Origin of the sequence: Streptomyces cadmiisoli (assembly GCF_003261055.1) — a bacterium.
Taxonomy (GTDB): domain Bacteria; phylum Actinomycetota; class Actinomycetes; order Streptomycetales; family Streptomycetaceae; genus Streptomyces; species Streptomyces cadmiisoli.
On record NZ_CP030073.1, the window covers coordinates 8,884,580 to 8,999,637 of the forward strand.

The 115,058-nt window shown below is 67.2% G+C and carries 112 protein-coding genes and 5 pseudogenes; 53 read left to right on the plus strand and 64 right to left on the minus strand.

What is annotated here, in order from left to right; all coding sequences use genetic code 11:
- Positions 1-204 precede the first annotated feature (204 nt).
- Positions 205-404: pseudogene (locus tag DN051_RS47940) on the minus strand (IS5/IS1182 family transposase); the annotation flags it as partial.
- A gap of 96 nt (positions 405-500) precedes the next feature.
- Positions 501-1,280, minus strand: coding sequence for a dioxygenase family protein (locus DN051_RS38955; protein ID WP_112441628.1), 780 nt, complete (start codon positions 1,278-1,280; stop codon positions 501-503).
- An 854-nt stretch (positions 1,281-2,134) separates the two neighbouring features.
- Between DN051_RS38955 and DN051_RS38960 the strand changes: the two genes are divergently transcribed.
- Positions 2,135-2,740, plus strand: a complete 606-nt coding sequence (locus DN051_RS38960) for a cadmium resistance transporter (RefSeq protein ID WP_112441630.1) — start codon at positions 2,135-2,137, stop codon at positions 2,738-2,740.
- Between the two features lie 50 nt (positions 2,741-2,790).
- Here the strand turns inward: DN051_RS38960 and DN051_RS38965 are convergent, their stop codons facing one another.
- Positions 2,791-3,366, minus strand: coding sequence for a TetR/AcrR family transcriptional regulator (locus DN051_RS38965; protein WP_112441632.1), 576 nt, complete (start codon positions 3,364-3,366; stop codon positions 2,791-2,793).
- A gap of 141 nt (positions 3,367-3,507) precedes the next feature.
- Here DN051_RS38965 and DN051_RS38970 point away from each other — a divergent pair, with 141 nt between their 5' ends.
- The 3 genes from DN051_RS38970 to DN051_RS38980 all read left to right on the plus strand — a co-directional run bounded on the left by DN051_RS38970 (position 3,508) and on the right by DN051_RS38980 (position 6,281).
- A complete protein-coding gene (locus tag DN051_RS38970; protein WP_112441634.1) occupies positions 3,508-4,362 on the plus strand; it encodes an SDR family NAD(P)-dependent oxidoreductase in 855 nt (284 codons plus the stop codon).
- 579 nt (positions 4,363-4,941) lie between these two features.
- Positions 4,942-5,838, plus strand: a complete 897-nt coding sequence (locus DN051_RS38975) for an aminoglycoside phosphotransferase family protein (protein WP_112441636.1) — start codon at positions 4,942-4,944, stop codon at positions 5,836-5,838.
- Between the two features lie 11 nt (positions 5,839-5,849).
- Positions 5,850-6,281: a hypothetical protein gene (locus DN051_RS38980; protein WP_162624713.1), complete on the plus strand. Its 432-nt coding sequence runs from the start codon at positions 5,850-5,852 to the stop codon at positions 6,279-6,281.
- A 113-nt stretch (positions 6,282-6,394) separates the two neighbouring features.
- On the opposite strand, the gene DN051_RS38985 is transcribed toward DN051_RS38980, so the two are convergent.
- The 7 genes from DN051_RS38985 to DN051_RS39010 form a co-directional block, all read right to left on the minus strand.
- Positions 6,395-7,639, minus strand: coding sequence for a COG1361 family protein (locus DN051_RS38985; RefSeq protein WP_112441640.1), 1,245 nt, complete (start codon positions 7,637-7,639; stop codon positions 6,395-6,397).
- 492 nt (positions 7,640-8,131) lie between these two features.
- Positions 8,132-8,617: a hypothetical protein gene (locus tag DN051_RS38990; RefSeq protein WP_079001562.1), complete on the minus strand. Its 486-nt coding sequence runs from the start codon at positions 8,615-8,617 to the stop codon at positions 8,132-8,134.
- A gap of 115 nt (positions 8,618-8,732) precedes the next feature.
- Complete coding sequence (locus DN051_RS38995; protein ID WP_246040770.1) at positions 8,733-11,183, minus strand: SpoIIE family protein phosphatase; 2,451 nt, start codon at positions 11,181-11,183, stop codon at positions 8,733-8,735.
- 238 nt (positions 11,184-11,421) lie between these two features.
- Positions 11,422-12,264, minus strand: a complete 843-nt coding sequence (gene istB, locus DN051_RS39000) for an IS21-like element helper ATPase IstB (protein WP_112441642.1) — start codon at positions 12,262-12,264, stop codon at positions 11,422-11,424.
- Positions 12,264-13,520 carry an IS21 family transposase gene (gene istA, locus DN051_RS39005; protein ID WP_112441644.1) on the minus strand — a complete coding sequence of 419 codons (1,257 nt, stop codon included), beginning with the start codon at positions 13,518-13,520 and terminating at the stop codon, positions 12,264-12,266. The genes istB and istA overlap by 1 nt, the downstream gene beginning before the upstream one ends.
- 81 nt (positions 13,521-13,601) lie before the next feature.
- On the minus strand, positions 13,602-14,507 hold the full coding sequence (locus DN051_RS47945; protein WP_425471705.1) for a DUF308 domain-containing protein: 906 nt from the start codon (positions 14,505-14,507) through the stop codon (positions 13,602-13,604).
- A 561-nt stretch (positions 14,508-15,068) separates the two neighbouring features.
- Complete coding sequence (locus DN051_RS39010) at positions 15,069-15,500, minus strand: MarR family winged helix-turn-helix transcriptional regulator (protein ID WP_053762096.1); 432 nt, start codon at positions 15,498-15,500, stop codon at positions 15,069-15,071.
- 118 nt (positions 15,501-15,618) lie between these two features.
- Between DN051_RS39010 and DN051_RS39015 the strand changes: the two genes are divergently transcribed.
- Positions 15,619-16,512, plus strand: coding sequence for a sigma-70 family RNA polymerase sigma factor family protein (locus tag DN051_RS39015; RefSeq protein ID WP_112441646.1), 894 nt, complete (start codon positions 15,619-15,621; stop codon positions 16,510-16,512).
- 279 nt (positions 16,513-16,791) lie between these two features.
- On the opposite strand, the gene DN051_RS39020 is transcribed toward DN051_RS39015, so the two are convergent.
- The gene (locus DN051_RS39020; RefSeq protein ID WP_079001565.1) at positions 16,792-17,634 is read right to left on the minus strand and encodes an alpha/beta fold hydrolase; all 843 of its coding nucleotides are present in this window, start codon (positions 17,632-17,634) and stop codon (positions 16,792-16,794) included.
- 384 nt (positions 17,635-18,018) lie between these two features.
- Positions 18,019-18,969 carry an alpha/beta hydrolase gene (locus DN051_RS39025; protein ID WP_112441648.1) on the minus strand — a complete coding sequence of 317 codons (951 nt, stop codon included), beginning with the start codon at positions 18,967-18,969 and terminating at the stop codon, positions 18,019-18,021.
- Positions 18,970-19,482: 513 nt separating this feature from the next.
- Between DN051_RS39025 and DN051_RS39030 the strand changes: the two genes are divergently transcribed.
- Positions 19,483-19,869: a DUF6193 family natural product biosynthesis protein gene (locus tag DN051_RS39030; RefSeq protein ID WP_246040771.1), complete on the plus strand. Its 387-nt coding sequence runs from the start codon at positions 19,483-19,485 to the stop codon at positions 19,867-19,869.
- A 41-nt stretch (positions 19,870-19,910) separates the two neighbouring features.
- Here the strand turns inward: DN051_RS39030 and DN051_RS47950 are convergent.
- The 6 genes and pseudogenes from DN051_RS47950 to DN051_RS39050 all read right to left on the minus strand — a co-directional run.
- Positions 19,911-20,000: pseudogene (locus DN051_RS47950) on the minus strand (IS5 family transposase); the annotation flags it as partial.
- Between the two features lie 106 nt (positions 20,001-20,106).
- Positions 20,107-21,858 carry a group II intron reverse transcriptase/maturase gene (gene ltrA / locus DN051_RS39035; protein WP_199314792.1) on the minus strand — a complete coding sequence of 584 codons (1,752 nt, stop codon included), beginning with the start codon at positions 21,856-21,858 and terminating at the stop codon, positions 20,107-20,109.
- Positions 21,859-22,453: 595 nt separating this feature from the next.
- Positions 22,454-23,218, minus strand: coding sequence for an IS5 family transposase (locus DN051_RS39040; RefSeq protein ID WP_425471799.1), 765 nt, complete (start codon positions 23,216-23,218; stop codon positions 22,454-22,456).
- A gap of 101 nt (positions 23,219-23,319) precedes the next feature.
- Complete coding sequence (locus DN051_RS39045; protein WP_112442819.1) at positions 23,320-25,806, minus strand: SpoIIE family protein phosphatase; 2,487 nt, start codon at positions 25,804-25,806, stop codon at positions 23,320-23,322.
- A 248-nt stretch (positions 25,807-26,054) separates the two neighbouring features.
- Complete coding sequence (locus DN051_RS45370) at positions 26,055-26,216, minus strand: hypothetical protein (RefSeq protein ID WP_159054205.1); 162 nt, start codon at positions 26,214-26,216, stop codon at positions 26,055-26,057.
- Positions 26,217-26,236: 20 nt separating this feature from the next.
- Positions 26,237-26,944 (minus strand): DJ-1/PfpI family protein, encoded by a 708-nt coding sequence (locus DN051_RS39050; RefSeq protein WP_112441650.1) that lies wholly within the window; start codon positions 26,942-26,944, stop codon positions 26,237-26,239.
- 86 nt (positions 26,945-27,030) lie between these two features.
- Between DN051_RS39050 and DN051_RS39055 the strand changes: the two genes are divergently transcribed.
- From DN051_RS39055 to DN051_RS39070, 4 genes are all read left to right on the plus strand, one after another.
- Positions 27,031-28,368 (plus strand): aminotransferase-like domain-containing protein, encoded by a 1,338-nt coding sequence (locus DN051_RS39055; protein WP_112441652.1) that lies wholly within the window; start codon positions 27,031-27,033, stop codon positions 28,366-28,368.
- A 1,009-nt stretch (positions 28,369-29,377) separates the two neighbouring features.
- Entirely contained in the window at positions 29,378-29,962 is a 585-nt protein-coding gene (locus DN051_RS39060) for a sigma-70 family RNA polymerase sigma factor (RefSeq protein ID WP_053762139.1), read from the plus strand.
- The gene (locus tag DN051_RS39065) at positions 29,959-30,717 is read left to right on the plus strand and encodes an anti-sigma factor (protein ID WP_381279959.1); all 759 of its coding nucleotides are present in this window, start codon (positions 29,959-29,961) and stop codon (positions 30,715-30,717) included. The genes DN051_RS39060 and DN051_RS39065 overlap by 4 nt, the downstream gene beginning before the upstream one ends.
- A gap of 332 nt (positions 30,718-31,049) precedes the next feature.
- A complete protein-coding gene (locus tag DN051_RS39070; protein WP_112442823.1) occupies positions 31,050-31,367 on the plus strand; it encodes an Imm51 family immunity protein in 318 nt (105 codons plus the stop codon).
- Between the two features lie 30 nt (positions 31,368-31,397).
- Here the strand turns inward: DN051_RS39070 and DN051_RS39075 are convergent, their stop codons facing one another.
- Together DN051_RS39075 and DN051_RS39080 are read right to left on the minus strand one after the other, a co-directional pair.
- Positions 31,398-32,519 (minus strand): IS630 family transposase, encoded by a 1,122-nt coding sequence (locus DN051_RS39075; protein ID WP_342781510.1) that lies wholly within the window; start codon positions 32,517-32,519, stop codon positions 31,398-31,400.
- A gap of 78 nt (positions 32,520-32,597) precedes the next feature.
- Positions 32,598-33,161, minus strand: a complete 564-nt coding sequence (locus DN051_RS39080; RefSeq protein ID WP_246040773.1) for a DUF1295 domain-containing protein — start codon at positions 33,159-33,161, stop codon at positions 32,598-32,600.
- Positions 33,162-33,524: 363 nt separating this feature from the next.
- Here DN051_RS39080 and DN051_RS39085 point away from each other — a divergent pair, with 363 nt between their 5' ends.
- Entirely contained in the window at positions 33,525-33,704 is a 180-nt protein-coding gene (locus DN051_RS39085) for a hypothetical protein (RefSeq protein ID WP_112441656.1), read from the plus strand.
- 115 nt (positions 33,705-33,819) lie between these two features.
- On the opposite strand, the gene DN051_RS39090 is transcribed toward DN051_RS39085, so the two are convergent.
- Together DN051_RS39090 and DN051_RS39095 are read right to left on the minus strand one after the other, a co-directional pair.
- Positions 33,820-34,479, minus strand: coding sequence for a fasciclin domain-containing protein (locus DN051_RS39090; protein ID WP_053762103.1), 660 nt, complete (start codon positions 34,477-34,479; stop codon positions 33,820-33,822).
- Positions 34,480-34,585: 106 nt separating this feature from the next.
- Complete coding sequence (locus tag DN051_RS39095; protein WP_199314814.1) at positions 34,586-36,214, minus strand: sulfite oxidase; 1,629 nt, start codon at positions 36,212-36,214, stop codon at positions 34,586-34,588.
- Between the two features lie 815 nt (positions 36,215-37,029).
- Here DN051_RS39095 and DN051_RS39105 point away from each other — a divergent pair.
- Both DN051_RS39105 and DN051_RS39110 read left to right on the plus strand, forming a co-directional pair.
- Positions 37,030-38,934: a hypothetical protein gene (locus DN051_RS39105; protein ID WP_112442827.1), complete on the plus strand. Its 1,905-nt coding sequence runs from the start codon at positions 37,030-37,032 to the stop codon at positions 38,932-38,934.
- A 351-nt stretch (positions 38,935-39,285) separates the two neighbouring features.
- Positions 39,286-39,915, plus strand: coding sequence for an SMI1/KNR4 family protein (locus DN051_RS39110; protein ID WP_112441661.1), 630 nt, complete (start codon positions 39,286-39,288; stop codon positions 39,913-39,915).
- Positions 39,916-40,215: 300 nt separating this feature from the next.
- On the opposite strand, the gene DN051_RS39115 is transcribed toward DN051_RS39110, so the two are convergent.
- From DN051_RS39115 to DN051_RS39135, 6 genes are all read right to left on the minus strand, one after another.
- Entirely contained in the window at positions 40,216-42,771 is a 2,556-nt protein-coding gene (locus DN051_RS39115) for an ABC transporter permease (RefSeq protein WP_112441663.1), read from the minus strand.
- Between the two features lie 93 nt (positions 42,772-42,864).
- Positions 42,865-43,674, minus strand: a complete 810-nt coding sequence (locus DN051_RS39120) for an ABC transporter ATP-binding protein (protein ID WP_053762108.1) — start codon at positions 43,672-43,674, stop codon at positions 42,865-42,867.
- A 489-nt stretch (positions 43,675-44,163) separates the two neighbouring features.
- Positions 44,164-46,476 carry a protein translocase subunit SecD gene (gene secD, locus DN051_RS39125; protein ID WP_112441665.1) on the minus strand — a complete coding sequence of 771 codons (2,313 nt, stop codon included), beginning with the start codon at positions 46,474-46,476 and terminating at the stop codon, positions 44,164-44,166.
- Positions 46,477-46,545: 69 nt separating this feature from the next.
- Positions 46,546-46,956 (minus strand): hypothetical protein, encoded by a 411-nt coding sequence (locus DN051_RS45375; RefSeq protein ID WP_162625097.1) that lies wholly within the window; start codon positions 46,954-46,956, stop codon positions 46,546-46,548.
- A gap of 128 nt (positions 46,957-47,084) precedes the next feature.
- Positions 47,085-47,744, minus strand: coding sequence for a response regulator (locus DN051_RS39130; RefSeq protein ID WP_053762110.1), 660 nt, complete (start codon positions 47,742-47,744; stop codon positions 47,085-47,087).
- Positions 47,741-48,697 carry a HAMP domain-containing sensor histidine kinase gene (locus DN051_RS39135; RefSeq protein ID WP_053762141.1) on the minus strand — a complete coding sequence of 319 codons (957 nt, stop codon included), beginning with the start codon at positions 48,695-48,697 and terminating at the stop codon, positions 47,741-47,743. The genes DN051_RS39130 and DN051_RS39135 overlap by 4 nt, the downstream gene beginning before the upstream one ends.
- Positions 48,698-49,076: 379 nt before the next feature.
- Between DN051_RS39135 and DN051_RS39140 the strand changes: the two genes are divergently transcribed.
- The 4 genes from DN051_RS39140 (at position 49,077) to DN051_RS39155 (ending at position 51,335) form a co-directional block, all read left to right on the plus strand.
- Positions 49,077-49,403, plus strand: a complete 327-nt coding sequence (locus DN051_RS39140) for a TraR/DksA family transcriptional regulator (protein ID WP_112441667.1) — start codon at positions 49,077-49,079, stop codon at positions 49,401-49,403.
- A gap of 49 nt (positions 49,404-49,452) precedes the next feature.
- Positions 49,453-49,824, plus strand: a complete 372-nt coding sequence (locus DN051_RS39145; protein WP_053762112.1) for a TraR/DksA family transcriptional regulator — start codon at positions 49,453-49,455, stop codon at positions 49,822-49,824.
- Positions 49,821-50,645, plus strand: coding sequence for an acetate and sugar kinases/Hsc70/actin family protein (locus DN051_RS39150; RefSeq protein WP_112441669.1), 825 nt, complete (start codon positions 49,821-49,823; stop codon positions 50,643-50,645). Before DN051_RS39145 ends, DN051_RS39150 begins: the two co-directional genes overlap by 4 nt.
- Before the next feature lie 66 nt (positions 50,646-50,711).
- Positions 50,712-51,335, plus strand: a complete 624-nt coding sequence (locus tag DN051_RS39155; RefSeq protein ID WP_112441671.1) for an Rv1733c family protein — start codon at positions 50,712-50,714, stop codon at positions 51,333-51,335.
- Positions 51,336-51,749: 414 nt separating this feature from the next.
- Here the strand turns inward: DN051_RS39155 and DN051_RS46840 are convergent, their stop codons facing one another.
- From DN051_RS46840 to DN051_RS39175, 4 genes are all read right to left on the minus strand, one after another.
- A complete protein-coding gene (locus tag DN051_RS46840) occupies positions 51,750-52,451 on the minus strand; it encodes a hypothetical protein (protein WP_246040774.1) in 702 nt (233 codons plus the stop codon).
- A gap of 36 nt (positions 52,452-52,487) precedes the next feature.
- A complete protein-coding gene (locus tag DN051_RS39165) occupies positions 52,488-53,495 on the minus strand; it encodes a hypothetical protein (RefSeq protein WP_112441673.1) in 1,008 nt (335 codons plus the stop codon).
- 125 nt (positions 53,496-53,620) lie between these two features.
- The gene (locus tag DN051_RS39170; RefSeq protein ID WP_053762116.1) at positions 53,621-54,163 is read right to left on the minus strand and encodes a hypothetical protein; all 543 of its coding nucleotides are present in this window, start codon (positions 54,161-54,163) and stop codon (positions 53,621-53,623) included.
- A gap of 177 nt (positions 54,164-54,340) precedes the next feature.
- The gene (locus DN051_RS39175) at positions 54,341-54,796 is read right to left on the minus strand and encodes a peptidoglycan-binding domain-containing protein (protein WP_112441675.1); all 456 of its coding nucleotides are present in this window, start codon (positions 54,794-54,796) and stop codon (positions 54,341-54,343) included.
- 312 nt (positions 54,797-55,108) lie between these two features.
- On the opposite strand from DN051_RS39175, the gene DN051_RS39180 reads away from it, so the two are divergent.
- Both DN051_RS39180 and DN051_RS39185 read left to right on the plus strand, forming a co-directional pair.
- Positions 55,109-55,906 carry a peptidoglycan-binding protein gene (locus tag DN051_RS39180; RefSeq protein WP_112441677.1) on the plus strand — a complete coding sequence of 266 codons (798 nt, stop codon included), beginning with the start codon at positions 55,109-55,111 and terminating at the stop codon, positions 55,904-55,906.
- Positions 55,903-56,748, plus strand: a complete 846-nt coding sequence (locus DN051_RS39185) for a helix-turn-helix domain-containing protein (RefSeq protein ID WP_112441679.1) — start codon at positions 55,903-55,905, stop codon at positions 56,746-56,748. The genes DN051_RS39180 and DN051_RS39185 overlap by 4 nt, the downstream gene beginning before the upstream one ends.
- A gap of 208 nt (positions 56,749-56,956) precedes the next feature.
- Here DN051_RS39185 and DN051_RS39190 read toward each other — a convergent pair whose 3' ends face one another.
- The 4 genes from DN051_RS39190 to DN051_RS39205 all read right to left on the minus strand — a co-directional run bounded on the left by DN051_RS39190 (position 56,957) and on the right by DN051_RS39205 (position 61,287).
- On the minus strand, positions 56,957-57,844 hold the full coding sequence (locus DN051_RS39190) for a bile acid:sodium symporter family protein (RefSeq protein WP_053762119.1): 888 nt from the start codon (positions 57,842-57,844) through the stop codon (positions 56,957-56,959).
- Positions 57,845-58,838: 994 nt separating this feature from the next.
- Positions 58,839-58,961, minus strand: coding sequence for a hypothetical protein (locus DN051_RS47370; RefSeq protein WP_281289047.1), 123 nt, complete (start codon positions 58,959-58,961; stop codon positions 58,839-58,841).
- Complete coding sequence (locus tag DN051_RS39200) at positions 58,958-59,326, minus strand: ATP-binding protein (RefSeq protein ID WP_342781512.1); 369 nt, start codon at positions 59,324-59,326, stop codon at positions 58,958-58,960. Before DN051_RS39200 ends, DN051_RS47370 begins: the two co-directional genes overlap by 4 nt.
- Before the next feature lie 554 nt (positions 59,327-59,880).
- Positions 59,881-61,287: an IS1380 family transposase gene (locus tag DN051_RS39205; RefSeq protein WP_112441685.1), complete on the minus strand. Its 1,407-nt coding sequence runs from the start codon at positions 61,285-61,287 to the stop codon at positions 59,881-59,883.
- A 7-nt stretch (positions 61,288-61,294) separates the two neighbouring features.
- On the opposite strand from DN051_RS39205, the gene DN051_RS39210 reads away from it, so the two are divergent.
- Together DN051_RS39210 and DN051_RS39215 are read left to right on the plus strand one after the other, a co-directional pair.
- Positions 61,295-62,482, plus strand: coding sequence for an NsdA family TPR-like regulatory protein (locus DN051_RS39210; RefSeq protein WP_484419805.1), 1,188 nt, complete (start codon positions 61,295-61,297; stop codon positions 62,480-62,482).
- Positions 62,479-63,006 carry an N-acetyltransferase gene (locus tag DN051_RS39215; protein ID WP_425471706.1) on the plus strand — a complete coding sequence of 176 codons (528 nt, stop codon included), beginning with the start codon at positions 62,479-62,481 and terminating at the stop codon, positions 63,004-63,006. The genes DN051_RS39210 and DN051_RS39215 overlap by 4 nt, the downstream gene beginning before the upstream one ends.
- Positions 63,007-63,449: 443 nt before the next feature.
- Here DN051_RS39215 and DN051_RS39220 read toward each other — a convergent pair whose 3' ends face one another.
- The 4 genes from DN051_RS39220 to DN051_RS39235 form a co-directional block, all read right to left on the minus strand.
- Entirely contained in the window at positions 63,450-63,833 is a 384-nt protein-coding gene (locus DN051_RS39220; RefSeq protein ID WP_053762123.1) for a GntR family transcriptional regulator, read from the minus strand.
- Positions 63,830-64,585 carry a hypothetical protein gene (locus DN051_RS39225; RefSeq protein WP_112441689.1) on the minus strand — a complete coding sequence of 252 codons (756 nt, stop codon included), beginning with the start codon at positions 64,583-64,585 and terminating at the stop codon, positions 63,830-63,832. The genes DN051_RS39220 and DN051_RS39225 overlap by 4 nt, the downstream gene beginning before the upstream one ends.
- A 401-nt stretch (positions 64,586-64,986) precedes the next feature.
- The gene (locus DN051_RS39230; protein WP_112441691.1) at positions 64,987-65,166 is read right to left on the minus strand and encodes a hypothetical protein; all 180 of its coding nucleotides are present in this window, start codon (positions 65,164-65,166) and stop codon (positions 64,987-64,989) included.
- Positions 65,167-65,251: 85 nt separating this feature from the next.
- The gene (locus tag DN051_RS39235; RefSeq protein ID WP_112441693.1) at positions 65,252-65,749 is read right to left on the minus strand and encodes a lamin tail domain-containing protein; all 498 of its coding nucleotides are present in this window, start codon (positions 65,747-65,749) and stop codon (positions 65,252-65,254) included.
- Positions 65,750-66,456: 707 nt separating this feature from the next.
- Here DN051_RS39235 and DN051_RS39240 point away from each other — a divergent pair.
- From DN051_RS39240 to DN051_RS45380, 6 genes are all read left to right on the plus strand, one after another.
- Positions 66,457-66,900, plus strand: a complete 444-nt coding sequence (locus DN051_RS39240; protein WP_162625098.1) for a hypothetical protein — start codon at positions 66,457-66,459, stop codon at positions 66,898-66,900.
- Between the two features lie 699 nt (positions 66,901-67,599).
- Positions 67,600-68,259, plus strand: a complete 660-nt coding sequence (locus DN051_RS39245; RefSeq protein ID WP_162625099.1) for an SMI1/KNR4 family protein — start codon at positions 67,600-67,602, stop codon at positions 68,257-68,259.
- A 472-nt stretch (positions 68,260-68,731) separates the two neighbouring features.
- Positions 68,732-69,601 carry an IS5 family transposase gene (locus DN051_RS39250; protein WP_112442834.1) on the plus strand — a complete coding sequence of 290 codons (870 nt, stop codon included), beginning with the start codon at positions 68,732-68,734 and terminating at the stop codon, positions 69,599-69,601.
- A gap of 229 nt (positions 69,602-69,830) precedes the next feature.
- Positions 69,831-70,340, plus strand: coding sequence for a hypothetical protein (locus DN051_RS39255; protein WP_112441700.1), 510 nt, complete (start codon positions 69,831-69,833; stop codon positions 70,338-70,340).
- 362 nt (positions 70,341-70,702) lie between these two features.
- A complete protein-coding gene (locus tag DN051_RS39260; RefSeq protein ID WP_112441703.1) occupies positions 70,703-71,179 on the plus strand; it encodes a nuclear transport factor 2 family protein in 477 nt (158 codons plus the stop codon).
- 459 nt (positions 71,180-71,638) lie between these two features.
- Positions 71,639-71,860: a hypothetical protein gene (locus DN051_RS45380; protein WP_162625100.1), complete on the plus strand. Its 222-nt coding sequence runs from the start codon at positions 71,639-71,641 to the stop codon at positions 71,858-71,860.
- Positions 71,861-72,538: 678 nt separating this feature from the next.
- Here the strand turns inward: DN051_RS45380 and DN051_RS39270 are convergent.
- Both DN051_RS39270 and DN051_RS39275 read right to left on the minus strand, forming a co-directional pair.
- Positions 72,539-73,075 carry a hypothetical protein gene (locus DN051_RS39270; RefSeq protein WP_162625101.1) on the minus strand — a complete coding sequence of 179 codons (537 nt, stop codon included), beginning with the start codon at positions 73,073-73,075 and terminating at the stop codon, positions 72,539-72,541.
- Positions 73,076-73,339: 264 nt separating this feature from the next.
- Positions 73,340-74,029, minus strand: coding sequence for a DsbA family protein (locus tag DN051_RS39275; protein WP_112442836.1), 690 nt, complete (start codon positions 74,027-74,029; stop codon positions 73,340-73,342).
- Positions 74,030-74,446: 417 nt separating this feature from the next.
- Here DN051_RS39275 and DN051_RS47955 point away from each other — a divergent pair, with 417 nt between their 5' ends.
- Entirely contained in the window at positions 74,447-74,725 is a 279-nt protein-coding gene (locus tag DN051_RS47955) for a transposase family protein (RefSeq protein WP_381281856.1), read from the plus strand.
- Positions 74,673-74,975, plus strand: a complete 303-nt coding sequence (locus DN051_RS45385) for a transposase (RefSeq protein ID WP_162625102.1) — start codon at positions 74,673-74,675, stop codon at positions 74,973-74,975. The genes DN051_RS47955 and DN051_RS45385 overlap by 53 nt, the downstream gene beginning before the upstream one ends.
- A gap of 154 nt (positions 74,976-75,129) precedes the next feature.
- Here DN051_RS45385 and DN051_RS45390 read toward each other — a convergent pair whose 3' ends face one another.
- Together DN051_RS45390 and DN051_RS39280 are read right to left on the minus strand one after the other, a co-directional pair.
- Positions 75,130-75,528 carry a DUF7919 family protein gene (locus tag DN051_RS45390; protein ID WP_162625103.1) on the minus strand — a complete coding sequence of 133 codons (399 nt, stop codon included), beginning with the start codon at positions 75,526-75,528 and terminating at the stop codon, positions 75,130-75,132.
- Positions 75,529-75,674: 146 nt separating this feature from the next.
- Positions 75,675-76,346 (minus strand): hypothetical protein, encoded by a 672-nt coding sequence (locus DN051_RS39280; protein ID WP_112441712.1) that lies wholly within the window; start codon positions 76,344-76,346, stop codon positions 75,675-75,677.
- Positions 76,347-76,784: 438 nt separating this feature from the next.
- Here DN051_RS39280 and DN051_RS39285 point away from each other — a divergent pair, with 438 nt between their 5' ends.
- A complete protein-coding gene (locus DN051_RS39285) occupies positions 76,785-77,576 on the plus strand; it encodes a class I SAM-dependent methyltransferase (RefSeq protein ID WP_112441713.1) in 792 nt (263 codons plus the stop codon).
- 590 nt (positions 77,577-78,166) lie between these two features.
- A complete protein-coding gene (locus DN051_RS39300) occupies positions 78,167-78,874 on the plus strand; it encodes an N-acyl homoserine lactonase family protein (RefSeq protein WP_112441715.1) in 708 nt (235 codons plus the stop codon).
- A gap of 796 nt (positions 78,875-79,670) precedes the next feature.
- On the opposite strand, the gene DN051_RS47375 is transcribed toward DN051_RS39300, so the two are convergent.
- Positions 79,671-79,805 (minus strand): hypothetical protein, encoded by a 135-nt coding sequence (locus tag DN051_RS47375; protein ID WP_267890867.1) that lies wholly within the window; start codon positions 79,803-79,805, stop codon positions 79,671-79,673.
- Positions 79,806-80,142: 337 nt separating this feature from the next.
- Between DN051_RS47375 and DN051_RS39305 the strand changes: the two genes are divergently transcribed.
- A complete protein-coding gene (locus DN051_RS39305; RefSeq protein WP_112441717.1) occupies positions 80,143-80,484 on the plus strand; it encodes a hypothetical protein in 342 nt (113 codons plus the stop codon).
- 717 nt (positions 80,485-81,201) lie between these two features.
- Positions 81,202-81,584, plus strand: a pseudogene (locus DN051_RS46845) (hypothetical protein); the annotation flags it as partial.
- Here DN051_RS46845 and DN051_RS39315 read toward each other — a convergent pair.
- The 7 genes from DN051_RS39315 to DN051_RS45405 form a co-directional block, all read right to left on the minus strand.
- Positions 81,568-82,047 carry a GNAT family N-acetyltransferase gene (locus tag DN051_RS39315; RefSeq protein ID WP_053762728.1) on the minus strand — a complete coding sequence of 160 codons (480 nt, stop codon included), beginning with the start codon at positions 82,045-82,047 and terminating at the stop codon, positions 81,568-81,570. The pseudogene DN051_RS46845 and the gene DN051_RS39315 sit on opposite strands and share 17 nt — an antisense overlap.
- 371 nt (positions 82,048-82,418) lie before the next feature.
- The gene (locus tag DN051_RS39320) at positions 82,419-82,730 is read right to left on the minus strand and encodes a hypothetical protein (RefSeq protein WP_107094106.1); all 312 of its coding nucleotides are present in this window, start codon (positions 82,728-82,730) and stop codon (positions 82,419-82,421) included.
- Positions 82,727-82,912: a hypothetical protein gene (locus DN051_RS39325; RefSeq protein ID WP_053762705.1), complete on the minus strand. Its 186-nt coding sequence runs from the start codon at positions 82,910-82,912 to the stop codon at positions 82,727-82,729. Before DN051_RS39325 ends, DN051_RS39320 begins: the two co-directional genes overlap by 4 nt.
- A 922-nt stretch (positions 82,913-83,834) precedes the next feature.
- Positions 83,835-84,089 carry a hypothetical protein gene (locus DN051_RS45395; RefSeq protein WP_162625104.1) on the minus strand — a complete coding sequence of 85 codons (255 nt, stop codon included), beginning with the start codon at positions 84,087-84,089 and terminating at the stop codon, positions 83,835-83,837.
- Between the two features lie 16 nt (positions 84,090-84,105).
- Positions 84,106-84,636 carry a hypothetical protein gene (locus tag DN051_RS39330; RefSeq protein ID WP_246040775.1) on the minus strand — a complete coding sequence of 177 codons (531 nt, stop codon included), beginning with the start codon at positions 84,634-84,636 and terminating at the stop codon, positions 84,106-84,108.
- 433 nt (positions 84,637-85,069) lie between these two features.
- Entirely contained in the window at positions 85,070-85,210 is a 141-nt protein-coding gene (locus DN051_RS45400) for a hypothetical protein (RefSeq protein WP_159054245.1), read from the minus strand.
- Positions 85,211-85,358: 148 nt separating this feature from the next.
- A complete protein-coding gene (locus tag DN051_RS45405) occupies positions 85,359-85,511 on the minus strand; it encodes a hypothetical protein (RefSeq protein ID WP_159054246.1) in 153 nt (50 codons plus the stop codon).
- 10 nt (positions 85,512-85,521) lie between these two features.
- Between DN051_RS45405 and DN051_RS39340 the strand changes: the two genes are divergently transcribed.
- Entirely contained in the window at positions 85,522-86,262 is a 741-nt protein-coding gene (locus DN051_RS39340; RefSeq protein WP_053762707.1) for a class I SAM-dependent methyltransferase, read from the plus strand.
- A gap of 79 nt (positions 86,263-86,341) precedes the next feature.
- Here the strand turns inward: DN051_RS39340 and DN051_RS39345 are convergent.
- Positions 86,342-87,097, minus strand: a pseudogene (locus DN051_RS39345) (ATP-binding protein); the annotation flags it as partial.
- On the opposite strand from DN051_RS39345, the gene DN051_RS45410 reads away from it, so the two are divergent.
- The gene (locus DN051_RS45410; protein WP_162624714.1) at positions 87,066-87,209 is read left to right on the plus strand and encodes a hypothetical protein; all 144 of its coding nucleotides are present in this window, start codon (positions 87,066-87,068) and stop codon (positions 87,207-87,209) included. The pseudogene DN051_RS39345 and the gene DN051_RS45410 overlap by 32 nt on opposite strands.
- Before the next feature lie 276 nt (positions 87,210-87,485).
- On the opposite strand, the gene DN051_RS39350 is transcribed toward DN051_RS45410, so the two are convergent.
- On the minus strand, positions 87,486-88,079 hold the full coding sequence (locus DN051_RS39350; protein WP_112442838.1) for a hypothetical protein: 594 nt from the start codon (positions 88,077-88,079) through the stop codon (positions 87,486-87,488).
- A gap of 438 nt (positions 88,080-88,517) precedes the next feature.
- On the opposite strand from DN051_RS39350, the gene DN051_RS39355 reads away from it, so the two are divergent.
- The 5 genes from DN051_RS39355 to DN051_RS39385 all read left to right on the plus strand — a co-directional run bounded on the left by DN051_RS39355 (position 88,518) and on the right by DN051_RS39385 (position 94,364).
- Positions 88,518-88,880, plus strand: coding sequence for a hypothetical protein (locus DN051_RS39355; RefSeq protein WP_112442840.1), 363 nt, complete (start codon positions 88,518-88,520; stop codon positions 88,878-88,880).
- Between the two features lie 311 nt (positions 88,881-89,191).
- Complete coding sequence (locus DN051_RS39360; protein ID WP_112441723.1) at positions 89,192-89,728, plus strand: 2'-5' RNA ligase family protein; 537 nt, start codon at positions 89,192-89,194, stop codon at positions 89,726-89,728.
- A gap of 727 nt (positions 89,729-90,455) precedes the next feature.
- Entirely contained in the window at positions 90,456-91,214 is a 759-nt protein-coding gene (locus DN051_RS39370) for a hypothetical protein (RefSeq protein ID WP_112441725.1), read from the plus strand.
- Positions 91,215-92,124: 910 nt separating this feature from the next.
- Complete coding sequence (locus DN051_RS39375; RefSeq protein ID WP_159054247.1) at positions 92,125-92,556, plus strand: hypothetical protein; 432 nt, start codon at positions 92,125-92,127, stop codon at positions 92,554-92,556.
- Between the two features lie 1,394 nt (positions 92,557-93,950).
- The gene (locus DN051_RS39385) at positions 93,951-94,364 is read left to right on the plus strand and encodes a DUF6086 family protein (RefSeq protein WP_112441727.1); all 414 of its coding nucleotides are present in this window, start codon (positions 93,951-93,953) and stop codon (positions 94,362-94,364) included.
- A 465-nt stretch (positions 94,365-94,829) separates the two neighbouring features.
- Here the strand turns inward: DN051_RS39385 and DN051_RS39395 are convergent, their stop codons facing one another.
- Positions 94,830-95,321: a YfbM family protein gene (locus DN051_RS39395; protein WP_112441729.1), complete on the minus strand. Its 492-nt coding sequence runs from the start codon at positions 95,319-95,321 to the stop codon at positions 94,830-94,832.
- Between the two features lie 206 nt (positions 95,322-95,527).
- Positions 95,528-96,355, minus strand: a complete 828-nt coding sequence (locus DN051_RS39400) for an NUDIX domain-containing protein (RefSeq protein WP_112441731.1) — start codon at positions 96,353-96,355, stop codon at positions 95,528-95,530.
- 450 nt (positions 96,356-96,805) lie between these two features.
- Here DN051_RS39400 and DN051_RS39405 point away from each other — a divergent pair, with 450 nt between their 5' ends.
- The 3 genes from DN051_RS39405 (at position 96,806) to DN051_RS39415 (ending at position 101,161) form a co-directional block, all read left to right on the plus strand.
- The gene (locus DN051_RS39405; protein WP_246040776.1) at positions 96,806-97,054 is read left to right on the plus strand and encodes an SDR family oxidoreductase; all 249 of its coding nucleotides are present in this window, start codon (positions 96,806-96,808) and stop codon (positions 97,052-97,054) included.
- Positions 97,055-97,247: 193 nt separating this feature from the next.
- A complete protein-coding gene (locus DN051_RS39410) occupies positions 97,248-97,781 on the plus strand; it encodes a hypothetical protein (protein WP_112441736.1) in 534 nt (177 codons plus the stop codon).
- Between the two features lie 62 nt (positions 97,782-97,843).
- Positions 97,844-101,161 (plus strand): CHAT domain-containing protein, encoded by a 3,318-nt coding sequence (locus DN051_RS39415; RefSeq protein WP_162625105.1) that lies wholly within the window; start codon positions 97,844-97,846, stop codon positions 101,159-101,161.
- An 8-nt stretch (positions 101,162-101,169) separates the two neighbouring features.
- On the opposite strand, the gene DN051_RS39420 is transcribed toward DN051_RS39415, so the two are convergent.
- The 5 genes from DN051_RS39420 to DN051_RS39445 form a co-directional block, all read right to left on the minus strand.
- The gene (locus DN051_RS39420; RefSeq protein ID WP_112441741.1) at positions 101,170-102,114 is read right to left on the minus strand and encodes a hypothetical protein; all 945 of its coding nucleotides are present in this window, start codon (positions 102,112-102,114) and stop codon (positions 101,170-101,172) included.
- A 10-nt stretch (positions 102,115-102,124) separates the two neighbouring features.
- A complete protein-coding gene (locus tag DN051_RS39425; protein WP_112441743.1) occupies positions 102,125-102,529 on the minus strand; it encodes a hypothetical protein in 405 nt (134 codons plus the stop codon).
- 671 nt (positions 102,530-103,200) lie between these two features.
- Complete coding sequence (locus tag DN051_RS39430) at positions 103,201-103,917, minus strand: VOC family protein (protein ID WP_112441746.1); 717 nt, start codon at positions 103,915-103,917, stop codon at positions 103,201-103,203.
- Positions 103,918-104,749: 832 nt separating this feature from the next.
- Positions 104,750-105,928 carry a hypothetical protein gene (locus tag DN051_RS39440; RefSeq protein ID WP_162625106.1) on the minus strand — a complete coding sequence of 393 codons (1,179 nt, stop codon included), beginning with the start codon at positions 105,926-105,928 and terminating at the stop codon, positions 104,750-104,752.
- Positions 105,925-106,218, minus strand: coding sequence for a hypothetical protein (locus DN051_RS39445; protein WP_112441753.1), 294 nt, complete (start codon positions 106,216-106,218; stop codon positions 105,925-105,927). The genes DN051_RS39440 and DN051_RS39445 overlap by 4 nt, the downstream gene beginning before the upstream one ends.
- Before the next feature lie 49 nt (positions 106,219-106,267).
- Between DN051_RS39445 and DN051_RS39450 the strand changes: the two genes are divergently transcribed.
- The 4 genes and pseudogenes from DN051_RS39450 (at position 106,268) to DN051_RS39460 (ending at position 108,751) form a co-directional block, all read left to right on the plus strand.
- Positions 106,268-106,519 (plus strand): hypothetical protein, encoded by a 252-nt coding sequence (locus tag DN051_RS39450; RefSeq protein ID WP_112441755.1) that lies wholly within the window; start codon positions 106,268-106,270, stop codon positions 106,517-106,519.
- Positions 106,520-106,795: 276 nt separating this feature from the next.
- Positions 106,796-108,043, plus strand: a complete 1,248-nt coding sequence (locus tag DN051_RS39455; protein ID WP_053758776.1) for an IS110 family RNA-guided transposase — start codon at positions 106,796-106,798, stop codon at positions 108,041-108,043.
- 42 nt (positions 108,044-108,085) lie between these two features.
- Positions 108,086-108,266: pseudogene (locus DN051_RS47960) on the plus strand (ISL3 family transposase); the annotation flags it as partial.
- 5 nt (positions 108,267-108,271) lie between these two features.
- Positions 108,272-108,751, plus strand: a complete 480-nt coding sequence (locus DN051_RS39460; RefSeq protein ID WP_425471709.1) for a DUF4259 domain-containing protein — start codon at positions 108,272-108,274, stop codon at positions 108,749-108,751.
- Between the two features lie 365 nt (positions 108,752-109,116).
- Here DN051_RS39460 and DN051_RS39465 read toward each other — a convergent pair whose 3' ends face one another.
- Positions 109,117-109,617, minus strand: coding sequence for a hypothetical protein (locus DN051_RS39465; protein ID WP_112441757.1), 501 nt, complete (start codon positions 109,615-109,617; stop codon positions 109,117-109,119).
- Between the two features lie 862 nt (positions 109,618-110,479).
- On the opposite strand from DN051_RS39465, the gene DN051_RS45420 reads away from it, so the two are divergent.
- A complete protein-coding gene (locus DN051_RS45420) occupies positions 110,480-110,641 on the plus strand; it encodes a hypothetical protein (protein WP_162624715.1) in 162 nt (53 codons plus the stop codon).
- 95 nt (positions 110,642-110,736) lie between these two features.
- Here the strand turns inward: DN051_RS45420 and DN051_RS39470 are convergent, their stop codons facing one another.
- A complete protein-coding gene (locus tag DN051_RS39470) occupies positions 110,737-110,925 on the minus strand; it encodes a hypothetical protein (RefSeq protein ID WP_112441759.1) in 189 nt (62 codons plus the stop codon).
- A gap of 396 nt (positions 110,926-111,321) precedes the next feature.
- Here DN051_RS39470 and DN051_RS39480 point away from each other — a divergent pair, with 396 nt between their 5' ends.
- From DN051_RS39480 to DN051_RS39490, 3 genes are all read left to right on the plus strand, one after another.
- The gene (locus DN051_RS39480; RefSeq protein ID WP_112441763.1) at positions 111,322-111,717 is read left to right on the plus strand and encodes a hypothetical protein; all 396 of its coding nucleotides are present in this window, start codon (positions 111,322-111,324) and stop codon (positions 111,715-111,717) included.
- Positions 111,714-111,908: a helix-turn-helix transcriptional regulator gene (locus DN051_RS39485; protein WP_112441765.1), complete on the plus strand. Its 195-nt coding sequence runs from the start codon at positions 111,714-111,716 to the stop codon at positions 111,906-111,908. The genes DN051_RS39480 and DN051_RS39485 overlap by 4 nt, the downstream gene beginning before the upstream one ends.
- A gap of 114 nt (positions 111,909-112,022) precedes the next feature.
- On the plus strand, positions 112,023-112,316 hold the full coding sequence (locus DN051_RS39490; RefSeq protein ID WP_112441767.1) for a hypothetical protein: 294 nt from the start codon (positions 112,023-112,025) through the stop codon (positions 112,314-112,316).
- A 499-nt stretch (positions 112,317-112,815) separates the two neighbouring features.
- On the opposite strand, the gene DN051_RS39500 is transcribed toward DN051_RS39490, so the two are convergent.
- Entirely contained in the window at positions 112,816-113,250 is a 435-nt protein-coding gene (locus DN051_RS39500) for a cupin domain-containing protein (RefSeq protein WP_112442844.1), read from the minus strand.
- A gap of 599 nt (positions 113,251-113,849) precedes the next feature.
- On the opposite strand from DN051_RS39500, the gene DN051_RS39505 reads away from it, so the two are divergent.
- Positions 113,850-114,245 carry a DUF6153 family protein gene (locus DN051_RS39505; RefSeq protein WP_112442846.1) on the plus strand — a complete coding sequence of 132 codons (396 nt, stop codon included), beginning with the start codon at positions 113,850-113,852 and terminating at the stop codon, positions 114,243-114,245.
- 126 nt (positions 114,246-114,371) lie between these two features.
- Entirely contained in the window at positions 114,372-115,007 is a 636-nt protein-coding gene (locus DN051_RS39510) for a DUF305 domain-containing protein (protein WP_112441771.1), read from the plus strand.
- Positions 115,008-115,058: the final 51 nt, after the last annotated feature.

The following is a 115,058-nucleotide window of genomic DNA, read 5'->3' on the forward strand; positions in this document are numbered from 1 at the left end:
AAGCGTCTTGCCGTGTCGATGAACGTAGCGTCGGTGAAGTCGACTGTGCTGCCGCCGTTGTGCGTTGCGCCGCCAGAATCGATTCCCCCGGCGAAGCTGGCGTTGGTGTAGTCGATCGATCCGCCCTTGAACGTGGCTTCGCCGAACGAGGCGGCTGTTGCCGCGCTCCTTGGCGGCGATGTAGTGCTTGCCCACGTCCTGCCAGCGGGCTGGCGAGATGGCGGGCAGCGGAGAGAGATGATCCAGGATGCGATCGGCGACAGACTTCGAGGCCCCTAACAGCGATGCCGCCCGCCGCAACGTGAGATTCGTGGGCCAGAACGTCGCCACCAGTGGCCGGTTCGCCAGCGGAAACCGTCAGGTCGCCCGTGCTGAACGTCGCCAACACAACATCGGACCAAAGCCGGGTCGGCGGATAGCCGGCACTTGCTCGGCCCACTTCAAGGGACCACGGCACAGAAGATGACGAAGGCGCCGCGGCCGTGCTCACCTGCGGCGACTCAGCCGAACTGAACGGAACGCTTTGCCAGGCCCCAGCAGAAGCCGTCGATGACGCTGCGCTGAGTGCCGAGGTCCTCCTCAGCAGCGCCAAGGGTGATGAACAAAGGGGCGAAGTGATCGGTGCGGGGGTGGGCGAGCCGCCCGGCGGGCGCCTTGACTTCGAAATCGAACAGCGCGTCTATGTCCTGGGCTTCCAGGGCGCAGCGGCCCCAGTCGTCGAACTCGGCCGTCGCTGCGTGGACTTCGTGCTGCAAGCTGAACATCTGCAGGTTGTGAGTGAAGAAGCCGCTGCCGATGATGAGCACGCCTTCGTCACGCAATGGGGCCAGCCGACGGCCTAGCTCGAAGAGTCGCAGCGGTTCGAGGGTGGGCAGCGAAATCTGCAGCACAGGTATGTCTGCGTCCGGGTACATCTCGGCCAGCGGGACGTACGCGCCATGGTCGAGGCCCCGGTCGGGGACGTCATGCACCAGATTCCCGGGGGCGTGGAGCAGCTTCCTGACGGTCTTGGCCAGCTCAGGGGCTCCGGGCGCGGGATAGGTCACCTGGTAATAGTGCTCAGGGAATCCCGAAAAGTCGTAGACCAGGGGTACCGTGGCGGTGGCTCCCAGGGCCAGTGGGGCTTCCTCCCAATGTGCCGAGACCATCAGGATCGCCCGCGGCCTTGGCAGCCCGGCCGACCAGGCAGCTAGCTGACCGGGCCAGACAGGGTCGTCAGCGAGTGGCGGCCCTCCGTGTGACAGATAAAGGGCGGGTATCCGCTCGGTGGCGGGGGCCATCGAGTGCTCCTCTGAATTCGTTCGATAGTTGAATGAACAACTGTCTTTGGTCTGACGGTACACCAGCATGCGGACTGCAAGAGCGGCGGCTCTATCCCGCAATCAGTGGTTGGGGCCGTGGTCAGTGCAGGAGGCCGGTGGAGGAAATCGGCTCGGCCGTGCCTCTGCCTCATGATTCCGCGGGTGCGGGTGCGGGTGCGGGTGCGGGTGCCATTCCGTGCAACATCTCTTGCGTCATCTGTTGCACCCGCAGGTCGGCACCTCGTACTGCGGTCTATCAATCCGCCTGAGCAGTTGGAAGGGATGCGCGCTGCCGAGTGATCTCTTCGGGCTGTCTTCCCACTGGACCTCATCGCCTCCCTCCCCCGGCAGGGCGGTGCCAGGGCAGGGGACAAGGGGGAATTCGCGGCCGGGGAGTGGTGGCAGCCCTCGTACTTGCTGGTGAAGTTGTACGACGCCACGACGGATGGCGCGATGCCCGACAGCGACAGCGGCGGGATCGGTCTCTTCTCCCGCATGATTGGCTGGAGCTTCAGCGGCCCGGCATTCCTCGACGGGCTCCTTGCCGGGGCGTGTCGACGGCCTGGAGCAGGGCCGCGCGGTTTTTGTCGGTATGGACGAGAGGTGGGTCCATGTGTCGAGGTCCTGGATGCCGCGCCCCGGGACGAACGGCCCGTTGTCCGGCCGTAGCCGACTGTCTGGTGGTCGGCCGTCTCGCCTCCGCCCCGATTCTGGACACGGCGGAACTGGCCACAGGTGGAACGGACAGCGCCGAGCCTTGGCCCCGCGATCGTTGACATCCGGATTCCCGGTAGCGTCACCGGGACACCCGCATCACAGGAGAGCGGCTACTCGTGGATCTGGGCATCATCGGACAGGCAGCCGGCCTGTTTGCCGTCACCAACATCGACGACCTCCTCATCCTGGCGCTGTTCTTTGCTCAGGGCTCTGGCCACCCCAGGTCCACTCGGCGGATCGTGCTGAGCCAGTATCTGGGGTACGCGGCGATCCTCGCTGTGGCGGTGGCCGCCGCGTTTGGCGCCACGTTTCTGCCCGAGTCCGCAATTCCGTATCTCGGCCTGCTGCCGCTCGCTCTGGGCCTCAAGGCCACCTGGCAGGCATGGAAGGACCACCGCGCCGGGGACGGGGGCGAGGAGGATGAACAGGGTGAGGGGGGCGGGCCGAGGCCGTTGGAGGTCGCCGCGGTCACCTTCGCTAACGGCGGCGACAACATCGGGGTCTACGTGCCGGTCTTCGCCACGGCCGGCGTCGGCGGGATGGGCGTGTACGCCGCGGTGTTCCTCATACTGGTGGCCGTGTGGTGCTGCGCGGGTAGATTCTTCGCCACCCGGCCTGTCATCGCCAAGGCACTCGCCCGCTGGGGCCACATCCTGCTGCCCCTGGTCCTGATCGCCATTGGTCTGCTCATCCTTATCGAGGGCGGTGCCTTCGGCCTGTGACTCTGGACGGCGTGTCACCGGCTCGGTTCGACAGCGCCAGTTGCCAGCCTTCAGTCATCCCTCGACGTCAGGGCTTCCACGCCCGCCCGCAGGAAAGTCATGACAGCGACGATGTCGTCGCGTGTTGGTTCGGGACCCAGGGAGGAGCACAGCGCGGCAGCGGCCGCGGCTGTCATGCGGGCGTCTCTGTCGTGGGGAGGCGTGCCGGTTTCTTCGACCAGGCGACGCGCTCCGGCCTCGACGATCTCGGCCATACGCGCCTTGTGAGGGGCCAGTAGCTCGGGGTTGAGCGTGAGCATGCGCTCGGTGAGAGCGTTCAGTTCTGCGGGTTGGTCCAGTTCGCTGTAGAGCCAGTGTTCGACAGCGTCGATGGCGCTCCAGCCTGGTTCACGCTCGCTGATCGCGGCGTCGAGTCGCGTTTCAAGCGCGTCGAGGTGAGCCAGTGCAAGGCTGAGTTTGGTCGGGAAGTACAGGGTGACCGTTCGTCGTGATACCTCGGCCCGCTCAGCGATGTCGGTGATCGTGGCCGTCTCGTATCCGCGTTCGGCGAAGAGCTGATGGGCGGCCCGCAGGATCGCTTCCCGCTTCCTGTTCTTGTTCCGTTCCCTCAGCCCGTCCGCCGCCATGAGATGGACTCTACCATCCGGGTAATTTTGCACTCAGTGCAATCATGCCTAGAGTGCAAGTGATCGGACGGTCCGTCCCCGAGCGCAAGCCGGACTTCCCTCTCGGACGACGTCAACTGTGAGTCCCGTTTAGGAGCGAGCATGAATCGACCACTGTTCGGCAAGATCGCCGTCGTCACCGGCGCGAGCCGTGGGGTAGGCAAGGGGATCGCGCTGGAGCTGGGTGCCGCCGGCGCGACGGTCTACGTGACCGGCCGCAGCGTCGCAGCGGGTTCGCTGCCCGGCACCGTGAGCGAGACAGCCGACCAGGTGACCGCACTGGGCGGCAAGGGCATAGCCCTCGTGTGCGATCACCACAGTGACGAGCAGGTGGCGCACGTGTTTGAGCGCGTGCGCCATGACACCGGCCGATTGGACTTGCTGGTGAACAACGTCTTCTCGTCCCCGGACCTCGGCGCGTGGCTCGGCAAGCCGTTCTGGGAGCTGCCGCTCGCCGCGTGGGATCAGGTACTGGACATAGGCACGCGCTCGCACTACGTCGCCAGCGTCCATGCGGTGCCACTGCTGTTCGCCGGTGGAGGAGGGCTGATTGTCAACATCTCGTCGGCCGGCGCACGCCAGTACTCCCACAACACTCCGTATGGCGTCGGCAAGGCCGCACTCGACAAGATGACAGCGGACATGGCCGTGGAACTGCGCTCGCGCGACGTGTCCGTGGTGTCCGTGTGGCCAGGCTTGGTCCGGACCGAACTGGTCGACGCTGCCGCCCGCAGGGCCGGGCACGGCCGCTCTGAGATCGAGCTCCCCGGCGAGGGCAGGTTCGACGTCGACGCCGCCGAGTCACCGCGTTTCGTCGGACGTGCCGTGACCGCGCTGGCAGCCGACCCAGCGGTACGAGACCACTCGGGAACCGCGGTGTCCACGAGCGATCTGGCACACCGCTACGGCTTGACGGATGTCGATGGCGCGGCGCCGTCCGCCACGAACCAGACCTGAATCGACAGCGTTCCTGGGGGAGCCTGGCACCGCTGGGCTCCCTCGCATCGGCCGATACCGGTCACTGGAGCGTGGAGCGTGGAGCGTGGAGCGTGGAGCGTGGAGCGTGTATTCGGGTCAGAGCGCCGAGTGCGCGAGATGAACTCGTCGGTGCAGGATGTCACCTGCGATGGTGCGAGGCGCCATGCCGCCCGGCGGCGTCGCGGAGGGTCGGGATGCGGATGAGGTCCACGACGGTTCTGCAGCGGGCTTCTTCGGAATCGGGCTGGGCGAGCTTGTCGTGGGCAGGCAAGGCTGACCTCAAGTCCTTCCAGCTTCCCCAGCCAGTCCTCACCTCCAGCCTCGGTGATGCGGACCACAAGGTTGTCACGGATCTCGATCAGGCGGCCGCGATGGCCGGATGGGGGGCGGAGCGTCGAGCAGCGGACGCAGGCTTCTCTGAGCTCTGGGGCCGTTCCGTCCCAACGACTCTGATCTGCATCTCCCTGAAAACCGAATTGGTGATGCCAGCGGAATCACGGCGACACGCTTCGGAGCGCGCGAGGCGATCCACGTGCCGCCTCAGTACTGTGACTTCGCATGACCGACACCGAGATCGAGATCACCGCAGACTTGGTCCGCGACCTGCTGCAGGAGCAACATCCAGACCTGGCAGGGCTGGCCATTCGTGAGGTGGCGGGCGGCTGGGGCAACCAAATGTGGCGCCTGGGAGACGAGTTGGCCGTACGCATGCAGCGCATGGACCCCACCCCGGAGCTCCAGCTCAAGGAGCGGCGGTGGCTTCCCGTGCTGGCCCCGCGCCTGCCGCTCCCGGTGCCGACCCCGGTGCGGTCCGGTGAACCGTCCGAGCGCTTCCCCAAGCATTGGACCGTGATGTCGTGGGTTCCCGGTGAGCCGCTGGACCATGGCGCGATCAGCCGCGGCGCCCACGCGGCCGACACGCTGGCGGGTTTCCTCCGGGCGCTCCATGTGGAGGCACCTGCCGAGGCACCGATCGCTATGGACCGCGGTGCCCATCCCCGGAACTGCACGGACGGCTTCGAGAACTTCTTCCAGGCCGTTGCCCCCGACGACATCGCCTCCGACGTCCGGGCAGTCTGGGACGACGCCGCTGAAGCCCACGCGTGGGAGGGTCCGCCGGTGTGGGTGCACGGCGACCTCCATCCGGCGAACGTCGTCGTCTCGGACGGAACGCTCTCGGGCATTATCGATTTCGGTGACATGTTCGCCGGCGATCCGGCGTGGGACCTCGCCGCCGCATGGGTACTGCTGCCCGCGGGTGCGGCCTCACGGTTCTTCGACGTGTACGCGCATGCGGACGAGGCGACGATCCGGCGCGCCCGCGGGCTGGCCGCTATGAAGAGCCTCTTCCTGATGCTCATGGGGCAGAACGGGGAGCGGGGCCTTCCCGGCGGCAAGCCGCACTGGGGACCTGCAGGGCGGGCGGCACTTGATCGTGTTCTGAAGGGCGTTTGATGCATGCTTCTTTGAACCTGTTCTCGATCTTGCGTTCGATGTGCATGGCGGCCCGCCTGTGCGGGCTTGTCGATCACTACCCCGTGGTGCCGGATGCCAAGGTTCACGGCCGTACGCTGCCAGTGGACGCGTTCGATCTGCCGAGGTCTCTCTTCGGCGCAGTCCAGGCTGACATGAAGACCTTCGACCTCGCCCAGCTAGCCTTCTGTCTCGGCTTCGGTGATTCGGGTGATCAAGTTGTCGCGGATCTCGGTAACGAGGTATCGACGGTCGGGCGGACTATGTCCTGGCTGCACTGCGGTCGCCGACTCCAGCGCTGCCAGCAGCGCAAGGCCGAGTGCCCACCGGCTATCGGCGGAACTTCCGGTGCCCCCACCTGCTATTGCCGCACCATCATTGAGGCGACCCGCTTGGCCAGCCCTGAGATGCTCGTAGCCGCCTGACGACGAATATCGGCCTACCTGTTGGTTGGTGACGGCCAGGCCGGACCACTTCCGATCACTGCCTGGCCAGGGTGTGTTGGATGGTCGCCAGGGTGCGGGCATGGCCGTGTCCGCTACGGACTCACTGTGACCACGGCTGCATCGTTGTCCGGCTTGTCGTCCCAGCGGCTTCTGCCGACGTCCACCAAGCCCGTGCTGTCACCGCCCAGGCGCAGGGTGAACTCGAACATCTGGCTCTTGCCTGGGCCGAGTTCGGTGACCGGGCAGGTGAAAGTCATGCCATCCTGCTCGCACGACGGTTCATATGCGGCCACGTCGATTGCCGTCATGGGCTGCTCGAGCGCTGTCGAACCGGGTGGCAGCGTGAACTTCAGGCCGGCGGGTGCGGTCGCCCCGGGCCCGTTATTGCGGACGCCCACGGAGACCTTGTGCTCGCTGTCGGGGACTCCGCGGATCTCGGCGCCGATCGCCTCGAAGTCGGCGGATGCGGCGAGCTCCACCTCGGTCCACGCGTCTCCTTCGGCGTGGAACAGCCTTTCATGAGCGGGGGTGGCCACACGCGTCAGTGCCGGGCCGTCTCCGGCTTCGCCGTCGGTGGGCCAGTTGCTGTCCTTTGGCGGCCCGAGGTCCAGGGGCCAGGCCTGCTGGTGGAATCTGGAGACGAGCACGCTCTCGGGTGCGCGGATGCGTAGGGCCGGGGCCAGTGTCACCCTCTCTCCGGGGCGTAGGCGCAGGCCGGGGAGCCGGCAGACGGCGGTGTGCCGTGCATCGCCCGCCTGGTAACGGCAGTTGCCGGCCTCGCCGACGATGGTGGAGCCGTTGCGCCCCGGCACATCGAGCCCGAAGCCGAGTCCCTCGGCGGTGATCTCGCCCGTGTTGCGGACCGTGACCGGTATGTCGATCTCCATGCCGGGAAGCGCACCGGACAGGGTCCTCGGGGCGCTCACCTCCAGCACCGGCTCGCCGACCACCACCCGGGTGACGGCCTTCAGCACGGTGCCGTCCGCCATGGTGTACCGGTACCGGAGCTTCGCACGGGAGCCCGCCTCGGCGCCGGCCGCCGCGACGGGCCAGACCCGGCCCAGATCAAGCCAGTTGTCGTATGCGGCCCCCAACTTGCAGGTCACGCTCACCTCGTCACCGGAGCAACGGGAGCCCTGGGTCTTGAGCTTCACTGCCCTGCCGGGCCCGTCGACACTGACCACCAGCCGGCCGTCCTCGAGCGGCGCCTCGGCGCGCGAGCGCCCCGTTCCATCGGAAGTCGAGATGTGGAAGGGGATCTTCCCTTTCGGCCCGGCGCCGTCCCCGTACGGCCGCAGATAGAACAGCTTCGAGACCGTGAGCTCCGGCCCGGTCACCTCTTCTTCCGGCTCGAGACGGCACGCCCCCGCGCTTGCCACCACTGCCCCCAACGCTACGACCGGCAGGGCGCGGCGGATTGCTGCCACCGGTGTCTGGAAACGGTGCACAAGAACCTCCCAGCGCGTGCGACGGGGATGACGCAGCCCCGTGATCCTTCATGACCGACTGCGGCACCGCACCGCAACCCTAGCCACACGGCTACGCGGCTCTGTGGCAGGGCGCACAGGGCAAGCGCCACCAGGCCGTGGAGCGAGCGGAAGTCGGGCATGAGAAGAATGATCAAGGAGGATGTGGAGATCAACTTCCGGGCCGTTGCTCGTGCGCCAGCGTCAGCTCGGACTTCCCCTCAGCCATCCCGACCTGCGTCAACGTATGAAGACCTTGCGCGGCCAGCAACTGGCCGCGGCATACGGCGAGATCACAGGCCTGCAACGCGGGATCCAGTCACATGGCCCGAGGCCGTGACAGCACACGCCCGTGTCCAGAGCTCACGATCCAGAACGCGAACCCAGAAGACTGTGCTGCACCAGACCCGAAGGAAGATCGCTCTTCCCCGAAGCCCGAGCAGTCAGCTCCACGAGCCCTGCCCGAAGGTCCGCAGCCGGCTCACCAAGGACGACCGCACTGATGATCAGCTCTATCATCAGACGGTCGTACTCGTCGCCCATGCTCCGATAACGCTCCCCATCGCCCTCCACCACGGCAGAGACGATTCTTCTTCCATCACCAGCCACAGGGGCGAAGGACGCCTCATAGACGCCGTAACCGGTCCAACTCCGGTGCATGAAAACGGCATCGGCTTCGACGAAGATGTTCCACTTCTCATCCATGTCCCGGGCTGCGTATCCGCGCTGGATCCGGTCCCAGTCCTCGTCAGTCCAGACACGATCCGGCACCAGAGCCACCGGTCTGGGCGAGCTGATCGGGTGGAGGCGCCGGAACGACTCTCTGGTGAGCGGGGCATCGGCAGTCATGACGTGATCCTACTTACGGGTCGCGCAGTGAGGCTGACCACTGCCCGAAAAGCCCCCAAGGCCGGCGGGTTGTGCGGTGGCGGCAGGCGATAGGCCCGGGTGGTCCGGTTGCTCGTCAGGGGCGGAGGTCGAGGTCCTGCTCGGCCCAGACGAGTTTGCCGCCCGGTATCGGACGGGAGCCCCATCGTCGGGACAGTTGGGAGACCAGGAAGAGGCCACGGCCGTTCTCGTCGCAGGCGCCCGCGTTGCGCGGACGCGGGAGGCAGGTGTCTGTGTCCGACACTTCGCAGGTCAGGACCTGGTGCCGGATCAGACGTAGCTGGATGGGGCCGGTGCTGTGGCGGACTGCGTTGGTAATCAGTTCGCTGACGATCAGTTTGGTGGAGTCCTCGAGACGTTCCAGGTCCCACGCGGCCAGTTGGCCGGCTGCCAGGTTCCGGGCGCGGCGAACGGAGGTGTCGTCGCTCGGAAGGGTCCAGGTGGCGACTCGGTTCGGGCTGAGCGTGCGGGTGCGGACCAGTAGCAGGCTTGCGTCGTCGCACGCCGTCTGGCCTTGGACGGGCTGCATCGCGTGGGTGCAGAGCTCTTCCAGGGGGAGATCCGGATGGGCGAGGGCAGTGCCCAGGCTGTGCATTCCGTCATCGATGTCGTTGTCGCGGGTTTCGACCAGGCCGTCGGTGTAGAGGGCGATGAGGTTTCCCTCGGGTAGTTCCAGTTCGACGGCCTCGAAGGGGACGCACAGCCCGATTCCGAGGGGAGCTCCGGTGGGTAGGTCAGGGTAGGTGATGTGGCCGTTCGGGCCGATGATCGCGGGCGGGAGGTGTCCGGCTGTTGCCATGGTGCACTTGCCGGTGATCGGGTCGTATACGGCGTACAGACAGGTGGCGCCGACAGCGGTGGCAGCCTGGTCCGGGGCATCGCTGTCTGCTTCTGCCAGTCGCTGGACGGTGTCGTCGAGACGGGTCAGCAGTTCGTCGGGGGGCAGTTCCATGTCGGCGAGCGTGCGGACCGCGTTGCGGAGCCCTCCCATGGCTGCGGCGGCGTTGATGCCGTGTCCGACCACGTCCCCGATGACGAGGGCCACCCGGGCGCCGGACAGCGGGATCACGTCGAACCAGTCGCCCCCGACACCGCGGTCGATGTCGGCGGGCATGTAGCGGGAGGCCGCCTCGACCGCCATGCCGCCATTCAAACGGCGTGGGAGCAGGGTGCGCTGGAGTGCGAAGGCCGCGTTGTGCTGGCGTGTGTACTGGCGTGCATTGTCCAACGACACTGCGGCGCGGCTGACGAACTCTTCGGCCAGGAGCAGATCCGCCTCCTGGAATGGCGCCGGGTTCTCGGTGCGGAGGAACAATGCCACGCCTAGCAGGACGCGCCGCACGCGGATGGGGACGAGCATCACAGAGTGCATGCCGGTCTCGAGGGCCTTCTGGGCCCGTGCCGGGTCCTTGTCGATCCAGGTGCCCGCGGAGGTGTCAAACGACGGCTGCAGGTAGGACCTCCCGGTGCGCAGGACTTCGAAGAAGGGTGCCTCTGGCGGCATCGGGATTGCTTCCCCTCGCCCCCACGGGGACTCCGGGACCCCTTGGTGGATCGAAGCCAGACCGGCACGCCGCAGGACGCGCAGTCGCTCGCCTCGTGAGCCGATGCGGACCGGGACCCCCTCGCCGATCACGGCCGACTGCACCAGGTCCACCGTGACGAAGTCGGCGAACAGGGGTACGGCGAGGTCGGCCAGTTCCTGGCCGGTCTGCATCACATCCAGGGTCCTGCCGAAGCGTGTGCCGGCCTCGCCAAGGACGGCGAGGCGCTCACGTACCTGCTGCCTCTCGGTGACATCAACGCTGATGGCGCACACCCCCAGAGGCCGGCCGTCGGCACCCTGGAGACAGGAGAACGAGACCGCGAACGGGCGCTCCGGACCCCGGCCGGCCGGCAGCCATGTCCGGTACTCGCGGACCTTGGTGGTGCCGCACTCGAGTACCTGCCGCATCACGGCCTCGGTCGCCTCGGTCTCGGTGCTGGGCCACGCATCGGTGGGTCGACATCCGAGCCGTCGCTCAGCGGTAACCCCGTCCTGGCTTTCCATCACGTCGTTCAGCCACGCGCAGCGCAGTTGCAGATCACGAACGACGACGCCGATCGGCGCACGGGCAAGAAGTGCCCCCTGCGCCCGTCCGCTCGACGCGTCTGCGGACAGTACGCCGATGTCGGTCACGGAAGCGATCCACCGCACTGTTCCGTCCCGTCCCCACACCCTCGACATGCGCATGCTGACGTCGAGCACGCGGCCGTCACGATGGCGCACCGCCGTAGCGCCCGGCCAGCCGTTGCGGGCAATGCACTGATCGACGAACACCGCTACTGCCTCCGCATCATCGAGGGACGGCAGGACAAGGGCGGCGGACCGTCCCACCACCTCGCCGGCGCAGTACCCGACGAGCTGCTCGGCGGTATGCGTCCACGCGACCACCATCCCCTGCTGGTCGAGCAGCGCGAACGCCGTACCCGACACGTCAGACGCGTTCATCCGAGTACCGGCTGTCGCCTGGTCGGTGATGGTCATCAAGCTGTTGTTCCTCGGGTGGCTGGGTGACTGGCGAGAGCTACGAATCTGAGGTCGTTATGCCTGTTTCGAAAGCCTGTCCGCGTAGGAGTCTGTTTTGTGACAGTGCAAGAGCGTGGCTGCCGCGGTCGCGCTGGTCCGGGACGGAGGTGGCTCGCGCGGGGGCATGTCGGCGTCGGCTGAATCGTGACCCACTTTGGGCGGTGGAAATCTGACCCGGTTGGTGTCGATGGGTGGTTCAGTCGTTGTCGGGTGTGTCGGTGGGGACGCGTCCGAGTTCGCGTCCTCGCATGCGGTAGGAGTCGCCTTTGAGGGAGTGGACCTCTGCGTGGTGGACCAGTCGGTCGATCATGGCGGCGGCTACGGTCTCGTCGCCGAAGACCTCTCCCCAGCGCCCGAAGGGCTTGTTGCTGGTGACGATCACGGACGCGCGTTCGTATCTGTTTGATATGAGCTGGAAGAACAGGTTCGCGGCCTCCGCTTCGAAGGGGATGTAGCCGACCTCGTCGACCACGATCAGCGGATAGCGGCCGAGCCTGGTGAGCTCGGCCGACAGGCGGCCGGTCTCGTGGGCGGCGGCGAGCTTGTCGACCCATTCGGCGGCGGTGGCGAAAGCGACGCGGTGTCCGGCCTGGCAGGCCCGCACTGCCAGGCCGATCGCCAGGTGGGTCTTCCCGGTGCCGGGCGGGCCCAGGAAGACGACGTTTTCCTTGCCCGCGATGAAGTCCAACGTGCCCAGATGCGCCAGCTGTTGGCGCGTCATGCCGCGCAGATGGGTGACGTCGAGCTCCTCCACCGTCTTGATCGCGGGGAAACGGGCGGCGCGTACTCGTGCCTCGCCGCCATGCGATTCGCGGGCGGAGACCTCGCGCTGGAGGCAGGCGACCAGGTATTCGGCGTGGGTCCAGGACTCCTTGCGGGCCCGTTCGGCGAGCCGGTCGGCGGCGGCAAGGAGAGCCGGGGCCTTCATGGCCCGGGCCAGGAATGCCAGGTCGGAGGCGGTCTGCTGACCGGTCCTGCGACCTGTGGCCGTGTCGGCGGCGGGTGCTTGTGCGTCGGTGGTGGTGGAGGTGCGGGCCATCAGCCGGCCTCCTTGCCTTCGCCGCCGTCGATGACGGTGAACAACCGGTCGTAAGAGCCCAGCTCGCGCTGTTCGACCTCGATGAGCGGGCTGGAGGCGGAGCCGACGGCGTGGATGTGACCGGTGGGCCGGCGCCGTGCTTCCTGGCGCATCGCCCGTCCGGCCTCGGCGTGCTCGGGATCGGTGAGGGTCTGGTGGCGGGCCCAGCAGCGAGCATGCTGGGCGACGATCTCGCCGCCGGAGGTGAGCACGATGACCTGCTCGTTGTCGGTCAGCACGGTGACCTGGTGGCCGATCGCGGCGGGGTCGACGGAGTAGTCGCAGGTGTCAACCCGGACATAGTGGTCCCGGCCCAGCCGGGCCGAGAACCGCCACCAGGTGGGCGGGTCGACCGCGGGCAGGGTGAGCATCTGGGCCCGGTCCGCTGCCCACCGGTCGGCCGGACGGGCCCCGAGAGTGCGGTGGACACGCCGGTTGGCGACCTTCAGCCAGGTCTGCAGCTGGGTGTTGAAGTCGTCCGGTCCGCTGAAGTGCCGTCCGGGCAGGAACGAGGTCTCCAGATAGCCGTTGGCCCGTTCCACCAGCCCTTTCGCCTCCGGATCCCTCGGCCGGCACAAGTAGATCTTCGTGGCGAGCAGGCCCGCGAACGCGGCGAACTCGCTTGTCGGGCGGCCGCGGCCGACGCCGGCCTCGTTGTCCCAGACCAGCGTCCTGGGAACGGCACCCCACTCCGTCAGCAGCCGCCAGTGCCCGTCGATCAGATCGCCGGTCCTGCGGGATGGCAGCATCCGGGCGGCGATCACGCGGGAGTAGCCGGACACCATCACCAGGACCGGCGGGCGTCCGCTCTGCCCATAACCAAGGGGGATGTCCGCCTCGGGGAACCATAGATCGCACTGGGCCAGCTCACCTGGCCGATAGACAGTGCGCGAGACCGGATCAACCGGAACATAGGCCGGCCGCAGTTGCCGGATCCGGTCTTTGAGGATGGTCATGCCCCTCTCCCAGCCGATCCGCTCGGCGATCACCGTCGCGGGCATCGTCGGAGTCTCCCGCAGCAGTTCCCGGATCTGCACCTCCACCGCGTCGACGGCCGAGCCCCTGGCCGGCCGCTGGTACTGCGGCGGCCGGTCGCTGGCCAGGGCCCGCTTGACGGTGTTCTTCGAGATGCCCAGATGCCGAGCGATCGCCCTGATCGGCATCTGCTCAGCCCGGTGCAGCCGGCGGATCTCTGCCCAGTCCTCCACGAGGATCACCTTCCCTCCTGACCTTGATCACCAAGGCCAGAGTCAGACGAAGATCACCAAGTGGGTCACTTTTGATCCGCCATCAGAGGGTCAGCGTTCGGCCGTCGCCGAGAGGGCAGGCGCTGGGGCATTGGCAAGCGAGGTTCGCCGGGCGCCAGTGCGCGTCATGCTTGTCCCGGTGACCTGTGACCAGCGAGAGCATCCCGGACCGTACAGGTGAGCAGATGTACGGTCGGCCTCGAGCGCGTGGTGCGCATCGCACCACAAGGCCGACAGGACAGTCATCCTCATCCGTGCACCTGTCAACGGATTCTTGGTCACCGCGTGCCCGAAAGGCTTTGGCGCAGGCCGCAGCATCGTTCTCGTCTCGCTGTCTTGGCTGCCGTACCAGCGGTCCACCTGCCCCATCGGGGACGACGGCTGCGCTGTCCCAGATGGGGCGGGCAGCGGAGGCGTTCTGCGCGGAGCCAGGCGCGCAGGCGCCCCGTTGCGGGGGTCGCTGCCCATGGTCACCTGGCGCGAGTGATGTGCGCCACGGCTGGGGCTTCGGCACTTGAGCACCGGGGCCGTGACGCGGCCGTGCGGGGGCGTCGGTGGGGAGGGCGCATGGCGGGCCGTGCGCCGTGTCGGTCGACAGCCCACACGGCGGTGAGGCCGAGCCGGAGAACGGCGAACAGAAGCGGGTCTCAGGCGATTTTGGCGCTGCAGGACACCCACCGGAGGAGGTCCGCGCCGGACACGATGTGAGGTTGGACGTCGCGGAGTCAGCATTTGGTGTGCGCGAAACGAGTGCAGTACTAGGCCGGCGAGGGTGGACAGGCCTCCCGCCACCAGCACGGGCCATTGTGCACCGAGTTCGGGGCCGCGCCGCCGCAGGCCGATCAGAATCTGGGCCACGCCGGAGATGACGGCCCAGGTGCCGAAGACGTGCCGTACCGCCTGCGGGCCATTGGCTCCAGTTGCGTCGAGGGCGATCGCGATGTGAGCTCTGACCACGCCGGGACCACGTGACCTGATCTTGCGATTCGTTGGTGATCGCGCGGTAGTCGATCACTGATGCCACCGTGTCGATCAACAGGTAGACGGCCGGCAGGGTGATCGTTAAGGCGTCGAGTGGATCATGGCGGACGGAGGACGTCGCGGCCCAGCCTGGGGCCAGGATGCCTCGACCCATGTACAGCTTGCGCAGCGGGGCGCGGGGGCAGCACCCAGTAGTGGGCGCTGTCGAGGTCACAGGTGCTTTCGCTGACCAGCGCGTGCGAAGTACGCCCTACCGACGCCGCGCCGGCGGTGCAGCGCGACATGGTCAGCCGCCCAAAGGATCTCCTGCTTCGTCGTGCTCCCGGCGTTGAGTCGTTGAGAAGGTCGTTCGCCGGGATGATGTCCGCCGCCGCGCGAGGGACTGCGGACGACTCATCCAGCACTCCGAAACCTTGATCGTCTGGGTCGCTGTCACCCTCATGACCAGGTGCTTCGTCCGGTAGGGCGCCGTCTCCGAACCTTCGTCATGTCCGCGGCATGCAGGCAAGCGGCTGTGTCGAAGAGCAGGGCACGGCCTCAGCGTTTTGTCAGGCCGGCCAAGGTGGCCAGGGTTGTCATGAGGTTGCGGCGCTGCTCCTGGGTGAGGTCGGCGAGCATGATCTCGTCCGTTCGCGCAGCGATTCGCTGGGCCTGCTCCACGACGTCGGCGCCGTGTTTCGTGAGTTCCACGAGTTTGCGGCGTCTGTTGTGCTCGTCTACGCGGCGGCTGAGATATCCGCGTTCTTCCAGTGAGCGCAGGAGTGGTGTGAGGGTTGCTCCGTCGATTGCGGTGAGTTCGCCCAGGTGGGTCTGGCTGATCGAGGGTCTGTCGCGCAGGGTGAGGAGGACTGAAGCCTGGGGCGGCGTGAGCTGTGGGTACAGGCGCTGCCACTGGGCGGTATAGGCCTGCAGTGCCCGTCTGAGCAGGTGCAGGGGGGCGTCCGTGAGGCTGTGCGGGATGTCGGTCAAGGAAGCCTCTCGTAGATGGGTGCGTTGCGGACTCGTAAGTGGCGCTTGCGCGACCAGTGTATCTTCGTATGCGAAGGTTCGTATACGAAGTGTTGTTTCGTGGGATGGAGGGTGGCGAATGGACCACACTGACGCGATGCCGATCGCCGAGCTGCTCGACGAGCGTCGGTATCTGCGAGATGTCGCCGATTCGATGCTGAGCCGCCGCAGTGAGGCGGAGAGCGTCGTCGACGAGACCTACCGCAGGTGGTTCGGGCTCTCGGAGGCCGCACGCCGGCGGATCAAAGCGCCCCGGTCGTGGCTTGCGAGGACCGTGGACGGGATCTGCCGAAGCCGCCTGGCCCAGCCCTTCCTGGATGATGACGTCACCCACGAGGGTGAGACCGCTGAAGTGCGCCGAGCGGCTGCTCGCCCCGCTGCTGTGCCGGAGGCCGAGGTGAGTCGGGTGCAACCGATGGCGCTTGACTCCCTGTCCCCGGCCAGGAGGGTGAGATTTCTACTTGAAGACGTCTTCGGGATGGCCCCAGGCACATTCACCAACGTCTGGGGGCACCCCGTCCCAGAACGTAACGAAGCGCAACAACTCCTGCACTTCCTTCGATTGCGACGCTCAACTCCCACCACGCCGCAGCAGCATGACGCCGCTGTCCGCGCGGTCCGCCAGGCCTGCTTGAACGATGACGTCGACCTGCTGGCGTCCCTGCTGGATCCGGACGTCGCGGCGTTCTTCGACGGGGGCGGCAAGGTCCGGGCGCTGCCCAGGCCCGTCCACGGCCGATGGCATGTTGCCCACAGCCTGCTGAAACTCCTGACTTGCCACCCTGGCACCACGCTGACCACGCACTCCGTCAACGGCCGCACCGGCCTCGTGGCCCGCTACGGCCATCAGGTCGCTGCCGTCGTCAGCCTCGACATCGCCGATGACCAGGTCGCACAGGTCTGGGCAGTCCTCAACCCCGACAAGCTGCTCACCTGGAACCAGACCCCGGCACAGACCAGACCTCCGGCATAGCGGGCCCAGGTGCAGCGCCACCGACTCGTGTGTGAGGCGCTTGACCGGTGCCAACTTCCGATCGCAGCGCGACCTGCGGCAACGGAAGCATTCTCGACCCGCACTTGCCCATGGCGGTCAGATGCGAGGAGCAGGATCTGACTGGATGAGACCACGGTCGCACCTGAGCGGCCGTCCGAGCCGCATACCGGCGGCGGAAGCTCACGGGGGGACTGATGGCGGCTGACGACGAACGTGCGGGGCGGCGCCTTCACCGCCCCGCACGGCTGAGTGTGCTGGTCAGCGGACCGTCCGCGCCGCCTTCTCAATGATGCGGGTGACGGCACCCGGGTGGGACACGCTCACCGCGTGGGAGGACTTGATCTCCTTGATGTGGGCATGGGCGCGCTTGGCCATGTAGAGCTGAGCATCCCGGGGGATGATCTGGTCATTGGAGCCCACCAGGGCCCAGGAGGGGATCGTCTTCCAGGCAGGCTCTCCGGAGGGCTCATTGAGAGCAGTGCCGGTTCCGGGGCGCTGAGTGACCGCCATCAGGTCAGCGGTCTTCGCGGGGACATCCGCGCCGAAGGCTTGGTGGAACTTGGACTGGTCGATGTAGAGGTCGACGTCCTGGGAGCCGTCGGGCTTGGCGATCGGGACGGGGCGCAGAACCTTGTTGATGACGCTGCCCGGGAACTTGCTCGCCAGGTCATTGGCGCTCTCGCCCTTGTCGAGCAGGAAGGCGTCGGCGTACACGAGTGCCTTGACGTTGTCGGAGCCGTGGGCCGCGTTGCTGATCACCGCTCCGCCGTAGGAGTGCCCGACAAGAACCACCGGCCCGTCGATGCTTGCCAGCAGGTTCTTGACGGAGGCGGCGTCGCCGCTCAGGCTGCGCAGCGGGTTGGCGGCGGCCACTACCGGGTAGCCCTTCTCCTTCAGCTTCTTGATGACACCGTTCCAGCTGGAGGAGTCGGCGAACGCGCCGTGGACGAGCACGACGGTCGGCTTGCCGCTCTTTGAGGGCGTGCTCTTGGCAGCGGTGGCCGGACCGGCCGACGTAGCAAAAAGGGCGGTGGCGACGGTTGCGGCGGCCATGAGGGTGAGCGGAGTGCGGGCACGCCGAAGACGCGAGTGACGGTACATGAAAGGGCCCTTTCGAGGCGGAGGTTTCGGTCATTTCCTGATAGATGGATATGGCCGCAGTGCGGCAGGATGCTGCCGCGAGCCATGGAGTGGCAGTCCGTGAGCGGAAGCGAGGGCAGCTCAGGGGACTTGCCGGGATCGGGCTACGGCCGGGGACCGGCTCGGTGAGTCGATCGGGCTCGACGGTTCCGTACGAGGGTTGGCAGGGTGCCGAGTGACCGAGCTGATCGGTTCGCCCACAGTGCTCTTTGTGTCTGTGGGGTGATGAGTAGTCGCAGCAAACAGATGTCTTCGTCTGTCAGGTCTGCGTGCGCGAGCGCCGAGGTGCGTATGGCGTCGGTGCTTGTGGTCCTTGGGGTGCTGTGGCTGAGCAGCGCGGCAGTCTCAGTTGCTGTGGAGGGCGGCGCGCAGGGCGTGAATGGCCTGCTCCACCGCGGCAGTTGTGGCCTGAGTGGGGCGGAGTGGGTTGAGCATCATGAAGTCGTGCAGGATGCCGTTGTAGCGGATGCTCGTGGTGGGTACGCCGGCCTGGGTCAGCTTGCGGGCGTACGCCTCGCCCTCGTCGCGCAGCACGTCGTTCTCGTCGACGATGACGAGCGCGGGCGGCAGGCCCTTCAATTCCTCCAGGCTCGCTCGAAGCGGCGAGGCGGTGATCTCACCACGCTGGGCTGGGTCGGTGGTGTAGCAGTCCCAGAACCAGGCCATGCCCTTCGCCGTGAGGAATGGGCCGTCCGCGAACTCCCGGTAGCTGTCGGTGTCCTGGGCTGCGTCCGTGACGGGGTAGTACAGCGACTGGTGCACGAAGGTCACGTCGCCGCGCTGCTTGGCCATGATGGTCAGTGCGGCAGTCATGTTGCCGCCGACGGAATCGCCGGCCACCGCCAGACGCGAGGCGTCCAGGCCTTCCTCGCTCCCCTTGGCAGTGATCCATTGAGCAGCCGCGTATGCCTGCTCGATGGCGACGGGGTATTTGGCCTCCGGTGAACGGTCGTACTCGACGAACACGACGGCGGCATTCGCCCCGATGGCCAGCTCGCGCACCAGACGGTCATGAGTGCCGGCGTTGCCGAGGACCCAGCCGCCGCCGTGCACGTAGAGCACGACGGGCAGCGGGCCCCGGCTGCCGACGGGCTTGACGATGCGTATCTGCACGTCGCCGACCGCAGCGGGCACGGTGATCCACTTGTCCTCCGCGTCTGGCTTCTTCACTGGCGCAGCTTGCAGATCGTCCAGAACCTTCCGGGCGCCTTCCGGGCCAAGTTCGTACAGGAACGGCGGGTTGGCCGTGGCATCCGCGAGCTCCTGTGCCGCGGGCTCGAGAACGGGCTCAGTCATGGTTGCACTCCTCGGGTTGGCAGGCTGTTTGCCTGCGTTAACCCGTATGACCAGGAACCTGCTCATGATGTGACACACATCTCGTAGACATGAAAAAGCTGTATTTTTCCAGTTCTGGAAGGAGCATGTCGAACGCTGGTCCCGGCGGAGTGGACTTCTTGTGATCGGGCCGCGATGGCAGGACCTTCGTGGACAACTCGTGGTTGCCGCTGCAGGTTTGCGTCACGGTGCGCGTGGCGTTCAGGTCGACTTGGCGTTAGCCAGGTCGGCGACGGGGGAGCGGGGCGCGCCGGCCCTTCCCGACGGTGCGCCGCTGTTCCCATCCGGTCTCCGGGTGGTGTCTTGGGCAGGCATCGGCGGCCCGTGGTGAACAGGGGCAGGTCGACTGCCCCCGGCCGCAGCATTGTTATGAGGTGTGAAACTCAGGACTCTTTGGTGGGCTCAGGACCACGACATCTCAGTGCTGAGCGACTAGGGCGTGTTGGGAATGTCCCCCGCAAGGAGGCCGGAGACTTGTCCGCAGTCGCCTCGAGTGTGGAAGATCAGCTCATGCCCGAAGCCCCTGACATCGAGACGGCCTGGCGCCAACTGCTGGAAGGCACTCCCGGAACCAGGCAGGGGGATCCTTTGGTCGTCGAGGCGGCATACGCTCAGTCCCGACTTCGTGACCTCTTTCCCTTCCCGACTCACGGTACGTTGCACTTCCTGCGTGCTGCGCCGCCACTGTGGCCTGAGTCGGACAGGGACCGCCTGCCCTTCATCGTCTGTGGTGGACCGCCGTACAAGATCTACACGCCCGGTTATGGCGACCTCCTCGGGGAAGCCGCGACTCCGGACGAAGCCGCCGAGCTTCTGGTCGCTCATCTGCCGGACGCCGTGGGCGCGGACGCGGATGAGTGAGCCGGCACCTGGCAAAGCAGGGGTAGTCTCCAGGGGGTTGGTCATAGCCATTCATTGATGGCTGCGACGAGAACTGTCGCCTCGTAGCGCACGGCCAGCTTGTCGTACCTCGTGGCCACGGCCCGGTGGCGGTCGGGTAGCCGGGTCACGTCGCCGTGACCCGGCCCCCTCAGAACCGGACGTGCCTGTTTCCAAGCATCACGGCTCAAGCAAGCCCGAAGGCTTCACAGGTTCTGCTCATTTCCGGTCGCTGTCGCCTGCGTGATGCTGGCGATGGCATTCCGAGTGGACGAGCCGAAGATTCTTGCTCTCATCAGAGCCGCCATGCCGCCGGTAGGTGAAGTGGTGTTTATGCAACCGCTTCTTCACCGCGTCGAACCAGTCAATCCACTCGCGTGGGCTGTCAGGCTCATATTCCGCGCCGGCGATGAGCGCTTGACCGCACAGTGGGCAGACGCCCTTCTGGCGGGCTGCCAGAGTAAGGCTGATCTTGTCCATCGGTGGTGGTGTGCGCGTCTGACGGCGTTGGCTCCAGTAGTCGAGGAGTGCGGGATCGTCAGGTGACGACTTACCCCTGACCAACTGATGCCGCCTGATGTTGGTCCAGGCGAACTTGGGAAGGTGTGCGCCCGTGGCACGGTCACCGAATACCCAGTTGTTCATCTTGGATCGGTTGAGCCTGCCGAAGTACTTGTTCACAATCCAACGCTTCGACTTCTTCGGGTGGGTGCGCTTGGCCCACTTGTAGGTGAGCGTCCACACATAGCTGTCCAGCGCCGAGAACGTCCGGCTGGACACCACTGTCCGGTAATACGCGGACCAGCCCCTGACGATAGGGGACAGACGGCGTAGTACGACTGTGATGCTCTGCCCTAAGAGGGCTTGCATCTCGGATCTCAGTCGCTTCCGGACTCTCTTGACCGCGTCCCTGCTGGGCGTGATGATCAGGCTGTCGCCATGGCGGCGGATGTTGAACCCGAGGAAATCGAACCCGTCCGACAGGTGGAGGATTCGCGTCTTCTCTTCATTGAAGCGAAGTCCTCGGGGTTGCAGCCATTCCGCCAGGCGTGACCTGACGGTCTCCGCCTCCTCCTTGCTCGTGCAGAACACGGCGAAGTCATCGGCGTATCGCACCAGGATCGGAGTTCCTTTCGCAGCCCACATGACCTTTCCTTTGCGGGTGGCGAAGCGGACTCCTGCGGCCTCCTCCATCCCGTGCAGAGCGATGTTGAGCAACAAAGGGCTGATCACGCCGCCTTGAGGGGTTCCCTCCTCGGTCCGGGTGAAGCGTCCGTCATCGACCACACCAGCCTTCAGCCACTGCCGGACTAATTCCCTGGCTGGGAATTGCCCAACGGCTTCGAGCAGGTGGTAATGGTCGATGCGGTCGAACGCGGCAGCCAGGTCGGCGTCCAGTACCCACTGGCGCTTGGCCGCCTTGCCCTTCGCGGTGCTGAAGATCGCCTGGATGGCGTCGTGGCAGCCGCGGCCCGGCCGGAATCCGTAAGAGCGTGATTCAAACCGAGCTTCCCACTCAGGCTCCAACGCGTTCTTCACACGTGCTTGGATGGCCCTGTCACGCATGACGGGGATTCCGAGTGGTCGTTGCTTTCCGTTGCTCTTTGGGATGTAGACCCGCTTGACGGGCTTGGCCCGCCAGGGTTGTGTTTGGCCGTCAATTTCAACTGCCATCCGTGCTCTCGCCTTGGGAGTGAGAGCGCGTTCCCTGTCGATCCCTGCCGTCTTGCGGCCTCTGCTCTGCTGTGTCACCCGCTTCACGCTCACGAGCGTGTTGCTGCGGCTTCTCAGCATGAGCTTTTGCAGATTGCGGACCTTCTTGAGGTCCCCTTCCTGTGTCGCTTTGAAGATCCTCTGTCTCAGACGCCGTACGTTCTCCTCGGCTTCGGCCCAGTTGATGCTGTGCCAGTCGAGATTTCCGCCCTGGGGTCCGTTCGCTATGGAAGTCCGAACAGGATTGGGTAACTCCAACTGTAAGTTCCTCCTTCGCGTCTAACTTGTCCGCCAGGTTCCGGCTGCTTTACTCGGGATACTGCAAAGGCTCACCTGGTCCACGTGGGCACCCTTTCGGGTCGGGTCACTGGGACCCGTATCCGGCGGGTTATGACCGGAGGCGTGAAGGTTGCCTCCAACTTTCCCCTGATCTTTCGATCTACCGGCATTCGCTTCTTGGACCATCCTGTTCCCGCTGGAGAGTTGGGCCTTCCTTGCGGTTGGCTTACCGGGCTGTGGCCCGGACTCCATCGGGGTTTCCACGTTCCACACACGTAAGTTGCGACTGGGGTGGGTGCCCCCTCTATCCCGAAACCGGCGGTGTCCTCCTTCCGGTCTCAAATCTCCGGAAGTCGCCTGACGCCTCTCAGCATCGGGTTCTGTAGCTGCCGACTGCAAACCACCAGGCAGCTTCAACCTTACGAGACATCAACAGGGGTTCACGCGGTTCACCCGTCCAGTCTTTCCCTCGCCTGTTATTTCCCGGCGGCCGGGAAATTCTTGGGCTTGAACGCTCAGCTTCACACCCCGCTGTTACCGGCGACGCATGTGAGCGCGGGAACGGATACGGACACTAATCCGGGGTCAGCACATCTCTCCTTCCTTCGTGGCTTTCCCACTTAACGTGTGCGACTTCGTGTCGCACTTTCAGCCGGTTGATGCCGCACTCCACCGCGTGTCGCTCCTTGTAGTCCTCCTTATCGAAGACCGGCGGCCGGCCACCTCGGGAGCCGAGCTTCTTGCGGTTGCGGACCTGATCGGCTTTCTCCGGGATAGTGCATCCGATTCTGCGTCTGCGCAGGTAGAAGCGGTTCGCGCGAGAGCCGTAGGCTTTGTCGGCTCGGACCCTGACCGGCTTGGAGCGCGGTCGTCCGAGACCGGCGCGGGGGACACGAATACGTTCCAGGACAGGCTGGAACTGCGGACTGTCGTGCCGGTGCCCGGCAGTGACCAGCAGCGACAGCGGCTTCTGCCCCTGCTCGGTCGCCAGGTGGATCTTCGTGGTCAGGCCGCCTCGGGAACGTCCAGCGGCGTGCTGGTGGGCGCGGCAGCCAGTCGAATCCACGCTCACATCCCAGGTAATCAGACCCTGCGCGTCGGCCTGGAGTTGCAGTTGCTCCAAGATCCGCTTCCAGGTGCCGTCGCGCTGCCACCGACGGAACAGGTCGTAGATCCGGTCCCACGGGCCGTATCGCTCGAGGACGTCCCGCCACGGGGTGCCCGCGCGGGTCCGCCACCGTATCCCGTCGATCAACTGTCGACGCGTCCACGTCCGCGGCCTGCCCGCCTTCTTCCCCACCGGCAGCAACGGCTCCAACTCCCGTGGCACGCCGCCCAGAGCGGACGACGCCTCTTTCCCCAGGCAACACGCGAGCGGGAAAGAGGCGTCATGTCAAGCGATGCCGGGACCGGCGACGTCACATGCTTGACGTCGGCGCGTCAACGGGCTGTACGCAATTGGGGACGGGACAGGCGGGGTAGGTCTGCTTCTGCCCAGACGACCTTGCCGGCCTGCGCCGGGCGGGTGCCCCATCTGCGGGACAGCTGGGCGACCAAGGCGAGGCCGCGGCCGTGCTCGTCGACGGTGCGCGCGGTACGCATGCGCGGGACGTGACTGTCGGCATCTGTCACCTCGACGGTCAGGACATGGTGCCGGATCAGACGCAGGCGAATCGGATCGGCGCTGTGGCGGACGGCGTTGGTCACCAGTTCGCTGACGATCTGCTTCATGCCGTCCACGGATCCTTCCAGACCCCATTCGGCGAGCTGATCGGCGGTGAGGTTCCGGGCGTGGTGGACAGCGGTCTGGCAGCTGGGCAGGGTCCAGGAGGCGACCTGGTCTGTGCTGAGCGAGCGGGTGCGGACCAGGAGAAGGCTGGCGTCGTCGAACGCTCCTCGGTCCTCGACGAGTGCCATGGCGTCGGTGCAGAGCTCCTCCAGAGACCGGCCCGGTTGCGTCAGGGTGGTGCCCAGGCGGTGCATGCCCTCCTCGATGTCCTGGCCGCGGGCTTCGATCAGGCCGTCGGTGTACATGGCGAGGAGGGTTCCCTCGGGCAGTTCCAGCTCGATGGCTTCGAAGGGGAGTGCCAGTCCGATGCCGAGGGGGCTTCCGGTGGGAAGGTCGGGGAAGGTGACCCGGCCCTGCGGGTCGATGATCGCGGGCGGTGGGTGCCCGGCCGCAGCCATGGTGCACCGGCGGGTGGCCGGGTCGTAGACGGCATACAGGCAGGTGGCGCCCACTGCCGCGTTGCTCTGGTCCGGATCGTCGCCGCTCCCTTCAGTCACTCGCTGGACCGTGTCGTCGAGGTGCGCCAACAGTTCGTCGGGGGGCAGCTCGAGTGCGGCGAGCGTGTGGACGGCGGCGCGGAGCTTGCCCATCGTCGCGGCAGCATCGATGCCGTGTCCGACCACGTCGCCGACCACGAGGGCCACCCGGGCACCGGACAGCGGGATTACATCGAACCAGTCGCCGCCGACACCCCTGTCGATGTCCGCGGGCTGGTAGCGCGAGGCCGCCTCGACCGCCGCACCGCCACACAGACTGCGCGGGAGCAGACTGCGTTGCAGCGCGAGCGCCGCGGTCTGCTCGCGGCAGTATCGGCGGGCGTTGTCCAACGACACCGCGGCGCGCCTGACGAATTCTTCGGCCAGCCGCAGATCGGCCTCCCGGAACGGCACGGGATCCTCGGTGCGGACAAACAGCGCCACACCCAGCAGGACGCGCCGCGCATGGATTGGCACGACCATCGCGGAGTGCAAGCCGTTCTCATGAATCATTCGCGCCCGCACCGGGTCCCGGTCGATCCACGAGCCCGGAGCGGTGTCGAGGGCCGGCTCCATGTGGGACCTGCCGGTGCGCAGGATGTCGGTGAAGGGCGAGGCGGGCGGAAGGGGGACCAGCTCACCGCGTACCCAGGGGGATTCCGGAACCCCTTGGTGGATCGAGGCCAGACCGGCACGCTGGAAGACGGGCAGGCGCTCCTTCATCGGACCGATGCCGATCGAGGGTCCTTCACCGGACAGGACCGACTGCTCCAGATCCACGGCGACGAAGTCGGCGAGCAGGGGCACGGCGAGATCGGCCAGTTCCTGACTGGTCTGCATCACATCCAGGGTGCTGCCCAGGCGTATGCCTGCCTCACCGAGGACCGCCAGGCGCTCGCGCTCCCGCCGACTCTCGGTGAGATCGGCGCTTATGGTGCAGATCCCCAGCGCACGACCGTCGGCGCCCTGCAGACAGGAGAATGACACCGCGTACGGGCGCTCCTCGCCCCGACTCGTCGGCAGCCACGTCCGGTACTCGTGGACCTTGGTGCTACCGGATCTCAGTACCCGACGCATCACCGCCTCCGTGGCTTCGGTTTCGACACTGGGCCACGCGTCGGTGATTCCGATTCCAAGCCGCCGGGCACGCGGAATGCCGTCGTGGCTCTCCATCGCATCGTTCACCCAGGTACAACGCAGTTCCAGATCACGGATAACCACGCCGATCGGTGCACCGTCGAGAATCGACCCCTGCACCGATAGGTTCACCGTCTCCCCGAACGGCATGCCGATGTCGGTGACGGACGCGAGCCACCGCTTTGCTCCGTCCTGTCCCTGCACCAACGAGATCCGCAGGCGGGCGTCGAGTGTGCGACCGTCCCGGTGGAGCACAGCCGGCGCTCCCGACCAGCCGTTGCGGGCACGGCACTGCTCGACGTACGCCGACATCGTCGGTGCTATCCCGAAGCATGGCAGGACGAGTGTGACGGAACGCCCGACCACCTCTTTGGCGGAGTATCCGACGAGGTGCTGAGCGGCCTGCGTCCATGCGACCACCGTCCCCTGTTCGTCGAGCAGCGCGAACGCCGTGTCGGAAATGTCAGAGGCCTGGATCTGCCTACCGAGTGTCACTCGCTCGGTGCTGATCGTGGTCTTCTTCATGGAGCTGTCGTCCTTGGATGGCTTGGGGATGGGCGACATGGGGCATAGAGGTCACTTCTCCTCTTAGTGGGCAACTGACCGGACAGTGTCTTGTTCTGTGACAACGCCGCATCCGTGGCGTACACCATTTCCTCCTTGCACCCCGTTGACGGGATGCGAGGAGGACGCATCACGCGGACGTCACGTGCGCGGCGGCCTGGGGAACAAGGGAAGCGTGTTGTCGGCCGGGGATCGCTCGGCCGGCGTGCTCACGCTGGAGAGGCAGTGCGGAAATCGCTGGGCCAGTTGTAGGGCAGAAACGTCTCGTCGAGATGATCACAGCCGTTGTCGCGCCGTGAGTCAGGCATGACCGTTGTCCGCTCGGCGCTGTTCGTGCGGCTGCCCAGGCTGCGTCTCACCGCATCGTTCATCGCTTTGCGACCTTCCTGCCTCAAGAGCCCGGTAGGTGTGCGGCCGCGAACGACGGGCTGCCGGCGGCATGGCCTCCTGGCCGGTACTGCTTGCGGCTGGTCGTTTCGGACGAGCGCCGGTCTGGGGGCGGCAGGTAGGGGGTGATGTTGCGCCACGCACGCTGTACGTATTCCTCCTTCTCGCCGACCGGGGCGACATAGTGCAACGCGCTTTCGGCGGCGGCGTCGCCCTTGAGGCGGGCGATGATCCAGGCGGCGAGGTAGTGCGAGGCCAGGCAGCCGCCGGCGGTGGCGATGTTGTCCTTGGCGTAGAAGGGCTGATTGAGCACCTCGACGCCGGCGGCGATGACCCAGGGCTTGGTGATCAGGTCGGTGCAGGCGGGGATGTCATTGAGCAGGCCGAGCCTGGCCAGCACGAGTGCACCGGAGCACTGTGCCGCGATGAGCTGGCGCGAGGGGTCCAGGCCGCGCAGGCTGTTCATGATCGTCTCGTCTTCGACGACCTCGCGGGTAGCGATGCCACTGCCGACGATGACGGCGTCAGCGCCGCACGCCTCCTCGAGAGTGGACATCTGTTCGATGATCACTCCGTTCATGGAGGCCACCTTGGGGCTCGGGGTGGCAATGGTGACGCGCCAGCCGTCGGTCTTGACACGATTGAGCACGCCGAGGGCGATCAGGGAATCGAGCTCGTTGTAGCCCTCGAAGGTGAGGATGGCGATGTGCACGGCGGCTGTCCTTCCGCAGGAGTGGTCTTGACGCTAGGGACCGCAAACAGGACAGTCAAAGAATTGTCATGGATACAATTCGGTGCATGGCAGCCCCGCGGTACAAAACGCTGGTCGACGCGCTCGCGTCCGACATCCGGACAGGCCGGCTCGCCGCAGGCATGCGGCTTCCGACACACCGTGGGCTCGCCGCTCGCGAGGGCATCGCCGTGGTGACCGCGACCCGGGTGTACGCCGAACTGGAGGCGATGGGACTGGTGAGCCGGGAACAGGGCCGCGGCACGTTTGTGCGTGACATCGCCGTTCCCGCCGGTCACGGCATCGATCAGCAAGTCGTCGCCGCGGATGCGGTCGACCTCAACTTCAACTATCCGTCGCTGCCCGGACAAGCCGATCTCCTGCGGCAGGCCTTGCGAGAGGTGGCCACCTCAGGGGATCTCGACTCGCTGCTGTGCTACCAACCACATCGAGGGCGCCCCCAGGACAGAGCCGCGATCGCACGGCATCTGAGGCGTCGAGGAATCACCCCTGACGCAGACCAGATCCTCATCGTCAACGGTGCGCAGCACGGCCTGGCCGTCACCGTCATGGCCGCGCTCAACGCCGGTGACGTCGTCGCCGTGGACACACTCACCTACCCCGGTTTCAAGGTGCTCGCGCAGGCCTTTCATCTGGACTTGGAGCCCGTACCCACATCCGCCGACGGCCCAAATCTCGATGCCTTCGAGAAACTGTGCGCGACCCGTCCTGTGCGCGCGATCTACACCATGCCGACCTTGCACAACCCTCTGGGCTGGGTCATGCCGGCAGCTGACCGCACCCGTCTCATCGAGATCGCTCGGCAGCACGGTCTGCTCATCATCGAAGACGCCGCATACGCCTACCTGGTCGAGGACCCTCCACCGCCGCTGGCTGCAAGCGCTCCGGACATCACCTTCTACGTCTCGGGACTGTCCAAGAGCGTAGCCACCGGCCTCCGGGTCGGCTTCGTCGTCGCCCCGCCTTCCACGGCGCCATCGCTCGAACGCGCGATTCGGGCAACCACCTGGAACACCCCGGCCCTCACCACCGCGATCGCCTGCCGCTGGCTCGAGGACGGCACGGTGGACCACCTGGAAGCGAAAAAGCGAGACGACGCCAAGGCCCGCCAAGCCCTCGCAAGGCACGAACTGGCAGGCCTACCCCTCATCGGCCATCCCTCGTCGTATTTCACATGGCTACCCCTGCCCGACGACGCACGCGCAGATCGCCTGACCGCCACGCTCGCCCGTCAGCACATCTCGGTAAGCACGGCGGAGCCCTTCACCACCTCGAAACACACGCCACAGGCGCTCCGCCTCGCTCTGGGCTCGACCGATCTGGACCGCCTTCAGTCGACGCTGCGCACAGTGCGACGAGTCGCTGTCGAGGACGCCTACGCCTGAAGTCCACTCGACACCGATTCCTGCCGGACTGTCATACGAAACGATTCGTCCGGTAGTCGGTGGTGTCGACAATTCTCCATCCTTGAGCATTATCCTGCAGCGGCCATCAAATCCTCTGTTATAAGCGTGCTTTACGCGTTATCGGCGCTGGTCGTCGAAGACATGGCGGACGGCGGTGTCGCAGGGGGGTCGGCCCGCACTCGGGAGGACCCGGTGTGCCGCGTCCGGTGTGCGGCACGACGTCGGTGAAGCTGCACCGGTAGCACCGCCGTACGGTGGCAGGCGTGCCGGTCGATGGGCGCCCGGTTGTGGTCCGCTGCGCTTACGGCGGTTGGTCTGCCCGGATCTGACCTGCCGACGGCAGGCCTTCCGCGAGCAGATCGCCTGGCTGCTGGAGCGCTTCCGGCGGCGCATTGTGCGGCTGACGTGGCCGATATCCCCGGTGGCGCGGGAGTCGTGCGGCCGGCCGCGGTTGCATGCCTCGCCGACTTCCCGGCCGTGCTTGCGGAACGGGAGGGTCTCGATGCTGACCGCCCCGGCTGCTGCCTGACCCAACATCCCGGTCACCTTCACCCTCCCCGACTGACCAGTGCCACTACCCCCGAATCGCGACTGGTGAGCGGTCCGTCCAACTGGGCCGGCCGATTCGCGCTGCATTGCACACTCTGGCGCTGCGCGCCGGGGCTGTGGCTGGCTTGGTGGTGTCGGCTGCGCGCACCGAGCTGTATCTCGGCCAGGAGAGCATGGTGCGCTGCGCTGGTCGGACGTGATGATGTCGTTGAGTTGCCCACCTGAGCCAGTGGGCGATTGTCACGTACGACGTTGCGGACTGCCTACGCACGCTCGCACGTACGCGCGAGTGGCCTGGTGCGCACGGCCGTGAGCGTGAGCAGCGCGAGGCCCAGGCCGGGCATGAGCAAAGTCACCCGGACGTGAACCAATCCGGTCTCCGAGTTGCCTCGGATTACGCGGGGACATCCCGCTCGTCGCGCCTGTTGGAGTGAACACCGTGAAGGAAGCCGTGTACATCGGCAAGAATCCATCAGCCCAGCCCGATCTCCAGAAGCTGATCCATGAAGTGGCTCTGGGTGACCAGGACTCCTTCGCCGCGGTGTACGACGCCGTGGCAGGTTCCGTGCTCGGGGTGGTCCGGGCGGTATTGCGTGATCAGGCGCAGTCGGAGGAGGTCGCCCAGGAGGTCCTGGTGGAGGTGTGGCGCACGGCGCCCCGGTATCGGCCCGAGCGCGGGACGGTGATCAATTGGGTGCTGACCATGGCTCACCAGCGGGCCGTGGACCGGGTCCGGTCGGCGGAGGCTGCGGCGGCACGTGATCACAAGGCCGCTCTGCTGGACCGCACGCCCGAGTACGACGAAGTGACCGAACAGGTGGAGAACCGGCTGGAGCGGGAGCAGGTGCGCCGATGTCTGCGCACCCTGACCGAGATCCAGCGCCAGGCGGTGACCCTGGCCTATTACCGGGGCCTGACCTACCGGCAGGTCGCCGAGGCGCTCGCGCTGCCGCTCGGTACGGCCAAGACCCGGCTGCGCGACGGTCTCATCCGGCTTCGTGACTGCCTGGGAGTGAGTGCATGAACAGCATGACCGACCCGCACGGCCTGACCGGTGCCTATGCCCTGCACGCGCTACCGGACGCCGAACGCGCCGCTTTCGCACGGCACATGGCCGACTGCGAACCCTGCCGCCAGGAAGCCGCGGAGTTTGCGGCCACCGCGGCCCGGCTGGGCCTCGCGGCCACGGTCACGCCCGGCAGCGCGCTCAGGGAGCGGGTGCTGCGGCGTGTCACCACTGTGCGGCAGGTGCCACCGGTCGGCCGTCCGGTGGAGTGGGCCCGGCGTGCCGGGGTGAGGAGGGCGGGGGCGTTGTCCCGATGGGCGCTGGCCGCGTGCGTTGCCGCGGCGTCGGCGTTGGGCGGCACCGCCGTCTGGCAGTACGAACGGGCACAGGACGCCGCGGAACGCGCGGCACGGGCGGAGCAGCGGGCCGACGCGCTGACCGGGGTGCTGGCCGCGTCGGACGCCAAGTCGCGGACGGTGAGCCTGCCCGGCGGGGCGAGTGGGACCCTTGTGGTCTCCGACGGCCGGGACCGTGCCGTGTTCCTGGCGTCGGGGATGGCCGAGGCGCCGCGGGACAAGGTGTACCAGTTGTGGTTCTCCGACGGGGGGACGATGCGGTCGGCGGGCCTGATGGACCCCGGCCGCACCGAACAGGCCGTGTTGTTGCGAGGCCTCGTGGACGGTGCAGCGGGCGTGGGCATCACCGTAGAGCCGGCTGGCGGATCGGAACAGCCAACCTCTGAGCCGATCGCCCTGATGGAGATGCCGGCATGAGGCTGTGCGGTAACCGGGGGATGAAAGCTGCGGGTGCGCGCCGCATAGGCGCACCAGCCGGGACCGTCGGCCATGTGGCCTTCCGGTAGCCGTTTCCCGCTTCCGGCGATCAACAGGTAGGTCATCCCGACCGGCGAGAGGACGGACACAGGCAGCCGCCGCGGGACCGGCGTCGCAGGCGATCAGGAACAGGTCCCACCAGACGAGGAAATCGCCGAGGTCGGGGCGGCGGGGTCTAGCGCTGCGACCGGAAAGGTTCACTGGGTTCGGGAGCGGATGAGCCTTTGGAGGGAGCGGACGGCCGGTGGGCCAGGCGTGAGAGTATCGCGGCCGTGACCATCAAGCTTCATGACTTCGACGGCGAGCACTCGCTGACCTTGGATGTTGGTGGCCTGGCTGCTGATGCCGCAGTGGTCGATGCAGAACACGAGCCGAACGGATACTTCTGGGAAGGTCTCGTGCGGTTTGCCTGGCCGGACATCGCCGAGCGCCTCGACTTCGACAGCGAGGCTGGCATGTTCTGCGCGGTCGGGAGTCCGAGCGACCTCGTACTTCTCAAGACGGCCGTTGAATCAGTCATCACGAACCCCGAGGCAGTCCGCGACATCATCACCCGGGCGGAGACTTCGGGCTTCGAGTTCGACGATTAGAGATCCAACCCGATAGCAACACCAGGTGGGTCAGGATGCTGTGCAGAGTGCGCGTCCGCCCCAGCGGATGCCCTTCTCGCTGCGGATCCGGGCACGCTCCTTGCGCTGGGCGGCCAGCACGTCGGGGTGGCGGGCGTTCTTGTTGCGCCAGCGCAGGTAGGCGTGCAAAGCCCGGGTCTGGGTGGGGTGGCTGCGGTGGTTGAAGTTGGCGACGGTGAACTGCCGCAGTGGTCCAAAGTGGGCTTCGATCGGGTTGGCCCAGGATGCGTAGGTGGGCGTGAAGCACAGCTCGACCCGGTTTCTCCTGGCCCAGCGCCGGATCGTCTCGCCCTTGTGAGCGGACAGGTTGTCCAAGATGACGTAGATCGGCGCGCCGTCCGGGCGGGCCGCGCGGATCGACCTCAGCGCGGCCAGGGCGTTCGCGGCGCCCTTCTTGCGGCGGTTGACGCCCCACAGCGTGTCGTCGCCTATCGAGTAGCAGCCGTGGAAGTAGCGGACGCCGTGGGTGCGGTGGTAGGTCGCGGGGTGCCGCTCGGGGTGGCCGGCAGGGGCCCAGCCGGAACCGCCGGTGGGGCGGATGCCGAGCGGGCCGAACTCGTCGAACGCGAACACCCGGTCCGGGAACCGCTCCAGAACGTGCTCGATCCGGTCGAGCTTGGTGTCACGCTCGGGGTCGGGTGATTCCTTCCAGGTCTTGGTGCGCTGGAAGGTGATGCCACGACGGCCGAGCAAGCAACGTAACGCCTCGCGGCCGATCCTGATCACGCGACCGTGCACGCGTCGCAAGTGGGCGGCAAGTTTGCGGACGGACCAGCTGGTGAAGGGTTGGCCGGGCCTGGTCGGGCGGGTGGTGGCCGTCGCGACGACGAAGTCCTCGTCGTCAGGACTGAGCAGGCGGGGACGGCCTCCCGCCCACTGAGGGTCCAGGCAGACCAGGCCGATCTCGTTGAACCGGTGGATCACGTCACGGACGGTGTCCTCGTCTGCCTGCACCAGTTGTGCAATCACCGGGACCCGGTTCCCGCCAGCCGAGGCCAGCAGCATCATCGCGCGCCGGTAGCGCACCGAACTGGTGCTGCCCCGGCGCACGCTCTGCTGCAGCTTCTGCCCCTCTTGGTCGGTCAACCTGCGCACACGGACAGGCCCAGCCACCACACCCCCAGCGATCGGACGAACGGACGTCACCGGACATCCAACCGCCGCGACCACCAACCCGGCGAACCTTCCCGGTCAGAGCACTAGCTCCGCAGGCTGCAGTCCATGATGCGGCCCCGCATCGGCCAAGTGCGCCTTGAACGCCGCCAGTTGGGCGTTCCCTGACGGCCTCGGAGCACAGCCCCGCGGCCCACGGGACGGTCTCGGTCCAGTCAGGACCATGAGGGGGCCCGGTCCGTACGCCGCGGCCTGGACGGGCAGGGACACCAGCCACACAAGGGCGCCCTGGAACAGGCCGATCATGCGCAGAGCGTAGAGATTCCGGCTGCCGGGAGCCTTGACCAGTACGGCTTCGTGGCGGGGGTGCTCGCCGTGGCCGTGGCCGTGGCCTCGCCCGGCGATGTGCGCGGCGAGACACAGTCCCCGCACGACCGACAGCGTGGTCACCAGGATCCGGCGCGCCGCGTCCCCGTGGCCGACCGCGGCGGTTGATTCCGAGACGGCGGCGAAGCCGAGTTCCCATGCGACGTCAACCACCCGGTGCAGGCCCTTGCGCACCGCCACTGCGAAGGTGACCGGCATGACGGCGAGCGCGAGCGCGGGCGCCGCGGCCAGCCCGAGCCTGAAGGCACCCCGCACACCGGGGAACCGGCGGGACGTTTGGCTGGGTAGGTGTACTACCGCGGACGTGGCTGAATCGGCGATCAAGCCGATCCCGTGCGTGACACCCGGCGGGCGTTGGACCGGCTGCGGGAACTTGTCGAGGACGTACCCGCTGTCCTGCTGAGTCACTCGATAGGCGGGCGCGCCGCCCTCAGAGCGGCGGGCGCCGATCGGGTGCGAGGTGTCGTCACCCTGGCGCTGTCGTGTCCGAGGGCGCGTTTCTCGGACAACTCAGGTACAAGGACATACCGGTGCCGCACGGCGGTCGTGACCGCGTCACCGTTCCCGGTGCCTTCGCGGTCTGCCCGGCATGCGCGGGCGGCGGGCGCGCATGCCGGAATGCTGCTGATCGAGGACGGCGGCCCCGCGATGCTCCGCCGTCGCAGCGACGGGTATCGCACCGCGGCTTCAGCCGTGGCCCACCTGGTGGCGCCGGACACCGCACGCTTCGACCTGTTCGCCGAAGCCACCGGCACCGGAGAGCCGGCCGTGAGGCCGCCCCTGCCCCTACGGGCATGAACGTCCGGCCCCGGCCTCCCGGGCCGACCGCCTCGCGACCTGTCCGTGCCACAGCGCCCGGGACGGCGGTGGGGCGTGACTGCCCGACCGCCGTCCCCGACTTGCCTACCTTGCGTCAGTTCTTGGGCATCAGGACATTGTCGATGATGTAGACGGTGGCGTTCGCCGTCTTGACGTTGCCGCAGACGACCTTGGCGGTGTCGTTGACCGTGTAGGACTCGCCGGTACCGGTCGTGGTCAGCTCGGACTTCTCCAGCGTCTCGAACGATCCGCTCTTCAGGTCCTCGGGCGTCAGCTTCTGGCCCACGACGTGGTAGGTAAGGATCTTCGTCAGCTGTGTCTTGTCGTTCAGGACCTTGTCCAGATCGGCCTGCGGGATCTTGGCGAACGCGTCATTGGTGGGCGCGAACACCGTGATGTTCTCGGCGTTGTTCAGCGTGTCGACCAGGCCGGCCTTCTTGACGGCACTGACCAGTGTTGACAGCGCGGGGTTGTTGGACGCGGCCGTGGCGACCGGGTCCACGGCCATGCCGTCGAAGGAGCCGGCGCCCTCCTGTGGCACCGAGGAACAGGCGGGGCCGAACGGCTCGTCCGTGGTTGCCATGCCGTCGGGCGCCTCATCCGTCTTCTCGTCGCCGCCCGCGGGGGCGGACGAGGCGGCCTGGGCGGAGTCCGAGGGCTTGCTGTCGGCGTCGCCGGAGCAGGCGGCGAGGGCCAACGGCAAGACGGCTGCAGCGGTGGCAGCGACGGCGGCGCGGCGGATGCGAGTATTCATGGGATCTCCTGTGAAACGGGCAGCGCGAAGGCTGCGTTGATAGGAATGAGGGGGAGTGCTGTTCTGTGGGGGTGTGGCATGCGCTTACGGCACGGCAGCCGGCCCGCTATTCGACGGTCACCACCACGGTGTGCCTACCGCTGGCACCGTCCGGGACGGTTTTGGCCCGGTCGGCGGTCTGTATCTGGCCGGTGCCGTCGGTGGCGCGGACAGTGAGGGTGTGGCCGCCTTTGGTCGCCTGCCAGGGCAATGACCATTGGCGCCAGGTGTCACGCGAGTCCTCGGCCGCGAGCGTGGCTTGCTGCCAGGGCCCGTCGTCGATGCGTACCTCGACCTTCTCGATGCCACGGTGCTGTGCCCAGGCGACGCCGGCCACCATCACTGTGCCGGACTCCGGCCGGGCGAACGGTTTCGGGGTGTCGATCCGGGACTGTGTCTTGATCGGCGCCTCACGGGCCCAGTTGCGCTCGACCCAGTAGGGGTCGTAGTTGTCGAACGTGGTCAGCTCGATGTCATCGATCCACTTGCAGGCGGAGACGTAGCCGTACAGCCCCGGCACGACCATGCGGACGGGGAACCCGTGGTCGAACGGCAGAGGTTCACCGTTCATGCCGACGGCGAGCAGCGCGTCGCGGCCGTCCATGACGTCCTCGACAGGGGAGCCGAGAGTCATGCCGTCGACTGACCTTGCGACCAATTGGTCGGCGGGCCCGCCACGCGAAGGCGGCTCGACGCCGCACTCTGCGAGCAGGTCCGCCAGCCGGACACCGATCCAACGGGCGTTCCCGACATACGGGCCACCCACCTCGTTGGAGACGCAGGTCAGGGTGATGTCACGCTCGATCAGTTCCCGCCGCAGCAGGTCGTCGAAGGTCAGGGTCTTCTCACGGGTGACCCCCTTCCCGTGGATGCGCAGACGCCAGGTCGCGGTGTCCAGCCGGGGTACCACCAACGCGGTGTCCACCCGGTAGAACCGCTCGTTCGGCGTGAAGAACGGGCTGAGGCCGTCCACCCTGAACTGAGCACCCCGCGGTACAGCGGGCGCGGGTGAGGCGGGTGGCGGCAGAACGAGGTCCTGGCGTGAGTCGATCGCTGCACGACCGCTGGAGGCCTTGAGCTTGCGCCCCAGCATGCCGACACCCAGCGAGGCGGCCGCGGCCGCCGTCGCGGCGAGCACGAATCCGCGCCGGTCCCAAGCCACGTCCACAGCCGGCTCGTTCGGAGCCGGTCGCACGGCCGGCTCGTCCGATACCGATCCGGCACCGGTACGGGTCACCAGTCGACCCGTGAGCGTGTGCAGGAGCACGGCGCCGCCGAGCGCCCCGATCAGGGAAGGCAGGGCGTCGACGAGGCCGGTGGAGTCCGGGCGGCCAGTCGCCGTCAGCGCTCCCAAGGCACCGAAGATCAGTACTCCGCCCGAACCGGTCCGTCGGTGGTGGACTGCGAGGAGGCCGAGGGCGATGGCCAGGCCCGTGAGTACGGCGAAGATGCCGATCTGCAGGACCAGTTTGTCGTCGGTGCCGAAGCTGCGGATCGCCCAGTCCTTCACAGCAGCCGGCGTCCGGTCGATGGCGGCGCCTCCTACTGCGACGACCGGGCCGGCCTGCGGACGTACCGCCGCCGCTGTCAGTTCGGCGAGGGCGAGCGCTGCGAAACCGGCCAGGAGGCCACTGAGCGCACCCAGCTCCGGCCGCCGTTGCCGTAGATCACTGGGCTTCTTCGCTTCGTTGCTCACGTGGGGAATCCGGGCCAGAGCGGCCGGCGGATTGGTCCGGATGCCTCATAGATCTACTTTCTCTCCCGACCAATCCGGGCACCCGTCGGCTACGGATAGGATCAGTCCCGGTGGGCCGTCGGCCTTGCGGCTCGGGCGTGACCAACAGCGCCTCGCGCGGGTGGTGCGACGCGGGAGTGACGGAATGCGCGTGGCGCTGAGCCTGGTGACCGGGTCCCGGCGGAGGTCGCGGTCCTGCTCGGTCTTCGTCGGCATGTTGAGCGGGACGATGACCACCCCTGCCGCGTGCAGCAGGCCGAAACGGGTGGTTACGGTCGCCGACGGGCCGGTGCAGGCCCGGGCCAGCGAGGGGGCGACGGAGGCGGAAAACTGGTGGGCGTCGTCCGGCGCGGCTGCCCGGCCTCGCTGCCTGTCGTGGTCGAATTGGACCGCCCAGCCACTGTTCGGCCCGGGGGCTCAAGGTCGGACATGTAGCCTCTTACTGGATGTGTCGGGCAGTGCGCTGGCAGGGAGGCCGGAGCGGTGACCACGACAGGACAGCGAGCGTAGATCCACCCGAACTGAGATCAAGGGATTTCGAGCCTGCTGGAACGACGAGTGCGAAGGGCTGCATCTCGAGTCGTGCGGAATCTGGAAATACTTCTGGTGACAGCCGGATGCGGCCAGTGTGGGTGAGTCGTTCTCGGTCCGGTGGGGGCGGCTCAAGTTGTTCGGATGGGGTCGCCGAACGCCATGGCAGGTGTACGCGGGTGCGGGCCGGTCTTGCCTGGGCTGAGGGCCTTGTCTCACCGTGAGTCGGCATGGATCATGACCGCGTGCAACACCGAGAGGAACTCCACGAACTGCTTGCATGCGCCGGGCTCACGGTTGTCGCGGACGTGCGCCCAGGCGGCCTGTTCCCGCCGGAGGCCGGCTGGCGCATCGCGCGGGGGATTGCAGCGCCGATCGGAGCGGCCCGGGAAGGGCTCGACGCCGCGTGGTGGCGCCGCGTTGCCGACTGCGATGGTGAGTTCTTGGTGGCAATCCTCGGACGTCGGATCGGCGGCAACGATTCCTGGTGGACCCGGGTCCGGCACTCCAGCGAGGTGCCGGGGCTGACCGGCGGCCCCGGGTTCGTGGCGCTCTCCCTTGACGGGCAGGTGTTGCTTGCGGAGGTTCCTCGCGCGGACGGGCCACGGGTGACGGCCCTCGACCGGCTGCCGGAGCAGTTGGAGGAAACCGCAGCGGCCGCCGGGCGCGAGACGGAGACCGAGCGCGCCGAGGTGTGGGCGGCGGTGCCCGGCCGGCCGGTGTGGCCTTCGCACTGGGCGGAGGGGATCGGGTTCAATCCGGCCGCGCCGGACGAGCTGCTGATCCGGCTGCTGGACGTTTCGGAGGGCTTCCTGCACGACTGCGACCGGTCCGCCGTCCTCGACGCCGCCGTGGCACACCCCGATCCGCGGGTGCGCTCGCAGCCCGCCGACACCTTCCGGCCCAAGCTCACGTCCGATCAATGGGTACGCCTGATCCGCGCCGAACCGTCGCAGAGCCGGCGCGTGCTGTGGGCAGAGCATGCCTGTGCCTGGGGCGTTGAACTCCCCGGAGACCTGTACGACGACCTCCTCGCCGGCCCGTCCCGCGCCCAGGCCGCCGAACTCCCAGGACTCCCTACACACCACTTGCCCAGCCTCGCGGCCGACGCAGATCCCCGGGTGCGGGCGACTGCCTGCGCCCACTGGGAGGACCTCGCCGTGCCACTGCGCAAGCGGCTGCTGGCCGACACCGACGACGCGGTGCGTACGGCGGCGCTGCTTGCCCACCACACCGTTGTCCCGATGCCCCGTGAGGTCTTCAACGAGGTGCCGGCACCCCAGCGGGCGCTCGAACAGTGCCGTATCGAGCCCGGTTTGGAGGCGGAGCTGGTCCGGGACGGGGACGTGGAGGTACGCCGGGCGCTGGCCGGCAACCCACGACTTGGCGCACCCAGTGTCGCCGTCCTGGCGCAGGACCCCTACGACGACATCCGCTCCGTGGTGGCACTGCGACCTGATCTCACCGAGGAGCAGCGTGCCTCGGTGCGCTACGACTTCGACCCGACCTTGATGTCGCACACTCTGCCCTGGGTCGAGAGCCTGCACGGCGACGCCGACGCGATGCGCCGCCTGGCCGTATCGTCCCATCCGCTCGTCCGCCGCAGCGTGGCCCGTGCCCGGCACCTTCCACCGGACGTCGTGGCGCGCCTGGCCCGGGACGAGGACCGGACGGTCCGCCTGTTCCTCGCCGAATCGTGCGACGATGCGCCGACCGAGATGCTGCTGGAGGTATGGCGCTGGTGGGACGGCAGCTTCAGCCACCCCGACCGCCCCCGCGGCCACCCCAACTTCCCCCGCACCGGACTGCTGCGTTACGCCGCCGACCCCAGTGGGCGGATGCGCCGGTTGGCCCTGGACGATCCCGAGTCCACACCTGCCGACGTCGCGCGACTCGCTCGGGATCCCGAAGCCGAGGTGCGCCGCCGGGCGGCCGAGGATTCCCGGTTGCCGTCGGCCGACGCAGTGCGGCTTCTGAACGACCCGGCGTCCCATGTCCGTGCGGCCGCGATACGCAATCCGCAGATGCCGGCGCGAGTCCTGGCCGGGTTGCTGCACGACCGTGCCACGGCATACGAGGCGATCGTCAACCCGGCGATCCCCGTCCCCGTCCTGCAGCGCATCCTGGCCGCGGCCGCCGGGGCACGCTGACGCTGGGCTCCGGCACAACTTCGTCCGCCTGGCCGCTTGGCCGGCCCGGCCCTCAGACCGCGTCAGCGGCAGCCTCCGCAGGCTCAAGCGATATCACCTCGGTCTACTGCGGAGCATGTACCTATCGGCGATCGTCAGCATCACGACCTGTCCCTCCTCCAAGGCGCATCACCAGCGCAAGCGCAGCGAGGAGGAAGGGACACAAGCAAGTCATGCCATCGCACGGCGACACCTCGACGTGCCGTGGGCAATGGGACGTGACGGACAACGCTCTGAAGGTTCACGTTCCGTCACGGCTGCGTCTTGGTATCACGATAGGGAATCCTTTCCGCCGGGCGTTAGGTTGACGAAATGCGCGATCAGCAGAACTTAGAAGCGGCCTGGAGTTGCCTCACCACCTGGCTGAGGGTGAATGCCCCAGTCTCGTATTCTTCGCTGCTTCCGCCCGCCCCGGAGCAGGTAATCGAGGCCGCTGACGCCCAGCTGAGACAGCACCTCGGCTTCGGGGTTCCTGTGGAGCTGGCCCACCTGTGGCGGTTGTGCGGCGGTGTGGAGCACCAGTACATCGAGGCCAATGAGGAGGAGGGCGAGGTTGGTTCGGGGGCGTTCTTGCCGGGCGGAATCCTGCTCGGCCCGGCGGATGCGCTCAGGCTGCGGCTGCCCGAGATCGACCGCAACGACTTGTGGGGCTCCGCGGTGGTGCCTTGGTTGACCGGCGACGAAGCAGGCCCCGAGTCCGGGCACTACGTGGGCGCGGGCGGCGTCGGTTACTGGTCGCTGCCGGACAATCTGGCCTGTCACAAACCCGGCTGTCCGTCGATCGCCGCCTACCTCGAAGCCGTTCACCGCACCCTCACCGAAGGGCCGGCCGATGCCATGGGCCCAGATGTGCCCGGCCTGGTGTGGGGCTGCCTGATCTGGGATGACCCCGAGACGCCTGTGCTGGACGATGCGCTGGAGCATTGGAGCCCCGTCCACTGACCCGGGCCCTCGCCCGTGTGCCGCCTGGCGGACGTGCCCTGGGTGGAGGCGCAGTGGCCACCGCTTCGTCATCTCGCAGAACAGGTGGTATGAGCAGGGAATTCTTGGGCACCCCCGTGTCGACCCCTGCCCTGGTCGGCGGATGTAGCCGGGCGACCGTCCTTCTGTGGGACTTCGCAGCTCAGGGTGACGAGAGCATCGACCGCGGCGGTATACCGCTGGGCAGGACGTCCGTGACATCAAGCGAGGGCCGGGTCTACCGCAGGGGGAAGACCCGGCCCTGTCGTCGTACGCCAGCCGCTACTCGGTCTTGATGGCGTTCAGTATGTTCAGCTTCGCGGCGCTGCGGGCCGGCCACAACGAGGCCAGCACGCCGACCAGTCCCGCGAGCGCCAGGAAGATCCCGATCCGCTCCCAGGGCAGGATGAGTTCGTAGCCGGGGATCGACGCCTTGATCGTCTCGCCGATCGCCCAGCCGAGGAACGTACCGAGGCCGATGCCGATCAGTGCGCCGAAGAGGGAGATGACCACGGCTTCCAACCGCACCATCCGCTTGACCCGGCGCCGGTCGAGACCGATCGCGCGGAGCATGCCGATCTCCTGCTGCCGCTCGAAGACCGACATCGCAAGGGTGTTGACCACGCCGAGGACGGCGATGAGGAGGGCCATCGCGAGCAGGCCGTACAGGATGTTCAGCATCAGGTTGATCATGCCGCCGAACTGGTCGCGGATGTCCTGGTGATCCATCACCGTGATGGCCGGGTTCTCACCGAGAGCGCTGATCAGCGCCTTCTCGTTCGTCGCGGTCGGACCGCCGTCCATCTTGACGAAGATCTGCGGGATGAACGGCTTGGCCTCGTGCGGGTTGACGACCTCGGTGCTGACGATGACGGGGGACACGAACTCGCTGTCCTTGTAGACCGCGCCGACCGTCAGGGTGCCCTGCTTCTTGTCGCCGAAGGTGACGGGGATGTCCGTTCCGACTTCCCAGCCTCTCTTCTCGGCCGTCTTCTCGGCGACCGCGATACGTCCATCGGCGAGCGATCCGAGGCCGCCGTCCACGACGTCGATGTTCAGGACCTGCCCGATGGCGCCCGGGGTGACCGCCGAGGCTGACACGAAGCCGTCCCTTTCGGCCTTCTCGCCCTTCCGGAGCTCGAAGTACACGGACTGCTGCGGCGAGACCGCGGTCACCCCGTCCGCCTTCTCCAGGGCCGTCAGTGCGGACTGGTCCAGGTCACCACCGTTCGCCATCACGACCATGTAGTCGGCCTTGATGTTGTCCGTGGTCATCTTGTCGAGGGCCTGGCCGACCGTGACACCGAGCACCGTCAGACCGGTCACGAGCGTCAGACCGATGGCGAGCGCGGATGCCGTGGCGCCGGTGCGGCGCGGGTTGCGGACCGCGTTCTGCCCGGCCAGCTTGCCGGAGACCCCGAACGGGCCGGTGAGGAGAGGGCGGATGAGCGCGATGACGGGCCGCGACAGCAGCGGGATCAGGATGATGATGCCGATCAGTGCGAAGAACGCGCCTGCCGCGATTCGGATCCGGCCGTCGTCGCCGCCCATTCCGGCGCCCCACACGATGGCGGCCGTGCCGAGCGCGGTGATGAACGTGCCGATGGAGTTGCGTACCACCAGGGACTTGACGGTGGCGACCGCGTGGACGCTGCTCATCGCCGCCACCGGCGGGATTTTCGCGGCCCTGCGGCCCGGCAGCCAGGCGGCGAACATCGTGATCAGTACCCCGACGGCGAGCGCGGCGGTCACCGGGGTGGCGGTCACGACCAGCGGTCCGGGCGGGACGTTCATTCCGAAGGCGGCCATGCCCGAACGCAGCCCGAGCGCCAGACCCACGCCGATGACGAAGCCGATCGCCGAGGCGACCGTCCCGACGAGCGCGGCCTCGATGAGCACCGAACGGGTGATCTGCTTGCGCGAGGCGCCGACGGCGCGCATCAGCGCGAGCTCCTTGGTGCGCTGGGCGACCAGCATGGAGAAGGTGTTGGAGATCAGGAACACGCCGACGAAGAGAGCGATGCCGGCGAAGCCCAGCAGCACTTGCTTGAGGGCGCCGAGGCCCGACTCGATGTCCCTCGCCTGCTCTTCGGCGATCGCCCGGCCGGTCTTGGCCTCGGCGGACTTCGGCAGCAGCGGTTCGATCGCGTCAAGGAGCTTCGCGTCGTCGGCGCCGGGGGCGGCGGTGACGGTGACGTCCTGGTACCAGCCCGTCTCGAGGTACTGCTTCTGGGCGACGGCCGTGTCGAAGAGCACGAGGCTGCCGCCGGCTTTCACTTCGCCGTCGTCGGTGGTGAAGACACCGCTCAGGGTGAACTTCTTGACCGGCCCGTTGGTCGCGACCCGGACACGGTCGCCGACCTTGTAGCTGCCCTTGGCGGCGGTGCCCTCGTCCAGTGCGATCTGACCGGACTTCAGCGGGCCCGAGCCGTCGGTGAAGGCGTAGGCGGGGTCCTTGCCGTCCTTGCCGGGGGCGAAGTTGGAGCCCTTGGGGCTGCCGAATGTGCCGTCGATGAGCTTTCCGTCGGGGTCGGCGACCCCGGCGAAGCCTTCGACGCGGCCGTACACGGCGGCCACGCCGTCCAGTGCCCGGATCTTGTCGACGGTCTTCTGCGAGACGCCGGGGTCGGACTCGGGGTCGTTCGGGTCACCGAACGAGGTGACGGCCACCGCCACGTTGTCGTAGCTCTTCGCGGACTGGCTTCGGAAGGCGTTCGAGAGGGTGTCGGTGAAGACCAGGGTGCCGGAGACGAAGGCCACGCCGAGCATCACGGCGAGCACGGTCATCAGCAGCCTGGCCTTGTGCGCGAGCACAGTGCGCAGGGCGGTACGGAACATGAGGGCGTCCAGGTGGTGGGGCGTCCGGTCCCACAGGGACCGGACGAAGTGACGGGAGCGGGGCTGGTCCCCGGACAGGGGGAGCCTGAGGGTTCAGCTCGTGCGGCCCTTGGCGTCGAACGCCTTCATGCGGTCCAGCACACCGTCCGCGGTCGGGGCTAGCATCTCGTCCACGATCCGCCCGTCCGCGAGGAAGACGACGCGGTCCGCGTATGAGGCCGCCATCGGGTCGTGCGTCACCATCACGACGGTCTGGCCCAGCTCGCGTACGGAGTTGCGCAGGAAACCCAGCACCTCGGCGCCGGAACGGGAGTCGAGGTTTCCGGTCGGCTCGTCGCCGAAGATGATTTCGGGCTGGGAGGCAAGTGCGCGGGCGACGGCGACGCGCTGCTGCTGGCCGCCGGAGAGCTGGGCGGGGCGGTGGTGGAGCCGGCCGGAGAGCCCGACCATGTCGATGACCCGCTCCACCCACTGCTTGTCGGGCTTGCGGCCGGCGATGTCCATCGGCAGCGTGATGTTCTCCAGACCCGTCAGCGTCGGCAGCAGGTTGAACGCCTGGAAGATGAATCCGATCTTGTCCCGGCGCAGCTGGGTCAGCTGCTTGTCCTTGAGGGAGCCGAGCTCGGTCTCACCGATCCGCACGGAGCCGCTGCTGAAGCTGTCGAGTCCGGCGACGCAGTGCATCAGCGTGGACTTGCCGGAGCCCGAAGGGCCCATGATCGCGGTGAACTCGCCCTGTCGGAAGTCCACGGAGACCCGGTCGAGCGCGACCACCTGGGTCTCACCGTGTCCATAGACTTTGGACAGCTCCGTGGCGCGGGCGGCCACTGTGGTTGCACGGTGGGCGGTGGTAATGGTCACTTGACGGCTCTCCTGGTGGCGGGTCCTTGGGGACCCCACCATCCTGCTGTCCGCCAGGCCCCCGGATCGTCCGTCTTGGTGCCCGTTCCTGGGGCCCTCTTGGGTCTGACGGCGGTGCCTGCGCGTCCTCCTCTGGTATGACGTCGTCCCCCGGACGGTCGAGGGTGCGCCCTCGGGGTGCGTTTCGTGCCGTCGCGCCGTGCGGGGCGGCCACTCTGTGTCATTCCGGGGCACGGGGCTCGACGCTCGCCCAGCGAGCCACGGTTTGGGCAAGCCAGCGGTCATCGCGCTGACGCACCCTCAGGCATCAGTATGTGCCTGCGCCGTGGTACTGGCCCATAGGTCCAGGGCTTCTGCTGCGTAACGGTAGAAGGAGTGGCCGCGGCGCGTCAGGGATACTCCGTGCGGGCCGGCGCTCGAGAAGTCGGTGTCCGGCCGTCAACTGAACGGCCCGCGGGTTCGGAGCAGCCGTCCGAGTGGCTGCTCCGAACCCGGGCTGCCCCGAAGCAGGTGTGCGATGCCCCGACCACATCAGGTCACAGCATTGCGCCGGCTCTGACGGGATGGGGGGCCGCCCGTGGTGGTTGCGGGATGAGTCATGTGCGTGCGGTTGTGGATTGCGATGGCGAGGGGCGTGGCGGTGAACATGGAGGAGTAGGTGCCGACTGCGAGGCCGATGAGGAGCGCGAGGGCGAAGTCGGTGAGGGAGTCGCCGCCGAGGACGGCCAGGGCGGTGAGGATGAAGGCCGCGCCGATGCCGGTGTTGACGGTGCGGGGCAGGGTCTGCAGGAGCGCCTGGTCGCTGATGTGTGAGAGGGGTGCCTTGCGGTTGCGTCGGCTCAGTTCTCTGATGCGGTCGAAGACGACGACGGAGTCGTTGACGGAGTAGCCGACGACTGTCAGCAGGGCAGCGAGGAAGATGCCGTCGATGGGCTTGCCGAGCCAGGCGAAGATGCCGATGAGGATCACGACGTCATGGGCGAGAGCGGCGACCGCTGCGGTTCCGAACAGCAAGCGGAAGCGCGCGGCGAGGTAGAGCAGTTGCGCTCCGAGGGCAGTGGCGAGAGCGATGAGGGCTCCGCGGCGCAGCTCGTCGCCGAGGCTCGGGCCGATGGCCTCGTCGCGGAGCTTGTCCGCGTGCCCGGTCAGATCTCGGATGGCTTCGGTGATTTCGGCAGTCTGAGCGTTGGTGAGCTGGCTGGTCCGTACGGTGAGTCGGTTGTCTCCGGACGTGTGGACGATGGCGTGGGGGTAGCCGGTGTCGGCGAGTGCGGTTCGGGCCCGGTCGGGGTCTGCGGGGGTGGCGGTGGCGTATTCGATGAGACGTCCGCCGGTGAATTCGATGCCGAAGTCGAGGCCGCGCAGCGCGATGCCGGAGGCGGCCAGGACGAGTGCGGCGGTGGAGGCGGCGAGCCACCGGCGGGGCTGACGCAGCAGGCGTGGGTTCGTGCGGCTCAGACGGTTGCGGACGGTGCCGGCGTGAGCGATGCCCGTGAGGTGGGGGCGGCGGCGCATGCCGGGACGTGCGACGGCGTGGTCGGCCAGGACGCGGGTGATGACCAGGGCGCTGAACATGGATGCGAGGACACCGATGCCCAGGGTGACTCCGAAGCCCCGGACGGGGCCGGAGGCGAGGAAGAACAGCAGGGCGGCGGCGATGAGGGTGGTGATGTTGGAGTCGGCGATCGCGCTGAAGGCGCCGCGGAATCCGGCGGCCAGGGACGAGCGTGGGGTGGGGCGGTTGCGCGCGGCGTACTCTTCGCGGGCGCGTTCGAAGACGAGTACGTTGGCATCCACCGCCATGCCGATGGCCAGGACGAATCCGGCGAGTCCGGGCAGGGTGAGGGTGGCTCCCAGGGCGGCAAGGGCGGCGTAGGAGATGAGGCCGTAGCAGGCCAGGGCCACGGTGGCCAGCGCGCCCATCAGCCTGTAGACGACGATGATGAACAGGGCCGTCAGCGAGGTGCCGATGACGGCGGCCCAGGCGCTGGCGGAGATGGCTTGCGCGCCGAGGGTGGCGCCGACAGTGCGCTGTTCTACGGTCTCGACCGGCACGGGCAGGGCTCCGCCGTTGATGAGCAGGGCCAGTTCCCGTGCCTCGTCGGCGCTGAAGGACCCGGTGATCTGCGTGGAGCCGCCCTTGATTCCGGAGCCGCAGGGGACCGACGGGTCGACCTGCGGCGAGGAGATGATCTTGTCGTCGAGGGCGATGGCGATCCGGCGGGCCGGGTCTCCTGTCGGGTGACAGGCGGCCTGGCCGGTCAGGTGTGCCCACCCGTTGCGGTCGGGACCTTTGAAGTCGATGGTGACGTGCCATCCGGAACCGTTGTGCGCGTCGAACTGTGCGGTGGCCTTCTTGACGTTGTTGCCGGTCAGTGAGGCTGTCTGGAGGCGGAGGAACTGGCCGGACTCGTCTGCCAGGACGTGCCGGCCGGGCCGTTCGAGCGGGGGCGGGGGAGTGTCGTCGGTGCTGTCGGATGCGCCGAGCACCTGGTGGAAGGAGAGCTGAGCGGTGCGGCCGAGGATGTCGGCGGCGTCGCTCGGGTCCTGGACGCCGGGGAGTTCGATAACGATCCGGTTGTCTCCGGAGCGGGCGATGGTGGGTTCGGTGACGCCGAGTGCGTCGATGCGGCCCCGCAGCACTTGCACGGTGCGGTCCGTGGCCTCGCGGTCGGTCACCTCGCGGTCGGTGACAGTGGTGTCGGCGGGTCGGGCTTCGAGCACGATCTGTGTGCCGCCGCGCAGATCGAGTCCGAGATGGACGGGCACGGTGAGCGCGACGTACAAGGACAGGGCGACGGTGGCGAGGGCGATCAGCCCTCGGATGGGCAGGGATCGTTTCACTGGGGGCTCCGACAGGCACACCGCGCCACGAGGATGGCAGCGGTCAAGGGAAAAGGGGCTGGGGGTGTTTCAGGTGCCTGGGGATGAAGGGGGTGCCCGCATGGGGTGTCGGTCTGCCGCCTGCGCGGGGCCGGGCGCGGGGAGTGCCGGAAGCGGTGTGGAGGTGGGCTGCGGCGGGCCGTCGGCCGTGGGGGAGGGGGCGAGGGCGGCGAGGGCAGGTGGTGAAGGACGTTCGCCGGTGTCGCCGGGGCTGCGGGTGGTGGCGCTGTGCAGGACGGCGCGGTGCTCGTCGTCCGCGTGAGGTCCGCCGTGGTGCTGAGTCGCCGAGGCCGACGTGAGCATTGCCCCGTCCGGCACGTGAGGGTGTGTGCTGCCGTACGCCGGTGGGCTGAGCAGGGCGATGAGGACGGCGAACAGGGCAGCGATCACCGCTGGGCCGAGGTGACCGGTACGCGCGACGGTGTGCGTGGAGCGAGCCATGCCTCCCCCTCTGCGGTCTGTGTCGGTGTGTGTCGGTGCCGTCTGGCGTGCGGTGGGTGGCCGGCTGTGGGGCCTCAAGGTCCCGGCCGGGGAGTGGGCGGCCGGAGCCTTGAGGCGGTCAGGAACCGTCAGGGTTCGATCAGGCCGGCCCGGATGGCGTACCGGGTGAGCTCCAGCCGGTCCCGCAGGCCGAGTTTGTGCAGGAGATTCGCCCGGTGCCGGTGGACGGTCTTGATGCTGATGAAGAGCATCTCGGCGATCTCCTTGGAGGAATGGCCTTCGGCCACGAGTTTGAGGACCTCCTCCTCGCGGGCGGTCAGCATGCGGTCGGGGGGTTCCTCGCCGTGACGGACGCGGTCGAGGTAGTTGCGGATCAGGGCGGTGACCGCGCCCGGGTAGAGGAAGGGCTCGTCGCGCATGGCCGCCCGGCAGGCGGCGACCAGGTCGCGGTCGGCCACGGACTTCAGGACGTATCCGCCGGCGCCGGCTTTGAGAGCCTGGAAGAAGTACTGCTCGTTGTCGTGCATCGTCAGCATCAGCACACGCAGTCCCGGCTTGAGCACGGCGAGTTCCCGTGCGGCCTGCAGACCGGTCATACGGGGCATGGCGATGTCCAGCACGGCCAGGTCGACGTCGTTGGCGCGGGCCAGGTCGATGGCCTCCGCGCCGTCACCGGCCTCGGCGACGACCTCGAGGTCCGGTTCGCGGTCGACGATGAGCCGCACACCGCGACGTACCAATGCGTGGTCGTCGGCGAGGAGGATGCGAACTGTCGGAGTCTGGGTCATGGTGAGGGCTTTCTGGGGACGGGCACGATCAGCCGGACCTGAGTACCGGTCTTCGGTCGGGAGGTGATGTCGAGCGAGGCCCCGATGAGCAGGGCGCGCTCGCGCATCCCGCGGATCCCCGCGCCTTCGCGCAGGACGCCGGTTCCGCGGCCGTCGTCGACGACGGCCAGCACCATCGTGCTGTCGGTGTGGATCAGGCTCACCTCGACCCGGTCCGCCTCGGCGTGCCGGGCCGCGTTGGTCAGGGCCTCCTGGGCGACGCGGTACAGCACCAGCTCCGTCTGCTCGTCCAGTGAGGGCAGGTCGGGTTCGAAGCGGCGCAGCACACGCAGTCCGGCGTGGGTGGCGAACTCGGTGGTCAGTGACGTCAGGGCGCTGATCAGACCGAGGTCGTCCAGTACGCCCGGACGGATCCGACGCACCAGGCGGCGTACCTCGTCCAGGCTCTCCCGGGTGATCTCCTGGGCTTGGCGCAGTTCGCCGCGCAGGGGTTCGTGCGCCTCGTCGGCCGCTCGCTCCAGGCCGAGCAGGATCGCGGTCATGCTCTGGCCGACCTCGTCGTGGAGTTCCTGGGCGATTCGGCGGCGTTCACCTTCCTGCGCGAGCAGGACGCGCGCGCTGCTGGTGGCCCGTTCGTGCTCCAGCCTTTCCAGCATGGCGTTGAAGGTGCGGATCAGCTCGGCGATCTCACCGCGGCCGTGTTCCGGGAGCCGCTGCCCGGGGCGCAGCAGGTCGACGGTGGTCATCAGCGTCGTGAGCCGGTCCAGTGGAGCCAGCCCGATGCGCAGCAGGGCCGCGTTGGCGACCAGCATGACCACCAGGCCGGCCACGAGGATGACCGCCTCGGTCAGCACGACCGGCACGGAGACGGTCACCGGGGCCCACAGCAGCAGCGCGGTGGCGGTACTGAGCACCACCGCGTTGAGAGCGAAGATCCGCCAGAACAGGGACACCGGGATGACGCCTTCCTTGAAATTGCACGGCTGTGTCTGTCGGTCGCCGCGCACCCCGAGCATGAGCTGTGGCCACTGGTCTTGACCGGACTGCCATCCAGGCTGCCCACCCGCGGCTGAGCTGTCGATGGGTCCCAGACCCCATTTCCGGGACTCCGTCCTGCCCACGACCCGTTGGGCTGAGGGATGCCCCACAGATGGGTATCGCGCCCGATGGGATTCGCGCGGCGCATCGGCCACGGTGGGGCCTGACACACCGACCGTGAACCCCGGCAGACACGCCGAAGGCCATGGCCGGGACTCTGCCGTGTCACACCCTCGCCGTACGTCACCGCTGCTCACAGGCCGTACGTCACCCCTTTTGAGAGAAGGACGCACCATGTCGCTCGATACGCCCCGGACCGAAGCTCGTTCCGAGCGCCTGACGGCGCACGAGGCCCGCCAGCGCCTCGAACACGAACGCAACACCCGGCTGACGCAACTGCGGGCCCTCGCAGAGGCCGGACAGAGCGCCGACCAGCACATGATGTCGGCGCAGAAGGACACCATCGAGCGTGTCCTCAAGGAGATCGAGGCCGCGTTCACCCGCGTCGACGACGGCAGCTACGGAACCTGCCCGGGCTGCTCCAAGACCATCCCGGTCGAGCGCCTGGAGATCCTGCCCTACACCCGGTTCTGCGTCCCCTGCCGGCGAACCGAACCCTGACCGCCGACGGCCCATCCCAAGTCTCCGGCCCTGCCCAAGGGGTGAAGTGATGAACCACCAGATCACCGCCGACCGCGACACGACCTTGTCGCTCGAAGACCTCGCCGCACTCCGCGAAAACCTGCACGAGCAGCGCCTGTTCCGACAGGAGCAACTGCAGCAGATCGCAGGCGCCGCAACGAATCGCACCCAGGCGCTGCTCGACCGACAGGCCGCGTCCCAGTTCGAGGTCCACGTCAAGCTCGCCGCGTCCGCCCGCATGGTTCTCGCCGACGTCGAGGCAGCCCTCACGCGCATGGACCAGGGCCGGTACGGCCCCTGCCAGCTGTGCCGCGGGCCCATCGCCCGGGCACGGTTGATGATCGTGCCACAAGCCCGCTACTGCGCCCGCTGCCAGCAGGTGAGGGAGGCCGGCCGGTGACCAAGACACCCCGGTCCCCGAGCACGAATCCACAGCACCGGCCCTGGCCCCTGTACCGCAAGTGCTCCGGCATCGCCCTCGACCTCGGCAGCTCCCGCACCCGGGCCTGGATAGCCGGCAGGCGAGGCGTCCTCGACATGCCCACGGTGACCTTCGCCGGTGACGGCGACATCCACCCCATCCAGCGCGGCGCGATCGTCGACACCCCCGGAACCGCCCGGATGATCGGCCGCCTGCTCGGCCACCGCCTGCCCCGCTTCGGCAGCCGCGTGATCGTCCTGACCGCCCCCGCGCTCGGAGGAAGCGCGTTTCGGACCGAGGCCCGCACCGCGGTCGAGGTCCTCAGGCCACACACCGTGCTGACCGTCCCCACCCCGCGAGCGGTGGCCGTGGCCGCCGATGCCGACCTGACCCGGCCCTTGCTCGTCGTCGACCTGGGCGCCCATCTCACGGAGGTCACCCTCCTCGTCGACGGAGCGGTGACCGACGCCCGCCAGGCCGTGCTGGGCACCAGCGACCTGGACAGTCTCACCCCGTCCACGCGGATCACCGACGTCGTCGTGGCGATGGTGGCCGCGATGCTCGAAGAGGACCCCACTACAGAGACATTCGACGCCCTGCGGGCAGGCACTCTCCTGGCCGGCGGGGGCGCCCTGCGCCCCGACATGACCTACCGCCTCGCGGACCAGCTGCACGCCCCCATCAGGCCCGTGCCCGCTCCCCACACCGCGGCGATCCGCGGCGCCGCGAAACTCCTGGAATCCGCAAGCACCCACCCCTCAGCCCTCGGAACCCCAGAACCGGCGGCACACCCTCAATGACATGCCGCCCGCGTCGCCGGCCCTCGGCCGGCATACGCCCACCCCCTATGCGGAAGGAGAGACGCCGTGGCCCGCGCGATTCCCCCGGCACAGCCACCCCCCGAAGAACTCCCTCGCGTTCTGCTGTGGCGATGGCGCCGCAACCCACTGCGCCGCCGCTCCGACCTCGCGCAGGCGTGGATCGCGCTGTGCCTGTTCCTGGCCGTCCTGGTGATCACGCCCGCCGTGACGTTCCTGGTCGGCGATGTCGCCTTCCGCGATCTGAAGCAGACCGCTCGGCACGAGGCGCACACGCGGCACTACACCAGCGCCGTCCTCGTCCACGACGCCCCCCGTCACCCCGAACCGGGATCGGACGAGGCGAAGAAGACCCTGTACCCGGCCCCCGTCCGCTACACCGACCCCCGCGGGCACACCCGAACTGCGGACACCGACGTCGAACCCGGCCTGCCCGCCGACGCCACCGTCCACGTATGGGTCACCGACGAGGGACACCTCACCGAGCCGCCCCTCACCCCGGAACAGGTCCGCAGCCGCGCCATGGGCTACGCACTCCTTGCCGCCATGACGGTCCCACTCATCGGCGCCGCCGCTTACGGCTACGCCGGCCGTAGGCTGGAGCGGCGCAACCTCGCCGACTGGGACACGGATTGGGCCCGAACCGCGCCTCGGTGGACCACCTTCACATGACGGCGCTATTCCACGCTCGCCATCAGGCTTACGGCGGAAGCGGACGGCGCTTCGCCCGTTGACCGCGCTCTGCGCGCGATGGCTCATCAGGCAACGGACCCGGGGAAGCAGCACGGCGGCGGAGACCGACGAGCGCTCCAAGGCCGTGCCGTGGCGCCAGTGCTTCCCGGTTCGACGGCCGATGCCGAGGATCCGGCATGCCCCGCTGTTCCTCACGCCCTGACGCGTGAGCAGGAAGTGTGCCTCCCGCTCACGCGTCAGCCACTACGAGTCCTGAGGCCTGTGGACCTTCCGGATCTAGAAGGATCTAGAAGGATCTAGAAGGATCTAGAAGTCCATCGCACCCTTGAACTGGGGTGTTGCCACGACCACGAGAACCTCAGGGTGCCGGCAGGGCGTTGTCGGTGGAGCGTGCTAGGCGGTCTTGCAGAAGTCCGAGAGCGCGATGTTGATCTGCTTGGCTTCGGCCGCGGTCACCGCGTGCTCGCCGCTGCTGAATCGCTGTTGCGCGGTCCGGTCGAGTTCCTGTGCTCCGCCGTTGATGGCCATGCACTGGTTGCGGGCGTTGTCGACGGCGCCGTCCTCGTCGGTGATGAGTGCGGGGTTGATGTCGAAGAGCGCGGCAAGCAGGCCGTCGCGTACCTTCCCGGTCGGTTCAGGGGGGAGCCCGACGGACGGGGCGGCCTCCTCGGTGGCCTCCTTCGTCGGGGTGCTGCTGGCGGGCGGCCGGGTGTTGGTCCGGCTGTCACTGCTGTCGTCGCTGCTGGTGCACGCGGTGAGCGTGGCCAGGGCGGCGAGCAGGACGGCGACGGTGATGGTGCGTTTCAAGGTGTGGTCCCCCATGGTGGGTACGGGTGCGTCCGTGTGAGACACGCGACGGCGCTGGGCGGTTGCTCGGCGCATGAGAGTGCCCCGCCGGGTGGCGGGGAATTCGTGTCCGGGCATGCCGGAGACGGACAGGGGCAACATGAGGTCGTACGGCATCAGCGAGTTCAGCGGGTTCGGGCGGCCCTTCTCGTCATGGCGCCGCACCGTCTCGCGTCGCTCCTCAGCGGCGATCCAACTGTCGATGAGCCGCAGCTGTTGGGCGGCCTGCCGTCCGCTCGTCAAGACCACGCCGGTTCGGTCGCGCTGGTTGGTTCAGGCCAGAGATCAGTCGCTGTTGTCGCTGGTGACCGTGATGGCGGAACCGAGGTTCGGTGCCGCCCCTCTGGCGAGTTCGCCGGCATGGTCTCGGTCCTCACTGTCCGCCACGACGATGGTTGCCGCCGATCCGGATACCGGATCGCGTCGCACAGTCGCGCGGACGACCGCGTACCGGGCGAGCACCGCCTCGTACGCGTCGATTGCCTCGGTGGGATAGGAATCGTGGAAGTCGGTCTCGATCCGGAGTCCTGGGCTTTTGATCTTCAGGACCATCACGCCGGCGAGCGGCCGGTACCGGTCTCCCTCGGCGAGCATGTCCTTGAACACCGTCAATGCGCTGGTGGCATCTACGGCGGAGACCTCGATCCGCCAGCGGTCGGTTGCTTCTTTCCAGGGCGCGTCATGGATGTCGGCCGCCGTCACCTGGCTGTCGGCCGTCATCGACCGCCACAGTGCCAGGACCTCGCCGGTGCGCTCCTCATCCGCGACAACGGTGAAGGTGACGCCGTCCGCCGTGATTCGACCGGTGATTTTGTTGTGACGGGCGACGTAGTCCCTCATTTCGCCCGCCAGCTGGGTCACTCGGTCGGTTGAGGTGCCGTCCTTGAGGGTCAGTGTGCCGGTGGAAGTTCCCCGGAAGGGCAGCGTGTTGTTCTTTGTGGTGCCGATGTTTGCCACGTCCGGCGTACCGGTCCAGTCTCTTTCGAAATCCTCGGCGAGTGCTGTGCCCTTGTCGATGGCGCAGCCGGTCAACAAGGTCAGACCCAACACAAGCACGGTGATGGGCATCGGCGACCTCAGGGCGCTTCTTCTCAGGGCCGTCTCCTTGAAAGCGGGTGAGCCTGCCAGGGCCGGGCGGTCCCAGACTCGGACTGCGGGGGTTACGACCAGCTCCAGCACATGGGTCCTGTCGTCGACGGCGAGCGGTTCTGCCTCTTTGGTGGAGGCGAACTGCATCTGCAGATCGTCGGGTTCCCCAGGCATGCGTTCTGCCGCCTCGTCGGTTCGGGACATCGGCGGTCAGGTGACCGCATCCATTGGCGCGGCAGACGGCACCCGCTCCGGACGGAGAGGGCCGACTGGTTCACCGGTGGTTGACGGGTCCTGAGGGCCATCGTGATCAGCACAGTCCTGGGCCGTCAATTCCCGAAGTTCGGCCGTGGCCGACCGTTGTGGCGCAGGCGGAGCCGACGACGTGGATGCGAGCGCAGCAGCGGATGGAGGTTCCATCCGTGCTCCGAGGCGACGCGCAGGACGTAGCCGGCACCAGAGCCCCGGAAGAAGTGTGCTCCGAGGTCCAGGTCCCGGTGGTGCTCGTGACCGGGCTGTGATGTCTCAACCCGGCGGGTCTGCTTCTCGACGCGCCGGTCAACGCGCGCCTGGTAGTACGCCGTGTCGCCCTCGCGTATCAGTGCCACCGGAGTCACGCACCAGAGCGGGACGAATGGCATCCGGCTGAGAGTGGCGTCCAGCACCCGTACCGCGCCGTTCTCGGCACCAGGCACGATGTAGACGATCAGCTGTGCCACCGACGCCACGCCGTAGAGACAGACGGCGAAGAAGACCCACACCACCCACCACAGCGGCAGAAAGATCAATGTCAGGGGGAGAAGCAGCAGCCAGCGCAGTACGGCCGGGCGCACAGGGAGCGGCCCCCAAGCCGGGTCGTCGTAGTCATGCACGGGCGGTGTCTTCTCCTCGGATTCGCCATCGCTGGACGGTGCGGTCGTGAGTGTATGTCGGGAGCCGGACCTCATGGAGCGGTGTGAATGACGTTCCTTGGAGGGTGCTGCCGGACGCGGTTGGCGGGGTCGGTACCGCTCGGCCGACCGGGGAGGACCGGGGGCCGCGACGGTCACTCAGGCGCAGAAGTTGACACCGTTGAAGTCCCAGAATGCGTCCTGGGTCCTGGGTCCGGCGATCCCGTCGACCTCAAGGCCGGCATTGGCGTACCGGTTCAGGAACTTCTGCAACGCAGTGATCGTCTTGGGTCCGACGACTCCGTCCTCTGTACCGGCGCCGAGGCCCAGGTCGTTGAACCATTCCTGCGCCGCCTTCCAGCTCTTGGTGCCCAGCCGCCCGTCGATCGTGCCGGGGTCGTACCCGATTTCCTCCAGCAAGCACTGCCAGCGCTGCGCCCGGGTGGTGCTCAGACCCAGGTTGACCACCGCGAGCGGTGCGACGGCCTCGGCACTGATCACTTGCTGCTGGGCCGGCGCGGGAGCCGCCATGGCCGTGCCAGCGGTGGCCAGAGCACCGGCGGTGATCCCGACCGCGGCGGTGACACTGACGAAGGCCTTCGTGAGAGCTCGCATGCGTGCCGTTCCCGTCCGTTGACGTGCGATGAACGGAACCGCCCCCATCGGCCGGCCCCGCAACGAGAATGAGGGGTCGGCGCGATGTTCGGCCACGGTTGACGCAGAGGTGGCGTCGTCCCGGGACGTCCAACCCGCTGACCTGCTGGGACGTTGCCCGCCGAGTCGGTAGTGCGGGACGACGACGAGCGGGTGCTGGCTGATTCTGTAGGAGGGCGGGACCCCGTTCCGTGAACGCCGGGACTGCTGATGCAGAATGAGGCCGGGACACGGGGGGCCGGACCAACGGTCCCGAACGCGATTGGGGGTGACATGTCGCGTTGGAAAGAGTTGCCTGCTGAACTGCCGACAGAAGTTCATCAGTTGATCGTGCGTCTGCGCAGGCTGAAGGACCGCAGTGAACTGAGCACGCGTCAACTGGCCACGAAGACCGGGTACAGCGCGAGGTCATGGCAGCGGTATCTGAATGGCCGATCGCTGCCGCCTCGGGAGGCCGTCGAGGCGACGGCCCGCGTCGGCGGTGACGATCCGACCCGGCTGCTGGTGCTGCATGAGATCGCCGCCGAACGCTGGGCGCAGGGACGCGTGGTTTCCACCGAAACTCCGGAGGGCGCCCCGGCGATGCGTGCACACACGTCGACGGGTGCGCAGCCGTACGGGCGTTACCTGCGCGCCGTGATCATGGCGGGTGCGGTGGCCCTGGTGCTGTCCGTTTCCGCGGCGCTCCTGCTGGCCGTGCGGCTCGCCGACGCCCGCGCCGAGCTCGCGGACGCCCGCGCTGCTCGGAGCGCGGGGGACCCGGCCACCGTGTCGGGGTCACTGGTGCCGGTCGCCTACACCTGCCGGCTGGAGCAGCGTGACGGCCGCTGGTACGCGGGCTTGAGCCGCACGACGGACGCCATCCTGGCGTACACCTACGTGGGGCCCGAGGTGGCCGAGGCGCAGTGCCTGCTACGCCGGACGGGCATTCCGCCAGGTGATATCGACGGCATTTTCGGCCCGAAGACGCAGCGCGCGGTTGAGCGCATCCAGAAACGGGACGGGTTGGTCGTCGACGGTGTCATTGGACCGCATACCTGGAAGTCCCTACGGGAGGCGGCACCCAAGTGACCTCGGAACATGCCCGGCTGGTTGCGATGTTGCGGGAGTTGAGGGCCCGTACGGGGCTGAGCCTGGCGGCGCTGGCGGAGCGAACGACGTACAGCAAGTCCTCGTGGGAGCGCTATCTCAACGGCAAGAGCCTGCCCCCTCGTCAGGCCGTACAGGACCTGTGCCGGGTCGCGAACGAACCGGACGGGCGGCTGCTGGCCCTGTGGGAGATCGCGGAGTCGGATGCGAGCGGGCGCGCGGCGGTCGTCGCCCCTGCCGCCGAGGTGCCGCGGCAACAGTTGCAGGAAGCGCCGCAGCCACCGGAGGCCAGGGGGCCACGCGGTCGCAGGCGCGGGCTCATGGTCGTGCTGGCGTCGGTGTACATCCTGCTTGTCGGGGGCGTGGCACTGGTGCTTTTCCTTCTGCTGGCTCGGGACACGGCGGAGGACGAACCGCAGTCGGCCTCCGTTCCGTACTCTCTCGCTCCCCAGTGCAACGGAGCCGCATGCGAGGGCCGAGACCCGATGCGCTTGATGTGCGGCATCGGCCCCGAGACACTCACCACGTACCGCACTGCCACCGGCGCCCATGTGGAGCTGCGTTACAGCGAGAAGTGCGGCGCAAGCTGGGCCCGGGCCTGGGGGACCCGGATCGGCGACCGGGTGGAGGTCACCGCGGGTGGCCCGACCCACGACGTGCACATCAGGGACACGGACGACACGGAGACCTATGCCTACACCGAGATGGCCGAAGCCCGCCCCGGCAGCACCGTCCGGACCTGCTTTCGGCCTGCCGCGGCCGACGCTGAACAGGAGTGCTTCGAGGCCCGCGTAGGCCAGGCCGCAACCACAACCCGGCCGTAGCCTCAGAGTCGTTCCCTCCCACTGCTTTATCCGTGAGTCCTCCGTATCGTCCGTGGTGCCGGGTCGTCGCGCCAGGAGACGGTGTTTTCGCCGGTGAGGGCATGTGATGAGGTCGGTCCGGGCAATGCAGATCATGGTTTCCGAACGGGCGGGCAGGGTTGCGTAGCCGCGGGTGCGTCGGCGGTGCTCCATCCGTGCGTCAGCCCGATCAGTTCACCGGCGTGGGTTCCTCGATGGTTCGGGATCCCCGGGTCATCAGGATCCCGGCGAGCGCTGCGACGGGATACATGAGCACCCCATAGACGGCGCTCGGCACTGCCAGGCTGACACTGCCGAGCACGCTGATCGCCAGAGTCATGGCGACAGCGCTGTTGTGCACGCCGATCTCCATCGAGCAGGCGATCGCCTGCCGCTTGTCGATCCTGATCAGACGCGGCGCAAAGTACCCGATCGTGAGGCTCGATATGCAGAAGACCAGTGCCGCTGGACCCACGTCCAAGAGGTAGTCGACGACGTTGTTCCGCTCGGCCACGAGCGCGCCGATGATCACGGCGACAAGGACGATGACCGACAGCAGTCTCACCGGACGGTCCATGCGCTGCGCGAACGCCTCCGAACGACGGCGCACCACCATGCCGATCGCCACTGGTGCGAGCACCAGGGCGAAGACTTGCAGCACTTTGCCGAACTGCAGCCCCATTCCGTCCTGACCGATGTCCGGCTCGAAGTACTGAAGGGCGAGGTTGGTGATGATCGGCAGCGTCACGATGGCCAGCACCGCGTTCACCGCGGTGAGCGTGACGTTCAGGGCCACGTCGCCGCCGAAGAGATGGCTGAAGAGGTTCGCCGTCGTCCCGCCGGGTGACGCCGCCAGCAGCATCATGCCGGCGGCGAGCACCGGGGAAAGGCCGAAGGCGACGACCAGAGCCAGACACAGGGCGGGCAGGAGCAGGAGCTGGCAGAACATGGCCACGACGACAGCCCGGGGATGCCGTCGAACACGGCGGAAGTCGTCGACGGTGAGAGACAGGCCCAACCCGAACATGATGACGGCGAGTGCAAGGGGAAGGAAAACGGTAGCGAGGGGAGTGTCCATGCGCGGCTTCGTCTCCAAAGGCAAGGGTGGCGTGGAGGGAAGTGCAGAGTGACAGCCGCATGACACCCACCTGACAACCATTCGACCGGCAAGATTGGGTGCCCGCCGCACCGCGCACAGTAGATGCAGGGGTGAGCACGGTCAACATCGGTGGGGACTGTCGCTCCAGGGGCGTGCCGGTTGGGAAGGCGGAGGCGTTGACCGGGGGGAGTCTGGGCCGAACGCCCCGTCTGCGGTGCCCGGTTGAGCCTTCGGAGGCGATGCAGGCCTTTTACCGCGGCCGCGATCCGTGAATTGCGGGCGGTGCTCGGGAGCAAACGGCGCAGAACACCGAGGCCATGGTGACCGCAGCGGAGCCACTGCCGGATGGGATCCTGCACGTGATCGGCGTTCCGACCGCGATGGCCGGGGCAGACCACGGGCTGCGGGGCCTGGTGTCACGTCACCGCGAGGCCCTGGCGGCGGCGGACCGGATCGGGGTGTACAGCGTGGTGGCTTTCCCGCTGCTGGGATGCTGTCTCTCTGTCGGCGAGGCCGCCCGGATCGTGGTGAGCACCCTTACGGCGACGCCGACCTCGGTGGAGCTGGTCTGTCTGGGTGGCCCCCGACGCCGCGGCGTACCGAACACTCGCACGGCACGCAACTACTGGGGATTCTCTCGCCTGACAGGGGGAGCGTCTACGGCATGACCCTGTGAGCGAGTGCGGGGGATGGCGCGTGCGAGCCATGAGGACGTCGAGCGCGAGGAGGAACGCGGTGTGCATCCCGGCGTCGTGGGCGGCCTGGATCTCCTGGTCCAGGGATCCGCAGGCCTGCTTGTCCGTAAGGGCGCTCAGCCACAGGAACGCGGTGCTGTCCAGGCAACCATGCTGCGGGAGCAGGTCGTCCCATACGAAGTCTGGAGCGTGCCACAACAGGGGCACGCCGTGCTCGTCGCAGTGCGCCCCGGTCTCGTCCTCCGTCGGGAAGTTTTGATCGCCGCTGATGCAACGCGTCATCGTGCCTCCCGTACGGCTCGGCGCAGGACGGACCCTTCGAGGCAGAAATCCGGGCAGTCAGGGCACGTCAGTACGTGGTCGTAGAGGACCTTGTACGCCTCCTCGTACTCCTCGGTCACCGGGCCGGCTCACAGAACAACTCGGCCCACACCTGCTTGCCCCAGCGGTACAGGTCGGTCCCCCAGCGTTCGGCGAGGGCATCGACCAGCAGGAGACCCCGACCGCTGGTGCTGAGATCGTCACCGGGCTTGGTGAAATCGGGTAGCACGCGGGTCTTGTCGACCACGCCGATGCGGACGCACCGCTCGCTCGGCTGGCAGATCACGACCCGGATCACGCGGCTGTTGGTGTGCTTGACCGCGTTGGCCACCAGCTCCGACGTGAGCAGTAGCGCGGTGTACGTGAGGTCCTCCAGGTGCCAGGCGGACAGAGCCGTCCGGACGAGATTACGGGCGGCTTCGGCGCTCTCCTCCCGACCAGGCAAGGTCTCGGAGTATCCAGGGCACCCCGTGGTGTGCGGCTTCGCTGACACGATCATCCAGACCTCAGAATTGTCGGTGTACGACGGCCTCGGTCCAGTCAACGACTGCCCGCCCAGGACAGGGAGGAAAAATCGCTCGGGTGCGCATCGGGGACAACCGGAAATTCCTCGGTTCTCGCCATCACAGATGGGGCATCAGTGGCTACCGTGGGTATGTGGAGGGGAACACGAGCCTCATCAGCGCGATGCGGGAAGCGGGATTCAAGCAGGCCGAGTTGGCCGAGGCCGTCAACGCGCACCTGCGCCTGCACGGCTCCGAGGGGACGGTGAGCGACCGGACGGTCCGCAACTGGCTCACCGCGAAATCCCGTTGGCCTCACCAGCGTCAGCGGGAGGCGTTAGCCTCCGTGTTTCGGTTCGGGTCGGCTGAGCTGGGTGAACGCCCGTGCCGGAGGTCGTGGGGCTGCTGTTGGATGGTGGGCATGCCGCAGGCCCGGCGCGATGGCCGGGTGCTCCTGGGTCCTCGGGTCGTGGGTGGTCAGTGGCGGTCTTGTCTGTCACGTGGCCGGTCGGGGCAGTGCGACGAGGCGGCTGAACGCGGCGGTCAGCTCGTGGCGCCAGGGCCAGGTAGTGGTGATCCGTAGCCGTAGGCGACGGGCTCCGCGCGTGATCCGGGCTGCGGCGTGCAGGAGCCGGTAGCGGAGCTTCTTGGGCTCGGCGGTGGCCAACTCGCCGTCCAGTAGCAGGGTTCGCGTCCAGGCCAGCAGGTCGACCGCGGTCAGGGACAGCTCCAGCCAGACCTGGTTGATCGCGAAGTGGCGGGAGGGGAAGCGACCGAAGCCGGTGGTCTTGCCGCAGCGGATGTGGTCCTCGACCCGGGCGTGGGCACGGTGGCGGACCTCCAGGTGCTGGATCGAGCCGCTGCCTGCGACGGGCGAGTCGGTGAGGAAGACCTGGTGGCGCATGCCTTCGTCCTGGTCGAAGAGGGACAGCTGGGCGCCGGGGTGGGGACGCTCGCGGCGGACGATGATGCGGGTGCCGTCCGGGTATCCGGTGAGGTCGACCAGGCCGGTCAGCTCGGCGACCTCGGCACTGGCGCGCAAGGCACCGTCTTGTTCCAGCGCGGGGTGCCAGACGTGCTCGGGCAGGGCCCGGATCGCGCGACGGACTGGCTCGGTGACGGGATACCCGACGGAGAAGAAGGTGTGGATCCCGCGTTCCCGCAGGGCCCGGATGTGAGCGAGGAAGGCTTTGGCGCTGCCCGCGCTGTCGGCGCGGATGAGGACTGGGGTGCCGTGGCGGTGAGCGTCGGGGATCTGTGCGAGGGCCTGGTCGAGGAGGGCGACGTGGTCGGCTGCGGTGTTCGCTCCGGCGTTGCCCGGTCGCAGGAGACCTGCCAGGGCCTCGCCGGTGTTGTCCAGGAAGCAGAGCAGTGGGTGGTAGCCGAAGCCGCGTTTGTAGGTGGCGGCGGCCTGTTCCTTCTCGGAGTGGCAGGTGACCAGGGTGGCGTCGATGTCCAGGACCAGGCCGGGCAGTTCACGGCCTCCGGCCTGCGAGGCGGGTATGGCGTGTCCAGTCTCGTCTGCTTGCAGCCAGGCGACCTCGCGGGCCCTGGCCCGAGCTGCCCGCAGGGCGTTCAGAGTCGCGGTGTCGATGCCTGCCAGTACCCGCCAGGCGGTCGGAGTGGAGGCGACGGGGCCGAACACGTCGCGCTGGTCGCGCAGCACGGCCAGGTCGGCGATCGCCTCGCCGCCGTCGGCGAGCATCACCGCGAGGTCCACCGCGACGCGGCCGGGGTCGTGCCCGGTGCCACGAGGCCGCAGTCGGCACAGAGCGTCGGAGAAAGCGCTGGTCAGTGCGGTGGCGTCGGCCAGATCCGCGAGTAGACGCGAGCCGGCATGGCTGACCACCCCGTGCCCGTCGGCGCTGACGACGAGCTTGGGGCGTGACCGGGTAGTGTGCACGCAGAAAGTGCCTTCCCGCTGGAACGATCGAGACCCTAGACAAGCCTCATCGTTGCAGCTCAGAAGGCACTTTCGCTTTTCCGATCATGATCCGGACGCAACCCCAGATGAAACGCGCAGGTTAGAGGCAGTATTCGGATGCACGGCAGAAGAGCTGGGCTTCAGACCACCAGCGGCAATACTTCCCACCATCGAACTGGAGCCACCCGTGAGGCGCAGGAACTTCCTCACCGCCACCGCCGTTGCCGTCGTGGCACCCGCCCAGGACTCCCGGCCCTCCCGAGTCGGCACGTCCGACGTAATCCGGCTCCGCTCCGGCCTCGATGCCCTCATGGCCCTGGATGACAAAAGGGGCGGCCACGAGGGCCTGGAGCGGTCAGCGCTTTCCGGAGCTGATGACGCCCTCGACAAAGTCCAGCAGGCGTCCTTCCAGCGTATCCGCCAGAGGCTCTTCTCCGTGGCCGCCGACTACACCGCGACGGCGGCGTGGAGCGCTCTGGACGCCCGTCAGCTCGAACGGACTCAGCGGCACCTCGACCGTGCGCTGTACCTCGCGGGGATGGCCAAGGATCCTGTTGTCGAGCTGAGGGTGTGGAACTCCTACGCCATGCTCGCCCACCAACGAGGACTGCACACACAGGCCGTGGACGCAGGGTGTGCGGCCCAGGCTACGGCCATCACTCGGCGGGACCCGCTGTTCGCCTCCCTCGCGCACGCCAGGACGGCCATCGGCCACTCGAACCTCGGCGACCGTACGGCTGCCTTGCGCTCCCTGGGGTACGCACAGGAGGCACTGGGGAAGACGTCGTCCGACGAGCCCCGGCCGAGCTGGATCGCCTTCTACGGAGGTGCCGAACTGACCGCCATGACCGCGATCGTTCAGGACCGGATCGGGGACCCGTCGCGGGCCGAGGCAGCCTCTCACAGGGCCTTGAGCAGCATCCCCAAGCAGTTCCGCAGGAACCGGGCGCTGGCCACCACACGGCTCGCTCTCGCCCAGCTTCACCAGCGAGATACCGATCAGGCGTGCGCCACCGCGTCCACGGTCTTCGATCTGATGAAGGGCTATCCGTTGCCCGGCCGGATGCGCACTCTCCTCGGCGACTTCCACCGAGATCTGATCACCCTTGCGCCGGACGCCAGGGTCGCACAAGAGTGGGGAGACCGCTTCCGATCCGAATGGAGCCGAACTTGAGCGCCCCTGATCTGGTCGTCCGCCGCTACTGCCACGAGGACCTGCCGAAGATCCGCCAGACGCTGATCGACGTCCACGCCGATGCCTACGCGGACGCTATGGACGACGAGTTCAACCAGCGCTTCCCGTGGTTCGTCGAGAACTGGGGCGGCAATCCGGACTTCGACTGCGTGATCGCCTGGGACGGTGATATGGCGGTGGCGTTCGCGTACGGGGCCCCGGCGACTCCGCAGCGCGAGTGGTGGCGTGAACACGTGACCCCAGCGCCCGAGAAGCACCGTACCTTTGCGTACTCGGAGCTGGCTGTCCGGACCAAGTACCGGAAGACGGGAACCGCGGAGCTGATCAGCCGGGCGCTCCTGGACGCACGGGGTGAGGACCTGGTGGTTCTCCTGGTCGACACTGAGCACCCCAAGGTGCAGGAGCTGTACGAGTCCTGGGGTTTGCGCAAGGTCGGAGAGCGGCAACCGTTTGCGGACTCCCCGCTGTACACCGTGATGCTGGCCGATCTACCGCTGCGCTGACCTGCAAACGCATGCGGCGCCCTCGACCTTCACGAAGGGAGAATGGGGCGCGCTGGTGCTTCATGCCCTCGTGCCATTGACACTCTTCTCGCCAGCGAGCCTTCTGCTGAACGCGTTGAACTTCACCGACAGAAAATGTGACCGGCAGGGATTTCCACGTAGGCCTGGAGGACAGCCCAGCTGGCAGAAGCCTCACTCTCGTCGGGACCGCGTATGCTGCGGCCACCTGCTGACCTGTGAGATGTCCCGGGCGCCGCAGTGGAACTTCGGGTGGGCCGCGAAACGTTTTGACCTGCCGTGGTCGAAGCGTTGCAGGTCATGGTCTGGGCTGCACGTTGGCCGAATCACCGGTAACTGCCTGCCGCATGCGGAGGAACGTCCGGCCATCGACGAGGGAACCGGAGAACGGCTTGCCCTGCAGGGGGCGAAGAAGCCCGAGCACCTCAGGCTGTCTCGTCCAGCGCTTGCTGCACCGCGCTGATCACTGCGGGCCCGTCCGCGCCAAGCCCTCGCGCCTGCGTGACGAACAGCCGGGCCAGTTCCGTCAGCTGCGTCGGATCCGGAACGGTGGCGGGACTTGGAAGCGGGGCCACGCGTGTTCCTGCCCCTCGGCGTGTTCGGATCAAGGAGGCCGACTCCAGCTCGCGGTAGGCCCTTGCCACGGTTCCAGCGGCGAGGCCGAGGTCGGCTGCCAGCTGCCGTACGGTCGGCAGGCGTTCGCCCTCCGGGAGACGGCCGGTAGCGATGAGCGCGGTCAGCTGCGCGCGGATCTGTTCGTACGGCGGGACGTGGCTGGCGGTGTCGACTCGAATGACGGGACTGGTCACCGGCGCACCCGAGCCTTGGGCGAGATCACCGTGAACAGGCACCACGACACCGTGACGAGGGCGACCAGGGCCGTGGGCCACAGCAGCGCTGCTCCGATGCGGACGAGGGTTCCGTCGCAGGTCGTGCTCATCAGGTCGCCGGAGACGGTGGAGGCGATGCCGAGCAGAAGTGCGGAAACCAGCAGGCCCCACGCGGCAACGACAGTCAGTGCGCTGTCGTGGCGGGTCTGGTCGTCGCCGGGGCGGCGGGCGATCCAGGTCAGCGACCACAGGCAGGCGGCTGTGGAGACGGCGAGGCATGTGAGGATGGGCAGGCCGTTGTGGACGCCGGGCCACGATCTGATGCCAATGACGCTTCCGTCCTGGCAGGCGAAGGCCAGAGGATGACCCGCACGACTCGCCTCGTCGGACCGGGCCAGGATGGCTGCCGCGACGACGAGGACGACAACTACGCCGGCCTGGGCGATGAGGAACGGGGTCATCCGCGGCGGGACATAGTCGCGAACCTGGCGCGGGGCCAAACCTGCCGTGCGGACCGGGCCGCGAGGGCGAGCCGTCAGCGCGTCTCCCGCTAGGACCCCGATGATCGCGCACAGACCGAAAGCGACGATGGCGTACAGGACGCCGATGTCCGCTTGGGCGTCCCATGCCTGCCCCACGATCCGAGTGGCGACGGCGCCGATGAGTAGCCCGGCCCAGCGGCTGTAGCGGACGGCCGGTGACGCAGTAGGCACCGTGTCGACTCCGTTCATGGGCAATTCCCCAGTGACTCCACCGCTTGTATCAAGTAGCCAGTACAAGATGCAGTCCAGGGACACTTGTGTCAACCGATTGGCACAATTGGGCGACGGGACCTCGAGCCGGGGGAGAGCGGTGCCCCATCAGCCTGGGGCAGGGCGGGCGAAGCGGTGAAGGGGCGAGGGTTTGCAAGACTGCGGGGCCTTCTTCCGGACACCTGATTCTTGGCGCGTCCACTGTCTGGATCCAGGTGGCGGTGCCGGGTGACCGCACTTGCGTCCTCGACCCGAACGAGGTGAAAAGTGCGGTCTGTTCGGAGGCGCCCACAGCGGTGTGAGACTGGCTGGCGCACTTTGAGAACGGATGTGGGCGGCACCCCGGTCGGGGTGCCGCCCACGCTGTGCCTACTGACGTTTCAGGAACCGCTTCGATCGCCGCACAGCCGAGCCTCGGCCTCGACCGCTGACAGGTCCTCCTGAACACCGCAGGCAAAGAGTGCGGAGGAGGTGGCCGGCGACCAGGTGGTCAAGGTGGCGCGCACCGCTTCGCCGGCGAGCGAGGCGTGCACGCCTCCGGCGATCGGGCCCGGCGTCATGCGGCTGAGTACCCTGTCCGGTCGGTTGCCCAGGACCGTCTCGGTGAGGGATGGTCCCGGGCAGGCGGGGTGCTGGTCGTGGATATCAGCCGTGGTAGCCGATGTAGCCGTTGCCGTCCCGGTCGTGGTCTCGCTTGGTGTACGAGTGCACGTCCGCGCGGCTGCCGGAGGGCTTGTACAGGTAGATAGTGTCCTTGTCGTTGTTCCACAGGAAGTTGCAGTTGTCGCGGTAGACCACGTTCTTGGCGTCGGAGTCGGTGCCGTGGCCGCCGCGCAGTTTGATGTAGTCGCCGGGCTGCAGGTAGTGGTTGGCCGTGAATGCGAAGCGGTTGCCGGCGGCGTCCTTGACGACGTAGCCCTTGAGGTTGACGGTCGCGGAAGACGAGTAGTTCTTGACCGTCAGGTATTCCTCGTCGGTGTTGCCCGAGGAACAGCTGTTGGAGTCCCGGCCGGGCGCGTCGTACTGGATGCCGCGGACCTTGAGGGCCGAGTTGTACTCGGCGGCGTGCGCCGATGCGGCGGGAACGATGGCGGCCAGGGTGCCGGCGGTGACGGCTGCGGCCAGGATGGAACGCGTACGCAAGAGGTTGCTCCCACAGGTGAACGAATGATGTTGCATGTGAAGGACTAGCGAAGGGCCGTCTTGGTTGCACTGGAACGGCCTGTCATTCGTTCGAGTGACCTCAGTCGGTCGTCGATGAGGGTGCACAACCCTGCTGGCCGAGGGTCATTTGCGCCACGTCGGCGACGCCGGCAGGTACTCGGTGGCGACCTGGCCGACGTTGATGACCTGGTCGACCGGGAGCACCTGGCGGCCGTCGGCACCTACAAGGGGTGGCCGATGTACTCAACCGCAGCCGCGCTCGCCCTCGACGTCGACCTGGTGCGGTCGGTGGTCGCCGCGGCTGGTACTGGAGCGACCTGGACCGCATGGGCAGCGAGGCCGCAACACCCGCGTCCTCGCTGGCGCCAGAGTGGCACAGGACACGAAGTAGCCCGTCACCTTCCCAGTGCCATCGGGCCACAAGCGGTCAAGAGGTTGTCTGGCGTTCGAGTTGCTACATCTCTCCGGTCATCGAAGCCCAGGTCACTGACCCGATGCCCCAGCCTCTCTCCAAAAGCGGTGGTGGGCAGTGATCACGCTGGTCATGATGGCGTCGAGGCCGGGCACCATTGTTGGGGACTGGCGTGGTGCGACGACTGTGCACATCTCGGAAGCAGTCAGAGAGGAGGGGCAGGAAGGTGCCGGGTGCGATACGTGACTTGCTGTGCTGGCGAGGTCCGGCCTCGGTGAACGTGTTCGTCATAGGCTCTGGCAACACCCCATTGCCGCAGGAGGCTTTTCACCTTGCAGGGATGGTCCCTGACGCCTTCCTGTCGTTCCCTCTTCTGGGGCAACCCGAAGTCATCGAACGGCTCGGGCTGGTGTCATACGACATCGACTTCGATGACGTCTCGCTCGATCTGCGTGAGTACACGCGAGTAGTACTTCGGCGTGTCTGCGCCGACACGCGGGCAGTGGCCTGGACAGCTTTCGAGGGGACGTTCCACTACGATGAACTCCTCACCGGCCAGGTGGCCCACCAGGTCTACGGGTACTGCAGGACCGGCGCCGAACCAGTCATCGAGTGGGACACTGCGGTCCTGCAGGGCGAAGAGTGGCGCCACCGCATCGCCGAGGCCCGAGCGGCTTTGGACGCTTTGCTGTCCGCTTCGGAGATACGAGGTAGGTAGAGCCGCGCCGACTGAGTGTCCAACCGGGTGACAACGCCGACGGACACCGGTGAACGAGCGCGGACAGGTTACCGGCGGCCCAGAGCGCGCACAACAACCGCGCCAGATCTAGCGGGAAACAACGGGGAATCACGTTGAAGGCAATCCAGTCTGACGTGGCCAGGCCAAGATCCGCTCGGTCGCGCCTGTCTGCGCCTGAACCGTACACAACGGATCGCAGCCTCCCACGCTGATGACGGCCTGGGCCTAGAGTCGCGGATTCGACGGCCAGAATGCTTGTCGGAGAAGACGGCTGCAGTCCGGAGATGCTGCTGCCGCGTCCAATCGAGGGGGCCGAAGCCCGTACGATGCCAGGTCCCTGCCCCGGTTGGAGATGACGTTCCACTCTGGCAGCGAGCAGGCATGGTTGGCTGCGACGGCGGACGCAATTGAGGCTGCAGCTTCACCATGCTGACGAGCCAGAGCGCCGATCTCGGAAACCACAAAACGCTGCGACGGTCGGTCACCGAAGATGTCTTGTCGTGAGTACCCTCTCGAGCCCCACTCTGGCTGTTCTCATCAAGATCGCTATCGAGCGACCGGTGATGGAGAGCCACACCAAGTTGCCCGCCTAAGCTCTCGGTTAGCGGCCGGGCGCTTCGTCGTTCCTCCATTGAAATTCCCGTGCCGATGCGGTGCACCAATCACTAGCCTGAGCCCGTGAGCGAAGACACGTGGGCGGGAGTGCGGGAGCGGGTGCTTCGGCTTGCCGAACACCCCGGAGCAGACACGATTTTTGGGGCACAGGGGCATGGCTTTCGCCTTGGTCCAGTCATGAGCGAAGAACAGATCCGAGAGCTCGAAGCGGACCTGGGCGTCAGTTTGCCAGCGCAGTATCGGAGTTTCCTTCTCCGCGTCGGAAGAGGGGGAGCCGGCCCCGACTACGGCCTGATGACACCGACCCTATGTAACGGTAGTTGGCGGTGGCTTGGCATCGGACTTGCCTTCCCCGCACAGCCGACCACCGCTGAGTTCGCCGGACGCCCCTTCGTGGCCGAGGCGCTGCGAAGCGAGCTCACTGCGATCGAGGCACAGGAGCCCACGCCGGAGGCTTTCGCGACTGACGAGGAGTTGAGTCAGGCGTACGTGGCCTGGGATGCGCGCTGCGAGGAACTGTACGGCGCACAGGAGGCGGGGGCGGTATTCCTCAGCGAGCAGGGATGCGGCTACGCATCGCTGATGGTGGTGACAGGACCGCACCGAGGTGCCATCTGGGAGGATCTGCGACCGATGGACCGAGGAATCGAGCCGACCGGGCATGACTTCGCGCACTGGTACCGAAAGTGGCTTGAGCGCACCGAGCGACGGCTCGAGACCTGACAGGGCGAGGACGAGGCAGCGCTGCGAACGCCACCGTGCCCAGCTTCCGCATGAACTGGGCACGGTCGCGCCCACTGGCACCGAGAAGAGCGCCGCCGACCTTGAGGTACCGCCGGTCGGGTGCGACGTACCGGCGGATCAACTTGACCCGCTCGTCCTCATCCTCGGTGTCACACATGGCAGCAGCCTCGTGTGGACGAAGCCGTCTGACCAGAATCTGGCCGGCCGGGCGCCTTAGAGGTCGTTTTCACCTGAATTGCCCGTGTTTCCAGGGGTTTTCAAACCGCCGGGTTGTGGTGCTCGTGCTGCTGGAGATGTGGGTTGATTCTTGCTGGTCAGATGGGGTGATAGGTGAGACGGGAAGTGACTTCTGCCTGTCTCATCCCAGGACGCCCGGCCTTCGCGGACGCGTGCTTCCGTTGTCGTCGCTGTGCGCCTGGGCGCACTCGGTCCGCGGCGGTACGCCGGAAGCATGCCGACGCGACGCCCGTATCCGAGTGATCTGTCCGATGCCCGCTGGGAGTTGATCGAGCCAGTGCTCTCTGCCTGGCGCTTCGAGCGCCGCGGCAGGGCCCTGGACTTCGGCCGACCGCCGGAACATGACCTGCGCGACATCATGAACGCAATCCTGTATGTGGACCGCACCGGGGTCCAGTGGCGCTACCTCCCGCACGACTTCCCGCACTGGAACACGGTCTACGGCTACTTCGCCAAGTGGCAGCAGGACGGCGTATTCGCCCAGCTCAACGGTCTGCTCAGGAAACTCCTACGGGAGAGGGAAGGACGGAACGGCGAGCCATCGGCCTGCGTGATCGACGCCCAGAGCGTCAAGACCTCCACCAGCGTCCCCGCCTCCAGCCAGGGCACCGATGCCGGGAAGAAGATCGTGGGACGCAAGCGGAGCATCGTCACCGACACGCTCGGACTGCTGCTTGCGGTGCTGGTCACCGCGGCGAGTGTGCAGGATTCCGTGGCCGGCACCCATCTCCTGGACCAGGTTGCCGCCGAGCACCCCGGCATCCATAAGGTCTGGGTCGACGGCGGCTACCGCCAGCACCTCGTCGAACATGCCGCCACCCTTGGCATCGACATGGAGATCAGCGCACGCACACCCGGGACCAAGGGCTTCACCCCGATCCCGAAGCGGTGGGCGGTCGAGCGCACCTACGGCTGGCTCATGCTCCACCGCCGCCTCGTCCGCGACTATGAAACCCTGCCCGTCCGCTCCGAAGCCATGATTCACCTCGCCATGACCGACCTCATGGCCCGCCGCCTCACCAGCGAGAACACCATCTCCTGGCGCGACCCCGCACCACAGATCAAACAGCCGATTTCGGGATGAAACATAGGGCGAAAACGACCTCTTAGTCCCGCGTGTCCATCCGCCTCGATTTCAGGCTAATTCAGCCCTGTTTGCGGTGGTTCACATGAGACCAGGAGCCGGGTGCAGCCCACGAGCGGGCCGCGCATGAACCCAGGTAAATGCCCGCGCACGCGGCCCGCGACCCACCGCCACAGTCGGAATGCGAGCGCCCAAACTGGCCGTGAGATCCACCGAGGTAGCATCCCGCATGCCCATTCCTTGGCGATCCAGCGCCGACATGTTCGCGCAGATATTGAAGCAGCGTGGAGTCGAGCCCGACGCCGTGCGTGATGTCCCGGCAGCGTGGGACGCCTTCGGTGAATTCCTTCAGATCGAGATTGCAGGGATCGAGGCGTCCGAGAACGACGGCGACGGCTTCATCGTCCAGTGGGGCCGGTGGGACTGGAACGACAACCAGCCTGCGCTGTCCTTCGGGCGGCAGCTTGCTGTGACTGAGGTCGGCGAGCCTGACGAGCGCTATTGGCAGCCGGAGTACTGGCAGGTAGAGCTCCAGCTCATCTTCAGAGAGGACCCGGCTTGGGCTGATCTCGCCAGCCTTGGCCACCAAGACACCGGGTTCGACTTCGACGAGGTCGGCCCACCCAGAACCGCCGCGCTCGAAAGGATCTGCCGCTTCCTTGACTTGTATCCGCAACTGGCAGCCATATGGCGAGCCGAGCCCATCTGCAGCGACTTGACCATTGAACGAGCGGGGTAGTTGCGGAGCGCGGTACTGCGAAGAAGTACAGCAACCCCAGCACCGCCTCTACCCGGCGACGTCTGTCGGTTTCGGTGCTCGGCACTCCAGTGATCGACGAGCGCCACGGCGACGTCGTGGCCGTGCTCCTGGGGAACGAGGCCATGCTGCAGGTGTTGGACTGGTGACACGGCCACGTGTGGCTGATGCTCCGCAATCCGCCATAGGCCCTGATCCCCGGTGACGAGGGGCGGTTCCTTCACAAGGTCGTGGGTGTTCTGCTCGTTCCGTCGGACCCCGCAGCGCGGCTCAGGCCTGGCCGAGATGCCGGAATGGCCGGTCGGGTGCAGGCTGAGGGGGAGGTGAGGGAGGGAGGGTGAGGCGTGGGCACTCCGGAATCGGCCGGCTTTGAAGCGGTCGACGTGGTCGGCAGGCACTTCCAGTTCTGCGATGCCAAGGACTTTGACGCAATGCGGTCATTGTGGACCGACGTGGTGAGCGTCGACTACGGCGGTGTCCTCCCGATCGAGGGAGAGGTCGACGCGGACGATCTCAGACGCGTGATGGCCGAGGTGATCGCGCCGATCCCGCTGACGCAGCACATGGTCACCACGCCCGTCGTCCGCTGTGACGGGGACACGGCCACCGTCCGGTTCCACCTGGAGGCGCTGCACCATCACCCAGCGCTGGCCGAGGCCGGACGGCCCACCGACTGGACCCTGTACGCCCGCAATGTGATCGGCCTCAGCCGGACGGCGGTCGGGTGGAAGGTGTCCTCCGAGAAGATGACCGTGGTCCACCAAACGGGGAACACCGACTTCGTGTCCGACCTCGCACGGCTGGCGGGCGGAAGCCGCTGAAGGGCGGTGCGGGCCAGTTGAGAGGGGCCCTCTGGAGCGTGCTCCGGCGGCGGCTGAACTCGGTAGCGTCGCGCTCGGGGAGTCAGGAACGCGAGCGTAATCCGGACGGCAACCTGGGTGCGGCAGCGTACGTCATCACCGACCTGCCCAGTCGGCAAAGTAGCAGGTCGCAGCCGATGTCGGGTTCTCCACCAGTGGATGACCCGACGCCGGCTGGTCACCTGACTAAGAACACCATCAGAAAGAACACCACGAAGCAGAAGACCAGACCCGTCCATCCGTGCCACCGCGGCGACAACACAACGCCCGCAGCGAAGCACCAGCCTGCCTCCGCAGCGACTCCGTCGACTGCACAACCGGCGGTCGAGACGCATCCGGGCATCCGACTGCGCCTCGACATTGGAGCCCGCCGTCCGGACCTTCTGCTGAACCGAGAACGTACTGACCGATCACAGCCGCGTGGCCACCGCGATCATGGAGGCCGGCTGGAACACCGAGCGCTTATCCGAGCTCATCACCCGGTGGCCCGCATCGAACCGGGTCCGCACCACCGTCAGCGTGATCATCGCCGCCCGGCTGCGCGCTGTTCATGCCTACCCGCCGCTCGCCACCTCGGACAGCCCGCACCGTCATCGCAGCCCTGGCGCCCCTGGCGCAGGTCGAGTGATCCAGCTGCGGTAGGCCCAAAATCGCACCCGGGCGGAACCTGTGCCCGGCCTGCCGGGCTGGCTGCTATGCCGAACCTGCCCCGGACCGAGATCACGGTGCGCGCGCACCGACAGCGACGGCCGCTGCAGTGCCTGCGCCACCGTATCCATCTCCCTCCTGGATGGATCACCATGGCCACCCAGGCCTGCCGGGGAAGAGGATTGCTCATCGGCGCACTGGAGGGATCGTGTGCGTACCGAATGGCATGGGTCGGTGTGGCGCTGACGGCCGTCTGGTGCGGTGCGCGGCCTGCCTTCCCGTGTGAGAGGTCCGCCATCTGGCAGGAGGGCCTCCAACTGTGACACCTGGCCGACGGCGCCACGCTCCATGGCCGTTGGTCGGCGGATCGGAGGATGCGGCGGCGGCCGGTGGTGACCTGCTGGGCGGTGGTGGGGAACAGGGCAGCCGCAGGCTGCCGGACTCTCCGAGACGGGGCCCTGACCTTCTTGATCGGGTTCACGGCACCTTCTGTGACGTCGGAGCAATGCCGGGCCCGGACGATGCATGCCTGCCGAAACATGCGGGACGGCGAAAGGCTTCTCCAGTATTCCGAAACCCTGATCACCTGGGCTGCCGTCACCCTCGTGGCCCGCGGCCGCACCCAGCAGAAGTGGCTCAGCCGTTGAGCCCTTTACTGCACGCAACCGACGCTTACTGCCCGACGGCGTTTGGTTGGAATGCCTTGAAGCACACAGTTCGGCTGTTGCTGCAGATCTCCGCGTCCCTGGGGATGTGCGTAGCTTCTGGGAATTCGTAGGTCAGGAATATCATTGTTCTGCCGGAGGGGAACCTGACCGTGCTTTCCTGTATGGGGGTTGCGTGCTTGGGCGTGCCGCCTGTGTAGGTGAAGGGCCCGCTGGTGTTCTCGACAACGGTGACGTTGAGCCACAACTGATGCCGATCGGCTGCACCGCTGAGGCCGTGCGGAGTAAGTCTGCCCACATGCACGTAGCCCTGCGGCTTCCGCTTTGCCGCAAGCCCGAAGCACGTCCGGTCCGAGCCCCGCTCGCGAATCGACACCAGGCAGTACGTGTTGGCGTCCGGCATCCAGGCAACGTCACCTGTGCCCGCCGGCTGGCGGCGCCGCAGGACCGCCACCTCCGACGTCGCCGGAACAGCGTGCCCCGCGGGGAACAACGCCTCGTTTCTGTACGCCTCGATCAGCTTCGCGTCCTCGGCAGTGATCATCGCCGCACCCAGTGGCATGGCGGGACCAGGCTCGGGTGGCTCGGGAGAACCGGAGGAAGCAGGCGAAGAAGGAGAAGAGTAGGAGCGAGGGGGAGGGGGAGAACTGAGCGGAGGGCTGGCCTCCGTGCAACCTGTCACCACGAACAGCAGTACGCCGACACACGAAAGAAGCCCGCGCTTCATCTCTCACCCCCGGTTGTGGTGATCATAGCCGAGCCGTTGTGACTCAGCGTCAAAGGTGATCCTGTGCTCCCCGGTCTGCTGCTATTCGGGTACTGAGTTCAGGAGCATGGCGAAGGACTCCTTCTCGAATACCCAGCCTGCCAGGTTGCCTGTGATCTTGGTGCCGTTGATGGCAACAGTGGGGGTGCCGGGGCCGCGTGGGTCGTCGCCACCGGCTGTCTCGTAGGTCTTCTGCGACGCGTTGACGAAGTCCTTGTACTTCATCGTCGTCACGGCAGAGTCGAATGCTTCGCTCCGCAGCCCGTCGACCTGGTCGGCGAGTTCGAGCAGGGAGGCCGTGGTGTAACCGCCTGCGAGTTCGATCTCGGCCCTGTTTTCGAAGATCACGGCGTGGTACTCGGTGAACTTGCCGGCGTCCAGCGCCGCGCGAAGGGCGTTGACGGCTCTCTTCGATCCGTCGCCACCCATGCTGTCGTCCCTGAAGGACGCGAGGGTGTACTCGGTCTTGGCCTCGCGGCGAAGCGTCATCTCGCGGAGAGCCGGGGCGCCGGTCGACTCAAACTGCTCGACGAACGGACAACGTGGGTCCTCGTACAGCCTTACCGTGGTTGCCGCGGCCGGGTCGCCCACCACGATCGTCGTGCCGTCCGCGGCCAGCTTCTCCGGCAGTTCCTCAACCCCCGTGTAGTCCGCCGGGACAGGCGTGCCAGCGCCTTTGCCGTCCGTGGACTGCTCCGTCTGTGCGCACCCTGACACCATGAGCACAGCCATTCCGGCCACCGTTGTGGCGGCCAGCACTCTTACGTTTCGCACCTGCGGATTCCCTCCCCTTGACCGCGCTGACTCTAGGCGCGTCAGGTTGCGAAGCGCACACCGATTTCTGCCGCTGGACCATGGCCTAGCGTGGACGCAGTGGCCCTCGACTGGCTGGCACGTCCCGCACACGGCACGAGCGGGCGATAGGCCCCGGTGTCGACGGCAACTGATCGGGGACCGAAGAGTGCCCCGGCGGCAAATTTCCAGGCTCTGACCGGAGTTCAGTGAATCCCCAGTACAGCCAGTGTGTGCAAAAGCGTCCTGCCAGGGGATCTCACGGCTGTGGGGGTCTGTTCGCTGCAAGATGTGCTGTTCTCAGAAATCGTTGTCCGGCCGGAACGGGTGGACTCCGTCGCTGACGTTCTGGTCGTGGTGGCAGCGGCATGCGGACCGCCCCCAAGGTGTCCGGGCTGCCACGCTCTTGCACGCCGGGCCCGCTCGTCGTACGAACGCGAATTGGCAGAACGGCCGCTTGTGGGCGAGAAGTTGCAGGTCAAGCTGCGGGTGCGGCGATTCTTCTGCGACCGTACGTCTTGCCGCAGGAAGACGTACGTCGAGCAGGCTGGCGGTCGAACGCTATCGCCGCTCCAGTCTCGGTTTGAAGAAGTGGCTCCACGCGGTCGCGGCCGAGTTCGGAGGCCGGCCTGGTGAACGGTTGGGTCGCCGACTGCACCTTGGTACAGGCCGCAGCCGACCCCTTGGACTGCTGGAATCACCATCCGTTCCAGATCGGGCCCTGCGCATACTCGGTGTCTACGAGTTCGCTTTCCGAGAGGGCCGTACCTACGGAGCCCTCCTCGTCGATGTGGAAGCCGACCGGGTCGTCGATATTCTGCCCGACCGGACCTCGGAGATCTTCGCCAACTGGCTGCGCGAGCACCCCGGCACCGAGATTGTCTAATGGGTCTTTAAGGCGGTTCATGAGCCTCACGTTGGACGGGGCTCTTGCCCTATTGGTGCAGGGCCACAAAACGCCCGAACTGGCCAGGTGTGGCTGCGCCTCGTTCACGCTCCTACGGACCCGGATTCTCACCCAGCCGTGAAACTGTCCGGGTTCACGCTGCGGCGAGAACTGCCTGGACAAAGTCGCCTGGCGGCGCATAGTCGTGTGCCTCGACATAGTGAGCGATCAGTTCAGGGGCGGCGTAGGCAACGTCTCCACCCATCACCCATATCTCGGCACTTCCCCGCGGATGACTGGGCCGACTGCCGAACATCCGAGAAACGCAGAACGGGCAGGAGTGGAAGCCGCGAGTCTGCTGAGCTCTGTGCGTGCTGCTCATGCGGGTCAGCACTGCAGCCAGCCCGGAGGGAGCAACGCCCTGCTCGTAAGGCTGGCCGCGCTCAAGCCAGCCCACGTTGACCAAAGGAACACCATGCCAATGACCCGTTGCATCGGGCGCCCAGTTGTCCCTGTCATACGTGTATGGCGTCAAGTCCACGTAGTACGTCACTCCAAATGTCTACCAGGTGGACGCGACCACGGAGCGAACGGGCTGCGCGCCGAACAGTTCAAGGAACTCCGGGCCGAGTCAATTTTCCAAGAACCGCATCACAGTGGGCAGGCAGCGCGGTCGTGGTGCTCGGCGGCGCGGCGTTCTCAGCCGCGGTAACCGATCTGCGAGATGTCCTCCGCGAGATCAGTGAACTTGACGTCCGGGTTGAGCGCGGCGACGGTCTGCGGTGTCAGTGGACGCTGGGACAGCAGTGCGCGGACGGCCGTGAGGTCGACAGGTGTTTCGTAATGGAAGGACGCCCACGCCGCGTAACTCTCTGCTGAGCGGTCGGTGAGGAGTTCGAAGAGGTGGTTCGCGCCGTCGGGGTCGCCGTCTCCTTCCGTGGGAAAGGCAATGGTGCCGGCGTGCCAGCTGGTGTCACCGACCTCGCGCCACAGGCAGCAGGTGATGGAGGGGGTGGCGTCCGTGTCGGAGAGCGCGGGTTCGGTGCGGTGGAGGCGGAAGACGTCCGGCAGCTCGTCCAGGATGCCGGGCCACACGGTGGGGACGTCCGTCCGGGCCCACGGGCTCATGAGTGATGTGTGGTCGAAGCCCCGGACGTAGGCCCCGGCGGCCGAGAACACGATCGCGTACTCACTGCCCATGCCGTCACGCATCGAGGCCATCTGCGCACCTTCGTCCCAGTGGGAGTCGAAGGAGTAGAACCGAGAGTCCCATTGCGGGCTGAGGACAGCGTCGAGCATCGCGAGGCCACGGCAGTGGTCCCGCAGGTCTTCTATGCCTGGCAGAGCCTGGGCTACATCATGTACGGTCACGCGACCATTGCACCGCACTCTGCTGGCTGGTTGCCGCTTCGGGGTCCCGCCTGCGACCGAACCCCGAGGTGGTACCCGCTCGGCGATCGTGCGGGCCGTCTGCAGAGCTGCCGTCTTACGGCCTTGGTCAGCCTTTTCGGACTGGTTGGTGTCGGTGACGACACGGTCGACGATCGATGTCTGGTGCAGCACGCTGAGATCACCAACGTCGGCTCCGAAGGCAGCAACCGGGTCATCAAGAGCATCGGCCGCGACGCTTACGGCTTCCGCAACCCCGGCAGCCCAGCGCTTACGCGCCCGGTGAGCGACCACCTGGCGAGCCCGTGGACACTTCAATGCCCGCTAATTTCGTTGAGCCCGCACCTTGCAATCGTGTTGGCTAGCGGCACCGAACTGTCGTACCGCAGGTGTTTGCTCGGCTGTAGCAGGGAGTGAAACGTGCAGGAAATTGTTGTCGACCCCGTTGCCCACAATCGGGCAGCCTGGGACAAGTGTGTCCAACAGGGCAGCGAGTGGTCGAGGCCGGTAAGCGCTGAGGATGTCGAGCGCGCCCGCATGGGCGACTGGTCGATTGTTCTCATCGGGCGTGAGCCTGTCGACCGCTCCTGGCTGCCGACGGACCTGACGGGCAAGGACGTGTTGTGTCTGGCCTCCGGCGGTGGCCAGCAGGGTCCGATCCTCGCCGCCGCAGGGGCGCGGGTCACCGTATTCGACAACTCACCCCGCCAGCTCGGCCAGGACCAGATGGTGGCGGCGCGCGACGGACTCGAGCTGCGCACCGTCCTGGGTGACATGCGCGACCTCAGCGCTTTCGGCGAGGCAACATTCGACGTCGTATTCCATCCGGTTTCCAACCTATTCGTACCAGACTTGGCACCGGTGTGGCGTGAGTGCTTCCGCGTCCTGCGACCGGGCGGAACTCTACTCGTGGGCTTCCTCAACCCTGATGTGTACTTGTTCGACCACGAGGCGCTCGACGAGCGCGGCGAGTTGATCGTCGTGCACAAGTTGCCCTACAGCGATGTCGCGCAGTACTCCGCCGAGGAACGCGCCACGAAGTTCGGCGCGGATGCCCCTCTTGAATACAGCCACACCCTCACCGACCAGATCGGCGGGCAACTTGCCGCGGGGTTCGTCGTCACCGGCTTCGCGGAAGCGCCGCACCAATCCAACGCATCCGCTCAATACATGTCGCACTATTTTGCGACGCTGGCGGTCAAACCGGGCTAACCCAGCCGTGGGCCCGGCTGAGACGGCCGTGTCTCCGGATGGCCGAGTGGAGTGCTGCGCCAGCCCGACCCCCACTAACGTCGCTGAGCCGCGATGCCCTGACCGCGGACGCCGCCGCCCTGGAAGTACGCAAGGCGGCAGACGTCGGTACCGAGCCCGAGCACGCTGCGCCCTCGCCCGCGTCCGGCAACCCGACGGGCAGGGCCCGGCTGCCGCCGGACGAACGGCCTCTGCCGCTTGTCGCCCACTACGACCAGCCACTGCGACACTTCGCACACCCCGTCATAAGGGAAGCCACCGTGTTCGTACCCCGCCAGCGAGGGCGGGCCGAGAACGCCGCGACCAGACCTTCACCATCCCCGCATATGAGCGGCCATCGTCGACCGGCTGACCTTGGGTGGCAAGCTGATCCAGTCCGGCACCGAGTCCGACCGCCTCGCCATCACCCATGCCTGCGCCAGCTGCCGAGGACTTGACCGCAGGCAGAGCCCAGCACGGGAGTCGAATGCCTCGCGGCCGATGACGTCAGTGGTGGTTCTGCTTTCGGCAGGCTGGCCGACCGGAACACCCGAACCTGCCAGGCTGGGTGCATGGGGAAGAACATGTCGGTGCGTCGGCTCGATCTGGGGTACTTCATCCGGCCCGCGTCGGAGACCGGCGGCCCGCAGCCGCGGATCGAACCTGTGCTTGCCTACCTGGTGCAACACGATCATGGCCTGATCCTCTTCGACACCGGCATCGCAGATGCGGACCCCGAGACCGAGGCCCATTACCGTCCCCGGCGCCGACACCTGCAGGATGCCCTGTCCGAGGCCGGACTGGCTCTTGACGACATCTCCCTCGTCGCGAACTGCCACCTCCACTTCGACCACTGCGGCGGGAACCCTCTCCTGGGCGGCAGGCCCATCCTGGTGCAGGACGTCGAGCTGGCCACTGCTCGCAACGGCAACTACACCTTCGACGAGCTGATCAATTTCCCCGCTGCGTCCTATGAGGAACTCGCCGGCGAGGCCGAGGTCTGGCCAGGAGTCTGGATCGTTCCGACACCAGGGCATACCCAAGGGCATCAGTCGCTTGTCCTTCGACAAGGAGACGGCACGGTAGTCCTGGCCGGACAGGCGCACGACTTCGCCTCCCACTTCGCCTCTGACCAACTGGCCCGCCAGGCGGCCCTTCACGGGGTGGAGCAGCCGCTTCCCGCCTACCAGCCCTGGCTGGAGCGACTCACCGACTTCGACCCACGACGCGTACTCTTCGCTCACGACTGCTCGGTCTGGGAACCCTCGCAGAACTTCTAGGACAGGCCGGACGACTCTGAGCCGCATCGCACCAACGGGCGCGGCATTCATCGTCAACGCCTGCGAACGTTGCCTGTCCCCGCCAAAGCGGTGTCAGTTGGCATCGGCATTTCGCGGCCATGTGATCGACAAGCGGTATCCGTTTCCGCCGACATAGCCAGACAGCAGGGGATGGCCCCGACCCCGTCGCGAAAGTTTGGGCCAAGCCCCACAACTGCAGCGGGGCGGAGCCAGGCGGTGACGCTGCCCGTACGATGTCCGCGTGACAGCCCGCCGCAACCTTGGTGCCGGCCCTCAGGCCCCGCACAGCATTCGCGCCGCCCATGCCGACCTCCTCGGCTCCCTGCCGGAAGTTCGTCTACCCGACCTGGACGAGCTGCGGGCCCGGGGCGTGCTCGGCGTGCACCAGCCGACAGCCCCGGCCCCGCGGCGAATCCTCGGCGCCGGCGGCCGCGACGGTGAGGGATCCGATCCAACTCTTCGCTGAGCGCGGGCGCGAGGATGAAGCGAGCTGTGTGATATCTCGCCGCGTACTTGTCGCTCCGGACGTGGCACGCGCTCTCGGCCGGGGCGTCACAAATCAGACAGCCGTTTCGCTCAACCGTGTTGACGGCTTGATCGGCGTCAGGTCCACTCGGGTGTTGCGTCGGAGCTGTCCCACACAACACGACGGTTCTGAGAGGGATACTGCGAACGACGACCCGTGGATTTGGCGAACGATTCTGGGGCGTTCGCTGAACTCGCGCAGCTGGTCTTTGAGAAGAACCCGGACGTCGTCGGAAGGCGGAACACGACTTCAGGGCTGCGTGGCTGCACGCAGGTGGACGCGAAGCGGATAGAGGACAACGCCGGTGATGATGCCGATGTCGATGATGCGGGGCCAGGCACCCGGCAGGGCCAATGCGGCCACGATGTTGAAGGCACCCAGCATGATGCGGCGAACGCCCCTGTGCGCAGCCCTGGTCGTCACTTGTTGTGGCCCGGCTATTGCGTGTCCCGGTCGTCTCAGTCATCCGAGACACGGTTGCCGGAGGGTGGGCGCGGGAAGTGTTCAGTCTTTGAGGGCCTCCTTCAGTCCGTGTGACCCGGCAGCGCAGACAGGGGTCGCGGTCGGCGTCTACGCCAGCGGGCCAGCGCGAGGCCATCTGGCGGGCGTGCCGGGGAGTGGCCGAAGCCGCATCGTGATCGGTGCGATATCCCGTCGGACTGGTACCACGGACCTGTCGCTGTGAGGGTTGCTGGCACTTGCTACCGATCTTGAGGTCGTCATGTCAGGTCTGCCGTTTGTCGCCCCCTTGATAGTTCTGGTCTCCCTGCTGTGGGCGATGCCGCCGCTTCTGTTTCCCAGGCGGCGACGGGCAGGCGTCACCATCGCCGCCTCCCACCTCATCGTGACGTTGGCGATCCCCCGGCCCTGGACCGAAGACTGGTACTGGCACGACGGAGCATGGCTGATCCTCGTCTTCGGGCACGGCACACTCATCTCGCTCGGAAGACTGGGCTTCGAACTCAGCCCACTCGGCACCCGCCGCCGCGCGGCCTCCCGCCTCACCGCTCGCGACGAGACCGTGCGCCTGGAGGCGAAAGAGCACCCCTCAAAGTCGAGGTAGAAGGCTGGCCCATGCTCCCGTGTCACATCTGCGCCTCCTGAGTGCGGCCCGTACCGCCGTGGCAGGCACTGTGCCCGGGCGCGTACGCGGGATCGGGCACATCGGTTCAGGAACTCCGACGTCAGTTGTCCGGCCGGCCGCCTGTGCCAGGGGCTCAACACCACCGGCGCAGCGTTGACGGCTATATCGATGATCCGCGAGGCCCTGCGGATACAAGGCCTCTACAACAACCCGCCTGTACTGCGGAGGGCGTCACCGACCCTCTGGTAGGAGTCGAATCGGTGCTGGGCGTGGCGGGGGCGTTCCTTCGGGTCTCGAACGAAGAGGGCACCGGCTGAGGCAGGGCCGCATCCTCGAAGAAGCCCTCGCCAACGGCGCGGACCCCCCGCCACCTTGCCCACGTCTTCTCCCTCAGTGCCAAGGCCAACCCCCTCCACACCAGCGCAGTGACCGAATCGGAAGCAGAGCAGGCACCGAGCATCCGCTGATCTTGAGGTTCACGCCACGGGTATCCGTCGTCGGCCCACCGGGGTGAAGGCGCAGGGTCTGGCGGATTGGCTCACTTCCGAAGCGCACTGCAAGCAGGAGCGGTCCCTCGTGCGGAGGTGGCCGTGACTGCTTGGCTCCCGGATCATTGCCGTTTGAGAGATGGAAGGACACCATCGGTTTCTCAGAGGTGTCAGTCAGGTAGCCCAGGGTCATGCCGTAGTAGGGATGGACAGTGTCGCGCTTGCCTCGAGCGAATCGTGCGGCGGCTGGAACAAGGCCTTCACAGCCCCCGGCTCTGCGCGGTCGTCGTCGACCGCCTCACCTTCAACGGCACCGTCAACGAGCGTGGCACTGACGCCTTTCGCCTCGTCAGCACGCGAGCCCGGGTTGAGGACCCCGCCAAGGCCGACCAGGCACGCAACCGCCAGAAGCTCGGCTCCCGTGGCGGCCGGCCGCCACGTTTCGACACCGTCGACCACCGTGAGCGCCACGCACTCGAGTGCGGGATTAACCGCCTCAAGAAGCACCGCGCTGTGGCCACGCGATACGACGAACTCGGGGTCTGCTACGAAGCTATCGTCCTCGTCGCGGCCATCAACGAGTGGCTGTGACGTATTGGTCCGATGACAACTCGAACACCCGTACTCGCCGACCGCTGGTGAGATTGACGGTCTCACGGACCGGACGCATCCCCAGTTTGGTCATGATCCGTACGGAGGCGTCGTTGCCCACTTGAGCGATGCTGACGATCCGCTCAAGCCCTCGCTCTTCGAACCCGAACCGCACAGCAGCTCTCGCGGCCTCGGTAGCCAGGCCCTGCCCCCAGTGGGAACGTCCCAGCCGCCAGCCGACCTCGACCGCCGGTAGTACCTCCGGCAGGAAGTTGGGCACGGAAAGGCCGGTGAACCCGGCCAGCTCGCCAGTGGACCGGATCTCCACGGCGAACAGTCCGAAGCCCTGTGACTCCCACTCGTCCTCCCATGCCTGGATCCCACCGCGAGTCTGCTGTTCGTCACGGACGTTGCCGTCACGGATCCACCGCATGACCTCGGGATCGGCATTGACGGCAGCCATGGGCGCAACGTCCTCCTCGCGCCAGCGACGCAGGATCAAACGGGGAGTCTCAAGCGTGACCATCAAGAAATTCTAGATCACAAGTGACTCTCCACCGCCCTCACCAGCCACTTTCGATACACGGCCAGGAACGGTTCAACGCCTCTATGAGCCAGCCACCACCCCGTCATCCATCTCCGGGGAAGTCGGCGATAGGACCGGGCAATCGCCCCTCGCCGACCCCGTCCGGCAGCCGCTGGAACTTGTGCCCGCCGACGCGCATCGTGCGCACGCGGCCCGAGTTCCCACGGGCCTCTGCTCCGTCGCCGCACGCAGTACGAAGCTCGCAGCGCCGGCCGACTGCCGGATCGCCGCGTCACCCGGAGTGTCTCCTACAAGTCGAGAACGGCCCGCAGAGCGTTGTCGACGAGCGTCAACTGCTCCGGGCCGATGTTGCCGTGCAGCGTCGCGGTCTCGAAGCGCGGTGCCGAGAGCTGGAGCAGGTTCACGGCGACGACTGATGCCTCGAGAGGGGAAGTCAGTCGAACGCTCATCGCTGTGTCGGGGTGGGCCGCCGGGGCGTGAAGTACGAGGGCGACCACGGCGCCGTACGCTTCGGCGAGACCGTCCAGGCTGACGATCAAAACGGTGCGTACGCCTTTGCCGGTGTCGACGTCGAACACATCGCCCTTGCGGATGGTCACAGGACGTCGCCCTCGCCCTCAAGGTCGAGGGGCTGGATCATGGCCAGCTTGCGGCCCGCGTCGAGCGTCATCTGCCGACGTACGGCTTTGAGGATGTAGTCGTTCAGCGACGGAGCGTCAGCGGCGGCGTCGCGCAGCGGCTTGTCCATCGCATCGGGAATTCGCAGTGTGATGGCAGTCATGACACCAAATATAGTGGCACTGACGCCGTAGGTACATCCCTTCCTCCCGACTGCCAGTCGCCGGGCCCGCACGGCCCGAGACTGTACAAAAATTGGGCAATCCGGACGCTGGGGTATCGCTCACACGGGCCGCCCCTGGGCGCGTACATCGTCGAGGCGAGGTGCCCGCAGAACGGTGAAGCCGCAGATCGACCCCAGGCGGGCTGCCGATGGCCGGCGATGGTGGTGCCCCGATCAGCCGATGTCCAAGATCACTCCGGTGCGTGGGCCTGCCGCGACCGGTGGCCGCCGTCCCGCTCCTGGCTTGGCCGGGCAGCGGCAGTCACGGCGTCCTGGAGGGCGGCGGCCGACGCCGGGTCGGGCTCCGGCTGGGGGATGGGCGCACGGTGGGCCATCTTTCCGCGCGTGGACAGCCCGACCTCGGACGAAGAGTTCGCCGAGCTCGATGCCGCGCTTGCCGAGGCTTGCGGGTGGCGTCGTCACGCCCTCCGCATAGGGTGCGGCCCGACTGCGCCGCATGAAGCAGAGCGGTGGGACGGTGCGCTTCGTCCGAGACCCACACGGTGGCATCGTCGGCGGGGCGCCCTGCTTTCTGCCAGCCGAGGGCGCCGCAGAGCTGTCCGGCATCGATTCCCGCCTCGCCAACCCTGGCTGCGGCGCCGCCGCGGTAACCACCCCGCTCACCGAAGCGATGTTCGCTCAGGGAGCCGGATCAGTCTGGCTGGAGTACGCCTGGGAGGATCCCGCCGCGTCTACGAGCGCGCTGGCCACCGACGGCAGACACTCCCCTATCTGTCCCAGTCCCGGAACAGCAACCCTTGACGGCACCAACACGCTCGGGGGCGGCCGCCTGCCGCCCCCGAGTTCCCCATGCCCCGCCAGTAGAGACAACCTCCAACTCGGCCGTCGTGACTCCACCGACCTATTGCCGGACTGTGTCCCGATCGTCACGGCCGGTACGGCGCTGCTCCTTGTACAGACGGATTGCCCGACGGGTCATCGTGATCGCGACCCAGGCGAACCCGATCATTTGAATCGCCCCGGAGACGACGTCCCACCACCCGACGGTTGCGCTGGTCACGGCTTCCGCGATGCGTCCCATGTTGACTGGAACGCCTGCGTACAGCACGAGGCATAGAAGTGCGGTCGTCCACCAGCGCTTCGGCCAGTTGGGCATGTCTCCCTCTCCCTGGTCACCATTGAGGCTCATGGCGAGCCCGGTGCCATGCTTCCTCGAAATCGTCGCAGCTGATTTCCAGGGAGGCATACTGCGGGTCGTACAGGTCATAGGGCGGGTTGAACGGCCAGTCCTCCACGCTCGTCTTGACGGCACCGCCGTCCGAGCCGATCTCGACTTGCCGCAACCGCCGGCCGTCCGGACCGAGCTCCATCAGGAGGATCTCTTCGTCGCCGTCCTCCTGCCAGCGCAAGTACACCCGGTCCCGTCCCGCCAGGACGCCGAAACCGGGCTGGCCGCGCTGGGCGCTCCGCCGTTCGCGGAAACTGGACAACGGGTTCGGGTCCGGCGCGTCGAGGTGGACCTCCTCCAAGGCCCCTGCCGTGGCGCGTTCGACGGCTTCCGGGTCTGTGACCACCTCGACCTCGGCGCAGACACGAACGATCTCCTGCGCGGACTCAGCCCACACCCACCACCACAAGCCCCCCATCCCATAGTCGTGAAGGACCAGATAGCGCGTCTTTCGAACCTCACCCGTTTGATTCACAATCCGTGAGCCTATGTCAGCCTCGGGAGGCCTCCACCTCCCCTCCCCCCCCTGGGCAGTCCCTCGCATCCGGTTCGCGCCCTCCGCGATTCCGCAGAGCCAGTTGCACTGAGAACGGCGAGCAGAGGGTTCTCGCAGGACCTGGGAATCCATCAAGCTCAACCCGAGGGGCACAGACATGCTCGGTGCGACAGGACACCCGAGGCCCTCCAGCCCCTTTCCGTCCGGTGCCGAATTCGCCGTCTCCCAGGCTGGGCTCCGCCGCTGATTGAGGTTGCGCTGACGGCCCGTTCCTCCAGTATGAGCAGCGAGGCAGTATCGATGACCGTCGCTTCGCGAGACTGCGGCTGATCCGAGTCGGTCGCTTCATGCTGTCCGACAGCGTTCTTCGGCAGGGGGCCGATCCCGTCGAGGCTTGCTCCCAGAGGTGTTCTCAGCGTCTGCGTCTGCGTTTGATCAGGTTGATGGTGAGGGCGATGGCGGCGGTCGCGGAGAGCAGGATCGCACCGAGTACGACCGTTACCGCCCCTGCGACAGCGAAGATCACCCACCAGTAGTCGTCATCCGATGCCATGAGTCCTCTCTCCGATCACGTGTACTGGTCGTGTGGCCGCAGTTCGCGGGTTGGCGTTTGAGGGCTGTTGCTGGGTGGTTCACACGGCGAGTGAGCTGTCGAGTCGGCCGACCGGGCACCTCGGTGCGCGGGTGGCCATGATGCCTGATCACATGTCGGGCAGGAGCAGCCAGGCCTCCGAGATGACGAGGCCCTGGTCGTGGGTGGTGACGCCGTACGGGCAGCCCAGCGGGATCCGGCGCCAGTTGTGATGAGAAGTGACAACGCTGCGAGCTCTTCCCGGTGTTGGCGGGAAACGCATACTGTGCAGTGTGGCGATATACGACAGCATCGGTGCGACCTACGCTGACACCCGGCGACCGGACCCCCGAATCGCCGCCAGGATTCATCGGGCCCTCGGTGGTGCCGCCACTGTGATCAATGTAGGCGCCGGCACCGGCTCCTACGAGCCGTCACACACGGTGCTGGCTGTTGAACCCAGCTCAGTGATGATCGCCCAGCGCCCAGGCGGTTCCGCACCGGCCCTGGAAGCATCTGCGGAGTCGATCCCACTCGCCGACGACTCGGCCGATGCGGCAATGGCCCTGCTGACCGTGCACCACTGGAGCGACCTGGAAGCGGGCATCGGCGAACTTCTGCGTATCGCCCGGCAGCGGATCGTCGTCCTGGCCTTCGACCCGGACATCAACCACAGGTTCTGGCTGTTGGAGGAGTACTTGCCCGAAGCAGCCGTGTTTGACAACACGCGAGCCGTCTCGGTCGACCGCTTGGCCGCACTGCTGCCAGGCGCCCGCATCGAAACTGTGCCCGTCCCGCACGACTGCACCGACGGATTCCTCGCCGCTTTCTGGCGCCGCCCCGAGGCATACCTCGACCCGGAAGTGCGGTCCGGTATCTCGCTGTTTGCCCAGACCAGCGATGAAGTCATCCAGCCGGGCTTGGCCCGGCTGTCGGACGACCTGTCCTCGGGCCGGTGGTACCAGCGCCATGCCGACCTGCTCGACCGCGAAGCCCTCGATGCCGGCTACAGACTTCTCGTGGCCGACTTGTAGAACCAGACGAGCCGTCTGACTGCACACTCAAGCCTGCGAGAAAGGGCCGGCCACGGCGGTGCGCCAGAAGTGATCCGTTCGCGGCGGCGTCCTGCCCGCAGGCCGCCCTGGTGCTGGCGAGCCGGAAGAACTCGGCGCCGGTCTCGATGATGTTCCCGCCGAAGGTGAGACGGTCGACGATGGCCGCGCAGAGCCGCGGATCCGTGAACGTGCTGCTCCGGCCGCCGAAAGACTTGTTGGAGGCGATGACGACGCTGTTCTTGTCCTCACGTTTCCGTTAGCGCCTGGAACAGCAGTTCGGCGCCCCTGCGGTCCAGCTTCGTACGGCCGAGTTCGTGTACGCGGAGGGGATCGACGCGTCTGTGTCGGGCGGTGGCCTCGGTCAGGATCCTTCTGTCCGCAGTCTCGACGGACTCGTTGACCGGCTTGGTGGCAAGTATGTGGACGGGAGCGGAAGCCGGCCGTGGCGACCTCGGTGGCGAGCGCGATCAACGGGTGGGCCTTGTGTGGTACCCGAGTCGCCGATCAGGCAGAGCGACAAGCCCTTCTTGCCCCACGCGCAGGTCGCCAGGGTGCGAAAGACAGCTGCATCGATGTTCCCGCTGGCCTCGAAAACGAAGGACCGCAGCTACTTCTCTCGCTGGAACTGCGCCGCCTTGACGCGCCGTTCGAAGCGGCGGCGCGCCCGGTCGTCGCACTCGGCCATCAGCAATTCGGCCAGGAAGCCGCGCCAGGACATCTGGTCGAGGGCAGCGGATTCGGCCAGTTCGGGGAACCGGGTTCGGATGGTGGGCAGCCGGAGCATGCGGCACGCCGTCCGCCACTGCGAGCGCATCCCCGGCCTGCTCCAGGTCGTCGGCGAGGAACGCTGTGCAACCGTGACGTCGTCGGCAACCCGCGCCTACCGCACCGGTCTCGCGTTGTTCCCCGTCGGCAAAACTGCTTGACCGTCGGCCCGGGAGGAGAGGACTCGGCCCATGCGGCTCGGCGGCAAGCCCCGCATCGACTCCGTCTTTGAGTCTTCATGCCTGAACGCGCCGTGATCATGCAGCCCGGGAGCATGTCCAGCACCCGCGGCGGGCTGCGCTGTATGGGGCTCTTGGTGGACACCGAACGCTCGCGCATCGCCTTCGGCAGTGACTGCAGCCCGGCTCTGTTCGTGTCCCACAACTATCCCGACACAAGCGCGGCAGGCGTGCCTGGAGACGAAAACGGGACAGGGCTCACGAGAGGGTTGGCCGCAATGGGTGTGATCCGATGCCTCGCTCGCCCGTCAGTATCAAGGGGTTGGGGCTGCCGACGATCTCCGCCAACTCGTCAGCGGCCTCGGGGGTCAGACGGTAGAACCCCTGCAGGCTGGCCGATCTCTCGAGCCGGCCATCTATCACGTACTTCAGACCGCGTGTCTGACCTCGGCGGTTACGCCATGTGAGCCTCGCAAGCAGTTCGCCGGGTATGGGCACATCGAAGCGCACGGGCGTTGCGTCCACGTGCACCGACATGGCGCTGCAGCCACCGGCACCGAGCATCGACCAGTCGTTGTGCCCGGGATACGCGGGGTCCTCCCATGTTCCCGGCGCCGGGCCGCAGCAGTCGCGCCGCTGCATGTCGACCACTCGCATCAGGCTCACCACGAACACCTCGCGCCGGTTGACGTGCAGCGCGAACACCTCGTCCCCCGCACGAGCCCCCGACCACGCGGGCAAGGAAGAATGCGCGCCGCTGAAGGCGACCGGCGGTCGCTCGCCCACGCGGCCCGCCTTGCGCAGGGCACGGCACGTGTCGTGAGTCCACAGGACGGTGAAGGCATCAGACATGCCGTGATCATACGGACGGGCACTGACACTCCCGCTGGTGACAGCGCTCGCGGAGCCCTGACCAAACTGGAATTGCTCCGCACTCGAAGCGGGCCAGGCCATGGTGCGTTCGACGGTCCGGTGGTGGCACCCCCATCGCATGGAGGTCTCGATTTCCCTGCGGGCGACACGGCTGATGATGCCGCGCCCGCGCAGCCGTCACCGCAGGAGGGCGCAGTCGGCGTGGAACTTTTCCGGTCGGCGTCGCTGACGCTCGCGGCTCGACCGGATCGGCGCTATGTCCCTGACCGGGGGATCAGCGCTCTCGCTGTCGGGTCCATTGAAACCCAGGAGATTTCGACAGAAGGGGGCAGATCTGTCCTCTCTGTAATCAAATGGATCTTCGATCCCAGCCGCATGAGATGACGACTGAAGTCGCTGGTGGAATACGGTGAGAGGGTGAACGAGAGCCTGCCTGACGACGTTGCCGACGTGCTGGCCGCAGTCCTGAACGGGGACACCGCGGTTCGTATCGCACTTCGAAGCCAGGTGCCGCACCTGAGTGTGCGAGCGCGCTGCACATGCGGATGTGGCACCGCCTACTTCGAGCTGGATGCGAGCAAGGTGGACCCTGCGCCCACCGGCCCCGGTACGGTCGTGGCGGCCGAAGTGCAGCTTGTCACCGAAGCCGGCGAGTGCCCAGGTGAGGTCCTGGTCTTCACCCAGGGCGGCTACCTGTCGTGGCTGGAAGTCTGTTCATGGAGCGACGACATCGCAGTGTCACTGGCCGCCGCGCGCCACTGGTTGCAGACACGTTCTTGATCCCGGACGACGGGCGCCGAGTGGGCTCGGCGACACCTTTGGCATGACGCATTCAAGTTCAGTACTGGCTCTCTGACTTCGCGTGGCTGTACCACGCAAGCGGAGCCGGAACCCTGCAGCCGACGGACCCTTGGTCATCGGTTCCGGCGGCCTGTGGTGATCCTTGGCCGTGTGGATCTCCGTGGGGGCGGCAGTCATGTTCCGGCGTCGACGGCTCCTCGCTTGGCGGGTGCCGCGTATCTCGGTTCGCTCGTGGTCACGGAAGCGTGGTGGGTGCTGTTGTCGGCCCTTGGGTGGCAGCATGCGGTGTCATGGCAGACGACGGCAACGGGTTTCGGGACGGCCAGACGGGGTTGATCGTCAGGGTCCGGGAGGCGGAGCCGGCTGTTCGTGTATGGCGTGAGCGGTTTGATTCGTCAGCCCGGGCAGGGGTGCCCGCGCATGTCACGGTGCTCTTCCCGTTCCTTGACGAGAGCCGCATCGATACGCATGTCTCCTCGTCGCTCGCTGATGCGTTCGGTAGCCATCACATCTTCGACCTACATTTTGAGCGCTGCGGCCGGTTCCCGGGGGTGCTCTATCTTGCTCCTGAGCCAGACGCCCTGCTGCGGCGGCTCACTGAAGCGGTCGTCGACTGGTGGCCCGAGGCCCCTCCCTATGGGGGCCGGTTCACGGAGATCGTGCCCCACCTGACCGTCGCTGACGGTCAAGGCGATGCAGCGCTGGATGAGATTGAGGCTGATCTGCTCGGCAAACTGCCCGTCTCGTCCCGGGTTTCGTCCGTTGACCTCATCGCGCATCACGGCGCGATGTGGCAAATGCGGGCGTCGTTCGCACTGCGTGAATGAACAGACCGTGAGCTAGACCAGCGCGCTGCAGCGGGCTGCGGAGCGGCATGAGGACGTCCCTGAGCGGGCTTCGGTCCTTCACCTGCTGCGGCGCCCGCCCCACCACGGCAGGATGGGCGGTAGATCGCTGAGCCCGCGAGCGGGCCGCTTCGGCATGGGAGTCTCGCCGTCGTCGCCGTCCCAGCGGCGTGCGTACTGGTCGCGGAGGTTCCCCGGAGAATGTGAACAGGTGCAGGTGATTCAGGTCCCAGCGGGCAAACGCGAGATCGACAGCTGTCGCGAACTGGGCGTAGGAATGCGAGCGCGCGGCGGCGAAGATCCGGCCGGGGCGAGGCCACAAGTCCCCACCGTGCCTGGAGACCAACTCCACCCGGATGGACAGCCAGGTACGCACCATGTTCACGTATCGAAGCGACGGTGCGGTGCTGCCCGCGCTGGTCGGGGGGCCGGTGCTGATCCTGACAGGGACAACGTTCACGGGGTGAGTCGCCGTCTTGCCGACTGGCGAGACTGTTCGGATGTCGCGGTGAATCGCGGGGAGGTCCTGCCTCGTAGGCTGTTTCTGTAGGTCAGGTCACCTCAGCAGGTTGGGTGGGTGGGAGAACGGGATTTGATTGTTCACGACTTCGAGAGTCGGCTTGGGTGCCGCCGATGTGACGGATGTCGATGAGTTCGGGTGTCACTGATGATGATCAGACACGCCGTCACTTCTTGTCATACTCTTCAAATGGAGACGCAAGCCATGGCGGATGCGCGGCGTTGGCTCGCCGAGCGGGGCGTTGTCGAGGCGGGTGACGGGTGGGTCGACGTCGAGGGGCCGGACCGGCCGCTCACCGCCAACGAGGTCGCGCACTCCTGGGCTGGAGAGGTGTTTACCGACGAGGGCTTGGACGTGTCCGAGCAGGTGCAGCTGGCTTTTGGGCTGCTGGACCTCCTCGATGACTACTGGGTGACGTGCGAGATCCGGTTCGCGGACCGGGGATCGCAGGGGCCTTTGCCCGCCGACGTGCTCTGGGACGGCTATCGCCGACGGCTGGAGGCGGATCGGGATGCCGATGCCGTCACCTACTCGCTGTGGGCCGACTGGTTCGAGGATCGCGAGACCGCCGCGACGGCATTTGCCGAGGTGCTCGGGAACGACGTCGGCCACGTCGTGGCGGAGGAATCGGATGCCCCGCTCCGCCGCGCCGGGCGGGTTCTGGCCTGCGCGGGCCCCGTGCCATGGCCCGTCAAACAGAAGGCGTACGACATCGCCGTGCGGTTGCCCGCCTTGCACGGGTCGCTGTTCAAGGGCCTCCTGGCCGGCTATCACGATGTCTATGGCGACCTCGAGCCGATGGCAGCACTGGCCCTGCTTGAGCGACTGCGACTCCCGGCGGGTACCCCGTTCCTCGCGGAACTTCGGTCCGTGCTCGCCGCGGGACACCGGAACCACTACCGCAGTCCTCAGGCCTGGGACAACGTGGCGCAGCCCTCGAAGGAGTAGTCGCAGCCCTGCCCGGCCTGGGGGCCACGAAGAATAGCTTCGGCGATGACGGGGCGGGTGGCGGTGTACCGGCCGGCGGCGGTCTATACGGCGAGCAGGGTCAGGAACACCGCGGCGTACACGCTCATGCTGCCGTTGTCGGCGGTGGCGAAGACGGGGAGTCAGACGCAGATGTTGTCGCCGCCGGTGACGAGGGTCATCGCAGCAAACTTTAGGATCTCCGGGCGCCCGCATTGGCCTCCTCCTCCTCCTCGGGGTAGTTGAAGTGCCGCCACGTCTGCACTGGCGCTGTGATGACGAGCATGAGTGGCAGGAGGCTGAGGTAGGGGATGGCGGACTCGGGCAGGAATCGAACTTCTCGACCTGCTGTGCAGCTCCGGCGCCCCGAAATCCTTCACCTACCGGTCCGCGCTGCACCCCAACGAGGTCAAAACGCCTGCCTGCGTTATACGTTCATTGAGAAAGTCCCAGGCCTGACAGAACGCCACCAGCAAGTCAGTACTGAACTACGGAGCTGGCTCCGAGAAATCGCGGCAGCATCGGGCGGCTGGGCCGCCGCAAGGCAGTGCAGGCAACTCTCGTGCCCGGCAGGCGAACGAGACTGTCGCGGCTGATCCACACGCCAGCGGTACCTGAACGGGCAGCACGGGTGTTGGGGGGTGGACGAGTACTGCCCCGGGGCAGCCGACTTGGTCAGCACCGCCAGCTCGGCACGGTCGTCCTCGTTGACCAGGGCGACCGTGCCCGACGCCCACGCGGGCGAGAAGGCGCCGGGACTGGTCGGCGACAACCTCCACCCTTTCCGCAGATGGGTGCACAACATGTGTCACGTACCTTGACGTGTGTTGTGCACCTGCCACAAGATCATGCACACCATCCAACAGCGGAAGAATCAAGGTCTGATATGTCCGTGCGTCGTGTTGTCGGCATGGCCGCTTCGGCGGTCCTCGCAGTTCCGCTCGTCACGCTCACTGCAACTCCCGCACAAGCGCTGACCTGCGACGGCGCTCACGTCGGGGTGTACGCCACCGTCCGCACTGTCGGACCGGTGTACACGCCCACCGATGGGGGCGGGACCACCATCAAACTGGAGTTGAAGAACGAGCGTGTCAGCGACTGGTCTCACGCCCTCATCACACAGGGGTATGTGTCGGGCGCATCCATGCGTGTCTGGGTCGAGCGCTCCTCGAACAATTCGACCTGGAGCGCGTGTTCCAAGACGACTGGCTACAGATCTCTGGAGGCCAACAACATCAAGTACTACATGCGGGCCTGCATGGACTACCTCTACAACAGCACGCGGTTCGGATTCTGCACAAGCAGCTACTACGACAACGACTGATCGAGGAGGCCCGCGCCTTGGCTCTTGATCGTAACGGTCAGTTGTACCTGAAGTGACCGGTGAGGGCATCCCGGCCGACTCGACCTACTGCCACTCCCTGTTTGACTCGCGCACAATGTCGAGTCGGCCAAGAAGAAGCGGAGGAGCAGTCGGTACGGGATAGGTGTCGAGGATGTGTGATGCACAGCGGTGCGTTCAGGGCAGTCGCCCGTGGCAGGCCGCCGGCGACCGCTCGGAGTTCCTGGCGGTCAGTCGCGTCGGGAGCCTTACTGCGGGGCGTCAGGATCGGCACCCCGCCCCAATTCCACAGGCAGGCCTGCCATATCGCTCGGGGGTGAGCAGGGCGGGCCTGCCTCTGGCAGGTAGCCTGCAGCGTCGCTGGCGGGCACGGTGCCCCCAGGCGATGCGGGCGGGCTCCCACTGACCATCGGCGTCCGGTAGCGAAGACACGCTACGGGGTGAAGGGACGACGGGGACGCCGACCTGGCGTGCGGCGGGGCGGTCGGCGCGGACAGCGTCGGTGATGGCGGTGGCGGTGGCGATGAGGTAGTGGCTGTCGTAGACGCTGACGGCGTTGGTGAATAGGTGCTGGAGGTGGTTGATGAAGGTGTCCGCGAGCTGGTGTTGCCGAGCGAGGTATTGGGTTGTGTGAGGGCTGAAACTGCGACGGTCCTGATGTGAGCGTGGTTTTGGGAGACAAGTGCAAGTTCGCCGTTTAGGTCGGCGAGCTGGACCAGCTGTGCCGAGTGGACCTGTGGGCAGCCGGGGTTTGGCTGACCTGCGACGACAACGTGGTTTTTGTCCCGCAGTTCCGCCGTGATGTGCTGGATACGGCAGCTTGGCTGCGTTCCGGTGGGGGGCTCCCCTCTGCCGTTCGCCGGCTTGCCTCCGGAAGCCACGCACCGGCGCCTCATGCTCTGTGCACGGGCCGACGATGAGACCGAGGCCGATTAATAGCTGCGCAGCCAGTTTGAGGCGCTGCGCTGGGGGCCTGCGATCGACAACGTGACGACCCACCTGTTCCGAAACGTGGACCGTTTGGTCATCACATGCGAGTTCTGGTGTGAGGAACACCTCCTCAACGGCCCCAGGCGTGCGCACCAGGTGTACACGGTGGAGATCCCGACTCATGAGTTCGTGAGCATCCTTGAGGACCTTGCAGCTGTCCTTGACGACGCTCCAGCCACGACAGTCCGTGATCGGCTCGGCCGAGAGGCTTCGGCTGTAGGCACAACGCAGAACGTCGAGGTTGGATTCCGAGTGTCACCGATTCATGAGTAGTTCGATTCTTGCGGGTTGCTCGGATGCTTCCCGAAGTGGGGCCCGGCTAACTACCCGTGGAGGGCTGACTGACCGTAATATCGAGCCCCTATGACCAGCAGTGAGGGGCCGACGTGAGCCAGTACTACAAAATGGGCGACCGAACTCTGTGGAACCCGTCCAACGGGGCGTCCCGGCTGTTCATGAGCCATGCCACCGTCTATCAAGCCGAAGTGGGCCTGCCATCCGGCATCGGCTCCATGGAAGCGGACGAGTGTCAGATCGACCCCATCGCGTTCGCAGTGTTTGTCGACGCTCTGCTCGCCTGGCATAGCAATACCAGACACGCCGTCATGGTCACCCTGTCCGAAGGGTTCGTTGCCACGGTGCTGGCCTTGGCTGAGAAGGCGGACATCCAGGTGGACTGGCAGGCTGCCGAGCTCGCCGAGAACGGCTATCTCAAGACGGCTTCGGATCCCCATGCGAAGGAGTGGACAGCGGTACTGCAACAGAAGTCACGTGAACTCACCCGGCACGTGGCAGGCTGAGCCCCGTCTGCCAGCACCCGTTGCAGGTTCGCCAGCGTCGTCCCATGTGGACAGGAGGACACGCTTGGTAGGAGATCGAAGCCTGCCCGGCCGAACATCTGGCGGTGGGGCTTTTTGACCCGGTTGACATGGCCTTTGACGACGCCGGAGCTCCAGGGCAGCGTGAGGCCAGCGGCACCGCGATATCCGCGGCCGACGGAAAGAGCAGTTCTTCCAGCCGGAGCACCGTCTCCTTCGCGGACTCGAACTCTGAGCCCGTCCGAGGTCGCCACTGATGAATTTCAGGCTATTTCCCGACGGCCAGGATGGCCTCCAACTGTCACCCACGGTGCACGCCTCTCGGAGAGAGTCAGGACCTCGAATTGACCCCTTATTTCCGGTCTGAGTCGGCCCCCATCGGATGGCTGAAAGGGTGCCGGTTTCGGCCTGGAATGGCACCGGAGTCCGGTTCGAGGCAGTTCCGGTCTACTGGTCAACGGTGAAGATCGCTGCTCGGCCGTCCTGCGCTGCCGTCCGGTAGAAATCCTTGAGCCCAGGCAGGGAGGCCAGGGTGTAGGCGACGTCCTCTGCGTCGCCATTTCCTTGGTAGTCCTCGAAGGTGAGGGTGGTGAATCGGTCCCGCAGCCACTGCTCATCGAGGGGTCCCAGGGCTTTCGCGATCTCACGGACTTGGTCCGGGTTGACGTAGGAGACGATGTAGTCGTCGCCGTCATGCAGCAGCCGTCCTCCGAGGATGACGTGGGACTGTGGGAAGTCTCCGTTGTCGTAGGCCAGGCCGCCGTCCGTCAGGCAGCGGTGCAGCGCGTCCCAGGACTTGTCGAGTTCGCAGAGTTGGTCGAGCTCCCAGCGTTCTTCGATATTCTCAACGAGTTTCATGACCTCGTCGTCGTCCTGGGCGGCCAGCAGACGTTCAGCGTCGACGGCGTCCAGGGCGAAGAGCACTGCACGGCAAGCCATCGTGTTCTCCCGAGCCTCGTGAAGGTTTACTCGGCGGGATCCAACCACACGCTCGGTGGTGACGTGTGCGAGGTGCCCCCCAGGTCAGCTGTTCTGGAATGGGCGGCATGTAGGCGCGGGCCAGTTGGCGCTGGCCGTAGACCTTCCAGGCTTGGGTGTTGATGTCCTCGACGCGCACGATGCCTCCTGGACGGATGTGTTGGGGCTCAGGTGTGCGTGATGAGGTAGGCGGGGCCTTCGCCGCGCCGGGCTCGTTCGATGGCGTCGAGACGGGCGTAGGCCCGCGGCGTCATCAGCTCCTGCCAGGTGGCGAGGTCGTGGATTGCCCACATGTCGTGCTCGGCGGGATCGAGTCGGACCCGGTCGAGTTGGTTCGCGGTCAGCCGTCCTCCATCGAAGATGAGTCCCACCTTGTTCAGCGGCAGGCGGGACCCAGCGTGCAGGAAGTGCGTCAGGAGGAGCCTCGGTGTGTTCTGTCCGAGGTCGAGGCCGGTCTCTTCGAACGCTTCGCGGCGCGCGGTCTGCAACGGGTCCTCTCCTTGAGTGTCCAGGTTGCCGCCCGGCAACTGCCAGAGGCGCGAGCCGTAGACCGAGCGCAGTTGGACCGGCCGGTCACGCTCGTCTCGGACATACAGGCAGCCGTACACCGTGTGGTGGGGGACGGTCTGCGCATACTGCGTGGGCGTCATCGGCATGAGGCGGCCCGGCCGTGCAGGGCGGTGGTCGAATTCGAGGGCGAGGACGCCGAGAGCTTCCTTGGCCGGCGGGTAGATGCTCCGGAGGCTGGCGAGCAGCTCTCCGGGCGGCCCGTTCGGGTCGATGCGCGCGGGATCCTCCGAGCCGAGCAGATCCTCGAAGGAGGGGTATGGGGTGATCCGCCGCACGATGACGTCGAGTTTCCGGCCGTTGTCGCGGTTGTGGAAGACGACCGCTTCGCCGGGTGCGATGTCGCGCTTCTGCGGGGTGGCCACCCTCACTTCGATCGTCTTGCGGCCCGCTTCCACTTGGCGGTAGTACCGCGGGAGCAGGTGCATGTGGTGCTCCCGCTGTTCATCTCCTGTCGCCGGACTCGGGACGGCTGGGATCGCCTGTTCGGTGTCGTCAGGCACGCGTGCCTCCGATGGATGCGGTGCAGTCCGTTGCGGTCTTTGGGCCTCGGAAGATGAACCGGGTGGCGCTCCGTGAATCCTCGCCCAGTACGAGTACCACCGTCTCCGACGCGGCCACCACGTGACTCCGTGGAGACGCCGGCGCCACGGTCACGGCCCCACGCCGCCCGCGCCCGCCCGCGCACTGGGCTGTTCCCGCCGGCGAGGGACCAGCGAAAGACACATGACACAGCTCCTGTTCGAACAAGTCAACGTGAGCCGAGATCGTCGGGTGGTTTAGACGCTCGACTACGAAGTGGGTGATCCGGCCGCGTCTCCGATGCGGCCGGGCAGCTGCACGGAGCGCTGCGGGAGGCTGCCCGAGGGCTGACGCGGGTGGCGGCGCGGGAGTGGGGCGCGTACGGGATCCGAGTGGACGTCGTGTGCCCGGCCGTGCTGAGCCCCGCGGCCGAGGCGCACTTCGCTGACCATCCGGAGGAGGCTGAACATGCAGTGGGCGGCGTCCCGTTGGCACGGATGTGTGACTCGGAGACGGACATCGGCCGGGCGACGGCCGCGTTCGTCAGCGACGTCACGGCCTGTCTGCCGGTTGGGACGTTGATGCTCCAGGGCGCCGCAGGTTGATCGGCCGATGTGGCCGTCACTCTGCGATCCCGGCCGTCGCCTCGTCCGCTGATGCGTCTCTGTGTGGAATCATTTGACTTTAATGGACCCCTTTTGACGCATTGACAGAACTTTGTTGAAGTTGGGTATGTCTAAGGCTTGTTGTGCGTCATAGTGGTGAAATCGTGATGGCCGTCGCACGGGGGGATAGGCGATGGAGTTCTTCTTGCTGCTCGTTCTCGGTGGATTGGTGTGGCTGGTGGTGGCCGCTGTGCGCAAGACGATGTCGCCGGTCTCGCCGGGGCGGAGCCGTGACAGTGAGGCCAGGGGGGTGCGGACATCACCCGTCCCTTTGCGTAGTGCCGAACCCCGAGACATCCCCCCGCTTTTTCCCGATTTCTACCACGGCGTCCTGTTTGCCGTGGGCAAGGAGCCGTCACCGCAGAACCTGCTCGCGCTCATCGAGTACGTCGGGCAGATGCTGGCCATCAACGCCGTGATGTGGTTCCAGCAGACTGGCGACACGGACGCCCACGACCGGTTCATGGAGCTCCGCGTGGACGACGACCGGAAGCTCGAGATGCTCCCGGACGACATGATCGACTTCCTTTGGGCCTGGCGGCCGTCGACGCACCAGGCGCTGCGCGACTGGATGCCCGAACTGGAGCAGATGCTGACCGGCCCGGACAGCAGATTGTGGAACTTCGGCGACGAACTCCCCTTCGGCATCTGGGAGATGGAGGATTGAGCGCGGTGCCCGGCCCTTCCGGGGCGCACGAAGCACTCGCTGTCGCGACAGCGCTGGCTCGGGTGCGTGAGCGCTTAGAGCGGTTCCGTGCCGGGGACACGGAAGCTGTCCTCGAGGACCAGGCATCCCAGGAAGCCGCACAGGCCGTGGCCGTACGCCCCACCCCGGAAGGCGTCGCCGCGGTGGCCTGGCTCTACCAGTACCGGGCGCTCGCCGTCGGCCGGCTCGGGCTCGACGGGGAGGACGCCCAGCTGGCGTTCACCCTCTTCGGCAAGGTCGCCGGAGTGCTCCCGCGGGAACTGCCGCCCCATATCGCCCACGGCCTGGCCGTCGTCCGAGCGGATCCTCACGATCCTCTTCACGGCCTGCAGCGGATGGTGACCGAGGCCGAGGAACGGCTGGAAAGCAGCGAGGCCTCCGGCAATGCCGAGGTGATCGACAACGCCATCGCGATACTCACCCGGGCACTCGACGCATGGCCCGAGCAAGGGCACGGACGACACGACGCCCTCGGGCTGCTGGGCAGTGCGCTGCGCCGCCGCTACGCCTTCCACCCCTCAGAGCCGTGGCGCCTGGAGAGCGCCGTCACGGTCCTCACGGAAGCGGTGGCCGCCGTCCCCACCGGAGACCTGATCGGCCACAGACACGCCCACAACCTCTGCTCCGCATACCTCGACCGGTACGACTCGACGGGCGACCTCCGCGATCTGGAGGCCGCGCAACAGGCCAACGCCCAGGCGCTGCGCCTGGTCGTGGGGGGTGACCCCGAGCGCGTTCGACTGCTCACCCAGCGGGCTGACGTGCTGCGCTCACACACCTCGGCGGGCGCGGATCACAGTCTGCTGGAGGAGGCCGTGACGCTGTGCCGGGAGGCCGTACGGACGGTGTCCCCGAAGAACCCCAACTGGTCCGACGTTCACGCGACGGCCGCGAACGTTCTCGGTGACTGGTATGTGCACGGGCATGACCTGGACGTCCTGGACGAGGCGATCAGCTGCGCAAATACGGCGGTGACCGGGATACCGGAGGAGGACGACAGGGACTCCGCGCTTGCGACCCAGGGCCGGCTGCTCATGCTCCGGGCCCGGCAGACGGGGGAGAGCACCGACCTCGCGGCCGCGGAAGGCGCCCTCGCCAAAGCTGTCCATGGCCTGCCGCCGGGTCACACCTCGCGCACCGCGTACCAGAGCGACCTCGCCGACACGCTGTACGAGCGACACCGCGCCACCGGTGACCAGGCCTGTCTGCGGGAAGCGCTTCAGCACGCCCGCCAGGCCATCGACGCAGCTGCCGAACGCGGCACGGTCGCCTCCGCGCTGTTCAACAGCCTCGGTCGCATCCTGACAGCGTGCTACGACACCACCGGCGATCCGACATACCTGGCCGAGGCCGTCGAACGGCTACGGCAGGCGGAGGAGCAGTCGCCGCCGGGCAGCAGGATTCGCGGCGTCTGCCTGCTGCACCTCGGTAACGCACTCATGCTGCAAGCCGCGCTCGCCGTCCGAACGGCTGAGCGCAATCAGACGTACGCCGAGGCCACGGATGTACTGCACGCGGCAGTGGACGCCCTGCCGCCCGGCCCGGACCGGCACCTCGCGCTCAACAACCTTGCCATGCTGGTACGCAGCCAAGGCGGCGACGACGCCATGGAGGCACTGCACCGGGCTCACCGCGGCCTCAGGGAGATCCTCGCTTCCGCTGCACCGGACAGCCAGGCCCAGGAACTGGCGGCACTGAACCTGGCGTTGAACCTCCTGGACGAGTACGAGGCCGATCCGGACGGTGACGGGCCGCTGCGTGAGGCGGAGGAACTGCTGCGCACAGCACACCGGCGGCAGAGGCCCGGTCGGCACGCGTACGCCACCGTGGCCCGTGAACTCGCCCGTTGCGTCGCCCTGCGGTCCGCGGCCGGTGGGCGGAGCGGTCCGCACCCCGAAGCCGTCGCGCTGCTGCGCGCGGTCGTTTCCGCGGGCGACGGCTGCTCGCTCGGTAACCGTGCCTCCGCGGCCACCCAACTGGGCGGCCTCTACGCCGACGCGGGCGAGTGGACCGCCGCCCAGGAGGCCTACACGGAAGGGATCGAGCTGCTCGCCAGGGCTGCCGCGCCCGAGCGCGGCCGTGCCGCTCAGGAACACAACCTCGGTGCCTTCTTCGGCCTCGCCTCGGACGCCGCCGCGTGCGCGCTGGGCGCGGGCGACCCCGTGCGCGCTGTCGAGTTGCTGGAGAAGGGCAGAGGACTCCTGCTGCCCGCTCGGTCTCCGGGCTCGAGTGCCGATGCGGCGCGCCCTGTCATGGACGGTCGCACGGTGGCCGTCATCAACACCGGCCGACACCGCTGCGATGCGCTGATTGTGCGCGACGGGACAGTCACGGTCGTCCCGCTGCCGAGGCTCACGCACAGCTCACTCATCCGCCAGGCCGGCACGTTCCTGTGGGCCGTGCAGCGTGCCCAGGATCCCCGCTGCCCCCGTGAGGACCTCTATAAGGCGCAGCAGGTAGCGGTTCCGGCAGTCCTGCGCTGGCTCTGGCACTCCACGGTACGTCCGGTGCTCGATGCCATCGGCCTGACCGCACCTCCTGCCCGGGGCGTGCCGTGGCCGAGGATCTGGTGGTGCCCGACCGGGTTGCTGTCCTTCCTCCCGCTGCACGCGGCGGGGGAGCACCGCTCTCTGTACGACGGGTCCGTCGGCGACGGCGCATTTGACCGTGTCGTCTCCTCGTACGTCCCTACGCTGCGCACCCTCGCCGATGCCGCCCGGCAGCCCAGGGGGGTACGCGGTCCCGCGGAGGGGGGTCTGCTCGTGGTGGCTCCAGAGGCTCCGGGCACGGCCGCGCTGCCCCAGGTGCCGCGTGAGGTCGCAGCGATCCGGGAGCAGCACCCTGGCAGCACCGTGCTGTTCGGTGCCGAGGCCACGAAGGAGCGGATCCTGGACGAGGTTCCGCGGCACTCCTGGTTCCATTTCGCCGGGCATGGGACGCAGAACGTTGAGCTCGCGGACAGCGCGACTCTGCTGCCCCACGACTACACGTCCGGCGGGCAGCGGATCGGACTGTCCGACCTGGCCCGTCTGCGCCTGGGCAGAGCGGAACTCGCCTTCCTCTCGGCCTGTCAGACCGCAGTGGGCCAGCTCACTCTGGCGGACGAGCACACCCACATCGCGGGACTGCTGCAGTCCATCGGCTTTCCGCACGTCGTCGCCACCCAGTGGACGGTCCGGGACGGGGCGACCGCGGCCGTGGCCGCCGAGTTCCACCGGTTGGCGGCCGCGCACGGCAGCGCGTTCGACCCGGCGCCCGCGCTGCACGCCGCGGTGCGGGAGGTCCGGAACGCGCAGCCCGAACCGTACATTTGGGCGCCCTTCCTGTACTTCGGACCCTAGACCGTGGTTCAGCCGCCGATGTCGAACACGAGAGCCGGATCGTCGGAACCGCGGTACACATGGGCTGTCAGTCGAAGCCCGGCACGCGGTTCGTCCGCGGCGGTCGCTGGCAGGGGATGGCGGAGCGCGCGGTACAACTGCTGGCGATGCAGGTCGAACGCGACCTGCAGCAGGATCGCGTAGTCCTGGCAAGCACGTGGCAGCCGCCATCTCCACGCGACGAGCAGGGGCAGCAGAGCAAGCAGAGCCCAGGGAGTCCAGTACACGGCGGGCAGCACCAGCAGCGACCACAGTCCCGCGGCGACGGAGTCGTCCAGCCGCTGACGGGCGGTCGAGAGCTCATGCTGCAGCGGCTCGGGCAGCAGGGTCCAGAGATGGGGCCACACGAGCACCGCGTCCAAGCCGTACTTGTGGTGGGGTTCGGCCTCGGCGGCCCGCAGGATATTTCCGACCCGGGTCGGCATGGTCAGTGCCGGGTCGCGGGGGCTCCAGTGGAGCCTGGCTTCCAGTCTGCCGTACTCGGTGCGCTCCGATGCGGAAAGCGGCGGCTGCGCGGCGGTCGACGGGTCGTCCTCCAGTCGCGCGTACAGTGCCCTCCACGCGGCCGAGTCGGCAACGCGCCGCCGAGTGTGTCGTGCGCACAGCCACCCGCTTACGGGGGACAGGATCCGGGGCCAGTAGCCCTCCAGCAGCCGCAGCGAGGGAAATATCAACTGACGCATGAGCACGCCGGATCCCGTGACCACCACCAGCGCCACCAACAGCAGCGTGATCTGTTCACCGGGGCGCATCGCCCCCACGGTGTCGAGCCTCGCTGCCAGGGCCTGGCGGGGCCGCGGCTGTCCTGCGGCCCAGGCCAGCACCAAAGCCAGGCAGTACACCGCCGCGGCCAGACCCGTGGCCAGCCACCGCTCGACCAGCTTTCCTGCGGCCGCGTTCCAGAAGACCGGCACGTCGACTCACTTACGCTTCACGACTGAGCAGCCACGTGCATCCCGAGCAGCGCGGCACGGGGTCGCCCATGAAGCTGCGCACCCAGGTGTCGGGGCTCGGGCACACCGGGTTCTTGCACACAAACGTCGTGGCCGACGCGACCGGGATCGGATCTCCAGCCTGTCCCGAGTATCCGCTGCCGAGCCCGGGCGTGTTGCGATCCTCCCCCTGGCGGAGTCTCTCCTCGACCCAGGAACGGACGCGGACGTCGGAGCCGAGGACGCGGCGCAGCTCGTAGGACCCCCCGGAGCGCGTCCAGACGGCGAGCGCGCGGTGGATCTCCGCCGCGATCCCGGGGGCGTCCGAGCCGACCAGCGTCGGTAGCAGTCCGAGTGCTTCCCGGGCGAGCTCCGCCGTTACCCGGTCATCTTGCATGCCCCGCCTCCCCACAGCCGGCACCCGTCTCGACACACCAGTCTCGCAGCTGTTCCAGGCGTGCGTGGGCGATCGCCGGTGCTCATGGGGTTTCCTGGCCGGTGGCAACTTGCCTGTGGACCCGCGCGTCACCCCCCCCCACGAACCCGCAGCCTCGCGAGCTATGCGGGGTGATGGTGCTGGGGCAGCAAGCGAGTGGAGCCGTGGGCCGCGCCTTGGCCGACGCCTCGGTGGTTCACGTGGGAGCGGAGTGCGGTGGCCTGTTTGTGGCAGCCAGGACTATCAGGGTGCGGGCCCGGCTGGCGACTTGGCGGACGGCGGGGTGCGGATGGTGACCACTGAGTGGCAGGCGAGGCGTTCCTCCGGGCTGAGAGGCGCGGGCCGGGCCGGCGTGATGGGGTCGGTGGTGACCGATTGGTGCCAGCCCTGCCACGTGGTCTGGGGCCAGGATGGCTCGGCCGCACCGGCGCCCGAACGGGGGTGGTGTCGGTTGGCGCGCCCGTCGGCGGGTACCGATCACCGTAGAGCGCGACGGCTTGCAGGGTGGGTTCGTGAGCATGCGCACCGGGGGATGGGGTTGTGGACCCGAAGCTCTCCGCCTCAGAGGAAGGGGAGTCCGCCTCGCTGTTCGCCTTCTTCATCACCTGCCGCGGCTCGCGTCCGTTGCGGGCTCATTGACGGGTGAGTACGCGGAATTCGTTGCCGTCGGGGTCGGCCAGCAGTACCGCGCTGTCGTCCTTGCCGGGGGTTGAGTTGAGACGCTTCGCCCCGAGAGAGAGCAGGCGCTCGACCTCGGCTTGCTGATCGTCGTCCGGCGCGAGGTCCAGGTGAAGGTCTTTGCCGGGGTCCGGCATGAGCGGCGGCCCACCCCACGTGATCTTCGTACCGCCGTTCGGTGACTGGATGGCGGTCTCCGGGCTCTGGTCCCATACCAGCGGCCAGCCCAGCGCCTTGCTCCAGAAGTAGCCCACGGCCTGCGAACCATCGCAGGCGAGCGCTCCGATGAAGCCGCAGCCGGCGAGGAAACCGTTACCCGGCTCGAGGACGCAGAACTCGTTGCCTTCGGGGTCGGCGAGCACCACGTGGGATGCGTCCGGTCCCTGGCCGACATCGGCGTGCTGCGCGCCGAGGTCGAGCGCCCTGGCCACGGTCTCCTGCTGGTCCTCCAGGGACACACTGGTCAGGTCGAAGTGCAGCCGGTTCTGGGCGACCTTCTGCGCCTGGGAGGGACTAAAACCGAGACGGTAGCCGGCGTCATTCCCGGACAGCAGGGTGACACCGTCGTAGGAATCGTCGGCTCTCTCCAGGCCGAGGACGCCGGACCAGAAGTGCGCCAGGCGCTCGGGCCGGTGTGCGTCGAAGGAGATTGCGAAGAGTCGGCTGCTCATTGCGCCACACATCCTCGGTCTGTCGTGTGCCAACTGTCTGCAGGGCGCCACTCAGCGCCTGAAACGCGGATCCTATCGGTGGGCGGGCCACACTTGCAGTCGAGTATTCCGCGGCCGGGAGTGCAGGACGTTCGGCTCTGTCCCGTGATCGGTGGGGCGAAGGGTGACGGTCGTTCTTGATGTTGCATGCGAGATGTCAACGAGCCTCAAGCCGTGGTGCTTTCGGGACTGCTGTTGCTGGTCGTCGAGGATGTGGCGGACGAGAGCGAGCTCATCCGGCGGGTTCTCGTGCTGCGACGACACCTATGTGGTGGGTCCGCGGGGCCCGGGCATCGACCGCCTGGTCCCGCTCGCCGAACGGGCGGCCCCACGCGCCCGGGCGGCCATGCATCGGCCCGGCCCGGCACGGCTGCCGACGAGCGGACCGTACTTGCGCGGCATGGATTGCGTCCGAGGCGGCGGTCCTCGGCGGCGGCCTGGAGAGTACGCCACCGTACGCGGCGAGGGGCCGACAGCGGCAGCAGGCGCCCAGGTCCGGGCCGGCAGCCGTGCGCCGGATGGCACGGCTTGGAATGTGCCCCCCTTCAGCACAGCTGCCGTGTCTGCGCTCCGCTGCGGCAGAGCTGTCCCGCGACGCCGATCACCCGGTAGACGCACACCAGGACAGCGCTCCGACGGTACCGTCGTTGTCCCGACGTCCGGGGAACGCCGCAGGGTTGTCCGCCTCGACTGTCATGGCAAGCTGAACAGCCCCAGGAACGCTGCCACCGCGTTGAGCATGGCGGCACCGAACGGCTTGGAGACGGAGTCTGCCCGCGCCGCGGTCATCGGCTCACTCCCTCCGGCTTCGGTCCAGGAGGCCGCACACCGCAACGCCCGTCACCAGGAAGGCCCCCATGGCCGTCAGCAGGGCGACCTCCTTGTACGACGGTGGGGTCACCCGGAGCGCCAGAGCAGCGCCGACGGCTCCGGCGAGGACGGCGCAGCCTATGCGGGCTGTCAGGCGGAGAGCGGCGCGGGGGTGCTGCTCGGCACCGGTCGGCATCTCGCGGGCGGCGCGTACGCAGGCTGCCACGGCAGTGAGGGCCGCCGCCGACAGGGCCAGTCGGGGCGTGCCGAACAGCAGGCCGTAGCGGATTGCCAGGGCTGGTACGAAGAACAGCAACAGCCAGTGGCGTATGGCGTGCACCATGAAGGACAGCGTGGGCGCGGATCGGCCCGGCAGCCGGGAAGCGGCCGCACGCAGCCCGAGGAGGGCCGCCGCGGCAGCCAGGGCGAACGGCAGGCGGTCGTCGAGGCGGCCCAGGTTGTACAGCAGAGCGGTGTCATAGACGACCAGCACCAGCGCGCCCAGCGTTCCCAGCGAGCCGATGAACACCAGCAGGCCCGGCACCGAGGCCGGCACCCGGGTCGTACCCGTGTCGCGCGCTGCCATGGCGGCGAGCAGCAGCGGGGTGACGACTGACGAGAGGGCACGGATCACCACGTCGTCCACGGTGTACGGATTGCGCAGATCCCACTCGACCAGACAGAACACGGCCGTGTACGACACCGAGGCCATTGGCAGCAGGGCCGAGCGCGCGATCCGGCGGTACAGATCAGCGTCCAGCCAGCGCACCACCGTGCCGAACGCCAGCAGCACGAAGGGGAGTTCCAGGAAGGCCTGGATCCGCAGCACGCTCGGTGCAAGGAGCCCCGGCGCCGGGAAGTGCTCCGCCAGGTCGCGCAGCACGGGATGTGCCGACGCCAGGTCGAACCACCCGACGGGCAGATACCGCGCGATGAACGACGGGTCCCCGCCGTGTACACGGAGCACATAGACGGTGAACAGCACCTGGTTGACGTAGACGAGGCCGGTCACCAGCGCGAGCCAGACGGCCGGCGAGGAGACGCGGCGGTCCGCCGCCCGGACCGGGTCGGGGCGGCGGACCAGGACACGCGAGGTGATCACGAGGGCCGGGACGACCGACGTGAGCACCCCCACGTCCACGAGTAGCCGTACGTCCATCACGTGTGCAGGTACACCTTGGATTCCGTCTCCGTCCGATGGGTCACGACACCCACGGGCCGGTCCCGGTTCCGGAGGTAGCGCTCGTTCTCGTCGTCGTCGGTCCAGCTATGGTCCCTTGCGAAGACCTGGACGCTGGCGATCGCTCCCTCCCTGGAGGAGGCCTTGCGCAGTCCGCTGCCCGAGAGGAAACCGGGCACTGCGGAACAGGGCATCCGTAGCACGGCCGCCATCGGATACGTGCTGTCCTGGGACCACGCGTAGTAGCCGACGACCTTCGCCGACGCCGGCACATCGAGGTTGTAGTCACGGAATGCCTGGGCCGCGCTTACATTGGTGTGCGTGCCCGCGAAGGCCCGCCCGGAAGTGGGTCTTCGGTTCCTTGCCGCACGAGGCGACCGCCAGCAGCGGCAGCAGGCCCAGGCCTGCGGCCGTGCGGCGAATGGCACGGAAGCGCATCTCACCCCCCAACTAGAACGAATAGCTGCCCCCGACATTGAAGTCCTGGGCACAGCCGTCGGTGTGCAACTGTGCCAGATCGTTCTGGTTGATCTCCTCGAAGAGTCCGACGTGGCCGTCCTGGACGCGATCTAGACCCGCGAGCCTGGCTCGACGCCATCCGGTGGGGCGATGTAGCCAGTCATCCCGCGGCCTGTCGGCCGCACCCCGGGGCCGGGAAAATGGGGCGGGGTGCCCGTCCGGAGGACGTCGTTGCTGCTTGGTGCGAGTGAGCCCGATAGCCAGTCGGACGCGGGGGCCGTGTGCAGGAATCCAATGTTGTTGCCATGAGCACGCAAGAGAGCGTCTTTGAATCCTGTGGCCTCGGAAGGGCGGGTACCCGTCGCGGTTCGACTGGGAGGGGCAGGGTTCGTGGACGTGGTGGAAGAGCGATGCGCGGGCATCGACTTGAGCAAGACGGACGCCAAGGTGTGCATCCGGCTGCCGGGTTCGGGGAAGCGGGCCCGTCGTGAGGTGCGGACGTTTTCCACGATGAGCGACGGCCTGCTGGAACTGCGGGACTGGCTGGTGGACAACCAGATCACCCGGGTGGGCATGGAGGCGACCGCGTCCTATTGGAAGCCCCTGTTCTACCTGCTGGAGGCCACCGAGGGGGTCGAGCCGTGGCTGCTGAACGCCCAGCACATCAAGACCGTGCCGGGCCGCAAGACCGACGTGAAGGACTGCGAGTGGATCTGCCGCCTGGTCGAGTACGGCCTGGTCCGGCCCAGCTTCGTACCGCCGCGTGACATCCGGCAGCTACGGGACCTGACCCGGTACCGCACCGAGACCACCCGCGACCGGGTCCGCGACGTCAACCGGCTCGCGATGTTCCTGGAAGACGCCGGGATCAAGCTCAGCTCGGTGGTCAGCGACATCACCGGCCGCTCCGCGCGCGCCATGCTCGACGCCCTGGTCGCGGGCGAGCGTGATCCCCAGGTCCTGGCGGAGCTGGCGTTGGGCAGCCTGCAGGGCAAAGTGCCCCTGCTGACCCGGGCACTGACCGGAGCCTTCAGCGAGCACCACGCGTTCATGGTCGCCTCGATGCTCCGCGCGATCGACGAGGCCGACGCACGGATCGCCCGCCTGAGTGAGGAAATCAACCGGCAGCTGCTGCCCCTGCGTGCGCAGACCGAGCTGCTGATCACGATCCCCGGGATCAGCCTGACTCTGGCCCAGATCCTGATCGCCGAGGTCGGCGTGGACATGGGCCGCTTCGCCACCGCCGGGCACCTCGCGTCCTGGGCCGGGATGTGCCCGGGTAACAAGGAGTCGGCCGGCAAGCGACTGTCCGGGCGCACCCGTCACGGCGACACCTGGCTCAAGACCGCCCTGTTCCTGGCCGGCGCCACCGCCGCCCGAAGCAAGGGCACCTACCTCGGGGCCCAGTACCGAAGACTCGTTCCCCACCGCGGCAGCAAGCGCGCCACCGTCGCGGTCGGCCACTCCATCCTGGTCGCCGCCTGGCACATCCTGCGCGACATGGTCCCCTACCAAGACCTCGGTCCTGATCACTTCACCAACCGGCTCGGCAAGGAACGCCACACCCGCCGCCTCATCGCCCAACTCGCCGCCCTCGGCCTCGATGTCACCGTCACCCCACGCGAAGAGGCCGGTTGAGCTGCACCGATACACGCAAGCTCAGGTCATTTTCAAGAGAGCCTCCACGCCCTTGCCGCTGGTATCGACCGTGGCTTCAACGCCGTGACCGCCGGAGTCACCCTGTCCTGGCGCTTGAGCGCGGTCGAGGGGCATGTCAATCGGATCAAGATGCTCAAGCCTCAGATGTTCGGGCGTGCTGGTTTCGCGCGTACTGCGAATGCGCGGACTGCTCGCACAGTGATTGCGATGTCAGCGGCTGATGCGAAGATCCCGGCGCAACTACACGAGGAGTTCAACATGGGCACCTGGGACACCGGCCCCTTCGACAACGACACGGCCGCGGACTTCACCGACACTCTCGACGACGCCAAACCCGCTGAACGCGAGGCACTGATCCGGGGCGTCCTCACGCGCACCGTCGACGCCACCGGCTGGCTTACTGAAGGAGAAGAAGCGGTGGCGGCAGCCGCACTCATTGCGGCGCAATGCCTGGGCGGCGACCCGATCGACACCCGTTTCGGCCCTGCAGAACCCATGCCCGCCTTCTCTGACGATCTCCGGATGCTCGCGGACCAGGCCCTTGCTCGCATCATTAGCGACGAGGCCGGGCCGGCCTCGAACTGGGTCGACCCGGAAGGCTGGAAGCGGTGGCGAGCCAACCTCAACCGACTTCGCACAGTTCTTGCTCCGCCATCACCGTCCATTCCGCTTTTCGATGTCGAGTAATGACGGAGCGTCACCCGCTTTCGGGCGGTTTACCTCGTGGGGCATGAGCCTGTCTGGTCGTGTTCGGAGGTGATGAGTGGGTTGGAGGCCGCTTTGGCTGGGGCATCGTCTCTACGTCAGCCTCCTGCACGGCCTCGTCGACAAGCCTCGGCCGGGCGGACCGCCCAGCATTGGTGTAGATGAGGTGGAAGCGGTCGTGTGTCACGGTGCAGGCGCAGTTTCCGAGGAGCGCCACCGACTGGTCGCACATATCGATGGCCGAGCTGTCGAAGTCCGCCGTTGGCCGGATCTGGCGGAAGTTCCAGCTCGAGCCGCGTGTGATCCGTTCTTCGCTGACTTCTGCGGCGGATCTCTGGCGCGGGATGCTAGGCGCAGACCTGCCAGCCGTGCCCGGCGGTGACCTCGTCGGCCTTGGTTCCGAGGGGGAGCGTCTGCGTGTGCCGGCCGTCGGCCCGCACGACCTCGGCCCGCAGAGTGCCAGCAGTGGGTCCGTCAAGCTCCACCCCGTAGATCGTGCGGGTCGCGTCTTCGGTTTCGATGTCGCGAACCCTTCTTACGACGAGGAGCTCGTCGCCACAGGAGAGGGAGCCAACGGTCTCTCTGTCGGCTGCGATGATGAGCCCGTACGCACTGCGGGCACTGTACACGTCCCCTTCGCGGAGACGGTCCAGCGTCGGCACGGAGCTGATGACGTCGTCGGGCGTCGTCGAACACGATGACGCGCTGGCCGTCTCGGCGTAGAACACGGCGCAGTAGCGCGTGTCGGCCGTCACCCAGAAGAACACTGTGCCCCTGGGCCCCACGCTCACGAGACTCAAGCCCGCACGGTCGGGGGCATCGTCACCCTTAGCGATCTTGTCGAGCACAGTTTGACGGTGGCGCTCCACTTGAGCCTGCCGCGACTTCTGCGAGGGCGAGGCGGGAGCCTGCCGCTGCGCCGATGCGGACCTGCTCTCGCCAGGCTCGGCGGAGAGCGCATCTCCCGCGCCTCCCGCACACGAAGCGAGCGCGCCCGAAGCGATCACGGCCACAGCCGCCGCCGCAAGACTTGCCCAAGCACGTCCCGTCACGCCGACCCCCATCCGGTCCCGGCCCTGTAAATCAAGGTCAGCATACGGTCGCGGGCCGCGAGGCGTAGGCAGCGTTGGAGGAGTACGCGGCATAGGTGGGATACGCAGCGGGCAAGCGCGCGATGCGAGGGTACCTCCCTCCTGCGACCAAAGTGCGCGAGTCCTGCCAGCAGAGGAATTCCTTGACTCCCTCGCTCACCTCTGTCGACGGTGCCGCGCGACCCGACCGGCCGGGCCGGACAGGTCGCGCGGCACCCTGATCTCTGAGGTGGCTTGGCCGGCTGCAGGGCGGGGGTATGCGTGCTGCCGGGGAAGGGTGGGCAAGTTCGGGCTCGGCGGGTCACGTCTGGCCGGGTGCGGGGGTGAGTGCTGCTCCCTGTGGGGGAGCGGCCTGCGGCTGGGTACCGCTCGCCGAAGCCTGGGACATCGGCGCGTCGAACTGGACGGCTGAGCGGCAGGGAGCGGGACGCGAACGATCTCGGCGACGAGCGCGCGCTGGGCGCGGTGACCGCGCCGTTGAACCGGCCATAAGGCCGACCAGGACCCGGCCGAGTGGCTGCCCGGCGCCACGGTGGTGTGCGGCCAAGTCCTTCGAGCCTTGCCAGCGGCTTCCTCACGACAGCCATACTCTGAGCCCCCGGGTCCTGCGATTTTACGGATGACCAGAGCAACCACCCTTGAAGGGTTGGACCTTGTGACGATCAAGGGCCTGTCCAAGGGCGCCGTCATCAAGGGCGTCAAGATCCCCACCACCAGCGGCACGCTCGCCCGCACCCTGGACGGCACCACCACTCACGGCGACGACACCGCCGCCGGCTGACCTGCGCGAGCCCGTCTGCCTCCACAGCTGAACCCGTGAAGGGAGCAGGGCTACTCCCTTCACGCACACACGGGATCACGTGCCAGTCGTAGTCGCTACCGTTTAGGCCTCCGAGAACGCCACCAGTCCACGGCCACCCCGTGCAGCGTCAGAATGACGGATACCCCTCCGCAGACCTGCACGGCCTGCCAGAAGCTCATCAGGCCAAACAACACGGTCAACGGCACGCACACCAGGGCCCCGATGAAGGCAGCCACCACGTTCTTCAGCACGATCCGGCCCATGCAATCCGAACCCCCGTCTCGCGGGCCCACGTTTGGAGCCCGCCCCCGGCATCTGCCGACTTTCCCACCGCGAAGGGGCGGCCGCTCCATCTCGCCAAGTCTTGCGGCCGCCCTGATCTCCCGTCCCTACGGACCTGTGGAGGTCTCCCAGCATGACGCAACCACCGCCATCCGGCGAGTGTGCGTCTTACGGCCGCGAGCGCTGAATCTCTACTCGTGCGTCGGCGGCGCCGGAACCGGGCTCGCACGAGCAGGGTTTGAGGTGGACGGCTGCGCCACCGCCCGCCCGCCATGCTCCCCATCGAGGTGGATTTGATGTCAAGTGTATTTGACATCACGGTAGGGCGCCTCTAGCGTGTCAAGTGTGCTTGACGTCGCATCGAAGGGGGTCCACCCATGCAAGCCCGCAACGAGATCAAGGCGTCCGTTCAGCTCGTACTCTGGACACTCGCCTGGGCGTTGACTCTCGCTCTGGCCAAGTTCGGCCCCGAGCTGCTGTGGGATGAGCAGCAGGTGGCTAGCTGGGCCGCCGTTGCCGTCAACTTCGTCGCCGGTATTGGCTGGATCGTTGCCTTCACGCGCTTTCTCCGCGTGCTGGATGAGCTGCAACGGAAGATCATGCAGGATGCGCTGGCGGTAACCCTCGGCGTGGGGTGGGTCGTCGGATTCGCCTATGTCGTTGCGGATGGCGCGGACCTCGGTGCTCGAGACGTCGATGTTGCTGTCCTCCCTGGGCTCATGGGAGTCGTCTTTATGATTGCCTTCGCCGTCGGCAGGATCCGATACCGATGAAGAACCGCATCACGGACCTTCGCGCCGAACAGGGTTGGACGCAGGCCGAGCTGGCTCAGCATGCCGGCGTGTCCCGGCAGACGATCAACGCCATCGAAACAGGGAAGTTCGACCCGAGCCTTCCCCTCGCCTTCCGTCTCGCTAAGCTCTTTGGCCTGAAGATCGAAGAGATTTTCCTCAACGACCAATGAAGCGCGACCTCTTTCTACGCCGGTTCCGGTGCGGCCCTGCTGACCCCTGGGGACAGGGATCGTCCGGCCTGCCGCACAGAGCTGACCGGCCAGGGCAAGTCGGGTGACACGCGGGTGCGCTACCAGTACCGCCGGGGTGAGACAGACAGCTGGAAGGACATTCCTGCCCAGGACGTCCGCCGCAAGGCCGACGGCACCACCCTGGCGGCCTGGCCGGCCGGGGTCACCAGCGGGAACGCCGAAGCGCTGAGCTGGAATGTCACGGACACCCTCACCGAGGACGGTCCGGTGGACGCTCGTGCGGTGTTCACCGACGGCACCGCATCCATGCCTCCCCGGCAACTCACATCACGGTGGAGCGCAATGCAGGTGAGGCACCCAGTGAGGAAGTCGGGCCAGGCAGAGTGAACACGCTCACCGGTGACTTCGGTCTGTCGGCCACGGATGCCTCCGGATTCGGACTGACCGCCAGGCGCTACTTCTCCTCGCGCCGCCCGGAAATGGCGTCCCGGCAGGAGGGACAGGCGGCCGTCTTCGGTCGGCAGTGGACCGCTGGCACGGTGGCCGAACTCTCCGGGAACAAATGGGCTTATCTGCACACGGCCTCGGCCACCTCGGTGGCAGTGGTAGATGGGGACGGTGAGGACATCGGATTCACTGCGGCCGCAGGCGCGGGCTGGAAGCCGGGGAGCGGTGCGGCGGACCTGACGCCGACCGGTTCAGTCACGGGTTCCTTCACCCTGGAAGGCAATGAGGGCACCACCTCGGTGTTCACCAAGGTGGACACGACTTCCACAACCTGGCAACTGTCAAAGTCCTTCCTGCCCACGGACCATTCCACCACCAGCGTGTACTCGGAGAAGGTCAGGGTGGACGGCCAGGTGCTGGCGCGGCCCAAACTGGCAAGTCAGCCTTCGGAGGGACGAGGGGCGCGCAGGTGCGCCCGCTCCTTCAGCTCCTCCTCGTCGACCAACGTGAGCATCGGCTGACCCGGCGCGCACACCATGGTCACCAGGAATTTGGTCGGTGCGTCCGGCAGTGCGTTGCCGTCCTGGTAGTGGATCACGTCACCACCCGGCTCCCAGAACGTCCCGCCGGCCTCGACCACGCGCTCCGGCTCACCCTCGACCTCGAACCGGAGCGCGCCCTGCATTACGTAGCCGAACGACGGGCCCGAGTGGCGATGCGGAGGGAGCCCGGGGTGACCGGGGGGCCAGTCGACAAGGATGGTCATTCCCGAACCGCCTTCGGGGAAGAAGGGTGGCGTGATGTCTTGCAGCACTTTGACTTCGGGCGGCAAGCCCTCGTGGGCGCTGCCGTGCGCTGCGTCATTTTTCGACACGTACCACACCTCCGTGACCGGGACCGGAATGGACTATTCTGCGCAGTCGGTGGCCGAGTGGCCTGTTTATCGACCCATTTATATGGCAATGCCCAAGCATATTCGTTCCGACTTCTCACAACTTGCTTCACACAGACGACCTGTCGCATCCGGGACACGCCATGCGGTCTTACGTCCCACCCTGATGGCTCCGATGAGGCCAGACATTGCATGCTCGAGGTTGCCGGGTCGATCACATGAGGCCGAGAGCTGCCTTCAGCAGCGCAGTGAGGTCGCCGGGCAGCGTGTTCGGCCCGGCCCTGGCCAGCCTCGTCTGTCCAGCCGGATACCTGCCCACGCCGCCCATCGCAGCACTGGCCCAGTGCCGGGCGGACGAGCCTCCCGCACCTCTCCACGTCCCGGCTGGCCACACCGCCGGACACAGTATGAGTACGCGTGCCGAGCACATCGGTCAGGTCGGGGCCACGGCGGCATCACGATGCTCACAGGCGGCAGGCATGCATATCGGCGGCCACCGTGGTGGGAGCCGGGAGCGAGTGGTGGCGCAGCATTTTGGTGAGTGCGTCCGGTCAGTGCCCGTGCCCCCTACCATGATGCTCATGACCATCGGTATCCGTTCAAGCAGCCGCCCGGCCGGGCGGCTGCTTGTGCTGCTGGTGCTGATGGTGTTGGCCGGTGTGCTGGGCATGCACGCACTCCCGCCCGGCGGTGCTCCAGCGGGCGCCGGACACGAGATGGCGATGGCGGACCCGAGCAGCGCGCCCCATGCCGTGGGCACATGTGCCCATACCGGTGGCGGATCGGATCACCCTGATCATGCCGACGGGACGTGTGCGGCCGCCGGTACGGGTTCTGCGTACATGCCGCCGCCGCTCGCTGTCAGCGCGGTGCCGAACGTGCCCGCCGCCTCTTCTCTCGCGGCGGCCATGGCCGGCGCGCCCCACGACGATCGAGCGCCGCCCGATCTTTCTGAACTGCAGCTCCTGCGGATCTAGAGCAGCCTGCTCGGCACCCCTATCTGTTGCGCCCGGCGATGACCGGGACGGGTGCCGTGCCGTCGCCTGCCCACATTCCGTGACACCACGCGCCGCGGACCGGCGCGTCTAAGGAGTTGCACGATCATGATCCGCAAGCGTTCACTCGTCCGCCGCATAGCCGCAATCGCTGCCGCAGGTGCGGCAGCACTCGTCCTGGCCGCCTGCGGCGCCGGCGACGAATCGGCCGGACACAGCGGCGGCCACAACAGCACCTCGGCGTCGGCTTCGGCTTCGGCTCCTGCGTCGCAGGGGCAGAGCAACGCTGCCGACGTGGCCTTCGCGCAGGGGATGATCCCCCACCACCGCCAGGCCGTGGAAATGGCCGACCTCGCGGACGGGAGGGCTCAGTCGGCTGAGGTGAAGCAGCTTGCCGCAGACATCAAGAAGGCCCAGGATCCGGAGATCAAGACGCTGTCCGGCTGGCTGACCTCCTGGGGCGAGGAAGTACCCGCCGAGGGCACCATGGACCACTCCGCGCACGGCGCAGGCGGGGGAATGATGACGGCCGAGGAGATGACCGAGCTCGAGAACGCCTCGGGCGAAGAGTTCGACACCGCCTTCATGGAGATGATGATCAAGCATCACGAAGGCGCGATCGAGATGGCCAAAACGGAACAGGCCGACGGTGCTCATGCGCCGGCCCAGGAGATGGCCGCGCAGATCGTCACCTCGCAGAGCGCGGAGATGGAGCAGATGAACAAGCTGCTCGGCCGGAACTGACCCGCACCGATCACAGGGGGCGGGCACGGCCGGTGTCCGCCCCTGCCCGGC

Coding starts and splice junctions, on each gene's coding strand:
- DN051_RS38955 (WP_112441628.1), bottom strand. CDS start 1,280: ATGGCCCCCGCCACCGAGCGGATACCCGCCCTTTATCTGTCACACGGA.
- DN051_RS38965 (WP_112441632.1), bottom strand. CDS start 3,366: ATGGCGGCGGACGGGCTGAGGGAACGGAACAAGAACAGGAAGCGGGAA.
- DN051_RS38970 (WP_112441634.1), top strand. CDS start 3,508: ATGAATCGACCACTGTTCGGCAAGATCGCCGTCGTCACCGGCGCGAGC.
- DN051_RS38975 (WP_112441636.1), top strand. CDS start 4,942: ATGACCGACACCGAGATCGAGATCACCGCAGACTTGGTCCGCGACCTG.
- DN051_RS38990 (WP_079001562.1), bottom strand. CDS start 8,617: ATGACTGCCGATGCCCCGCTCACCAGAGAGTCGTTCCGGCGCCTCCAC.
- DN051_RS38995 (WP_246040770.1), bottom strand. CDS start 11,183: ATGACCATCACCGACCAGGCGACAGCCGGTACTCGGATGAACGCGTCT.
- istB (WP_112441642.1), bottom strand. CDS start 12,264: ATGGCCCGCACCTCCACCACCACCGACGCACAAGCACCCGCCGCCGAC.
- DN051_RS39015 (WP_112441646.1), top strand. CDS start 15,619: ATGGACCACACTGACGCGATGCCGATCGCCGAGCTGCTCGACGAGCGT.
- DN051_RS39020 (WP_079001565.1), bottom strand. CDS start 17,634: ATGTACCGTCACTCGCGTCTTCGGCGTGCCCGCACTCCGCTCACCCTC.
- DN051_RS39025 (WP_112441648.1), bottom strand. CDS start 18,969: ATGACTGAGCCCGTTCTCGAGCCCGCGGCACAGGAGCTCGCGGATGCC.
- DN051_RS39045 (WP_112442819.1), bottom strand. CDS start 25,806: ATGAAGAAGACCACGATCAGCACCGAGCGAGTGACACTCGGTAGGCAG.
- DN051_RS45370 (WP_159054205.1), bottom strand. CDS start 26,216: ATGAACGATGCGGTGAGACGCAGCCTGGGCAGCCGCACGAACAGCGCC.
- DN051_RS39055 (WP_112441652.1), top strand. CDS start 27,031: ATGGCAGCCCCGCGGTACAAAACGCTGGTCGACGCGCTCGCGTCCGAC.
- DN051_RS39065 (WP_381279959.1), top strand. CDS start 29,959: ATGAACAGCATGACCGACCCGCACGGCCTGACCGGTGCCTATGCCCTG.
- DN051_RS39085 (WP_112441656.1), top strand. CDS start 33,525: ATGCTGCTGATCGAGGACGGCGGCCCCGCGATGCTCCGCCGTCGCAGC.
- DN051_RS39090 (WP_053762103.1), bottom strand. CDS start 34,479: ATGAATACTCGCATCCGCCGCGCCGCCGTCGCTGCCACCGCTGCAGCC.
- DN051_RS39110 (WP_112441661.1), top strand. CDS start 39,286: ATGCGCGATCAGCAGAACTTAGAAGCGGCCTGGAGTTGCCTCACCACC.
- DN051_RS39115 (WP_112441663.1), bottom strand. CDS start 42,771: ATGTTCCGTACCGCCCTGCGCACTGTGCTCGCGCACAAGGCCAGGCTG.
- DN051_RS39120 (WP_053762108.1), bottom strand. CDS start 43,674: ATGGTGGGGTCCCCAAGGACCCGCCACCAGGAGAGCCGTCAAGTGACC.
- DN051_RS45375 (WP_162625097.1), bottom strand. CDS start 46,956: ATGGCTCGCTCCACGCACACCGTCGCGCGTACCGGTCACCTCGGCCCA.
- DN051_RS39130 (WP_053762110.1), bottom strand. CDS start 47,744: ATGACCCAGACTCCGACAGTTCGCATCCTCCTCGCCGACGACCACGCA.
- DN051_RS39140 (WP_112441667.1), top strand. CDS start 49,077: ATGTCGCTCGATACGCCCCGGACCGAAGCTCGTTCCGAGCGCCTGACG.
- DN051_RS39145 (WP_053762112.1), top strand. CDS start 49,453: ATGAACCACCAGATCACCGCCGACCGCGACACGACCTTGTCGCTCGAA.
- DN051_RS39165 (WP_112441673.1), bottom strand. CDS start 53,495: ATGTCCCGAACCGACGAGGCGGCAGAACGCATGCCTGGGGAACCCGAC.
- DN051_RS39175 (WP_112441675.1), bottom strand. CDS start 54,796: ATGCGAGCTCTCACGAAGGCCTTCGTCAGTGTCACCGCCGCGGTCGGG.
- DN051_RS39180 (WP_112441677.1), top strand. CDS start 55,109: ATGTCGCGTTGGAAAGAGTTGCCTGCTGAACTGCCGACAGAAGTTCAT.
- DN051_RS39190 (WP_053762119.1), bottom strand. CDS start 57,844: ATGGACACTCCCCTCGCTACCGTTTTCCTTCCCCTTGCACTCGCCGTC.
- DN051_RS39225 (WP_112441689.1), bottom strand. CDS start 64,585: ATGAACGGAGTCGACACGGTGCCTACTGCGTCACCGGCCGTCCGCTAC.
- DN051_RS39230 (WP_112441691.1), bottom strand. CDS start 65,166: ATGACGCCGGGCCCGATCGCCGGAGGCGTGCACGCCTCGCTCGCCGGC.
- DN051_RS39250 (WP_112442834.1), top strand. CDS start 68,732: ATGCCGACGCGACGCCCGTATCCGAGTGATCTGTCCGATGCCCGCTGG.
- DN051_RS39255 (WP_112441700.1), top strand. CDS start 69,831: ATGCCCATTCCTTGGCGATCCAGCGCCGACATGTTCGCGCAGATATTG.
- DN051_RS39270 (WP_162625101.1), bottom strand. CDS start 73,075: ATGATCACTGCCGAGGACGCGAAGCTGATCGAGGCGTACAGAAACGAG.
- DN051_RS39275 (WP_112442836.1), bottom strand. CDS start 74,029: ATGGCTGTGCTCATGGTGTCAGGGTGCGCACAGACGGAGCAGTCCACG.
- DN051_RS39300 (WP_112441715.1), top strand. CDS start 78,167: ATGGGGAAGAACATGTCGGTGCGTCGGCTCGATCTGGGGTACTTCATC.
- DN051_RS47375 (WP_267890867.1), bottom strand. CDS start 79,805: ATGCTGGGTGCCTTCAACATCGTGGCCGCATTGGCCCTGCCGGGTGCC.
- DN051_RS39305 (WP_112441717.1), top strand. CDS start 80,143: ATGTCAGGTCTGCCGTTTGTCGCCCCCTTGATAGTTCTGGTCTCCCTG.
- DN051_RS39315 (WP_053762728.1), bottom strand. CDS start 82,047: ATGGCTGCCGTCAATGCCGATCCCGAGGTCATGCGGTGGATCCGTGAC.
- DN051_RS39325 (WP_053762705.1), bottom strand. CDS start 82,912: ATGACTGCCATCACACTGCGAATTCCCGATGCGATGGACAAGCCGCTG.
- DN051_RS45395 (WP_162625104.1), bottom strand. CDS start 84,089: ATGCCCAACTGGCCGAAGCGCTGGTGGACGACCGCACTTCTATGCCTC.
- DN051_RS45400 (WP_159054245.1), bottom strand. CDS start 85,210: ATGGCATCGGATGACGACTACTGGTGGGTGATCTTCGCTGTCGCAGGG.
- DN051_RS45405 (WP_159054246.1), bottom strand. CDS start 85,511: ATGCGTTTCCCGCCAACACCGGGAAGAGCTCGCAGCGTTGTCACTTCT.
- DN051_RS45410 (WP_162624714.1), top strand. CDS start 87,066: ATGCGGCACGCCGTCCGCCACTGCGAGCGCATCCCCGGCCTGCTCCAG.
- DN051_RS39350 (WP_112442838.1), bottom strand. CDS start 88,079: ATGTCTGATGCCTTCACCGTCCTGTGGACTCACGACACGTGCCGTGCC.
- DN051_RS39360 (WP_112441723.1), top strand. CDS start 89,192: ATGGCAGACGACGGCAACGGGTTTCGGGACGGCCAGACGGGGTTGATC.
- DN051_RS39370 (WP_112441725.1), top strand. CDS start 90,456: ATGGAGACGCAAGCCATGGCGGATGCGCGGCGTTGGCTCGCCGAGCGG.
- DN051_RS39395 (WP_112441729.1), bottom strand. CDS start 95,321: ATGGCTTGCCGTGCAGTGCTCTTCGCCCTGGACGCCGTCGACGCTGAA.
- DN051_RS39400 (WP_112441731.1), bottom strand. CDS start 96,355: ATGCACCTGCTCCCGCGGTACTACCGCCAAGTGGAAGCGGGCCGCAAG.
- DN051_RS39410 (WP_112441736.1), top strand. CDS start 97,248: ATGGAGTTCTTCTTGCTGCTCGTTCTCGGTGGATTGGTGTGGCTGGTG.
- DN051_RS39425 (WP_112441743.1), bottom strand. CDS start 102,529: ATGCAAGATGACCGGGTAACGGCGGAGCTCGCCCGGGAAGCACTCGGA.
- DN051_RS39430 (WP_112441746.1), bottom strand. CDS start 103,917: ATGAGCAGCCGACTCTTCGCAATCTCCTTCGACGCACACCGGCCCGAG.
- DN051_RS39460 (WP_425471709.1), top strand. CDS start 108,272: ATGTCAGCGGCTGATGCGAAGATCCCGGCGCAACTACACGAGGAGTTC.
- DN051_RS45420 (WP_162624715.1), top strand. CDS start 110,480: ATGACCAGAGCAACCACCCTTGAAGGGTTGGACCTTGTGACGATCAAG.
- DN051_RS39470 (WP_112441759.1), bottom strand. CDS start 110,925: ATGGGCCGGATCGTGCTGAAGAACGTGGTGGCTGCCTTCATCGGGGCC.
- DN051_RS39480 (WP_112441763.1), top strand. CDS start 111,322: ATGCAAGCCCGCAACGAGATCAAGGCGTCCGTTCAGCTCGTACTCTGG.
- DN051_RS39485 (WP_112441765.1), top strand. CDS start 111,714: ATGAAGAACCGCATCACGGACCTTCGCGCCGAACAGGGTTGGACGCAG.
- DN051_RS39505 (WP_112442846.1), top strand. CDS start 113,850: ATGACCATCGGTATCCGTTCAAGCAGCCGCCCGGCCGGGCGGCTGCTT.
- DN051_RS39510 (WP_112441771.1), top strand. CDS start 114,372: ATGATCCGCAAGCGTTCACTCGTCCGCCGCATAGCCGCAATCGCTGCC.